The 115,343-nt window shown below is 29.0% G+C and carries 116 protein-coding genes and 1 riboswitch (1 of these 117 running past the window's edge); of the genes, 43 read left to right on the forward strand and 73 right to left on the reverse strand.

Going from position 1 to position 115,343, the window contains the following annotated elements; translation table 11 throughout:
* The 18 genes from ACY2RX_RS11210 to trxA form a co-directional block, all read right to left on the reverse strand.
* On the reverse strand, positions 1-207 hold a 207-nt coding region (locus tag ACY2RX_RS11210; protein ID WP_490104076.1), incomplete at its 3' end, for a hypothetical protein.
* A 161-nt stretch (positions 208-368) separates the two neighbouring features.
* Complete coding sequence (locus ACY2RX_RS11215; RefSeq protein WP_490104077.1) at positions 369-590, reverse strand: hypothetical protein; 222 nt, start codon at positions 588-590, stop codon at positions 369-371.
* Between the two features lie 376 nt (positions 591-966).
* A complete protein-coding gene (locus ACY2RX_RS11220) occupies positions 967-1,428 on the reverse strand; it encodes a hypothetical protein (protein ID WP_490104078.1) in 462 nt (153 codons plus the stop codon).
* Between the two features lie 182 nt (positions 1,429-1,610).
* The gene (gene atpG / locus ACY2RX_RS11225) at positions 1,611-2,477 is read right to left on the reverse strand and encodes an ATP synthase F1 subunit gamma (RefSeq protein WP_490104079.1); all 867 of its coding nucleotides are present in this window, start codon (positions 2,475-2,477) and stop codon (positions 1,611-1,613) included.
* A gap of 68 nt (positions 2,478-2,545) precedes the next feature.
* The gene (gene atpA, locus ACY2RX_RS11230) at positions 2,546-4,123 is read right to left on the reverse strand and encodes a F0F1 ATP synthase subunit alpha (RefSeq protein ID WP_490104080.1); all 1,578 of its coding nucleotides are present in this window, start codon (positions 4,121-4,123) and stop codon (positions 2,546-2,548) included.
* A 72-nt stretch (positions 4,124-4,195) separates the two neighbouring features.
* Positions 4,196-4,753 carry an ATP synthase F1 subunit delta gene (gene atpH / locus ACY2RX_RS11235; protein WP_490104081.1) on the reverse strand — a complete coding sequence of 186 codons (558 nt, stop codon included), beginning with the start codon at positions 4,751-4,753 and terminating at the stop codon, positions 4,196-4,198.
* A 7-nt stretch (positions 4,754-4,760) separates the two neighbouring features.
* Entirely contained in the window at positions 4,761-5,261 is a 501-nt protein-coding gene (locus tag ACY2RX_RS11240; protein ID WP_490104082.1) for a F0F1 ATP synthase subunit B, read from the reverse strand.
* Positions 5,262-5,359: 98 nt separating this feature from the next.
* A complete protein-coding gene (gene atpE, locus ACY2RX_RS11245; protein ID WP_013993139.1) occupies positions 5,360-5,548 on the reverse strand; it encodes an ATP synthase F0 subunit C in 189 nt (62 codons plus the stop codon).
* A gap of 36 nt (positions 5,549-5,584) precedes the next feature.
* Positions 5,585-6,718, reverse strand: a complete 1,134-nt coding sequence (atpB, locus tag ACY2RX_RS11250) for a F0F1 ATP synthase subunit A (RefSeq protein WP_490104083.1) — start codon at positions 6,716-6,718, stop codon at positions 5,585-5,587.
* A gap of 83 nt (positions 6,719-6,801) precedes the next feature.
* Positions 6,802-7,188: a DUF6168 family protein gene (locus ACY2RX_RS11255; protein WP_490104084.1), complete on the reverse strand. Its 387-nt coding sequence runs from the start codon at positions 7,186-7,188 to the stop codon at positions 6,802-6,804.
* Positions 7,181-7,399 carry an AtpZ/AtpI family protein gene (locus tag ACY2RX_RS11260; RefSeq protein WP_490104085.1) on the reverse strand — a complete coding sequence of 73 codons (219 nt, stop codon included), beginning with the start codon at positions 7,397-7,399 and terminating at the stop codon, positions 7,181-7,183. The genes ACY2RX_RS11255 and ACY2RX_RS11260 overlap by 8 nt, the downstream gene beginning before the upstream one ends.
* Complete coding sequence (locus ACY2RX_RS11265) at positions 7,365-7,778, reverse strand: bactofilin family protein (protein ID WP_490104086.1); 414 nt, start codon at positions 7,776-7,778, stop codon at positions 7,365-7,367. The genes ACY2RX_RS11260 and ACY2RX_RS11265 overlap by 35 nt, the downstream gene beginning before the upstream one ends.
* A 1-nt stretch (position 7,779) precedes the next feature.
* Entirely contained in the window at positions 7,780-9,993 is a 2,214-nt protein-coding gene (gene porW, locus ACY2RX_RS11270) for a type IX secretion system periplasmic lipoprotein PorW/SprE (RefSeq protein ID WP_490104087.1), read from the reverse strand.
* Between the two features lie 129 nt (positions 9,994-10,122).
* The gene (locus ACY2RX_RS11275; RefSeq protein ID WP_490104088.1) at positions 10,123-10,818 is read right to left on the reverse strand and encodes an ABC transporter ATP-binding protein; all 696 of its coding nucleotides are present in this window, start codon (positions 10,816-10,818) and stop codon (positions 10,123-10,125) included.
* A 28-nt stretch (positions 10,819-10,846) separates the two neighbouring features.
* Positions 10,847-12,313, reverse strand: coding sequence for a DUF5687 family protein (locus ACY2RX_RS11280; RefSeq protein WP_490104089.1), 1,467 nt, complete (start codon positions 12,311-12,313; stop codon positions 10,847-10,849).
* Positions 12,314-12,372: 59 nt separating this feature from the next.
* Entirely contained in the window at positions 12,373-13,050 is a 678-nt protein-coding gene (locus tag ACY2RX_RS11285) for a hypothetical protein (protein ID WP_490104090.1), read from the reverse strand.
* Between the two features lies 1 nt (position 13,051).
* Positions 13,052-13,390: a PadR family transcriptional regulator gene (locus tag ACY2RX_RS11290; RefSeq protein ID WP_490104091.1), complete on the reverse strand. Its 339-nt coding sequence runs from the start codon at positions 13,388-13,390 to the stop codon at positions 13,052-13,054.
* A 137-nt stretch (positions 13,391-13,527) separates the two neighbouring features.
* Complete coding sequence (gene trxA, locus ACY2RX_RS11295; protein WP_490104092.1) at positions 13,528-13,887, reverse strand: thioredoxin; 360 nt, start codon at positions 13,885-13,887, stop codon at positions 13,528-13,530.
* Positions 13,888-14,099: 212 nt separating this feature from the next.
* Between trxA and ACY2RX_RS11300 the strand changes: the two genes are divergently transcribed.
* Positions 14,100-16,256, forward strand: coding sequence for a prolyl oligopeptidase family serine peptidase (locus ACY2RX_RS11300; RefSeq protein ID WP_490104093.1), 2,157 nt, complete (start codon positions 14,100-14,102; stop codon positions 16,254-16,256).
* 193 nt (positions 16,257-16,449) lie between these two features.
* On the opposite strand, the gene ACY2RX_RS11305 is transcribed toward ACY2RX_RS11300, so the two are convergent.
* The 3 genes from ACY2RX_RS11305 to dinB form a co-directional block, all read right to left on the reverse strand.
* Positions 16,450-16,899, reverse strand: coding sequence for a 3-oxoacyl-ACP synthase (locus tag ACY2RX_RS11305; protein ID WP_490104094.1), 450 nt, complete (start codon positions 16,897-16,899; stop codon positions 16,450-16,452).
* An 82-nt stretch (positions 16,900-16,981) separates the two neighbouring features.
* On the reverse strand, positions 16,982-18,088 hold the full coding sequence (locus ACY2RX_RS11310; protein ID WP_490104095.1) for an NAD(P)/FAD-dependent oxidoreductase: 1,107 nt from the start codon (positions 18,086-18,088) through the stop codon (positions 16,982-16,984).
* Positions 18,088-19,170, reverse strand: a complete 1,083-nt coding sequence (dinB, locus tag ACY2RX_RS11315) for a DNA polymerase IV (RefSeq protein WP_490104096.1) — start codon at positions 19,168-19,170, stop codon at positions 18,088-18,090. Before dinB ends, ACY2RX_RS11310 begins: the two co-directional genes overlap by 1 nt.
* A 180-nt stretch (positions 19,171-19,350) precedes the next feature.
* A riboswitch (cobalamin riboswitch) is annotated at positions 19,351-19,566 on the forward strand.
* A gap of 117 nt (positions 19,567-19,683) precedes the next feature.
* Here dinB and ACY2RX_RS11320 point away from each other — a divergent pair.
* On the forward strand, positions 19,684-20,754 hold the full coding sequence (locus ACY2RX_RS11320) for a hypothetical protein (RefSeq protein WP_490104097.1): 1,071 nt from the start codon (positions 19,684-19,686) through the stop codon (positions 20,752-20,754).
* A gap of 47 nt (positions 20,755-20,801) precedes the next feature.
* Here the strand turns inward: ACY2RX_RS11320 and ACY2RX_RS11325 are convergent, their stop codons facing one another.
* The 3 genes from ACY2RX_RS11325 to gdhA all read right to left on the reverse strand — a co-directional run bounded on the left by ACY2RX_RS11325 (position 20,802) and on the right by gdhA (position 23,740).
* Positions 20,802-21,647 carry an alpha/beta hydrolase family protein gene (locus ACY2RX_RS11325; RefSeq protein ID WP_490104098.1) on the reverse strand — a complete coding sequence of 282 codons (846 nt, stop codon included), beginning with the start codon at positions 21,645-21,647 and terminating at the stop codon, positions 20,802-20,804.
* A gap of 9 nt (positions 21,648-21,656) precedes the next feature.
* On the reverse strand, positions 21,657-22,268 hold the full coding sequence (locus ACY2RX_RS11330) for a LysE family transporter (protein WP_490104099.1): 612 nt from the start codon (positions 22,266-22,268) through the stop codon (positions 21,657-21,659).
* Between the two features lie 116 nt (positions 22,269-22,384).
* The gene (gene gdhA / locus ACY2RX_RS11335) at positions 22,385-23,740 is read right to left on the reverse strand and encodes an NADP-specific glutamate dehydrogenase (protein ID WP_490104100.1); all 1,356 of its coding nucleotides are present in this window, start codon (positions 23,738-23,740) and stop codon (positions 22,385-22,387) included.
* A 197-nt stretch (positions 23,741-23,937) separates the two neighbouring features.
* Here gdhA and pheS point away from each other — a divergent pair, with 197 nt between their 5' ends.
* Together pheS and ACY2RX_RS11345 are read left to right on the forward strand one after the other, a co-directional pair.
* Positions 23,938-24,957 carry a phenylalanine--tRNA ligase subunit alpha gene (gene pheS, locus ACY2RX_RS11340; protein ID WP_490104101.1) on the forward strand — a complete coding sequence of 340 codons (1,020 nt, stop codon included), beginning with the start codon at positions 23,938-23,940 and terminating at the stop codon, positions 24,955-24,957.
* Positions 24,958-25,063: 106 nt separating this feature from the next.
* The gene (locus ACY2RX_RS11345) at positions 25,064-25,459 is read left to right on the forward strand and encodes a hypothetical protein (RefSeq protein WP_490104102.1); all 396 of its coding nucleotides are present in this window, start codon (positions 25,064-25,066) and stop codon (positions 25,457-25,459) included.
* Between the two features lie 100 nt (positions 25,460-25,559).
* Here the strand turns inward: ACY2RX_RS11345 and ACY2RX_RS11350 are convergent, their stop codons facing one another.
* Complete coding sequence (locus ACY2RX_RS11350) at positions 25,560-27,035, reverse strand: Na+/H+ antiporter NhaC family protein (RefSeq protein WP_490104103.1); 1,476 nt, start codon at positions 27,033-27,035, stop codon at positions 25,560-25,562.
* A gap of 144 nt (positions 27,036-27,179) precedes the next feature.
* Here ACY2RX_RS11350 and ACY2RX_RS11355 point away from each other — a divergent pair, with 144 nt between their 5' ends.
* The 4 genes from ACY2RX_RS11355 to ACY2RX_RS11370 are packed head-to-tail and all read left to right on the forward strand — an operon-like array spanning position 27,180 to position 31,241.
* Positions 27,180-27,836, forward strand: a complete 657-nt coding sequence (locus ACY2RX_RS11355; RefSeq protein ID WP_490104104.1) for a hypothetical protein — start codon at positions 27,180-27,182, stop codon at positions 27,834-27,836.
* A complete protein-coding gene (locus tag ACY2RX_RS11360; RefSeq protein ID WP_490104105.1) occupies positions 27,823-28,878 on the forward strand; it encodes a sensor histidine kinase in 1,056 nt (351 codons plus the stop codon). The genes ACY2RX_RS11355 and ACY2RX_RS11360 overlap by 14 nt, the downstream gene beginning before the upstream one ends.
* Positions 28,875-29,546 carry a LytR/AlgR family response regulator transcription factor gene (locus ACY2RX_RS11365; protein ID WP_490104106.1) on the forward strand — a complete coding sequence of 224 codons (672 nt, stop codon included), beginning with the start codon at positions 28,875-28,877 and terminating at the stop codon, positions 29,544-29,546. Before ACY2RX_RS11360 ends, ACY2RX_RS11365 begins: the two co-directional genes overlap by 4 nt.
* Before the next feature lie 48 nt (positions 29,547-29,594).
* Positions 29,595-31,241 (forward strand): glycerol-3-phosphate dehydrogenase/oxidase, encoded by a 1,647-nt coding sequence (locus ACY2RX_RS11370; protein WP_490104107.1) that lies wholly within the window; start codon positions 29,595-29,597, stop codon positions 31,239-31,241.
* A 7-nt stretch (positions 31,242-31,248) separates the two neighbouring features.
* Here the strand turns inward: ACY2RX_RS11370 and ACY2RX_RS11375 are convergent, their stop codons facing one another.
* From ACY2RX_RS11375 to ACY2RX_RS11390, 4 genes are all read right to left on the reverse strand, one after another.
* Positions 31,249-31,770 (reverse strand): CPBP family intramembrane glutamic endopeptidase, encoded by a 522-nt coding sequence (locus tag ACY2RX_RS11375; RefSeq protein ID WP_490104108.1) that lies wholly within the window; start codon positions 31,768-31,770, stop codon positions 31,249-31,251.
* Between the two features lie 235 nt (positions 31,771-32,005).
* Complete coding sequence (locus tag ACY2RX_RS11380; protein WP_490104109.1) at positions 32,006-33,274, reverse strand: MFS transporter; 1,269 nt, start codon at positions 33,272-33,274, stop codon at positions 32,006-32,008.
* Between the two features lie 3 nt (positions 33,275-33,277).
* On the reverse strand, positions 33,278-33,937 hold the full coding sequence (locus tag ACY2RX_RS11385; protein ID WP_490104110.1) for a hypothetical protein: 660 nt from the start codon (positions 33,935-33,937) through the stop codon (positions 33,278-33,280).
* A gap of 43 nt (positions 33,938-33,980) precedes the next feature.
* Entirely contained in the window at positions 33,981-34,976 is a 996-nt protein-coding gene (locus ACY2RX_RS11390; RefSeq protein WP_490104111.1) for an NAD(P)H-dependent glycerol-3-phosphate dehydrogenase, read from the reverse strand.
* Between the two features lie 103 nt (positions 34,977-35,079).
* Here ACY2RX_RS11390 and dut point away from each other — a divergent pair, with 103 nt between their 5' ends.
* Together dut and ACY2RX_RS11400 are read left to right on the forward strand one after the other, a co-directional pair.
* Positions 35,080-35,511 (forward strand): dUTP diphosphatase, encoded by a 432-nt coding sequence (gene dut, locus ACY2RX_RS11395; protein ID WP_490104112.1) that lies wholly within the window; start codon positions 35,080-35,082, stop codon positions 35,509-35,511.
* 41 nt (positions 35,512-35,552) lie between these two features.
* Entirely contained in the window at positions 35,553-35,702 is a 150-nt protein-coding gene (locus ACY2RX_RS11400) for a PspC domain-containing protein (RefSeq protein ID WP_490104113.1), read from the forward strand.
* 67 nt (positions 35,703-35,769) lie between these two features.
* Here the strand turns inward: ACY2RX_RS11400 and recA are convergent, their stop codons facing one another.
* The gene (gene recA / locus ACY2RX_RS11405) at positions 35,770-36,777 is read right to left on the reverse strand and encodes a recombinase RecA (RefSeq protein WP_490104114.1); all 1,008 of its coding nucleotides are present in this window, start codon (positions 36,775-36,777) and stop codon (positions 35,770-35,772) included.
* A 112-nt stretch (positions 36,778-36,889) separates the two neighbouring features.
* On the opposite strand from recA, the gene ACY2RX_RS11410 reads away from it, so the two are divergent.
* Positions 36,890-37,456 carry a pseudouridine synthase gene (locus ACY2RX_RS11410; protein WP_490104115.1) on the forward strand — a complete coding sequence of 189 codons (567 nt, stop codon included), beginning with the start codon at positions 36,890-36,892 and terminating at the stop codon, positions 37,454-37,456.
* A 154-nt stretch (positions 37,457-37,610) separates the two neighbouring features.
* Here the strand turns inward: ACY2RX_RS11410 and ACY2RX_RS11415 are convergent, their stop codons facing one another.
* The 4 genes from ACY2RX_RS11415 to ACY2RX_RS11430 form a co-directional block, all read right to left on the reverse strand.
* A complete protein-coding gene (locus tag ACY2RX_RS11415) occupies positions 37,611-38,051 on the reverse strand; it encodes a GNAT family N-acetyltransferase (RefSeq protein ID WP_490104116.1) in 441 nt (146 codons plus the stop codon).
* A gap of 98 nt (positions 38,052-38,149) precedes the next feature.
* Positions 38,150-38,584 carry a ribose 5-phosphate isomerase B gene (gene rpiB / locus ACY2RX_RS11420; protein WP_490104192.1) on the reverse strand — a complete coding sequence of 145 codons (435 nt, stop codon included), beginning with the start codon at positions 38,582-38,584 and terminating at the stop codon, positions 38,150-38,152.
* A 655-nt stretch (positions 38,585-39,239) separates the two neighbouring features.
* A complete protein-coding gene (locus tag ACY2RX_RS11425; RefSeq protein ID WP_490104117.1) occupies positions 39,240-39,419 on the reverse strand; it encodes a hypothetical protein in 180 nt (59 codons plus the stop codon).
* A 71-nt stretch (positions 39,420-39,490) separates the two neighbouring features.
* Positions 39,491-40,399: a diacylglycerol/lipid kinase family protein gene (locus tag ACY2RX_RS11430; protein WP_490104118.1), complete on the reverse strand. Its 909-nt coding sequence runs from the start codon at positions 40,397-40,399 to the stop codon at positions 39,491-39,493.
* A 113-nt stretch (positions 40,400-40,512) separates the two neighbouring features.
* On the opposite strand from ACY2RX_RS11430, the gene ACY2RX_RS11435 reads away from it, so the two are divergent.
* The 5 genes from ACY2RX_RS11435 (at position 40,513) to tatA (ending at position 45,900) form a co-directional block, all read left to right on the forward strand.
* Positions 40,513-42,822, forward strand: coding sequence for a ribonuclease R family protein (locus ACY2RX_RS11435; RefSeq protein WP_490104119.1), 2,310 nt, complete (start codon positions 40,513-40,515; stop codon positions 42,820-42,822).
* A 274-nt stretch (positions 42,823-43,096) separates the two neighbouring features.
* Positions 43,097-43,420 (forward strand): YbjQ family protein, encoded by a 324-nt coding sequence (locus ACY2RX_RS11440; protein WP_490104120.1) that lies wholly within the window; start codon positions 43,097-43,099, stop codon positions 43,418-43,420.
* An 89-nt stretch (positions 43,421-43,509) separates the two neighbouring features.
* Positions 43,510-44,850 carry a T9SS type A sorting domain-containing protein gene (locus ACY2RX_RS11445; protein WP_490104121.1) on the forward strand — a complete coding sequence of 447 codons (1,341 nt, stop codon included), beginning with the start codon at positions 43,510-43,512 and terminating at the stop codon, positions 44,848-44,850.
* Between the two features lie 106 nt (positions 44,851-44,956).
* The gene (locus ACY2RX_RS11450) at positions 44,957-45,646 is read left to right on the forward strand and encodes a head GIN domain-containing protein (RefSeq protein ID WP_490104122.1); all 690 of its coding nucleotides are present in this window, start codon (positions 44,957-44,959) and stop codon (positions 45,644-45,646) included.
* Positions 45,647-45,711: 65 nt separating this feature from the next.
* Positions 45,712-45,900, forward strand: coding sequence for a twin-arginine translocase TatA/TatE family subunit (tatA, locus tag ACY2RX_RS11455; RefSeq protein WP_490104123.1), 189 nt, complete (start codon positions 45,712-45,714; stop codon positions 45,898-45,900).
* Between the two features lie 64 nt (positions 45,901-45,964).
* Here the strand turns inward: tatA and ACY2RX_RS11460 are convergent, their stop codons facing one another.
* The 5 genes from ACY2RX_RS11460 to ACY2RX_RS11480 all read right to left on the reverse strand — a co-directional run bounded on the left by ACY2RX_RS11460 (position 45,965) and on the right by ACY2RX_RS11480 (position 51,265).
* Positions 45,965-46,282, reverse strand: coding sequence for a heavy metal-binding domain-containing protein (locus ACY2RX_RS11460; RefSeq protein WP_490104124.1), 318 nt, complete (start codon positions 46,280-46,282; stop codon positions 45,965-45,967).
* A complete protein-coding gene (locus ACY2RX_RS11465) occupies positions 46,282-47,208 on the reverse strand; it encodes an SPFH domain-containing protein (protein ID WP_490104125.1) in 927 nt (308 codons plus the stop codon). The genes ACY2RX_RS11460 and ACY2RX_RS11465 overlap by 1 nt, the downstream gene beginning before the upstream one ends.
* A 127-nt stretch (positions 47,209-47,335) precedes the next feature.
* Positions 47,336-48,763, reverse strand: a complete 1,428-nt coding sequence (locus ACY2RX_RS11470; RefSeq protein WP_490104126.1) for a pyridoxal phosphate-dependent decarboxylase family protein — start codon at positions 48,761-48,763, stop codon at positions 47,336-47,338.
* Positions 48,764-48,781: 18 nt separating this feature from the next.
* Positions 48,782-50,302, reverse strand: a complete 1,521-nt coding sequence (gltX, locus tag ACY2RX_RS11475; RefSeq protein ID WP_490104127.1) for a glutamate--tRNA ligase — start codon at positions 50,300-50,302, stop codon at positions 48,782-48,784.
* Positions 50,303-50,425: 123 nt separating this feature from the next.
* Positions 50,426-51,265, reverse strand: coding sequence for a hypothetical protein (locus tag ACY2RX_RS11480; RefSeq protein WP_490104128.1), 840 nt, complete (start codon positions 51,263-51,265; stop codon positions 50,426-50,428).
* Between the two features lie 115 nt (positions 51,266-51,380).
* Between ACY2RX_RS11480 and ACY2RX_RS11485 the strand changes: the two genes are divergently transcribed.
* Genes ACY2RX_RS11485 through ACY2RX_RS11500 form a run of 4 tightly spaced genes read left to right on the forward strand, consistent with a single transcriptional unit; the run spans position 51,381 to position 57,994 of the window.
* Entirely contained in the window at positions 51,381-54,740 is a 3,360-nt protein-coding gene (locus ACY2RX_RS11485; protein ID WP_490104129.1) for a DUF4175 family protein, read from the forward strand.
* Between the two features lie 2 nt (positions 54,741-54,742).
* The gene (gene ybeY / locus ACY2RX_RS11490) at positions 54,743-55,156 is read left to right on the forward strand and encodes an rRNA maturation RNase YbeY (protein ID WP_490104130.1); all 414 of its coding nucleotides are present in this window, start codon (positions 54,743-54,745) and stop codon (positions 55,154-55,156) included.
* Positions 55,157-55,201: 45 nt separating this feature from the next.
* Complete coding sequence (gene mnmG / locus ACY2RX_RS11495) at positions 55,202-57,079, forward strand: tRNA uridine-5-carboxymethylaminomethyl(34) synthesis enzyme MnmG (RefSeq protein WP_490104131.1); 1,878 nt, start codon at positions 55,202-55,204, stop codon at positions 57,077-57,079.
* A 57-nt stretch (positions 57,080-57,136) separates the two neighbouring features.
* Positions 57,137-57,994: a class I SAM-dependent methyltransferase gene (locus ACY2RX_RS11500; protein WP_490104132.1), complete on the forward strand. Its 858-nt coding sequence runs from the start codon at positions 57,137-57,139 to the stop codon at positions 57,992-57,994.
* Between the two features lie 143 nt (positions 57,995-58,137).
* Here the strand turns inward: ACY2RX_RS11500 and ACY2RX_RS11505 are convergent, their stop codons facing one another.
* The 3 genes from ACY2RX_RS11505 to ACY2RX_RS11515 form a co-directional block, all read right to left on the reverse strand.
* Positions 58,138-58,536 (reverse strand): DoxX family membrane protein, encoded by a 399-nt coding sequence (locus tag ACY2RX_RS11505; protein WP_490104133.1) that lies wholly within the window; start codon positions 58,534-58,536, stop codon positions 58,138-58,140.
* A 90-nt stretch (positions 58,537-58,626) separates the two neighbouring features.
* A complete protein-coding gene (locus tag ACY2RX_RS11510) occupies positions 58,627-59,022 on the reverse strand; it encodes a DUF6438 domain-containing protein (protein WP_490104134.1) in 396 nt (131 codons plus the stop codon).
* A gap of 17 nt (positions 59,023-59,039) precedes the next feature.
* A complete protein-coding gene (locus ACY2RX_RS11515) occupies positions 59,040-59,996 on the reverse strand; it encodes a zinc metalloprotease (RefSeq protein ID WP_490104135.1) in 957 nt (318 codons plus the stop codon).
* A 105-nt stretch (positions 59,997-60,101) separates the two neighbouring features.
* Between ACY2RX_RS11515 and ACY2RX_RS11520 the strand changes: the two genes are divergently transcribed.
* Genes ACY2RX_RS11520 through ACY2RX_RS11530 form a run of 3 tightly spaced genes read left to right on the forward strand, consistent with a single transcriptional unit; the run spans position 60,102 to position 64,142 of the window.
* Complete coding sequence (locus ACY2RX_RS11520; protein WP_490104136.1) at positions 60,102-60,611, forward strand: RNA polymerase sigma factor; 510 nt, start codon at positions 60,102-60,104, stop codon at positions 60,609-60,611.
* Between the two features lie 48 nt (positions 60,612-60,659).
* Complete coding sequence (locus tag ACY2RX_RS11525; protein WP_490104137.1) at positions 60,660-61,571, forward strand: FecR family protein; 912 nt, start codon at positions 60,660-60,662, stop codon at positions 61,569-61,571.
* Positions 61,572-64,142 carry a TonB-dependent receptor gene (locus ACY2RX_RS11530; RefSeq protein ID WP_490104138.1) on the forward strand — a complete coding sequence of 857 codons (2,571 nt, stop codon included), beginning with the start codon at positions 61,572-61,574 and terminating at the stop codon, positions 64,140-64,142.
* Between the two features lie 19 nt (positions 64,143-64,161).
* Here ACY2RX_RS11530 and ACY2RX_RS11535 read toward each other — a convergent pair whose 3' ends face one another.
* From ACY2RX_RS11535 to panB, 6 genes are all read right to left on the reverse strand, one after another.
* On the reverse strand, positions 64,162-64,506 hold the full coding sequence (locus ACY2RX_RS11535) for a YtxH domain-containing protein (RefSeq protein WP_490104139.1): 345 nt from the start codon (positions 64,504-64,506) through the stop codon (positions 64,162-64,164).
* A gap of 26 nt (positions 64,507-64,532) precedes the next feature.
* Positions 64,533-64,919, reverse strand: a complete 387-nt coding sequence (locus ACY2RX_RS11540) for a VOC family protein (protein WP_490104140.1) — start codon at positions 64,917-64,919, stop codon at positions 64,533-64,535.
* Positions 64,920-64,922: 3 nt separating this feature from the next.
* On the reverse strand, positions 64,923-65,381 hold the full coding sequence (locus ACY2RX_RS11545) for a DUF1801 domain-containing protein (RefSeq protein ID WP_490104141.1): 459 nt from the start codon (positions 65,379-65,381) through the stop codon (positions 64,923-64,925).
* A gap of 25 nt (positions 65,382-65,406) precedes the next feature.
* Positions 65,407-66,345, reverse strand: coding sequence for a 2-hydroxyacid dehydrogenase (locus tag ACY2RX_RS11550; RefSeq protein ID WP_490104142.1), 939 nt, complete (start codon positions 66,343-66,345; stop codon positions 65,407-65,409).
* Between the two features lie 25 nt (positions 66,346-66,370).
* A complete protein-coding gene (locus ACY2RX_RS11555) occupies positions 66,371-66,724 on the reverse strand; it encodes a four helix bundle protein (protein WP_490104143.1) in 354 nt (117 codons plus the stop codon).
* A gap of 112 nt (positions 66,725-66,836) precedes the next feature.
* Positions 66,837-67,655: a 3-methyl-2-oxobutanoate hydroxymethyltransferase gene (gene panB, locus ACY2RX_RS11560; RefSeq protein ID WP_490104144.1), complete on the reverse strand. Its 819-nt coding sequence runs from the start codon at positions 67,653-67,655 to the stop codon at positions 66,837-66,839.
* Between the two features lie 139 nt (positions 67,656-67,794).
* On the opposite strand from panB, the gene ACY2RX_RS11565 reads away from it, so the two are divergent.
* From ACY2RX_RS11565 to ACY2RX_RS11580, 4 genes are all read left to right on the forward strand, one after another.
* Positions 67,795-68,274, forward strand: a complete 480-nt coding sequence (locus ACY2RX_RS11565) for a nuclear transport factor 2 family protein (protein ID WP_490104145.1) — start codon at positions 67,795-67,797, stop codon at positions 68,272-68,274.
* 27 nt (positions 68,275-68,301) lie between these two features.
* On the forward strand, positions 68,302-68,868 hold the full coding sequence (locus ACY2RX_RS11570; RefSeq protein ID WP_490104146.1) for a sigma-70 family RNA polymerase sigma factor: 567 nt from the start codon (positions 68,302-68,304) through the stop codon (positions 68,866-68,868).
* A gap of 1 nt (position 68,869) precedes the next feature.
* A complete protein-coding gene (locus ACY2RX_RS11575; RefSeq protein WP_490104147.1) occupies positions 68,870-69,136 on the forward strand; it encodes a hypothetical protein in 267 nt (88 codons plus the stop codon).
* Between the two features lie 231 nt (positions 69,137-69,367).
* The gene (locus ACY2RX_RS11580) at positions 69,368-70,018 is read left to right on the forward strand and encodes an O-methyltransferase (protein WP_490104148.1); all 651 of its coding nucleotides are present in this window, start codon (positions 69,368-69,370) and stop codon (positions 70,016-70,018) included.
* Here the strand turns inward: ACY2RX_RS11580 and ACY2RX_RS11585 are convergent.
* A complete protein-coding gene (locus tag ACY2RX_RS11585) occupies positions 70,008-71,102 on the reverse strand; it encodes a glycoside hydrolase family 53 protein (protein ID WP_490104149.1) in 1,095 nt (364 codons plus the stop codon). The two genes, ACY2RX_RS11580 and ACY2RX_RS11585, sit on opposite strands and share 11 nt — an antisense overlap.
* A gap of 2 nt (positions 71,103-71,104) precedes the next feature.
* Positions 71,105-71,410, reverse strand: coding sequence for a Sec-independent protein translocase subunit TatA/TatB (locus tag ACY2RX_RS11590; RefSeq protein ID WP_490104150.1), 306 nt, complete (start codon positions 71,408-71,410; stop codon positions 71,105-71,107).
* A gap of 302 nt (positions 71,411-71,712) precedes the next feature.
* Here ACY2RX_RS11590 and ACY2RX_RS11595 point away from each other — a divergent pair, with 302 nt between their 5' ends.
* Positions 71,713-73,422 (forward strand): hypothetical protein, encoded by a 1,710-nt coding sequence (locus tag ACY2RX_RS11595; RefSeq protein WP_490104151.1) that lies wholly within the window; start codon positions 71,713-71,715, stop codon positions 73,420-73,422.
* Positions 73,376-73,828, forward strand: a complete 453-nt coding sequence (locus ACY2RX_RS11600) for a hypothetical protein (RefSeq protein WP_490104152.1) — start codon at positions 73,376-73,378, stop codon at positions 73,826-73,828. Before ACY2RX_RS11595 ends, ACY2RX_RS11600 begins: the two co-directional genes overlap by 47 nt.
* 11 nt (positions 73,829-73,839) lie before the next feature.
* Here the strand turns inward: ACY2RX_RS11600 and mutS are convergent, their stop codons facing one another.
* Positions 73,840-76,413, reverse strand: coding sequence for a DNA mismatch repair protein MutS (gene mutS / locus ACY2RX_RS11605; RefSeq protein ID WP_490104193.1), 2,574 nt, complete (start codon positions 76,411-76,413; stop codon positions 73,840-73,842).
* A 157-nt stretch (positions 76,414-76,570) separates the two neighbouring features.
* Between mutS and ACY2RX_RS11610 the strand changes: the two genes are divergently transcribed.
* The 3 genes from ACY2RX_RS11610 to ACY2RX_RS11620 all read left to right on the forward strand — a co-directional run bounded on the left by ACY2RX_RS11610 (position 76,571) and on the right by ACY2RX_RS11620 (position 79,980).
* The gene (locus tag ACY2RX_RS11610) at positions 76,571-77,098 is read left to right on the forward strand and encodes an RNA methyltransferase (RefSeq protein ID WP_490104153.1); all 528 of its coding nucleotides are present in this window, start codon (positions 76,571-76,573) and stop codon (positions 77,096-77,098) included.
* Positions 77,099-77,342: 244 nt separating this feature from the next.
* On the forward strand, positions 77,343-79,313 hold the full coding sequence (locus tag ACY2RX_RS11615; RefSeq protein WP_490104154.1) for an ATP-binding protein: 1,971 nt from the start codon (positions 77,343-77,345) through the stop codon (positions 79,311-79,313).
* A complete protein-coding gene (locus tag ACY2RX_RS11620) occupies positions 79,303-79,980 on the forward strand; it encodes a response regulator transcription factor (protein ID WP_490104155.1) in 678 nt (225 codons plus the stop codon). The genes ACY2RX_RS11615 and ACY2RX_RS11620 overlap by 11 nt, the downstream gene beginning before the upstream one ends.
* A gap of 187 nt (positions 79,981-80,167) precedes the next feature.
* Here the strand turns inward: ACY2RX_RS11620 and mgtE are convergent, their stop codons facing one another.
* The 5 genes from mgtE to ACY2RX_RS11645 all read right to left on the reverse strand — a co-directional run bounded on the left by mgtE (position 80,168) and on the right by ACY2RX_RS11645 (position 85,769).
* Positions 80,168-81,517 (reverse strand): magnesium transporter, encoded by a 1,350-nt coding sequence (gene mgtE / locus ACY2RX_RS11625; protein ID WP_490104156.1) that lies wholly within the window; start codon positions 81,515-81,517, stop codon positions 80,168-80,170.
* Positions 81,507-82,310 carry a 16S rRNA (adenine(1518)-N(6)/adenine(1519)-N(6))-dimethyltransferase RsmA gene (rsmA, locus tag ACY2RX_RS11630; protein WP_490104157.1) on the reverse strand — a complete coding sequence of 268 codons (804 nt, stop codon included), beginning with the start codon at positions 82,308-82,310 and terminating at the stop codon, positions 81,507-81,509. The genes mgtE and rsmA overlap by 11 nt, the downstream gene beginning before the upstream one ends.
* Positions 82,311-82,314: 4 nt before the next feature.
* Positions 82,315-83,559 (reverse strand): DNA cytosine methyltransferase, encoded by a 1,245-nt coding sequence (locus ACY2RX_RS11635; RefSeq protein WP_490104158.1) that lies wholly within the window; start codon positions 83,557-83,559, stop codon positions 82,315-82,317.
* Between the two features lie 102 nt (positions 83,560-83,661).
* A complete protein-coding gene (locus ACY2RX_RS11640; RefSeq protein WP_490104159.1) occupies positions 83,662-83,991 on the reverse strand; it encodes a DUF4286 family protein in 330 nt (109 codons plus the stop codon).
* Positions 83,992-84,068: 77 nt separating this feature from the next.
* Positions 84,069-85,769 (reverse strand): tetratricopeptide repeat protein, encoded by a 1,701-nt coding sequence (locus ACY2RX_RS11645; protein WP_490104160.1) that lies wholly within the window; start codon positions 85,767-85,769, stop codon positions 84,069-84,071.
* A 268-nt stretch (positions 85,770-86,037) separates the two neighbouring features.
* Between ACY2RX_RS11645 and ACY2RX_RS11650 the strand changes: the two genes are divergently transcribed.
* Positions 86,038-86,181: a hypothetical protein gene (locus tag ACY2RX_RS11650; protein WP_181858184.1), complete on the forward strand. Its 144-nt coding sequence runs from the start codon at positions 86,038-86,040 to the stop codon at positions 86,179-86,181.
* 139 nt (positions 86,182-86,320) lie between these two features.
* Here the strand turns inward: ACY2RX_RS11650 and serS are convergent, their stop codons facing one another.
* Both serS and ACY2RX_RS11660 read right to left on the reverse strand, forming a co-directional pair.
* A complete protein-coding gene (gene serS, locus ACY2RX_RS11655; protein ID WP_490104161.1) occupies positions 86,321-87,595 on the reverse strand; it encodes a serine--tRNA ligase in 1,275 nt (424 codons plus the stop codon).
* 58 nt (positions 87,596-87,653) lie between these two features.
* Positions 87,654-88,586 carry a bifunctional riboflavin kinase/FAD synthetase gene (locus ACY2RX_RS11660; RefSeq protein ID WP_490104162.1) on the reverse strand — a complete coding sequence of 311 codons (933 nt, stop codon included), beginning with the start codon at positions 88,584-88,586 and terminating at the stop codon, positions 87,654-87,656.
* Between the two features lie 193 nt (positions 88,587-88,779).
* Here ACY2RX_RS11660 and ACY2RX_RS11665 point away from each other — a divergent pair, with 193 nt between their 5' ends.
* On the forward strand, positions 88,780-91,494 hold the full coding sequence (locus tag ACY2RX_RS11665) for a TonB-dependent receptor (RefSeq protein WP_490104163.1): 2,715 nt from the start codon (positions 88,780-88,782) through the stop codon (positions 91,492-91,494).
* 17 nt (positions 91,495-91,511) lie between these two features.
* Positions 91,512-93,116 (forward strand): SGNH/GDSL hydrolase family protein, encoded by a 1,605-nt coding sequence (locus tag ACY2RX_RS11670; RefSeq protein ID WP_490104164.1) that lies wholly within the window; start codon positions 91,512-91,514, stop codon positions 93,114-93,116.
* Positions 93,117-93,195: 79 nt separating this feature from the next.
* On the opposite strand, the gene ACY2RX_RS11675 is transcribed toward ACY2RX_RS11670, so the two are convergent.
* Positions 93,196-94,410 carry an aminotransferase class V-fold PLP-dependent enzyme gene (locus ACY2RX_RS11675; RefSeq protein ID WP_490104165.1) on the reverse strand — a complete coding sequence of 405 codons (1,215 nt, stop codon included), beginning with the start codon at positions 94,408-94,410 and terminating at the stop codon, positions 93,196-93,198.
* Positions 94,411-94,509: 99 nt separating this feature from the next.
* On the opposite strand from ACY2RX_RS11675, the gene ACY2RX_RS11680 reads away from it, so the two are divergent.
* Both ACY2RX_RS11680 and ACY2RX_RS11685 read left to right on the forward strand, forming a co-directional pair.
* Positions 94,510-95,829, forward strand: a complete 1,320-nt coding sequence (locus tag ACY2RX_RS11680; protein WP_490104166.1) for a serine hydrolase domain-containing protein — start codon at positions 94,510-94,512, stop codon at positions 95,827-95,829.
* A gap of 106 nt (positions 95,830-95,935) precedes the next feature.
* Positions 95,936-96,244: a hypothetical protein gene (locus tag ACY2RX_RS11685; protein WP_490104167.1), complete on the forward strand. Its 309-nt coding sequence runs from the start codon at positions 95,936-95,938 to the stop codon at positions 96,242-96,244.
* A 92-nt stretch (positions 96,245-96,336) separates the two neighbouring features.
* On the opposite strand, the gene ACY2RX_RS11690 is transcribed toward ACY2RX_RS11685, so the two are convergent.
* A complete protein-coding gene (locus ACY2RX_RS11690) occupies positions 96,337-96,579 on the reverse strand; it encodes a hypothetical protein (protein ID WP_490104168.1) in 243 nt (80 codons plus the stop codon).
* 265 nt (positions 96,580-96,844) lie between these two features.
* Between ACY2RX_RS11690 and ACY2RX_RS11695 the strand changes: the two genes are divergently transcribed.
* Positions 96,845-96,985 (forward strand): hypothetical protein, encoded by a 141-nt coding sequence (locus ACY2RX_RS11695; protein ID WP_490104169.1) that lies wholly within the window; start codon positions 96,845-96,847, stop codon positions 96,983-96,985.
* Between the two features lie 77 nt (positions 96,986-97,062).
* Here the strand turns inward: ACY2RX_RS11695 and sufD are convergent, their stop codons facing one another.
* The 7 genes from sufD to ACY2RX_RS11730 form a co-directional block, all read right to left on the reverse strand.
* Positions 97,063-98,376: a Fe-S cluster assembly protein SufD gene (gene sufD / locus ACY2RX_RS11700; protein ID WP_490104170.1), complete on the reverse strand. Its 1,314-nt coding sequence runs from the start codon at positions 98,374-98,376 to the stop codon at positions 97,063-97,065.
* A gap of 98 nt (positions 98,377-98,474) precedes the next feature.
* A complete protein-coding gene (gene sufC / locus ACY2RX_RS11705; RefSeq protein WP_490104171.1) occupies positions 98,475-99,224 on the reverse strand; it encodes a Fe-S cluster assembly ATPase SufC in 750 nt (249 codons plus the stop codon).
* A 158-nt stretch (positions 99,225-99,382) separates the two neighbouring features.
* Positions 99,383-100,828: a Fe-S cluster assembly protein SufB gene (gene sufB / locus ACY2RX_RS11710; RefSeq protein ID WP_490104172.1), complete on the reverse strand. Its 1,446-nt coding sequence runs from the start codon at positions 100,826-100,828 to the stop codon at positions 99,383-99,385.
* Between the two features lie 30 nt (positions 100,829-100,858).
* The gene (locus ACY2RX_RS11715) at positions 100,859-101,218 is read right to left on the reverse strand and encodes a four helix bundle protein (protein ID WP_490104173.1); all 360 of its coding nucleotides are present in this window, start codon (positions 101,216-101,218) and stop codon (positions 100,859-100,861) included.
* 34 nt (positions 101,219-101,252) lie between these two features.
* Complete coding sequence (locus ACY2RX_RS11720) at positions 101,253-101,582, reverse strand: HesB/IscA family protein (protein WP_490104174.1); 330 nt, start codon at positions 101,580-101,582, stop codon at positions 101,253-101,255.
* A gap of 126 nt (positions 101,583-101,708) precedes the next feature.
* Positions 101,709-103,619, reverse strand: coding sequence for a M1 family metallopeptidase (locus ACY2RX_RS11725; protein ID WP_490104175.1), 1,911 nt, complete (start codon positions 103,617-103,619; stop codon positions 101,709-101,711).
* Between the two features lie 70 nt (positions 103,620-103,689).
* Positions 103,690-104,922 carry a choice-of-anchor B family protein gene (locus ACY2RX_RS11730; protein ID WP_490104176.1) on the reverse strand — a complete coding sequence of 411 codons (1,233 nt, stop codon included), beginning with the start codon at positions 104,920-104,922 and terminating at the stop codon, positions 103,690-103,692.
* 168 nt (positions 104,923-105,090) lie between these two features.
* Between ACY2RX_RS11730 and thiL the strand changes: the two genes are divergently transcribed.
* The gene (gene thiL / locus ACY2RX_RS11735; protein WP_490104177.1) at positions 105,091-106,137 is read left to right on the forward strand and encodes a thiamine-phosphate kinase; all 1,047 of its coding nucleotides are present in this window, start codon (positions 105,091-105,093) and stop codon (positions 106,135-106,137) included.
* A 194-nt stretch (positions 106,138-106,331) separates the two neighbouring features.
* On the opposite strand, the gene ACY2RX_RS11740 is transcribed toward thiL, so the two are convergent.
* The 3 genes from ACY2RX_RS11740 to ACY2RX_RS11750 form a co-directional block, all read right to left on the reverse strand.
* On the reverse strand, positions 106,332-106,907 hold the full coding sequence (locus ACY2RX_RS11740; RefSeq protein ID WP_490104178.1) for an outer membrane beta-barrel protein: 576 nt from the start codon (positions 106,905-106,907) through the stop codon (positions 106,332-106,334).
* A 161-nt stretch (positions 106,908-107,068) separates the two neighbouring features.
* Positions 107,069-107,494 carry a lipocalin-like domain-containing protein gene (locus ACY2RX_RS11745; protein WP_490104179.1) on the reverse strand — a complete coding sequence of 142 codons (426 nt, stop codon included), beginning with the start codon at positions 107,492-107,494 and terminating at the stop codon, positions 107,069-107,071.
* Positions 107,495-107,633: 139 nt separating this feature from the next.
* Entirely contained in the window at positions 107,634-108,419 is a 786-nt protein-coding gene (locus tag ACY2RX_RS11750; RefSeq protein ID WP_490104180.1) for an alpha/beta fold hydrolase, read from the reverse strand.
* 44 nt (positions 108,420-108,463) lie between these two features.
* Here ACY2RX_RS11750 and brnQ point away from each other — a divergent pair, with 44 nt between their 5' ends.
* The 3 genes from brnQ to ACY2RX_RS11765 all read left to right on the forward strand — a co-directional run bounded on the left by brnQ (position 108,464) and on the right by ACY2RX_RS11765 (position 111,486).
* Complete coding sequence (gene brnQ / locus ACY2RX_RS11755) at positions 108,464-109,729, forward strand: branched-chain amino acid transport system II carrier protein (RefSeq protein ID WP_490104181.1); 1,266 nt, start codon at positions 108,464-108,466, stop codon at positions 109,727-109,729.
* A 132-nt stretch (positions 109,730-109,861) separates the two neighbouring features.
* Positions 109,862-110,701, forward strand: coding sequence for a helix-turn-helix domain-containing protein (locus ACY2RX_RS11760; RefSeq protein WP_490104182.1), 840 nt, complete (start codon positions 109,862-109,864; stop codon positions 110,699-110,701).
* Between the two features lie 395 nt (positions 110,702-111,096).
* Positions 111,097-111,486 carry a cupredoxin domain-containing protein gene (locus ACY2RX_RS11765; RefSeq protein ID WP_490104183.1) on the forward strand — a complete coding sequence of 130 codons (390 nt, stop codon included), beginning with the start codon at positions 111,097-111,099 and terminating at the stop codon, positions 111,484-111,486.
* A gap of 163 nt (positions 111,487-111,649) precedes the next feature.
* Here the strand turns inward: ACY2RX_RS11765 and ppk2 are convergent, their stop codons facing one another.
* The gene (gene ppk2, locus ACY2RX_RS11770) at positions 111,650-112,450 is read right to left on the reverse strand and encodes a polyphosphate kinase 2 (RefSeq protein ID WP_490104184.1); all 801 of its coding nucleotides are present in this window, start codon (positions 112,448-112,450) and stop codon (positions 111,650-111,652) included.
* A 157-nt stretch (positions 112,451-112,607) separates the two neighbouring features.
* On the opposite strand from ppk2, the gene ACY2RX_RS11775 reads away from it, so the two are divergent.
* The gene (locus ACY2RX_RS11775; RefSeq protein WP_490104185.1) at positions 112,608-113,390 is read left to right on the forward strand and encodes an alpha/beta fold hydrolase; all 783 of its coding nucleotides are present in this window, start codon (positions 112,608-112,610) and stop codon (positions 113,388-113,390) included.
* Positions 113,391-113,545: 155 nt separating this feature from the next.
* On the opposite strand, the gene ACY2RX_RS11780 is transcribed toward ACY2RX_RS11775, so the two are convergent.
* Together ACY2RX_RS11780 and ACY2RX_RS11785 are read right to left on the reverse strand one after the other, a co-directional pair.
* Complete coding sequence (locus ACY2RX_RS11780) at positions 113,546-114,838, reverse strand: aminopeptidase P family protein (RefSeq protein ID WP_490104186.1); 1,293 nt, start codon at positions 114,836-114,838, stop codon at positions 113,546-113,548.
* A 156-nt stretch (positions 114,839-114,994) separates the two neighbouring features.
* A protein-coding gene (locus tag ACY2RX_RS11785; RefSeq protein WP_490104187.1) for a DEAD/DEAH box helicase crosses the window boundary here: on the reverse strand, positions 114,995-115,343 show its end. Its footprint extends 968 nt past the window's final position; the window shows 349 of its 1,317 coding nt (coding positions 969-1,317); its start codon lies beyond the right edge, outside the window; it ends in the stop codon at positions 114,995-114,997.

Genomic DNA, 115,343 nt, shown 5'->3' on the forward strand with positions numbered 1-115,343 from the left:
ATCCACCGTTTTGGTAGTAAGTATCCAATCTATTGGGCTTTCAATATTATGACCAATTTCTTTAGCTTCAATAGCATAAAAAGTGACGCTTTTAGGAAGATTTTTAGAAGTGTATTGATTAGCCTTTATGGTTACTTTAGCAAAGCGAACTGCTACTGTGACAATTCTTTTTTTAATATTTCTTCTTTTATCCCCTTCAAGTTCCACTTGATAACTACCTTGTTGTGCTTGGCTTGAGAGATAGTCAAAAAGCTTAGTCTTTCCGTAAAGAATTCTATTTGACTTTGCTCTTATTAAAAGATGCGTCTTAGAATCGGGAACAACACAAAATTGCTCATAAATATCTCCTTCTCTATCTTAAACAATGATTATTTCTTGTGCACAGCAAAGAACTTGTTTACTCTTGAGTGATCTTCTATCCATTTGTAGGATTCTCTTTGCTCAATAGAAAGTAGTTTCTTTTTATGACTCTTATCTTTTGTAGGCTTTTCGTGTAATCTATTCCATTCTTTAACATCAGAAAATCCATAAGGCATTAATGTTTGTGAATCAACCACAAAACTCGGAATTAGTTGTACCAATACGACCATCTTTCGGTATCCTGTTGTTGTGATTATATAGATTAATTTCACTAGTGTCCTAAATACAAAGAACCGATTTACTCCCAACAGTATTGATACAACTTGATGACATATTCAAGATAATATCATTCTCACTAACATTGTCGTTCTGTAAAAAACAATACATAGCTTTTTTGCTTCTGAATCATTTTGTGCTAATTGTCGAATTGAATGTACACTAGAAGAAAATAAGCGATTCAAAATAGAATTTCCCCTATTCAACAATCGCTTATCTTTTAATTATTTAAAATGTCTGGTCTGCATTTTTTATCCCAAAAGATAAAAAATATATTTGTGTCCAGAAGGTAGCGATTTGTGAGTGGTTTTCATTTTGATTATCAGCAGTTTAATACTTTGTAATCTTTTGTTTTACTTCCTTTAAGGATTTTAATTTAAAATAATGTGCCTTGTTTTTTATATGATAACTAATAACAGCTTCGTCATTTTTTAATTCGAAAGGAAATGTTGTTTCTTTTGGTGGTTTATTTTTTAACTCTTTTGTAGCATCGGCATCTAGTATTATATCTTGCTTGGTAGATGTATTAAAATGTCCTAATAATATGGTTTTGCCATTCGTTTCTACTTTTTCTAACTTGGTTTCCATATTACCATAAAACAAAGAACTGAATAAGATATTCGATTTTTGTGATAAAACAATCTCAACTTTTACACCTCTAACACCTGGTTGACCTCCAACCCAATTTGTATACGTTGCAGCTTCTATAGCAAAAGGCGGGTTTTTGTCAAACTTTACGCTTCCACATTGTGAAAAACTAAAAATCATTGCGAGTATAGATAAAAATTTCATTGTCTTCATTTTTAAAAATTTTGCTTAATAGACTTCAAAGTATATGCCAAGATATAAAAAAAGAGCTTATCAAATTTTGATAAGCTCTATCTTTTATTAGTTTATGTAAAAAGAAGAAATGTGAAACGTAATTGTTCAAAGCTTCTACTCTTTTGTGTAATTTGACTTCGCTTATGCTTCGTCTAATTGTTCAAAGCTTCTGCTCCACCAACAATTTCTAAGATTTCGTTAGTAATTGCTGCTTGACGTGCTTTGTTGTACGTTAATAATAACTCGTCTCTTAGCTCAGTTGCATTGTCTGTTGCTTTGTGCATTGCTGTCATACGTGCACCATGTTCAGAAGCAAAACTATCTCTTATACCTTTGTATAATTGTGTTTTTAATGACTTAGGTATTAAAGCTTCTACAATTTCTATTTTAGATGGCTCAAAAATATAATCAGAATTTACTGCAGTTGTTTCTGAACCTTCAATAGGTTTAATTGGTAAAAATTGCTCTACTTGCGGTATTTGAGTTGCCGCATTTTTAAACTGATTGTATACCAATTCAATTTTATCATAAGTTCCTTCTGAATATAAATTCATTAACTTTTCTGCAATAGCAGCTACATTATCAAAAGTTAAATCATCATAAATATCATTTCTAGTAGCTACAACATTGTAATCTTTAGCTAAAACATCTGCTCCTTTTTTACCAATAGCAAATAAATCTACCTCAACATTACTATATTTTTCTTTTATTGTTTTAATAACTTCTTTACAGATTGATGAGTTAAAACCACCACACAAACCTCTGTTAGAGGTTACTACTACTAATAAAACTTTAGAAACCTCTCTTTGCGTTGAATACGCTCCTCCTGTATCACTATCTAAAGTTGCACTTAGATTTTGTAGCAATTCTGTAAGTTTAGATGAATAAGGTCTCATTGCCGTAATTGCATCTTGCGCTTTTTTCAACTTTGCTGCAGATACCATTTTCATAGCAGAGGTAATCTGCATAGTCGATTTAATAGAGGTAATTCTATTACGAATTTCTTTTAAGTTTGCCATTTCTTAGTTTTTAGTTATTAGTTTTTAGCTGTTAGTTTAACTGTTAACCTCTAAAAACTAAAGTCTAATTAAGCAAAATGCTTAGTTATCTCTGCTGCTGCTGCTTCTAAAACTGCAATTGCCTCATCTGTTAATTTACCTGATTTTAAAACATCTAATGTATCTCTATGTTTTGCGTTTAAGTAATCGATATAATCTTTCTCGAATTTCTTAACTTGGTTAACAGGAACATCTTTTAATAAGTTTTTAGAACCAGCATAGATAATTGCTACTTGATCTTCTACTGCAAAAGGATCGTTTTGTGCTTGCTTTAAAATTTCAACATTACGTTGTCCTTTAGAAATTACACTCATAGTAGCAGCATCTAAATCAGAACCAAATTTAGCAAATGCTTCTAATTCACGAAACTGAGCTTGATCTAATTTTAAAGTACCTGCTACTTTTTTCATTGATTTAATCTGAGCATTACCACCAACACGAGATACAGAAATACCTACGTTAATTGCTGGACGTACACCAGAGTTGAATAAATCTCCATCTAAGAAAATTTGACCATCTGTAATCGAAATTACGTTTGTTGGAATATATGCTGATACGTCTCCTGCTTGTGTTTCAATAATTGGTAATGCAGTTAAAGAACCTCCACCTTTTACAATTCCTTTTAAAGAATCTGGTAAATCGTTCATTTCACTTGCAATTTTATCATCATTAATCACTTTTGCAGCACGTTCTAATAATCTAGAGTGTAAGTAAAATACATCACCAGGATATGCCTCACGTCCTGGAGGTCTTCTTAATAATAAAGAAATCTCACGGTAGGCAACAGCTTGTTTAGATAAATCATCATAAATAATTAAAGCTGGTCTACCTGAATCTCTAAAATACTCTCCAATGGCAGCTCCAGCAAACGGTGCATATACTTGCATTGCTGCAGGATCTGATGCATTTGCAGCAACAATAGTTGTGTATGCTAAAGCCCCTCTTTCTTCTAACATATTAGCAATAGCTGCAACTGTAGAAGCTTTTTGACCAATAGCTACATATATACAATATACTGGCTCACCAGCATCGTAAAATTCTTTTTGATTTAAGATAGTATCAATGGCAACAGTAGATTTACCAGTTTGACGGTCTCCAATGATTAACTCACGTTGACCTCTACCTACAGGAATCATTGCATCAATAGATTTAATACCAGTTTGTAATGGTTCTGTTACTGGCTCTCTATAAATAACCCCAGGAGCTCTACGCTCTAAAGGCATTTCATAAGTTTTACCTGTAATTGGCCCTTTACCATCAATTGGGTTTCCTAATGTATCTACAACTCTACCTACAATTCCTTCACCTGCTCTTAAAGAAGCAATACGTTCTGTACGTTTTACTGTAGAACCTTCTTTAATAGAGGTAGAAGCTCCTAATAATACAACACCTGCATTATCTTCTTCTAAGTTTAATACGATACCTTCTAATCCGTTTTCGAATTCTACTAATTCACCATATTGAACGTTAGAAAGACCGTAAACACGAGCAATTCCGTCTCCTACTTGTAACACAGTTCCTACTTCATTTAAAGTAGCTTTTGCTTCAAAATTTGTTAACTGTTGTTTTAAAATTGCTGATACTTCAGCTGGTTTAATACTTGCCATTTTATAATTGCTATTGGCTTTTGGCTTTTGGCTATTAGCTAAAGGCTAAAGGCTAAAGGCTAAAAGCTATTATTATATTTTTGGAATGTAATGACTATTGTCAAATTCCTTTTTCAATTCGTTTAAATAATTAGAGATACTTGCATCATATTGCACGTCTCCTACACGTAAAACAAATCCTCCTAAAATATTTGGATTTACCTCGTTTACTAAATTTGCTTTTTCTCCTGTTAAGGCTACAATTTTAGCTAAAACTTCTTTTTCTACTTTTTCGGTTAAAGGAACAGCCGTAGTTACTTTTGCTTCTTGGGTATGCTTATCAAAATCATAAATGATTGCATATTGTTTAGCAATAGAAGACAGCATTGCTATTCTTTTATTATCTTGTAATAAATGAAATAAGCCAAGAGTTATATTGTTTACTTTACCGTCAAATAAAGCGTTTAAGACTTTTATTTTATCTTCGGCTTTTACAATAGGGCTTCTTAACATTACTTCAAATTCGTTATTATTAGAAATTGTATCATCAATAAATAACATATCGTCATTTACTTTTGTTTCTAATTTAGAATCTTTAGCAAGATTTAAAATTGCTTTTGCATAACGTAATGCAGCTCTTGCGTCTTTCATACTTTGCTTAGTTTAAAGTAACGTCTTTTAAGATTCCTTCAACTAATTCTAGTTGTTCTTTCTTAGAAGATAATTCTTTTTTAATTACTGATTCTGCGATATCAATAGATAATTCTGCAACGTTCTTTTTTAATTCTGCCAAAGCTGCTTGTTTTTCTTGAACAATAGCGGCTTGTGCTTTTTCTATTAAACCTGCTGTAACTTCTTTAGCATGTTCTTTAGCGTCGGCTATCATTTTATCTTTAATGTCTCTTGCTTCTTTCATCATTGCATCACGCTCTGCTCTTGCTTCTTTTACAAGTCTTTCATTATCTGCTTGCAAGTTTTGCATTTCTTTACGAGCGTTTTCTGCTGCTGCTAAAGCGTCTTCTATACCAGACTCTCTTTCTTCTAAAGAATTTAAAATTGGTTTCCATGCAAATTTTACCATTAAAGCTATTAACGCTAATAATAAAATTAACGAAACTACAAATAACCCTGGTGAAAAATCGTTTAATAAAGTTTCCATTCTATTAACTAATTATTTTTTTGTTTTTTGATTGTTTAATTTAAAAATAGCTTCTGTAACCAACCGTTACAGAAAGCTATTTTTTGTTTTTGATTGGATTATTTTCCTAAGAATAATGCACCAAATGCTAAACCTTCTAATAATGCAGCGATAATAATCATTGCTGTTTGAATTTTTCCTGTCGCTTCTGGTTGACGAGCAATTCCTTCCATTGCTTTTCCACCAATTTGACCTAATCCAATTCCTGCTCCGATTACGATTAATCCTGCTCCAATTAAATTGTACATAATAAATGTATTTATATTAAATTAAACAAATTTGTATTAATGATGCTCAGGCTCTGCTACTGCCATACCAATAAATAATGCTGAAAGCATTGTAAAGATATACGCTTGTAAAAAAGCTACTAAAACCTCAATTAATGTTATAAAAAATGATAATACCAAAGACAACCCTGTTGCACCTACAACCCCTAAAGATTCTTTTAATGTGAACATAATTGCAATTAAGCTCATTACCACAATATGACCTGCTGATATGTTTGCGAACAAACGTACTAATAATGAAAATGGTTTAATTAACAATGCTCCAGCCAATTCTATAATTGCTAAAACTGGTCTAATTAAAACAGGAACTCCTGGCATCCAAATCATATGCATCCAGTAATCCTTATTGCCACTTACTGTGTAAATTACTAATGTAAAAATTGCTAAACATCCTGTAACTGCTAACTGACCTGTAACATTAAATCCAAGTGGAGTTAAACCTGCTAAATTTAATACCCAGATAAAGAAAAATACAGTTAATAAATATCCTGTAAATCTTCTATAATGTTTTTCACCAATATTTGGTTTTGCAATTTCGTCTCTAACATAGATTACTAAAGGCTCTAAAACTCTTGCAAAACCTGTAGGAACTTGTTTTGTTTTATATTGTTTTGCCAATCTAGAAAACCAAAATAATAATAACAAGCCAATTAAAAGAATACCAACAACACTTTTTGTTATAGAAAAATCTAAAACTTTGTGTGCATTTGTTGCGTGATGAGTTTCATCAAAAGAAACTGATGCAGCTCCTTTGTCTAATTCGTATATTTTAGAGTGAATTTTAGCAAATTTTAATCCTTTCTTTTCTACAATTACGTGACCATCGTCATTGTGATGAAATTCTGAAGACATAAAAGTTACTAAACCTTTGCTTGTCCAAATAATTATTGGTAACGGAAAACCAATGTGTTTTCTTTCTCCAGCATCATTTGTATATGAAAATAAAGAAAAATCGTGAGAATCTTTTATGTGATGTAGAATATATGCTTCTACTTCTTCTTTCGTATTTACGCGACCGCCATCATTTTGATTGTCGTGTTTTTTATCAGATTCTGATGCAAAACCGACTGAAGTAAAGAGGGTTATTGCTGCTATTAAAAGAAACTTGATTGTTTTTTGTGCAATCTTCATTGTTAAAATACGCTTTCTAAATTCCGCGCAAAGATAGGCAATAAATCAAAACCACAAACCTTTTTTAAAGCTATTTTTTATTATTACTTTTTCTTTAAAATTTTAGCGACAAAAACAGCTTCTGTTAATAAAAATATAAACATTGGAATAAACAAAGATGTTCTTGCTACATAAGATAAGTTTTCTTCTGTAAAGATTGATTTATAAAAGATTAAGCAGAAAAGTACCAACTTAAAAACGATGGTACCTAAATAGATAAAACCTAGCTGTTCAAAAATTTTATCAACACTAGAAAATAGCGAAAAATTAATACATATTAATAGCGAAAAACAAAGGTGAAAAAGGTATACTTTTTTTAAAGAAAAAGGAACTGTTAATTGTTGATTTTCTAAATAAAATTGATGAAGAGAAAAGCTTAAAATAAATAAAAAAAAGAAAACGACTGAAAAAACAAGAATATTTTTAATCATTAATTCTATTGGCTTGTTTTATTAATGAATACATTGCTAAAAATATAGCAAACAACGTTACGGTTTCTGTTAAAAAAGTAGTTTCAAACTTCTTATCTAACCATTCTCCTAACAAAAAACCTAAATAAATTGTTAACCCCATTTGCAAACCTGCTCCTGAGAGTTGTAATGCTTTATTAAGCGGTTTTTTCTGGGATTCTTTTTTGCTCATTGCTAGAATTCAATTCTTTTATTGCGCCTTTCATAGCACACGTTGCGTTGAATGATGCTCCTGGTTCTATAGATAGTTTACCAATTACAACATCACCAGAAATATCTGCAGTTGTTTTTATGGTGAGTATGTTAGACACAAATAATTCTCCCGAAAACTTACCCTCTATGTCTGCATTTGTAGCTTCTACTTTTCCTTTTATAAAACCATCTACGCCAATAATTACTCTACCGTTTGTAATTAATGTTCCGTCTAAAGTGCCATCAATTCTAAAATCTCCATCAGATTTAATATCGCCAACAATGGTTGTGTTTTTAGCTACAACATTTCTTTCCATAGTTTTAGGTTTTTGAGAATTTTTATCTTTATTACTAAACATTTTACTTACTTAATTGTTTTATTATTGCTTTTGCTTTCTTTCCTTCTTCTGTGTTTCCATAGTTTACAATAACAAATTCTAAGGCAGCTTTATAACTGTCTTTATCTTTGTATTTACCTATTGCATAAGCTTTTAAGAGTTCAAATTTAGCAATTATTTTTGAATTCTGAATTTTAGGTAAAATTTCATCAATCTTTTTTACGGTTTCTTCAAACTTATTTTCTTTGTATAAATAATACGTTTCTTTATATGTTTTTTCAATTTCGCTAACAGCTACATCTTCTTCTATAACTGCGTTTGGATTTTTTATGATTTGAGCAAACTTAGTTTTTGGATACCTATTTAAAATGATATTCTTATGAATTTCTGCCTTAGAAGTATTCTTTTGGTTTTTATAAATTTGATATAAATGCCAATTTATGGGTAAAATTAATTCTTTCTTCGGATGTAAATTTTTTACTCTTTCTAACCTTTCTATGGCTAATTTTGTGTCTTTAAACTGTTCTTTGTAAATCAATCCTAATTCGTATAAAGCCTGATTTCTGTCTAACTTTAAAGTATCAATCACTTTTTTATTTGTAGGAATTGTTTTTATATAGCTCGCCAAATCGTAACGCGAACTTTTTTTGTTGATTTGCGCAGCATCTTTTGCATTCCCTATTTTTATTTTTGATGACCATCTCCAATCATCAGCCAATTTTCTGTTTCCCCAAATTTTTGCGAATTCTGTTTTACCAAAATTCAAAGATTGCGAATTATAGAAATACCATTTTCCTTTATTCCTAGATTGTAAAGAACTACCACCAAAAGAACCACCAAATGCTTGCTGATTTAATCGTAATTGTGCAGCTTCTTCATCTTTCTTTTTTAAATTATCTATATATTTTTGAAAATAGTTTTCTTGGGCTTCTTTAGACATTGAAGCAATTTTAAGAATGCTATCGTTCTTAGAAATTAAATTTTCGTAGGTAATTAATGATGCTAAGTTTTTATGCTTTCTTTTAATTCTTCTAAACCTTAAATTTAAAGTGTCTGTAGAAACTTTTAAAACACTATCATAATAAGAATTTGCCACCAAATATTTTGAATTCTTAAAATGCAGGTTTCCTAATTTCTCGTAAGTAAATGTTTTTTGTTTGTTGCTACCAGCAGATTTTAACGATTTATTGTAAGCCTTAATTGCTAATTGAATACTGTCATTATCTTCGTGTAAAACGCCTGTTTGATAATACAATTCGTCTAAATATTTTTTATTATCTCTGTTTTCTATCAACTCATACATTCTGTCTAACAAGGCAACTTTAGATGAATCTTTGGTGGTGTTTTTTGCAACTTCTATATTCGCATGAATTTTGTATTTATAAGGCGATTTTTTAAAGTTGATGATTTTATCAAACACCAAAACAGCAGAATCTTTTTTGTTTTCTGCGCTGTAAATTTGTCCTAAAATAAATAAGTTTCTTGCTCCTTGTTCTTTGTTATTTAGGGTTCTTGTGGCTTTTAATAAATGTTCTTTTACTTTTTGTAGGCTGTCTGTTTTTACATACGCCATTGCCAAAGCTGTGTGCGCTTGTTCTTTAATTTTATCAGGCAAATTTTCTTCTTGTCCTTTTCTTATTTCTAACAATAATTTTAAAGATTCTATTGCCAATTCTTCATTATCTATTCTGATGTTGGCTTTGGCTCTCCAAATTTTAGTTTCGCTAATTAAACTTGCATACGGATAACTTGCAATTATATAGTTAAAGGCTTCTATTGCCGGAATAAAACGTTGTTCGTAATAACGAGCTTTACCTAGTAATAAATACGCATCATCAATTTGATTATTGCGCTCTATACCATTAATATTCATTCCGTGTTTTTGAATGGCTTTTACCGCTTTTTCTTCGGCTTTGCCAAAAGGAGTAGATGCTTTTTGCACTTCATTTCCATCATCAAACCCAGAACCAATACCAGAATTATATTGCGGAATAGTAACTTTATCTTCTTCAAACTTTATGGGTTCTATTGGTAATTGAGCAAACCAATCGTCTTTATATCTATCATTAATTCCTTTTACACCTTTTTTAAAGGCTTCTTTACCATTAAAAAGCACATTGTATTTTGTGTTTAATGAATGCCAATTTCTACTGATAACAGTGTCTTTTTTTGTGCTACAAGAATAAAGTATTGCAAATACTGAAAGAATGAATGCTATTTTTTTAGTGTATTTCACACAAATAAATATTGATTAAACTATTTTTAACTAAGCTAAGAAACTAAAAAACTCTTATTTACAACTACTTTATTAAAAAAATAGTATAAATAAGAGCGTAAAAATAGTAATAAATTAAGAATAGTAGAGCTATACAGAAAAATAGCTTTCTAATTCTTTTAAAGTTTCTGCAGATGTTGCTATATCTTTTACTACATTTCCTTTGTCTAAAACAACAATACGTTCGCAAACTTCTGTTACGTGTGTTAAATCATGGCTAGAAATTAAAACGGTAATTTCTCTATTTTCTGTTAACGTTTTTATAATAGATTTTAATCTGATTTGTGTTGTTGGATCTAAATTTGCAAAAGGTTCGTCTAAAATTATTACTTGTGGATTGCCCATTAATGCAGCAATAATTCCTGCTTTTTTCTGATTTCCTTTGCTTAAATCTCTTAAGTATTTTTTCTTTCCTAGAATTTCTCCATTAAAAAATTCATCAAATTGCGATAAAAACGATGTTACATCAGCCTTATTCATTCCGCGTAAATCGCCTATAAAATCGAAATATTCTTCGGGTGTTAAATAGCCTATTAAAAAAGATTCATCAATAAAAGACCCTGTAAAATTTTTCCAATCTTCGCTTGTATTTACAACAATATCATTATTGGTAATTGCACCTGTAGTTGGTCCAATTAAATCTAATAAAATATTGAACAATGTTGTTTTTCCTGCACCGTTATTACCTACCAAACCAAAACTTTGTCCTGTAGGAATCTTGATATTTTCAACATTTAAAACTTCTGCTTTTCCGTATTTTTTTGAAATATTATTGATTGTAATCATTGTTTTTTTCTTTAAAGTTTGTGTTGTTTTATGCTTCTTTACCAAAAGCGTTTATCATAACATATTTGTCTTTTATGTATTTTTTTTCGATGAATTTCATAAAATAATTTTTAAAAACCAATCCTAAAATACCCACTAAAGTAACTGCTATAAATCCTGAATTATATCCTACAAATTTGTCGAAAACCCAAAATAATAACATTGGAAACAACATTAATGGAATAATAATTAAAAACTGTGTTGCGCTTGTACCTTGTGTGTTACCAAAACCTCCTTTTGTTAAATCGATTCGTTTTCTGTTAAACGAGCCTGCATACAATAAAAAAAGTGAATTAAAGCCAATATTAAAAATGGCGCCAGCCGTAATCATTAAGAAAATTTTGGTTCCAAAATATAAATATGGAAAACTTAAGAAGTACAAAATTGTTGTCATTGCAACCATTAAAAACCATTTAGATTCTAAAAATTTACGATATCTAAAACTTTGGCTCATTAACATTTTGTAATGTGCACTATCCCAAGCTGGGATAAACTGTCCGTAGTTTAATGCAAAACCCCCTGTTACAAATAACGATGCAAACATTAACCAAGGTAATTTGTCTTTATAGGCATCCATTGTAAAGAAAATCAATCCATAAAAAAGAAATAAGAAAGACATTAAAAAAACGGTTTTGGTTCTTTTGTTTCTCCAAATTAAACGGATGTCGTTCTTTATAAACGGAGCCACATCTCCTAACTTATCTGCCCAAGATAAATCTGCCGAATTTGCTTCTTTTATTTTGGTGGCAACTGCTTCATCTAAATACACTAAGTTGCGTAATTGTTTATAGTTTAACCCATATAAAACCGCTAAAACAACAATGCCTAGTAAAGAATAAACGGGATTTGCGTAAATGGCATCAAAAAAAGCTCCTCCAAAGCCAACAACATCTAGAGTAGTATACTTTTGCAACCCAATTAAACCCAATAAAAGAGTGGCTAAAAAAATGAGTGCTTTGTTATTTTTATTGATTAAAAAATTAAGAAAATTGGCAGATTGAATGATTAAAATCATTGCAAATAACCAACCTAGAACTCCTGTTGTATTGTAGCCTTCTGTAATTAAAACAATTGCAAACGGAATGTAAAAAAACAAGCTTAAAAAATTAAAGATAGAAAAAGCCGATTTTCCTAAAACATAATGTACCAATTTGTTTTTTGGTATGGGTAAAATCAGTAATGGTTTTATGTTCATTACGGGTAATTTTTGCATTAAATACCTAAAAATTAAATCGCCAAAAATAGCAAACAACAAATAAGAGTTTACCAATTGCAATGGGTCTGATTCTGGAAATTCTTTCTTTAAAATGTAATAGCCACCTACACCAATGGCTAAAAAAGAAACAATAAAATACAAGACAAAAAAGCCCATAATTATTTTTAAAGCAATTCCTTTTTGCCAATGAGAAGAACGGAAATATTGTTTCCATTCTAGTTTTAAAAAGTGTGAAATCATATTTGGTTAATTAGTTTGATTGGTAATAAGTAGTTTATAAATAGAAATTGTTACAATTTTTAAGAGATTTTATATTCTGGGTAAGTTTCTTGTAATAATTCTTCTGCTTTTTTTGGGATAACTTCTAAAGAAACATATAACAAAATACAAATCGCCATTAAAAAAAGACTCATTAAAATTGTTTTATAATCTCCTGTAAAATTAAAGTTGAATGAATGAAAAGGATAGGTAGCAATAATTGCAGAATTTGCTCCTCCTTGATTAAATAAAAGATCTTCTAACATCCATTTTTTTTCTTTTCTTTTTATCTTTTTTTGAAGTTGTACTAATTTAAAAAAAGCAAAAATAGCGGTTATAAAAAATAGCGTAAATATTAGATAGTTACCAAAAGGATATTGTATAAGATAATAGAATAAATAAAAGATTCCAATTGTTAAAATAATTTTTGGGAGCTCAAACCATTCTTTGGCAAATCTCCATAATATGTTAACATACTTTTTACTCATCTGTTTTTGCTTAGCTTCTACAACATTCATAAAACCAAAAACACCAAATTTTTTAAAAGATTTATTACGAGCTTCAATAAATGATAAATCAGGCTGTGCCTGCCAAATTTGTTCTATATCGTTGGCTAAATGATCTACCAATTCTGTTTGTACATCATAATGTTCTACATAATGTTTTCTGGTAAACTTGTAGAGTTCTTGTATTTGATTTTGGGTTAGTGTGTTTTCCATCTTACTCCAAACTAAATTTAGGGTCTACCAAATGCTGCATCGTTTTTAAAAATTCTTGCATTTCTTCTAATTTATTAGCGGTTTCTTTAGTGCCACTTTCGGTAAGTTTGTAATATTTTCTAAGACGATTTCCAACTTTTGCAACTTCTACATCTAACAAACCATCTGCTTCTAATTTATGCAATGCAGGATACAAGGCACCTTCAGTAATTTTTAATTCTCCTTTGGTGAGTTCTTTTACTTTTTGAGTAATTTCATAGCCATACATTTTAGTATTAGTTTCTAATAATTTTAAAATAATGGTTTGCAAAGAACCTTTGTATAATTTCTGATTTCCCATAAAACAAATATATGCATAATTTTTTTATGCATAAAATTCTTATGTATTAATTCTTAAAAAATCCTGAGATTATTCTTCTCAGGATTTTTTAACTCAATATAATAAGGATTCCCTTTTTCAAGGGAATGACAAAATAATTATTTTGTCACCTTTAAAACATCCGCAATAATACGTTCTAGTTCTGCTTTAGGTAAAGCTCCATTTGCCATTTGCGGATCTCCTTCTGCAGGACAAAACAACATAGATGGTATACTTCTAATACCAAATGCAGCAGACAATTCTTGTTCTGCTTCTGTATCTATTTTATAAATGTCAATTTTGTCTCCATATTCTTCTGAAAGCTGTTCTAAAATTGGCGCTAGCATTTTACAAGGGCCACACCAATCTGCATAAAAATCTATTAATGCAGGTCTTTTTCCTTCAAACTTCCACTCTTTATTTTTTTCGTAATTAAAAACCTTTTCTAAAAAGGTTGCTTTTGTTAAGTTTTCTGTCATAATAATCTATTTTTCTCAACCTTGTTGAGATTTCATTAATTTGTCTTTCCTAGAAATCGGGAATCTAATTTTTATTGTTTTTTTAATACTAAAAAAGTTGCACAAAAATAGTCGTTTTTATTCCTATAAATTACAAACTGTTAAAATCGTCTTAAAATGAAGATTTTTTATCCATTTTCTGCTAACTTTGAGCAATCACTAATACAATCAAAATGAAGAAATTAATCATTCCTATCTTATGCGCAAGTGCAATTTTTGTGTCTTGTAAAGAAGAAATTAAACAAAGAAATATTGACGTGAAATACCCTGAAACTGCTAAAATAGCTGTTGTAGATACATTATTTGGAACAGCTGTTACCGATAATTATCGTTGGTTAGAAGACGATAGAAGCAAAGAAACCGAAGCTTGGGTAAAAGCAGAAAACGAAGTTACATTCGATTATTTAAGTAAGATTCCGTACAGAGAACAACTAAAAAATAGGTTGTCTGAACTTTGGAATTACGAAAAAGTAGGTACTCCTTTTAAAGAAGGAGATTACACGTATTTTTATAAAAACAACGGATTGCAAAATCAATACGTTGTTTACAGACAAAAAGAGGGTGGTGAACCAGAAATATTTTTAGACCCAAATACGTTTTCTGAAGACGGAACAACTTCTTTAGGTTCTTTAAGTTTTTCTAAAGATGGAAAAACTGCAGCCTATGCAATCTCTGAAGGTGGTTCTGATTGGAGAAAAATTATTATAATGGATGCTGAGTCTAGAACGATTAAAGAAGATACTTTGATAGATGTTAAATTCTCAGGAATCTCTTGGTACAAAAACGAAGGTTTTTACTATTCTAGTTACGATAAACCCAAAGGAAGTGAATTGTCTGCCAAAACAGATCAACACAAATTGTATTATCATAAATTAGGAACTTCACAAAAAGAAGATCCTGTTATTTTTGGCGGAATTCCATCAGAAAAACATAGATATGTTAGTGGTTATTTAACAGAAGATAATAGATATTTACTTGTTTCGGCATCTGTTTCTACATCTGGAAATAAATTATTTATCAAAGATTTAAGCAAACCAAATAGCAAATTGGTAACCGTTTTAGATAATGTTAAAAGCGATACTTATGTAATAGATAATAGAGGAAGCAAACTTTATTTAGTTACCAATTTAAATGCTCCAAATAAAAAAATTGTAACGGTAGATGCTACGAATCCAACTCCAGAAAACTGGAAAGACTTTATACCAGAAACAGAAAATGTGTTATCGCCATCTACAGGTGCTGGTTATTTCTTTACTGAATATATGGTAGATGCTGTTTCTAAAGTGTTACAATACGACTTTGATGGAAAACTAATTAGAGAAATAAAACTACCAGGTGTTGGTTCTTCTGGAGGTTTTGGTGGAAAAACAGCTGCAAAAGAGTTGTATTTTTCATTTACAAACTACAACACTCCAAATTCTTATTATAAATTCGATCCAAAAACTGGAACTTACGAATCTTACTGGAAACCTTCAATTGCTTTTAATTCTGATGATTATGAAAGTAAACAAGTTTTTTACAATTCTAAAGATGGTACCAAAGTTCCGATGATTATTACTCATAAAAAAGGAATTGAATTAAACGGAAAAAACCCAACTATTTTATATGGTTATGGCGGATTCAATATTAGTTTAACACCAAGTTTTAGTATTGCCAACGCAGTTTGGATGGAACAAGGTGGAATTTACGCAGTACCAAATTTGCGTGGTGGTGGAGAATATGGTAAAAAATGGCACGATGCTGGAACGCAGATGAAAAAGCAAAATGTATTTGACGATTTTATTGCAGCTGCGGAATATTTAATTGCTAAAAACTATACATCTTCAGATTATTTAGCAATTCGTGGAGGTTCTAACGGAGGTTTGTTAGTTGGAGCAACAATGACGCAAAGACCCGATTTAATGAAAGTTGCTTTACCAGCAGTTGGTGTTTTAGATATGTTGCGTTATCATACATTTACTGCAGGTGCAGGTTGGGCTTATGATTATGGAACCGCAAACGACAGCAAAGAAATGTTCGAATATTTAAAAGGATATTCGCCAGTACACAATGTAAAAGAAGGTGTTTCTTATCCTGCAACAATGGTAACTACAGGTGATCATGATGACAGAGTTGTACCAGCACATAGTTTTAAATTTGCCGCAGAACTGCAAGACAAACAAGCAGGAAATAATCCAACTTTAATTAGAATAGAAACCAATGCAGGCCATGGAGCAGGAACTCCTGTTGCTAAAACCATTGAGCAATATGCAGATATTTTTGGGTTTACTCTTTTTAATATGGGATTTGACCAATTACCAAATCCGCCAAAAGCGAAAATTAAGAGTTAACTCTTAAAAAACAATTATAAAAACCGATGCAAAAGTGTCGGTTTTTTATTGGGCGTTACCTTGCAAAAAAAATTATCAACTAAAAACAAACAGAAACCTTACTTTTGTTAAGTGCTAGAAGAAAAATATATCGTTTCAATACACAAAAAACAATCTTTACTAACGACGAATATAAAACATTAGTGAAACCTATTTAAACAACTTGTTTTATTTTAATTGGACTTCCATTAAAAGTAATTACATCATTTTCTTGTTTTCCTAACAATAATTTTCCAATAGGTGAAGAAACAGAAATTGCAAAATAAGTATTGTTTTTAACTGTAATTTGTCCTGCAGAAATTGATAAAAAATAATTAGCTTTATCTGTATAAATAAGACTTCCTAAATGTGCGTTTTTTGCTGTTTTAAAACCATTTATTTTAGCCAATGTTTCTTTCATTTGTGCAATTCCTAACAGTTGTTGTCCTGCTTTTTCCATTTCTAATTGCAACATTGCTCTACCTGTTTCGTGTTTATCGCCAGCAGAACTTTTGGTTTCAGATTGTAGTGCTTTTTGGTTCGAATTAATAATTTCTTCGACTGTTTGCAAACGTTTGTTAACATAAGCAAGACATTGCTTGTAAAGTTCTTCTTTTGTATTCATTTTTTAAATTCTTGACACTGCTAATTTAATAAGCAATCTATTTAAAAAATGATGAGATTGCTTCGTTCCTCGCAATGACGCTCTATACCAAATCTACCAATTCTTTACCAACCAAACTACCAATGGCAACACCCATTCCGCCTAAACGAACTCCACAAAAAACATTGTTAGAGAGTTGTTTTACAATTGCTTTTTTCTGATTTCCTACACCCATAATTCCACTCCATCTATAATCAATTTTAAAATTGATGTTGGGTAAAATTGTGGTTTTTAAAAGCTCTTCTAATTTGTTTTGAATAATTTTGGTTTGTCCAAATTCTGAGGTTTCTTCACCTTTAAAATCGAGATTTCTACCACCGCCAAACAAAATTCTATTATCAATATTTCTAAAATAATAAAAGCCTTTATCTAAATGAAAAGTTCCTTTTACGTGCAAATTTTTTATGGGTTTTGTAATTAAAACTTGTGCTCTTGCTGGTTGTACATTTTCTTCTAAAAGCTGATTTGTAAATCCGTTTGTAGCAATCAATAATTTATTGGTTGTAAAATTAAGTTGATTGGTTTTAATTTCAACTTTATTTTGGGTTTCTTCAAAACTTTTTACAATAATATTATTTAGAATTTTAATTCCTTTTTGTTGCGCTTTTTTTAATAATTGGAAAGCCATTTTTCCTGTATCAATTTGTCCTTCAAAATTATTAGTAATGTAGTTTTTATACACATTTTTAAATCCAAAAAAATTATCATCAACCGTAAATACATCCGACTTAAAAAGAGGTTTTAATAATTTATTTATATTGTCTTTTTTTACTAAACATTGGTTAAAAAAGGATTTATCTTTAAACAATTCAAAACCATTGTTTTGTTGAAAATCAATAGTTGCATCGCCTAAATTTTTACGAAGTAATTGTAATCCTTCCCAACGTTTTTTTACTAATTGATAAACTTCTTCTTCTGTATGCGTTTCTAAATCATTAATCAATTCAGATAAACTGCCAAAGCAAGCAAAACCTGCGTTTTTTGTACTGGCTCCTTGTGGTAACATTCCTTTTTCTACAACTAAAATTTTTGCTTTTGAATGCTTTTTTTTGAGTTCTAAAGCACAATTTAAACCCACAATTCCGCTACCAACAATTGTAAAATCGATGTTTGTAAACCATTCTTTAAGTTCCCAATAACTATAATTCATTAAAAATCAAACTTTAATTGCACCCAAACAGGTTCTTTTTTTTCTGTGTTTAAATTTGAGAAAGATAATCCTAATAATCGCACAGAGTTTTTTAATTTTTCTTGGTACAACAATTCTTTTACAACTGGAAAAAAGGTAGTTTTTTTTTGCATAAAATATCCAACTGTTCTGCTTCGGGTTTGTTGTGTAAAATCGGAATATTTAATTTTTAAGGTAATTGTTTTTCCTTTTGTGTTCGATTTTAACAGTCGTTTTTCAAGTTCGTCAGCAATTTTGTCTAACTTTTCTATCATAAAAATTTCTGAAGAAATGTTTTCGAAAAAAGTACGTTCTGCTGCAATCGATTTTCGAATTCTATTCGGTTTTACTTTGCTATTATGAATTCCGCGAACAATATTGTAATAATGTTTACCCGATTTTCCAAAAAGATTTGTTAATTCTTCTAATGATTTTTTCTTTAAATCGTTTCCAACAAATATGCCTAAATTATACATTTTAGCTGCTGTTACTTTACCAACGCCATAAAATTTATTTACGGGTAATTCTTCTAAAAACGGTATCACCTCTTCTGGATTTACCGTTTTTTGGCCATTTGGTTTGTTTATATCAGAAGCAACTTTTGCAATAAATTTGTTAATCGAAATTCCTGCGGAAGCTCGCAAACCTGTTGTATCAAAAATTTTTTGACGAATTTCTTGGGCAATTAAACTTGCAGACGGATTTCCTTTTTTGTTTTCGGTAACATCTAAATACGCTTCGTCTAAAGAAAGTGGTTCTACTAAATCTGTGTATTCGTAAAAAATTTCTCTAATTTTAGTTGTAATTTCTTTATAACGAGAAAAATCTGTTTTTACAAAAATTAAATGCGGGCATTTCTGTTTTGCTAACATTCCGCTCATAGCAGATTTTACACCAAATTTTCTAGCTTCATAACTGGCTGCCGAAATTACACCACGTTTTCCACCACCTCCAACAGCAATTGCTTTTCCTTTTAACTCAGGATTGTCCAATTGCGCCACAGAAGCATAATATGCATCCATATCTATGTGAATAATTTTTCTATACTGTTTATAAAATTCCACTTTAGTGTAAATCTAAAAAGTTTCTTATATCAACTCAATTGTAATAATTGTATCTATTTTAAACTTTTGAGGTTCTTTAACCTTTAATAAAAAGGCAGTTAAAGGTATGCATTTTTCTTAAAGTAATCTTATCAATAAAAAGTAAAATTCATCTTTTATTATACTAAAAAAGAATTTACTTTTGCACGGTAAAGTTTTGGTTTTTTAGAATGTTTTATTCAAAAAAATTAAAAGGGAATCAGGTAGTTTTTAAGAATAAAAAGCCTGAGCTGTACCCGCAACTGTAAGCTAAGTCTGTAAAGATGTTTGTTAAATCTTACACCACTGTCTGTTTTTTAGATGGGAAGGTTTTAACAAAACGCAAGCCAGGAGACCTGCCAATACTTATATGCGTTTTTTTAGCTTTCGGGATAAAAGTTAATAAAGGATTTTTTCATACTTCAACCTGTTTTTAAATCAATTAAATAGTTGTTGTGTGTTATATATTTTGAAACAATTTTAATAAACTATATAATGAAAAATTATGTGTCTAAGCTAGTTTTAGTTAGCTTACTAATGGTGCTATCTTGCTCCAAAAAAACAGAAGAAACTCCTGTATATGATAATGCTTTTGTATTGTCTTTAAAAAGTGATGGAACTTCTATTAGTTATCTTAATGACAAAAAAGAAATTACTTTAAACGTTTTTAAATCTCTAGACAAAAGAAGTACTTCTTTTTCTAGTTTTAAAGATAAGTTATTTGTGATAAGTCAAAAAGGTCCAAATTTCGTTTCTCAATTAAACCTAGAAACTTTAGAAGTAGAAAATGTTGTTACAAAATCTAAAGTTAGCTCACCCTCTTATTTAAAAATGTATTCTAATACAGATGGATTAATAATTAGTACTGGTGGTAGAGGAAGAAGAAAAACTTACAATCTTTCAAAAATTAACATTACTAATGGCGTAGAAGAAAAGCTAGAAGGTTTTTCTGATAAAATACTCTATAATAATTCGGCTTTATTATTAGATAACAATAATGTTTTAGTGGCAGATGCTAAGGAACTAAAAGCTTTTAACATAGTAACCAAAAAAGTAAAAAAATTACTAACGTTTACTGAAAATATTTCTGGTGTTGTAAAAGATGAAGCTGGTGCTATTTGGGTGGCAACAGAAAAAAGAACAGAGAAAGCTGCTTTTACAAAATTAAATGCAAATTATACTATAAACAAAGTAGTAGAGATTAAAGACCCTAAAATAAACCTTTATAAAAACAGTATTTTAACATTAAATTCTTCAAGTAATAATGCTTTTTGGGCAGAATCTTCTTCTGGTAAAGTTTATACTTTTAATACCCAAACTGAAACCATCCAAGAATTTGCAACACCAAATACAAATGGTATTGCTATTACAACAATTGTTAAAGAAAACCCAATAACAAAACAAGTTTATGTTATTGGATTAAAAGATTTTTTAAGTGCAGAGAATAGTATTTTAACCGTCTACAAAAAAGATAAAACTTTAGAAAAAACAGTTGAAAAAGTAGGAGAATCGCCTATAGATATTTATTTTTCTAGCAAATGGTTTGCTACCAAAAAAATAAAGTAAAAACAATGATATAATCCCAATAATTTGTTTTATTGGGATTATTTTTTCTATTTATTTTTTAAAAATTTAGTACAAATTTGAGTTACTTTTTCTAACTCTTTAGAAAGTAATTTTTCTTTCCAAGGATGAGAAGTATTAAAAACGTGATTGGCATTTTTAATAATTTTAAATTCACTTTTTGGGTTCCATTTTTTGAGACTTTCTGCTTCTTTAATAAATACAGAAGTGTCCTTATCTCCGTGAATTATAAGTTGTGGAATTTCTAAATTTTCTGTAGCTTTTTTAATATTTAATCGATTTTCATTTTTAATAAAATCTAAATAAAACTGATAATAATGAGGCATTTCTTGATGAGTTCTGCCGTTTTTTACATAATAAACACCTTTTTCTTTCCAAGATTCAAATCTTTCATTTTTTGGAAATCTACTTTTATAATCCGAAACTCCAGCCAATGTAATAACCTTTTTAATACGAGAATCTTCATTCGATTTTAGCAACACAATTCCTCCTCCTCTACTATGACCCATTAGCGAAATTGCGTCTAAATTAACTTCTTTTTTAAAATTAGGATTTGTAGAAATCCAATCTATTACAGATTCTAAATCATCCAATTCTTTGGTATAATTATTATTTCCAAAAGCCTCTAAATCAGGAAAATCTATAGGTTGTTTAACTGTTCCGCCATTATGTGAAAAATTAAATTTGATAAAGAAAAAACCTGCTTCTGCAAAACTTTTTGCCATTAAGTTCCAAGCTCCCCAATCTTTAAAACCTTTGTATCCGTGGCAAAAAACAACCATTGGTTTTTGTTGATGCGCTTCTTTGTAAAAAACATCAACCAAAATTGGTTTTTGATGTTTTCCATCAACAATACTATTTTTAAGTATTTTCATTAATAATCATTATACTACAAATTTAATAAAAGTAAATAAAGCAAAGCTAGCTGTTATAAAACTTAAAACTAAATTGATGTTGTTGGTTAGATTTCCTGTTTTTTGTTGAATTTTATGCGCATATTTTCCATACAAAAACAAAATGTAAAAAGTGCCAATTACGGAGCCACAGATAAATAAAAGCATTGAGTTTGTGTTAAAATCCATTAAATTATAATTAGTAAGAAAAGCTATGATTCCGCAAAAGAAAGGAATAGCAAACATATTTAGTGAGGATAAAACAACGCCAGTAAAAAAAGAATTTTTCTTTTTATTATTAAGTTTAATCTGTTTTTTTTCTTTCTTATTTTGATGATAAAAAAACACAGATAAAAAGAATAAAACCACAATTCCTGCTTTTTCTAAAAAGGTTATTAACATTGGGTTATTTGCAATGTATTTTGTTAAATAAACAGAAATATAAGCTTGAAAAAGAACAATTAATAGAGCGCCAAATATAAAGTAATTGAACTCTTTTTTCTCTCCTTTAAGTCTTATTTTTAAAGCGGTCATATTTAACACACTTGGAGGTGTGTAACCTAAAAAAGAAAACAGCAATCCTAAGAAAAAAATTGAAATCATTTGCCTAGTTTTCTATTTAGGTCGAAATCAATTCTTTAAAATTACTATTTATTTATAAATAAAAAAACGCATCAATAATGATGCGTTTTAAGAATATAACTTTTAAAAATATAAGTCTAAATAACTCCTTGAGCTAACATTGCGTCTGCAACTTTTACAAAACCTGCAATATTTGCTCCTCTAACATAATCTATAGAACCATCATCATTTTTACCATATTCTACACATGAACTATGAATATCTTCCATAATTACTTTTAGTTTAGCATCTACCTCTTTACGAGTCCAACTTAAACGTAAAGAATTCTGACTCATTTCTAAACCAGAAGTTGCTACACCACCTGCATTAGACGCTTTTCCTGGTGCAAATAAAATACCTGCTTCTTGAAAAGTGTGCATTGCCTCTGGTGTAGAAGGCATATTTGCTCCTTCAGAAACACAAATACAACCATTATCTATTAATGTTTTTGCTTCATCTCCATTTAACTCATTTTGAGTTGCACAAGGTAAAGCAATATCACATTTTACAGACCAAGGTCTTTCTCCTTTTACAAATTTTGCTGATGGATATTTTTCTACATATTCGCTAATTCTACCTCTTCTGTTATTTTTTAAATCCATAACAAAAGCTAACTTTTCTGTATCTATACCATCTTCATCATAAATATATCCTCCAGAATCAGAAAGCGTTACTACTTTAGCACCTAATTCTATAGATTTTTCTGCAGCATATTGCGCAACGTTTCCAGATCCAGAAATTACAATAGTTTTTCCGCTAAAAGAATCTCCTTTAGTTTGCAGCATATTTTGTGCAAAATACACAGTACCATAACCTGTAGCTTCTGGTCTAATTAAAGAACCACCCCAAGAAGAACCTTTACCTGTTAGAACTCCTGTAAATGTGTTGTTTAATTTTTTGTACATACCAAACATAAAACCAATTTCTCTTGCTCCAACTCCAATATCTCCAGCTGGAACATCAGTATTATGACCAATATGTCTGAATAACTCTGTCATAAAAGCGTGACAAAAACGCATAATTTCGTTGTCTGATTTTCCTTTTGGGTCAAAATCAGAACCACCTTTTCCTCCACCCATAGGTAAAGTTGTTAGCGAGTTTTTAAATACTTGTTCAAAAGCTAAGAATTTTAAAATACTTGCATTTACTGTTGGATGAAAACGTAAACCACCTTTATAAGGACCAATTGCAGAATTCATTTGAATTCTATAACCTCTGTTTACTTGAATTTCTCCTTTATCATCAACCCAAGAAACTCTAAAAGAAATTAATCTTTCTGGCTCTACCATTCTTAACAAGATATTTTTACCGTTATAAATATCGTGTTGAATAATGTATGGAATTACAGTTTCTGCTACTTCTTGTACAGCCTGTAAAAATTCTGGTTCATGATTATTTCGTTGTTTTACCAACTCCATGAATCCATCAATTTTAGATTTGATATTTTTCTCCATCTTTTTTTATGAGATTAATAAAAATTTAACGGCGCAAAGATAGTTAATTTTCAATATGATAATATAAAAACTTTTCTATATTTTTTTCAAAAAAGCCTTATTTCAATCGATTTCGATAGCCATATATGTTTTCTTTAAAATTGCAAACTAAAAATGCTTAAAAAAGATTAAATTTGCAGCCTAATTTATCCTTGAAAATGTTAGATAAAGTAAAAGAATTGATTGGTGAAGTAAAAGCTTTTAATGCAACTTCTAAAGAAGAAGTAGAAGCTTTTAGAATTAAATATTTAGGTAGCAAAGGTTTATTAAAAGGCTTATTTGCAGAATTTAAAAATGTTGATGCAGCAATGCGTAAAGATTTTGGACAAGCCTTAAATAATTTAAAAAAATCTGCTGAAGGCAAAGTTGCAGAATTAAACGATACTTTAGAAAATGCTGTTGAAGAAAAAGGTGTTTATGGAGATTTAACTAGACCTGCAGAACCTATTAATTTAGGTTCACGTCATCCAATATCATTGGTAAAAAACCAAATTATTGACGTTTTTAATAGAATTGGTTTTACGGTTTCTGAAGGTCCTGAAATTGAAGATGATTGGCATAATTTTACGGCATTAAACTTGCCTGAATATCATCCTGCAAGAGATATGCAAGACACGTTTTTTATTGAGCAAGACCCAGATATTTTATTGCGTACTCATACATCTTCTGTACAGGTACGTTATATGGAAGAAAACAAACCACCCATTAGAACTATTTCTCCTGGTAGAGTTTTTAGAAATGAAGATATTTCTGCACGCGCACACTGTATTTTTCATCAAGTAGAAGGTTTGTATATAGATACTGATGTTTCTTTTGCCGATTTAAAACAGACTCTTTTATACTTTACAAAAGAAATGTTTGGGAAATCTAAAATACGTTTACGTCCTTCTTATTTTCCGTTTACAGAGCCAAGTGCAGAAGTTGATATTTATTGGGGATTAGAAACAGAAACCGATTACAGAATTACCAAAGGTACAGGTTGGTTAGAAATTATGGGTTGTGGAATGGTAGATCCAAACGTTCTTAAAAATGCCAATATTGATCCAACTAAATATTCTGGTTATGCTTTTGGAATGGGAATTGAACGTATTGCAATGTTGCTATATCAAATACCAGATATTAGAATGTTTTATGAGAATGATAAACGTTTCTTGGAGCAGTTTAAATCTGTGATTTAAAAATAAGTTACAAAGCCACAGAGTTACAAAGTTAGTAGCTTACCCAAATTTTAATACTTTGCAACTCTGAAACTTTGTTTCTTTGCCACTTTTTCACAATACACTAATGAAAAAAGACATCCAAATACCAGAAGTAACTGATGTAGAAATAGCTGTTGTTTATGAATATAATGATATTTATAAAACTGATGATTGGAATGTGTATATCATCAACAATAAAAACATTGATTTAGAAATGATTGTAATTGTTTCTCAAGGTTTTTCTAAAACAAAAACCACTTCTTTATTGCGTAAAAAATTAGATAAATTACCTGCTAATTCATTTGCTAAAGTTGAGTTAATTCAACCTGAATTATTTAAACTCAATAATCGTTTTCAAGTAACTTTTTTTGAAGGAAATACTTTGTACGAAAAAACATTTATTTTTAAAGAAAACTCTATAAAAGAAGGTGCTTTAAGAATGATTGATGAAATTAAAAAACGTGGAGTTTTAGCCAAATAAAAGCTATTTTTTATTTCGACGAAAGGAAAAAACATCACTTATAAAAAAGATTTCTCAATCGCTTAAAAAAGCTCATTTCGAAAAGACATTCTTACTGAACTTATCCAAAGTATCCAAAAACCAAATACAATAATGTTGTAATTATACCACCAACTAAAGCATAAGGTAATTGTGTTTTTACGTGGTCTATATGATCGCTTGCTGATGCCATAGAAGAAATAATTGATGTGTCTGAAATTGGCGAACAATGATCTCCAAAAATACCTCCTCCTAAAGTGGCAGCCACAACAATTGTTACATCTGCATTGTGAATATTTGCCATCGGAATTGCTATAGCCAACATTATTGCAAATGTTCCCCAAGAAGTTCCTGTAGAGAATGCAATAAATGAACTGATTATAAAAACAACTGCTGGCAACAATTCTGGCGATAACCAATCTTTTGTAGCATTGGCAACATAAACTCCTGTTTCTAATTCTTTACAAGCATTACCAATTGCAAACGCCAATAACATTAATAAAGCTAATGGCATTAACTCACTAATTCCTTTTAAGGTTAAGTTTACGGCTTCTTTTGGCTTCATAATTCCTTGAACAAAATATAAAAGCATTGCTACTAAAATTGCAGTAATTACTGCATATAAAACGGATGAAGACCCAGAACCTTCGCCAATTGCTTGTTGTAGATGATCTAATGTAGATGTGTATTCTTTTACATTATTCCATCCTGTGTAAATTAGGTTTATGGGCATCATACACACCATTACTAAAAGCGGCACAATCATATTATATGCTTTCGCTTTAACACCTTCTTTTGGCGGATAAGAAGTAATCTCGTCAGAAACCATTGGTTTTGCATTAGGGTTCATTAAAGCACCTGTTTCTTTGGTTCTTTTTTCTGCTTTTTTCATTGGTCCGAAATCTTTCTTAGATAAAATCACAACAAAAACCAACAAGATTGCTAATAATGGATAAAAATTGTAAAAAATAGATTTTAACAAAAGCGGTAGGGGTTTTTCAATTCCTTGAGTTAACAATAACCCCATAATAAAAGCACCCCAAGCGTTAAAAGGTATTAATATAGATGATGGCGCTGAACTTGAATCTGCAATATAAGCGAGTTTTTCGCGCGGAATTCCTAATTTATCAAAAATGGGTCTGTATAAAGTTCCTACTGTTAAAGAACTAATACTTGTTTCTACAAACAACAACAACCCAGTAAAAGTTGCTAAAACCTGTACCATTATTCTACTGTAGCCAGATTTTTTATTTTCAAACTTTTCTAACCTTTTATTTAAAATATTGATAAAACCCTCTACACCTCTAGAATATTGAATAAAAATTAACAAGGCGCCAACCAAAGCACTAAACATAATAGTTCTTGTACTTCCTTTGTCTTGAAAAACGTCTACCATTCCTTCAATCATTGCTAAAGTACCTTCTAACGGATTCCAATTGTTAATAATCAACCAAGAAAACCAAATTCCGAATAACAATGCAATATAAACTTGCTTGGTTCTTAATGCTAAAATGATGGCAATTATTGGTGGTAAAATTGATAGAAACCCATATTCCATAAAACTATATTTTATTTTGTCTAAAGGTAAGAATTAAAAGAAAAAATATTTGTTTGACGAGAAAAAATATAGGTTTATCTAAAAAAGTTTTCTTTCTTCTATATCTGTTCTTTTTTTGTTGTAATAATATTAAATTTGATAATTATGAAAATTAGAAATGTAGTTTTAAGTATTAGCATCCTTTTTTTAAGTTCTTGTGTTGTTAAGTCTTTACATCCTTTTTATACAAAAAAGACAATCAGTTTTGATAAAAATTTTCTTGGAGAATGGAAAGATTCTAAAAATGGAAAATGGAAAGTAATTTCATTTAAAAAAGAAATCACAAAAGAAAATCCTGTTAATGAGATGAAAAAAGAAGATTTATTATTATATAATGAATATAAAAATAGCTATTATATACAAAGAGAATATAAAAACAAAACTGTTCTTTTTATTGCTACTCCATTTATTATAAACAATGAACGTTTCTTAGATTTTTTTCCATTAGATTACCAAGATGATATAGACAATTTGCTTGAAAGTCATTCTGTTTATACTCATAGTTTAGTAAAATATGATGTTAAAAAAAATGGTGATATAGAAATAAAATGGCTAGATGAAGATAAAGTTGAAGCACTTTTTAAAGAAAAAAAGATAAAAATTAAATATGAAAAATTTGGAGTTTTAAATGATAAATATTTATTAACTGCTAAATCAGAAGAACTTCAAAAGTTTATAAAAAAGTATATTGCTTCTAATGATTCTGAAAAGTGGAAAACTTCAACAAAATTTATTTTAAGTAAAATAAATGATAAAAATTAAATCATTTTTTAAAAAAGCAAACTCTCATAATATTGTTCTATTTAATACAATATTATGGAGTTGTTCTTTTTTTATTCTCTTGTTTCTGTTTTCTGGTAGATCAATTCCTTTAAAAATTGATTATATCTATACAATCTGCTTTGTAGTTACTTTAATTATCCCTGTTTCTTTAAATCTTTATTGGCTGATACCAAAATATCTTAAAAAAGAAAAGTATCTTATATTTAGTCTTATATTTATAGCTAATCTTGTCTTATTTTCAGAGCTAAATCCTTGGTTTTTTAGTTTTATTGTTAATACTTTTTTTAATGATTATTTCTTTATCTCATATCATAATAAACTAGAAATATACTTTATATTCTTTCTCTTTTTTATTTTAACAACTCTAATAAAACTAGCTGAAGATTGGGTTTATTTAAATAAATTAGAAAACAAAGTTTTAAAACAACAAAAACAACAAATTGAAAATCAATTATACTATTTAAAAGGTCAGATAAATCCACATTTTTTATTTAATTCATTAAACGTTTTATATTCTCTTGCCATAGAAAAAAAAGAAGATATAACTAATGCAATTTTACAATTATCAAACATTTTAAGATATGTTATTTATGATGTTGAGCTTGATAAAATACCCATTAAAAAAGAAGTGGATTTAATACAAAATTATATTGCTTTTGAAAAAAACAGACATATTAAAAATTCAGAAATTTCATTTAATTTTATGATTGATGAAACCTTGAAAATATATCCAATGTTATTGTTACCTCTTATCGAAAATAGTTTTAAACACGGTTTAAAATCTGGAGTTGTAAACCCATATATTAATATTATTTTAAAGGAAGAAAAAAAGAAATTAAGTTTTAATATTTCAAATAATTATAAGATTATTAAAAACGAGAATAATTTAAATTCTATAGGAATTGGTTTAAAAAATATAAAAGAAAACTTAGCTTTAGTTTACCCAGATAAACATTTTTTATCTATTGAAAACAAAAATAATATTTTTACTATTAATTTAATAATAGATTTAAAAGAATGAAAATACGCTGTATTATAATTGATGATGAACCTTCTTCGCAAAATGTCTTAAAATCTTTTATTAAGAAAGTCGATTTTTTAGAGCTTTTAAGTATTTGCAACAATGCTTTAGAAGCATTAGAATATTTAAAAAACAATCGTGTAGATTTACTTTTTTTAGATATAAAGATGCCTCATATTTCAGGTATTCATTTTTATAAATCTTTACAAGATTCTCCAAATGTAATTTTTACCACAGCTTACTCAGAATACGCTATAGAAGGGTTTAATCTTAATGCCATAGATTATCTTTTAAAACCTTTTTCTTTTGAACGCTTTTTAAAAGCTGTTACAAAAGTTAAAAATTTAACTAACTATAAAAATGACACTTTAGTTATTAAATCTAATAAAAGACTTCATCAAATAAAAATTAAAGATATATTTTATATAGAAGCTTTAGGAGATTATATTAAGGTTTATTTAATAGATTTAACATTAGTAACCTATAAAACATTAATTAAATTTTACAATCAACTTCCAAAATCAAGTTTTATACAAATACATAAATCTTATATTATTAACAAAAATAAAATTGAATATGTTGAAGGAAATTTAGTGATAATTAACTCTAAACAAATACCTTTAGGTCAAAAATATAAAAAAGAGTTTTTAGAGTTTTTTAAAACATAAATATAGCAAAGTTTTTGACTAAAATTGCCTTAAAAATTAAAAAAATAAATGAACAACTTTTCATATTTCAATAGAAAAAATATTACCACAGATTTACATTCAACAGAGTTTGATGTATTAATTATTGGTGGCGGAATTACAGGTGCAGGAATCGCTTTAGATGCAGCTTCTCGCGGAATGAAAGTTGCCTTAATAGAAAAAAACGATTTTGCCTCTGGTACAAGTAGTAAATCTACAAAACTAATTCATGGAGGTTTACGATATTTAAAACAATTCGATTTTTGGCTGGTAAAAGAAGTAGGTACAGAGCGTGCCATTGTGCATAAATTAGCACCGCATTTGGTGATTCCTGAAAAAATGATTTTACCCTTAATTGAAGGCGGAACTTATGGTTCTTGGTTAACATCAATTGGTTTAAAAATATATGATATTTTGGCTTCTGTAGAAGGTGATGACAAACGTAAAATGTTATCTAAAAAAAAGGCTTTAAAAAAAGAACCTTTGTTGCCTAAAAACATTTTAAATGGCGCTGGTTACTATGCAGAATATAGAACTGATGATGCCAGATTAACTTTAGAAGTTTTAAAAACGGCTTTAAATTACGATGCAAAAATCATTAATTATACAAAAGCAACCACATTTATTTATGAAGAAAATAGCGTTGTTGGTGCTACTGTAAAAGATAGTTTTACTAAGCAAACTTTTAATATAAAAGCCAAATATGTTGTAAACGCTACTGGGCCTTGGGTAGATAATTTGCGCCAGAAAAATCACTCTAAAACAGGCAAACGTTTACATTTAACAAAAGGAGTTCATTTGGTGGTTGCTCACAAAAAACTACCTGTAAAACAATCTGTGTATTTTGATATTCCTGATGGTAGAATGATGTTTGCAATTCCTCGTGGAAAAGTAACTTATTTTGGTACTACAGATACTAATTATCAAGAAAATAAAGATCAAATAGAAACAAACTTAGTAGATGCTATGTATTTAATTTCTGCTGTAAATAATATGTTTCCAGAAATAAATTTAACTTTAGATGATATTGAATCTTCTTGGGCTGGTTTGCGTCCGTTAATTCACGAAGAAGGAAAATCTGCTTCAGAATTGTCTAGAAAAGATGAAATCTTTGTTTCTGATACAGAATTGATTTCTATTGCTGGCGGAAAACTAACAGGCTACAGAAAAATGGCAGAACGTATTGTAGATTTGGTTGCAAAAAAATACAAACGAAAATTTAATAAAGAATTTGACGACATAAAAACCAAACACATTGTACTTTCTGGCGGAACTTTTAAAAATTTTGAGGAAGTAAAAAGTTATACTGATGCTATTTATAATCGTATAAATGAAGTTGGGTTTTCACAAAAAGATGCAGAATATTTAGTTTATAATTATGGTAAACAAACAGCTATTATCTTAAAAAAGTTTGATGAACTGACAGATGAAAATCAACAAGAAAAAATGATAAAAGCTGAAGTTTGGTTTACCATAAATTACGAAATGGCTTGCACACTAACAGATTTTTTTATGCGTAGAACAGGCAGATTATTCTTTGACTCGCAAAGTGTGTATTTGTATAAAAATTTAGTTTTTAATGAATTTAAAAAAGCTTTTTCTTGGGATAAAAATACTGCAGAAAAACAGCAACAAGAATTGGAAGAAAAAATAAAATATGCAACAACTTTTAAATAATAAACGTTTAAACTGGGAACATAAATAGTTCTCCAAAACCAACTGTATATAGCCAAACTCCGTATAAAGAATGCTCTAAAATTACCAACCTAAAAGATTTTGTTTTTAAATACGTTTTCATAAAAAGTACGCTACCAATAAAAGTAAACGCTAAAACAACCCAACTTTTAAACCAAATATGAGCAAATGAAAAAAGCACAGCATTTATGAATAGAAACCAAAGTTCGTTTTTAAATAATTTCTGATAACGTTTTACAAAAAATGTACGATATAATAATTCTTGTGGTATAACAGAAAAAACAATATAAATTCCGCTAAACTTTAACCATAAAAAAGGTTTGTTCATCATCACATTAAACAAAGATTCTTTATCAGTAAAAAACAAAAAAAGTGCTGAACCCAAAGCAATTAAAATAAACCTTAAAACAATATTTTGCAATGCTTTTTTGTTGTTTGATAAATTATGATTTCTATCAAAATTTTCTTTTTTTATAGAAACCCATAAAATATAACCAATTCCTACAAGCAAATAAACTAACTTTATTATTATAGTTATTGGTAAAGCTAAAACAATTGGAGTGAGTATAAACAGAAAAAAAATCTCTATAATTTTTTTATTTAATCTTTTAAAAACAAATTGATTCAAGTTTTTTATTTTTTTACAAATGTAATTCTTTATTTAGATTCCCGTTTTCACGGGAATGACAATTTTAACAGAAACTCAGAGGCTGAGTCTTAAGAAATTCTTTTCGATTAAAATTATTTTATTCTGGTTTTTCATTCTCTGGAATATCTTTGGTTAAGTCTAAATTTCTTAATGTTGGGTTTATAGCTCCTATGGTAACTACAGTAATTAAAGTCATAGATCCGCCAAAAACAACAGCAGCAACAGGGCCTATTAATTTGGCTGCTAAACCACTTTCAAAAGCACCCAATTCATTAGAAGAACCTACAAACATAGAGTTTACAGATGATACTCTACCTCTCATTTCATCTGGTGTTTTTAATTGCAAAATAGTTTGTCTTATAACCATAGAAATTCCGTCTGCAGCACCACTTATAAACAAAGCTAAAACACTTACCCAAAATAAAGACGATAAACCAAAAGCAATAATACTTAACCCAAAAATAAAGACAGAAACCAACATTTTTTTACCTGTATTTTTGTTGATGGGAATGTAAGTTGTTAAAAACATTGTTACAATACTTCCTACAGAAATAGATGCGTTTAAAATACCAAAACCTTCTGGACCCACTTTTAAAATATCTTGTGCAAAAACAGATAAAATGGCCACTGTTCCTCCAAATAAAACAGCAATCATATCTAAGGTTAAAACGCCTAATATTTCTTTGGTTTTAAACACAAATCTTACACCCGCTTTTAAACTTTCTTTAATAGGTTCTCCTATTTTTGTGTTTAAAACGGGTTTCTTTTTTATCTGAAAAGTAAATATTAAAGACAATATTACCAAGATAAAAACTAAAAGTAATGTGTTATCTACCTGAATCCAACTAATAAAAAACCCACCAAATAAAGCTCCAGAAACAGAGGCTGTTTTCCAGGTACTTGTACTCCAAGTTGCAGCATTATGATATATTTTTTTAGGAACCAATAAAGCTACTAAAGAGAAAATTGTAGGTCCAAAAAATGAGCGTAAAAATCCGCCAAAGAAAACCAAACCATAAATTCCGTAAAGAATAGAATTGGTAGACCAACTTTCTACAATACTATCAGTTGTTAAAAAATACAAACCTAAACTGATTAAAGAAAAAGCAGCAATACAAATTGCAAATAGATTTCTTTTTTCTTTTTGATCTACAATATGGCCTGCAAATAATGCCATTGTAAAAGCAGGAATAATTTCCATCAACCCAATAATACCTAGAGAAAGTGGATCTTTTGTAATAGAATATACTTGCCACTCAATAACAATAAATTGCATAGACCAACCAAAAACTAAGAGAAATCTTACGAATAAAAAAATATTGAATTCTTTGATTCTTAAGGCTGCATAAGGATCGTTTTTAGCCATTATTTAGCTTAATTTCATATCCATTAAAATGGCAAAAGTTTGGTTGATGTCTTCCTCTTTAACAACAATTGTCATTTCGTTAGTAGTAGAAATAATTTCTTGCAATGGAATATCTGCCCAAGCTAATTGTTTTAAAATAAAATAATAAATACCTGATTGTTCTAAATTCTCTTGCGGTAATTTTATAGTGATAGAAGCCAAATCTAACATACTGTGTGTTAGTATTTCTTTGTCAAATATTTTTTGAACATAAGGTTGTAAATTTTTACTGGTAACAATATTGGTTTCAAAAATACCTTGAGAAACTGTTAAGAAATAATCAGAATTCTCTGAGGATTTTGTTAAAATCTTAGCTATTTCTTTTAATAAAGAAGGCGTGTTTTTAAAAGTAAAATCGCACAAATCTGAACGTACAATTACATCGCCTAAATCTAGCGCAAGTTTTTTTATGTTTTTTCTGATGCGTAATTCGCTTGCAGGAGAAAGTCTATTAATTGCCATCATAACCGCACCAACTTTAACTTCTTTCTTTAAAATAGTAGAAACTTCTGGTAAAATAATTCTTGCTAAAGAAGAAACATTTATCAATTTTTCATGAAGAGCTTCTTCTATAAATGGTGTTTTTCTAATAGTGCTTTCTACAACTTCTTGTATTGTTTTCATAATAATTGTTTAATACATTACAATAATGTTCAAAATTAAACAATTAATCTAACTTATCCGTCAACTTTTTAAATTCTTTTTTAGGACTTTTATTGTTGTATAAAATATTGTAAACAGTATCTATAATTGGTGTATTAGCACCATTTTTTTCTTTCATTTTAAAAGCACTTTTGGTAGCATAATAACCTTCTGCAATCATACTCATTTCTATTTGAGCAGATTTAACAGTATATCCTTTACCTACCATATTTCCAAATTGACGATTTCTACTAAAAAGCGAATATCCTGTAACTAACAAATCTCCTAAATAAGCAGAGTTATTAATGTTACGTTTCATTTTATGAACCTTTTTAATAAAACGTTTCATTTCGCGAATTGCATTGCTCATTAATACTGCCTGAAAATTATCACCATAACCCAAACCGTGGGCAATACCTGCCGCTACAGCATAAATATTTTTTAACATTGCTGCGTATTCTGTGCCAATAATATCATCAGAAATTTTAGTTTTTATATACCAACTCTGTAAAGCTTTACCTATAAATTCAGCTTTTTTTTCATCTTGACAAGCAATTGTTAAATACGATAAACGCTCCATAGCAACTTCTTCTGCATGACATGGACCCGTGATTACACCAATATTTTCAATCGGAATATGATACGTTTTATTAAAATGTTCGCCAATAATTAAACCTGTTTCTGGTACAATTCCTTTTATGGCTGAAAAAATAATTTTATCTTCTAAAGAAGTTGATAGTTTTTTTAGTTCGCTCGTTAAAAATGCTGAAGGAATTGCAAAGATAAGAATGTCATAGTTTTCAATAGTGTAATTAATATCGCTAGACAAATCTAATTGAGCTGCATTTAATTCTGCAGAATGTAAATAATTAGGATTGTGTTCGTTTTCTTTAATATGCTCTATAGCAAATTTATTTCGCATATACCAGCCAACAGCATCTAAATTCTCACACAACATTTTTATAATGGCTGTTGCCCAACTTCCTCCACCAAAAACCGCTATTTTTTTCTGATCACTCATCATTCATTCATTTTTATAATTCAAAAATAAGAAAACTATTATCTATTGATGAATGCATTTGCGAATTATTATATTTGTGATGACAAGAATTGAAAATAAAACTATGAACGTACAAATAATTAACAAGTCTAAACACGCAACTCCATCTTATGAAACAAATGGTGCTGCTGGTATGGATTTACGTGCAAATATTGATGAATCCATCACTTTAAAACCTTTAGAAAGAGCCATTGTAAAAACAGGTTTATTTATAGCTTTACCTGTTGGTTTTGAAGCACAAGTTAGACCAAGAAGTGGTTTGGCTGCTAAAAAAGGAATTACTGTTTTAAATGCTCCAGGAACTGTAGATGCAGATTATCGTGGAGAAATTGGTGTTATTTTAGTAAACTTATCAAACGAAGATTTTGTGATTAATGATGGTGAACGAATTGCACAATTAGTAATTGCAAAACACGAACGTGCTACTTGGTTTGAAGTTGATGTTTTATCTGAGACCAAACGTGGTGCAGGAGGTTTTGGTAGTACAGGAATTTAATTTTAGTTACTTTTGTATTTTATAACAAAAAATTAAAAATTATGATTTTAGGAGTTTCAGATTGGTTAAGCAGTAAAATAAATGTCGAAGCAAAATACATTAGAATTGGTTTTGTAATTGCTGTTTTATTTGCAGGTTTTGGTATTGGTTTATACCTAATTCTTTGGATTGTAAAATTACTTTCTAAGTAATAAAAAAACTGCTATAGATTGATTATTTCTATAGCAGTTAATAATAAATAGTTAGAACTTTTAAAACTTATTCTTGGTTTTCAATAGCATCTTTTATTTTAACTTCTAACTCTTCCATTAACTCAGGGTTATCTTTTATCAAACCTTTTACAGCATCTCTACCCTGACCTAATTTCGTTTCTCCGTAACTAAACCAAGAACCACTTTTCTTTACAATTCCTAACTCTACACCAATATCTAAAATCTCACCAACTTTAGAAATTCCTTGACCATACATAATATCAAACTCTGCAATCTGAAATGGTGGAGCTACTTTATTTTTTACAACTTTTACTTTGGTACTGTTACCAATAACTCTATCTCCGTCTTTAATTTGTGTTCTCCTTCTAATATCTAAACGTACAGAAGCATAGAATTTTAATGCATTACCACCAGTTGTAGTTTCTGGATTACCAAACATTACACCAATTTTTTCTCTTAACTGATTGATAAAAATAACGGTACAATTTGTTTTTGATATGGTACCTGTTAATTTACGCAAGGCTTGAGACATTAAACGCGCATGCAAACCCATTTTAGAATCTCCCATTTCGCCTTCAATTTCCGATTTTGGAGTTAATGCAGCCACAGAATCTATAACCACAATATCTATTGCGCCTGAACGAATTAAATTATCAGCAATTTCTAATGCTTGCTCTCCATGATCTGGTTGAGAAATAATTAGATTGTCTACATCTATTCCTAAGTTTTCTGCGTAAAATTTATCAAAAGCATGTTCTGCATCTATAAATGCTGCAATTCCGCCAGCTTTTTGAGCTTCTGCAATTGCATGTAAAGTTAAAGTTGTTTTACCAGAAGATTCTGGTCCATAAATTTCTATAACTCTACCTCTTGGATAACCACCAACTCCTAAAGCTAAATCTAACCCTAAAGAACCAGATGAAATTGCATCTACATCTTCTGTAACTACATCACCTAATTTCATTACAGAACCTTTACCGTAAGTTTTATCTAATTTATCTAGAGTAAGTTGCAATGCTTTTAGCTTTGCTTGTTTTTCTTTGTCTGTCGCCATAAATATTGTTGAAATTTCAATTTTTAAAAGTGAGACAAGTTACAAAAAACTACGTTTAATTTCCTAATAATTTCATTTCATTTTTGTAGTATTGTTAACATTAAAAGAAACAATGAAAAAACAGTATCATTTTATTATTCATAAACCTTGGGGAATGATTTCTCAGTTTGTAAATCCTAATAAAAGAAAGAAAAAATTATTAGGTGAATTGTATGATTTTCCTAAAGGAACTATGGCAATTGGTAGATTAGATGTTGCTTCTGAAGGTTTACTTTTATTAACAACGGAAGGTAAAGTTTCCGCAGAAATTAGGAGTAATAAATACGAAAAAGAATATTATGTTCAGGTTGATGGAGAAATTACTCAAAAAGCTATAGAAAATTTAAAAAATAGTGTAGAAATTGGTTTTAATGGTAAAAAATATACAACAAAACCTTGTAAATCTTTTTTAATTGATGATCCAAATTTTCCATTAAGAAGTCAGAAAATTAGAGATGAACGTCATGGACCAACTAGTTGGATTTCAATAATTATTAGAGAAGGAAAATTTAGGCAAGTTAGAAAAATGACTGCTGCTCTAGGTTATCCTACTTTACGCTTGATTCGTGTTAGAATTGGAGAAATTAAATTAGGTGAATTAGAAGTTGGTGGCGTTGTTAAAGTTGAAAATTTTATGTAACATTTATCACTTTTAAACAGATAAATTATTTATAGTTTTGTAATATGAATACCAATTCTAATACTTTAATTTATATTGTTGCCGCAGTAATAATTTTACACTTTGTAGCTGGTTTTGCTTATTTAATTTACAAGTTAAATAAAAAGGATAAAGATTAGCTTTTATCCATTCTTATATGTGGAATTCCATCTTCTAAATACTCTTCTCCTACTTGAAAAAAATTATGAGATTCATAGAATTTTTTTAAATATTTTTGAGCAGAAATGGTAATTTTATCAACTTTAAAATGAGTTTTTACAGCTTTAATAGAAGCTTTTATTAAATCGTGTCCAAAACCATATTTACGTTCTGTAGCAGCAACTACCACTCTACCAATACTTGCGTTTTTAAAATAGTCTCCAGGTTTAAAAATACGTGTATATGCAACTATTTTATTGTTTTTTAAACCAAAAACGTGTAAAGATTTTTGATCTTTAAAATCTAAATCTTGATAGACACAATCTTGTTCTACCACAAAAACTTCAGAACGTAATTGAAGAATTGCGTATAATTCTGTTGTGTTTAATTCTGAAAAAGATTTTGTGATGAAATTCATTATTAATTAAAGGTTTCTCGATATAAATTTTCTCATTCTTCGAAAATTCACTCGATGATATTTTATGAGTTATATTGTGTTTTTATTCGTGGCAAAATTTATCCAGCACAAGAAATTTTATCAACTCTATTTGCGTGTCTTCCACCTTCAAATTCAGTATTTAAAAATACATCTACAAAACCTAAAGCTTGTTTTAAAGACACAAAACGTGCAGGAATTGTAAGAATATTTGCATTATTATGTTGTCTTGTTAAAGCAACCAATTCATTATTCCAACACAAAGCTGCTCTAATTCCTTGGTGTTTGTTGGCTGTCATTTGAGCGCCATTACCAGAACCACATAAAATAATTCCTAAAGCAGCTTTACCAGATTCTACTGCAGATGCTGTTGGATGAATGGCATCAGGATAATCCATAGAATCGTTTGTATCTGTTCCAAAATTAAGAACTTTATATCCTTTTTCTTCTAGATGTTTTATAATTTCGAACTTGTATTCGGTTCCTGCGTGATCATTACCAATGGCAATTGTCATAATAGATTGATTATTTAAATATGTCATTTCGACTTTATGGAAAAATCTAAGTTATAAAGTAATTTATAGATTCCTCTGTTTCGTTATCGCTTTAATCGGAATGACAGATAGTTAGGCTACAAAAATATAGAAATTAATGGTTATTAACAGTTATAAACATTGTAATTTTTATCTTTTTTAATAACAGTTTCTTTTTTAACTCTTTAACTATATTATCTAAATGTTAAGAAGTTGTAATGAAAAACTCGTAAGTTTTTTTGGTAGTTTTAAAATTTATTATAATACAAGTAGTAGTTTTATATACACAACTTTTTTTATTGATTTTTGATAAAAGTTTATCAACATAAAATTTACAATTTATTTACAGTATTAACATTGTTAACTATTAAGAATTTAAGGTTAATTACTGTTTATAAGTTTTGTTAATAAGTGTAATTTTAAATTGATTTTTAAGCTTTTAAATAAATGATAAGTTGTCAATGATTTTTAATAACTCATATAAAAAAATTAAAATTAAAATTTTTATTGTAGCTATTCACATACTATTATATACATCATCGTTTTTTAAAATTTTTAAAAGAAAAAATATATTATAATAAAGAATGTTGATAAGTGTAAAAATAAAAATATATATAAGTTAAAATGTAAATTTTATTTAAACCGTTTTTATTTTTTTCTCAGCTTTTAGAAGATAAGTGGTGTCTTTTTGAATTTCGGAAGCTTTAACAGGAGTTTCTGTTTTATTTAAAGAAGAATTTACAGTAATAACAGTTACTACCACACCTGTTATAAATATTACGGCAAATAAAACAAATATTTTATTTAAATTTTTCATCTTAAATATTAGGACTTCTTTTTATAAAGACGCCTTATTTAAGAAAACGTTACATTTTTTTTAAGAAAATTTTAAGAAACAACAAACTGTAATCCTTTTTCTATAATTTTAACAGTTACTTTTCCGTTTCCAATTAACTCACCATCTGCTTGAATAAAAGGTTTAGAATTTTGTGGAATTACTGTAATCTTACTGGTTTTATAAGTATCAATTTTTTTATGATCTACTATTTTTCCTGAATAGAGTTTTTTAAGATTAAAAACTAAATCAAATAAATTTAAGTTTTTAGCAATGGTAACATCTAACAACCCATCAGACGGATTTACCTTTTTTGTAAACTGCATTCCACCACCAGAAAATTTACAAATTCCGAAGATGGTCATCAAACAATTAGTTTCTATAATTTTATTATTAAAAATAATTTTAAAAACAGATTTTTTATAAAATAACAAACCTGCTAAACCACTTAATAAATAGGCAATAGCACCAAAACGTTTTAAAGATTTTAGTTTATTTACAATATATCCATCATAACCTAAACCCGCTACATTATTAAAAAAAGTAAGTTTTTTGTCATTGGTTTCTACCACTCCAATATCTTGTAAAATTATTTTTTTTTGATGAATAATTTCTACCGCTTTTTCTATAGAATTAGGTATGTTGTAGGTCTTTATCCAATCGTTTCCAGTTCCTAAAGGAATTACACCAATAGTTATATTAGAAGTTTTTACATATCTTTGCAGCATTATTCCGTTAACTACATTATGTAGTGTTCCATCTCCACCAATCGAAATAATATTTCTAAAACCTTGTTGAATTGCAGCTTGTACCAATTCAATTTCGTGTTTAGAAAACTGAGTAAAAGTAAAAGAGTAGTCTATATTCTTTAGTTTTAAGTTTTGTTGAATTTCTTTCCATAGTTTAGAAAAATTACCATTTCCGGCAATAGGATTTACAATTAAAAACCAAGAATTAGACATAAATAATAATTAATAAAAAGCCAAAATACAACAATCAATTGATAACTGTTTTTTAATGTTTAATCATTATAAATAATTGTACTTTGGTAACAAATAAATAGAAATAAGAATTAATGACAAGAAAGAAAAAAAAGATATTTAAAAAGAAAGGAAAAGTTATAAAAGATTTAACAAGAAATATCTTTAAAATATTAAATGAAGACAGCTCTAAGTTTTATAATTACAAACAAATTGCTGCAAAATTAGGTATTTCTGATACCGAAGGAAAAACACAAATTTTAAAAAAATTAGCAGAATTAACAGCTAATAAAAAAATAAAAGAAATAGATAGAGGTAAGTTTCAGATTAATACAGATAGAAAATATTCTGTAGGTACTATAGATACTACATCTAATGGTAATGGGTATTTTATTTCTGATGATTATGAGCATGATATTTTTGTACCTAATGTAAATTTAGGTAAAGCGCTACATAATGATACTGTAAAGGTTTATATCTATAAAAAAAGAAGATCTAATAAGTTAGAAGCAGACGTTGTAGAAGTTTTAGAACGTGCAAAAACTGAATTTGTAGGGGTGTTACAAAAAAGTAAAAACTTCGGATTTGTAATACCAGACAATAATAAAATGTATGCAGATATTTTTATTTCTCAAAATAAAATGAATGGTGCAGAAGATGGAGATAAAGTACAAGCTAAAATTACTGATTGGCCACAAAATTCTAAAAATCCGTTTGGTAAAATTACTGCAGTTTTAGGTAAACCAGGAGATCATAATACAGAAATGCATTCTATTTTATTAGAATACGATTTGCCTTATGAATTTCCTACTGAAGTAGAAAAAGAAGCAGAAAATCTTCCCATAGAAATTACCGAAAAAGAAATTGCCAAACGTAGAGATATGCGTAAAGATTTAACTTTTACAATAGATCCAAAAGATGCAAAAGATTTTGATGATGCATTATCATTTAAAAAATTAGAAAACGGTAATTACGAAATAGGAATTCATATTGCAGATGTATCACATTATTTACAACCAAAAACCATTTTAGATGATGAAGCTTACGAGCGTGCAACATCTGTATATTTAGTAGATAGAGTGGTGCCAATGTTACCAGAAATGTTAAGTAATGGCGTTTGTTCTCTAAGACCAAATGAAGAAAAATTAACCTTTTCTGCGGTTTTTGAAATCAACGAAAAAGCACAAATTATAAACCAATGGTTTGGTAGAACCGTAACGTATTCAGACCAACGTTTTGCTTATGAAGAAGCACAATATTTAATAGAAGCTAATAGAAAAGAGAAAAGAGAACAAAGAACAAAGAAAAAAGAAAATTCAAAGTCTGTCATTTCGAGTGAATTTTCGAAGAATAAGAAAATTAGTATCGAGAAATCTCAAGATTTAATTTGTACAATACCTAAAAATATTTCTATCACTGATAATCAATATGAAGTTATACCAGAAATTGTAGAAGCCACATTAAAATTAGATGAATTAGCTAAAATTCTTCGTAAAAAAAGGATGAAACAAGGCGCCATTTCTTTTGATAGAGTAGAAGTAAAATTCAATTTAGATGAAGATGCGAATCCTGTTGGAGTTTACTTTAAAGAAGCAAAAGATGCTAATAAATTAATTGAAGAATTTATGTTATTAGCCAACAGAAAAGTAGCAGAATTTATTGGAAGACATCAAGGAAAACCATCAAACAAAACATTTATTTATAGAGTACATAATGAACCTGATGTAGAAAAATTAGCATCACTACAAAATATCATTAGTAAATTTGGGTATAAAATTAATACAGAATCTAAAGCTACAACTTCAGAATCTTTAAACCAGCTTTTAAATGATGTACATGGAAAAGCAGAATCGAATATGATAGAAACTTTAGCAATTCGTTCTATGTCTAAAGCCGTTTACACCACTCAAAATATTGGTCACTATGGATTAGCTTTTGATTATTACAGCCATTTTACATCACCCATAAGACGTTATCCTGATGTAATGACCCATAGATTACTACAACATTATTTAGATGGCGGAAATACACCAAAAGCAGATTTGTACGAAGAAAAATGTAAACATTCATCAAAAAGAGAAGAATTAGCTTCTAAAGCAGAACGCGATTCTATAAAGTATATGCAAGTAAAATATATGCAAGATCATAAAGATGAAGTTTTTAAGGGCGTAATTACTGGTGTTACAGAATGGGGAATTTATGTAGAAATTACTAATAATAAATGCGAAGGAATTGTTAGAATTAGAGATATTAAAAGCGATTATTATATTTTTGATGAAAAACAATATGCAATTGTTGGTCAATCTACCAAACATTTATATCAATTAGGAGATAATGTAAAAGTACAAGTAAAGAAAACAGATTTAGAACGCAAACACTTAGATTTTAATTTAATTGAAGATTAAATTGTAAATTATTAGATAATGATACTTCAAAAATTAATTATTACTTTCTTTTTTTTATTATCAATACCAGTTTTGATATTTTTTAGAAAGAAAACTAGTCAGAATATGAGAAAAAGTATTAGTAATAAAAATGAAAAGCTTTTACATTTTTATGATAATTTTTATAAGATTAGTCATTTTTTTGTAAACAAGATTTTTCCAATAATGATTATAATTTTTCTAATACTTTTTTGGTTTGATATTATTAAAATTCCGTAAAAAAATAAAAAATAGTATGATTTTAACAACAACAAACAACATAGAAAATTTTAAAATAGTAGATTATTTAGGTATTGTTACTGGTTCTGCTTACGATTCTAGTTACTCTTCAAACGGAAAAAAAATGTCTTTTAAAGATATGTTTAGTATGTCTAAATATTACGAAAAATATACTTTAGGTTTAGAATCTATTAAAGAAAAAGCTTTTCAGAATTTAAAAGACAACGCAATAAAATTGGGTGCAAATGCAGTTGTAGGTATTCAAGTTGATATAGAACCGCTTGCAAATTCATCTACTTTATTAGTTTCTATTACAGGTACTGCAGTTAAAGCAGAATAAGTTTTAACTACTTAATAATTAGAAAAATACGTCATATGACGTATTTTTTTTGTTTTCTATTTGATTAAAATTTGTAAAAAACAATCATCATGAAAACAACATTACTTTTATTCTTTTTTTTACCAATTATTACTTTTGGTCAAACACAGTTAGGAAATCAAATAAATAACCCTGATGAGAACAATATTAAACCCAGTAAATTCGGAACAGGTGTTGCAATTTCAGATAATGGAAGTATTATAGCAATTGGTGCTCCAGGTAACAACGAAAATAGTTTTGTTAGGGTTTATAAATATCAGAATAAAGATTGGCAACAATTAGGATCAGATATTATAAATGAATCTGTTTTAGAAAAAGTAGGACATAGTGTTTCTTTATCTTCTGATGGAAAAATTCTTGCTATAGGTGCTCCTGAAGGTGGTAATTTAGACGAAGGTCATATCCGTATTTACCAATTTAGAGACAATAAATGGATAAAAAAGGGTGAAATTGTTGGAGATGGAATTCAATTTTATTTAGGTTATAAAGTTGTTTTAACTCCAGATGCAAAATTTTTAGCAGCAACTGCTTACAAAACAAACTCTTCTAAAAAAGGATTTGTTAAGGTTTATGAAAATGTTTCTGGTACTTGGACACAAAGAGGAACAACTTTAAAAGGTGAATATAGATATGATGCTTTTGGAATAACTTTAGATATATCTGACAATGGTAATGTATTAGCTGTTGGCAATAAAGGTAGAAAAACTGTAAAAGTATATAAATTTAAAAACAACGATTGGTCTCAAATAGGTAATGATTTTACAGGTTTAAGCACCACAACAAGAAATGGTATTAGTGTTTCTTTATCTTCTGATGGCAATAAAGTTGCTGTTGGATCTAATGAAGGTGTAAATATCTATAAAAACAATTCAGAATCTTGGCAAAAAGTAGGTAATACAATTAATTTTGGTAGCTATTCTTCTCTTTCTTCTGATGGTAATAAAATAGCTATTGGATATCCTTATGGTTATACCATTAAAAATTATTTTTTAAAGAATAATTCTTGGACACAAAGAGGTATAAATATTTCTACCTGGAGAAGTAGTAATTTTGGGCAAAGTATTGCATTATCTGCAGATGGAGATACTTTTATAGGAGCTTCACCTAAAGCTTTTCCAAGAGTGTATAGTTTTAATACTGCTTTATCAGTAGAAAAATCAATTTTAGAAAAAGAACTTTTTGTACATCCTAATCCAACTAAAAACGGAATAAATATTAATTTTTCTAATAATTTAGAATTAAAAGAAATAGTAGTATTTAATAGTTTAGGAAAAAAAATAATTAAATCAACTCAAAAAAAGATAGATTTAACAGACTTTTCTAACGGTATTTACTTTGTAAAAATCATTACCAATAAAGGTTTTATAAACAAAAAAATAATAAAAAATTAAAGTTTAGGTTTTATTAATTTTTTCATCTTTGTCACAATAAAAGACAAAAAATGTCTTTATAATGGTATGCTTATTGATTTAAGTATAACAATCAAACCTTTAAATGATGAAAAAAATAGTATTTATTTGTGTATTTGTGTTTAGTTTTTCATTGATTGCACAATCTAAAATTACTAAAAATTTAGGCGATTTTTCTACCCTAAAAGTATATAATGGTATAGAAGTAGAATTGATAAAATCTAATCGTCAGAAATTAGAAATTACTGGAGAAAAATCTGAAAGAGTTAAAATTAAAAATGTAAATAATACTTTAAAATTATCTTTACCTTTTTCTTTAAAACCAGAAAATAATACTGCAGATGGAGAGGTTATTATTAAATTATTCTACAATACTGATATCGCTATTATAGATGCTAATGAAGGTGCTACTATTACAGGTAAAGAAATCAATCAAGATAAATTAGAAGTAAATGCGCAAGAAAGAGCCTTTATTAATTTAACTACAAAAGTTAACTATTTAAAAGTTAGAACTTCTTCTGGCGGTATTATAAAACTTTCTGGTTCTGCTAATAATCAAGAAGTAGATTTAGATTTATACGGAACTTATCATGGTTTTAATTTAAAAGTTAAAAATAACTCTACAGTAAAAGCTGGTACAGGCGCAAAAGCAGAAGTTTTGGCTGGCAAAACTTTAAATGCAAAAGTTAGTTTTGGAGGTTCTATTTTTTATAAAGGAAATCCAAAAATTGTAAAAGATAAAAAAGTAATTGGTGGTATAATTCAGAAAAGAAATTAGTATAAATAAACTCTTATGCTGTTCTATCCTTTTTTGTATATTTGTCTTAATTAAAACAAAAAAAAATGACTAGTTTAAATATATATTTTGGGATGATTGGTGGCCCACAGATAATTATTATTGTTGTGGTAATTCTATTATTATTTGGTGGTAGAAAAATACCAGAATTAATGAGAGGTTTAGGAAGTGGTATTAAAGAATTTAAAAATGCTGCTAAAGAAGAACCTGAAGAAAAAATAGAAGAAAAGAAATAATATAATTTTATATAAAAAAAACCGAAGTTTAAGCTTCGGTTTTTTGCTTTATTATTTTAAATAACTACAACTTTACAGCAGTTCCAGAAGCGGTTACCATTAACATTCCACTATTTGGTCCAACAGTTTCGTAATCTAAATCTACAGCAACAATTGCGTCTGCACCTAAATTTTGTGCATTTTCTTGCATTTCTTTTAGTGCAGCATCTTTAGCTTGCCTCAAAACTTTTTCGTAAGAACCAGATCTACCACCCACAATATCTCTAATTCCTGCAAAGAAATCTTTAATAATGTTTGCACCAATAATGGTTTCGCCAGTTACAATTCCTAAATATTGAGTTATTGGTTTGTTTTCTAAAGAGGGTGTTGTTGTAACAATCATTATTCTTCTAATTTTTTATTTGATGCATTTTTCATTGCTTCACCAATTTGATTACTTGCTGTAAAACTTGCAACCATATCATTTAACATTTGGCTTCCTGCTTGTGGTGAGTTTGGTAATAAAATTAAGTTACTATTGGTTTCTTGCCCAATAGATTGTAATGTATCATAATGTTGCGTTACTACAATTAAAGCAGATGCTTCTTGAGAATTAATACCTACTTTGTTTAAAACTTCTACAGATTCTTCTAAACCACGTGCAATTTCTCTACGTTGATCTGCAATACCTTGTCCTTGCAAGCGTTTACTTTCTGCTTCTGCTTTAGCACGTTCTACAATTAAAATACGTTGTGCATCACCTTCATATTGAGCTGCTACTTTTTCTCTTTCTGAAGCATTAATTCTATTCATTGCTTCTTTTACTTGCGCATCAGGATCTATATCTGTTACTAAGGTTTTAATAATATCGTAACCATAAGTCATCATTGCATCGTTTAATTCAGATTTTACAGCAATAGCAATATCATCTTTTTTTACAAAAACATCATCTAATTTCATTTTTGGAACCTCTGCTCTTACAACATCAAAAACATAAGAAGTAATTTGATCATGAGGGTAATCTAACTTATAAAATGCATCATAAACTTTATCTCTAATTACTTTGTATTGTACAGAAACTTTTAATTTAACAAATACATCATCAAGCGTTTTTGTTTCAATAATAACATCTAATTGTTGAATTTTTAGGCTTAGTTTTCCGGCAATTCTATCTACAAAAGGAATTTTGATTCTTAATCCAGAATGACGAATAGATTCAAATCGTCCAAAACGTTCAATAATAGCAGCAGTTTGTTGTTTTACCATAAAAAAAGCGGCAAAAATAATAAGTAATCCTAAGACAATAATAATGGGTAAAAAAGGAGGCATAGTAAATTTTTTAAAAGGTTAATAATAGGTTTATGTAAAGATACTTAAAAGATTAAGTACTTATTAGTAGTATTTTAATAAAAAATGTTACAATTTGTATAAAAGAATTCCTCAAATAAAAACTTTTTTATTTTACAATAATTTCTTTAGCAAATTTATTACAGAGTTTTAAAGTTTGTTTTACGTCTTCTATAGATGTTTTTGCGTTTATTAAACACATTCTAAGCACAACTTGTCCGCTTAGAATTGTGGTTACCAACAAAGCTTCTTTAGAGGCTAAAATACGTTTAGAAATTTCTTGGTTTAAAGCATCTAGCTCTTTTTCAGATAAATTTAAATCTATAGGATTGTATCTAAAATTAATAACAGCTAAAGTAGCAGGAGAAATAATTTCCCATTTTTTACTTTTTCTGAGCATTTTTTCTACTCTTTCTGCCAATTCTATATTGTAAGTAACTGCTTTTCTAAATGTTTCTAATCCATAGGTTTTAATAGACATATAGAATTTTAAAGCTCTAAATCTTCTGGTTAATTGAATACCATAATCGTAGAAATTAATTTCAGATTCATTACCTTCAATATCTCTTAAATATTCTGGTTTTTCGCTAAAAGTATTACTTAACCAAGAGGCATCTTTTACTAATAAGCATCCAATTTCGTAAGGTTGATAAAACCATTTATGAGGATCTACAGTTAAAGAATCTGCTCTATCAATTCCATTTAAAACGCTTTTTCCTTTTTTTGATAAAATGGCTGCACCACCATAAGCTCCATCAATATGAAACCATAAATTTTCTTCTTCGCAAATATCAGCAATATCATTTAAAGGATCTACTGTACCTGTATTTGTGGTGCCTGCAGAAGCAATAAAACAAAAGGGTTGTAAGCCTAATAAACGGTCTTTTGCAATTTCGTTTTTAAGCTTATTAATACTTAATTTAAAATCGATATCTGTTGGTAAAATTCTAATTTGTTCTTTTTTAAAACCAAGAACTCTTATAGCTTTTATGTTAGAAGAATGCGCTTGGTCTGAAAGATAAATAACAGCTTTGCTAAAATCATCGCCACATTTTATGCGCCTTGCTGTAACTATGGCTGTTAAGTTTGCAGTAGAACCTCCGCTTGTAAAAATTCCGCCTCCTTTTTTTATAGGAAAATCGAATATTTTTAACAACCAGTTCATTGTTACAATTTCTAATTCTGCAGCAGCAGGAGACACCATCCATCCGCCAGAAAAAATATTAAAACCAGTGGCAATAGAATCTGACATTGCACTAATAAAATTACTAGGTCCTGGAACAAAAGAATATGATTTTGGATGCGCAGTAATGTTTGAGTAAGGAATTACATTGTCTAAAACAAAGTCTAAAACTTCTGCTGCGTCTGATGAATTTTCTGGAGCTTCCCTTAAAAAAGCAGCATCCATTTCTTCTCTAGTTGCAGAGGTTATCGGTTTTTTATCTTCTATTGTTATATAATGATTTACAATTGCATCAACAATTTTATAACCATAAGATTTCATTTCTTTTTCTGATAAATCGAATACTGAGTTCATTTAAATCTTTTGTAAAAATTATAATGTTTCTATTGCGTTTTCAAGTCTTTTTATGGTTTCTTTTTTACCAATCATAGCAATGATATCAAACAAATGTGGACCTGCTAATTTACCCACCAAACTTAAACGTAAAGGCTGCATTACTTTACCAAAACCAATTTCTTTATTTGTAATCCATTCTTTGATTTCTTTTTCTGTATTTTCTGATGAAAAGTCTTGAATACCTTCTATAACAGCTACCAACTCTTTCATTAACAAGCCAGTTTCTGGTTTCCAGTTTTTCTTACTTGCTTTTGCATCATACGTTGTTGGAGCTTCAAAAAAGAACGATGATAAATCCCAAAAATCATTTATAAAAACAGCTCTTTCTTTAATTAATGCAACTACTTTTTCAACAAAGTCTTTTTTTGATGAAACTCCTTTATCTTTTAAAATAAGGGTGAATAAATCTGTTAATTCTGCATCAGATTTTTGTTGCATATATTGTTGATTAAACCACTTTGTTTTATCTGGATTAAATTTTGCACCAGATTTACTAACACGTTTTAAATCAAACTCTTGTATTAATTCTTCTAAAGAAAAAATTTCTTGTTCTGTTCCAGGATTCCATCCTAAGAAAGCCAACATATTTATAAAGGCATCTGCAAAATAGCCGTCTTCTTTATATCCGCGAGAAACATCACCTGTAACTTCGTTTGTGTATGCTAAAGGAAATACTGGGAAACCTAATTTATCTCCATCGCGTTTGCTTAATTTTCCTTTTCCAACAGGTTTTAAAATTAATGGTAAATGTGCAAATTTTGGAGCATCCCAACTAAAAGCGCTATATAAAAGAGAATGAAGTGGGAGAGAAGGCAACCATTCTTCGCCACGAATTACGTGGCTAATTTTCATTAAATGATCGTCTACAATATTTGCCAAATGATAGGTTGGCATACCATCAGATTTAAATAAAATTTTATCGTCTAAAGTGTTGGTATCAATTTTTATGGTTCCACGAATTTCATCTTCTAAAATCAAGGTTTCGTCTTGTGGAGTTTTAAAACGAATCACAAATTTATCGCCATTATTAATGCGTTTTTGTACTTCATCATCAGACAAAACCAAAGAATTTACCAAACGTCCTTTTTCTCTATTGTGCCAATTGTAAATAAACGTTTTTCCTTTTGTTTCGTGATCTTTTCTATGAAAATCTAATTGCTCAGAAGTATCAAAAGCGTAATATGCCCAACCCGTATTAATTAGAATATGAGCATATTTTTTGTACAATTCTTTACGTTCAGATTGTCTGTAAGGACCAAATTTTTCGTTTTTTTCTGGTCCTTCATCAAAAGGAATATTACACCATTGTAAAGCATCAATAATATATTTTTCTGCATTTGCCACATAACGTGTTTGGTCTGTGTCTTCTATTCTTAACACAAAAGTTCCGTTATATTTTTTTGCAAATAAGTAATTATACAAAGCGGTTCTTACTCCGCCAATATGTAAAGGCCCTGTTGGACTTGGTGCAAAACGAACACGTACATTAGACTCCATTTTTTCTAATTTTTATGATGTTGCAAAGATAGGTTTTATTGGAGAGTAGAGAAATTAGAGGAAAGAAAAAAGACTTCAAAAAATATGAAGTCCTTACTATTTTTATTTTATGTTTTAAAAAACCTAAAACTTTTTGTAAATTCCAAAACTAAAAGCTATTTTTTTTGCAACATTGTTTCCAAAAAAAGCAGTTGGTAAGCTTGCTGTTATTCCAAAATTATTAGACAATTCTCCTATTGCTTTTACACCCAAAACACCATATTCTTGATCGTTAACATACAAACCTGTAGCTAAATTGCTGTTAGGCAAAACAACATTTCCGTTTTTAAAAGATTTAGCAATATCTAAAAACCCAACCAACCAAATATTTTTAGAAACTTTTCTTCCATACTCTCCACCAACTTTAAAATTAGAACTATAATTATTAGTTCTAATATTTGCGCCAATAAAAGTCTGCAAATAAGATTTACTAAAACCTTTTCCTGCTAAGAATAATGGTGTCAATGACCAAGCATTATATCCTGTTCTAATTCCGGTAGTATTATCAAAACTTCCGGTATTTGCCTCTACAGAAAGTTGCCCCGAAAGCAACCAATCTTTTTTGTAAAAATTATGTTTTAATCCGATTTCTAAATTTCCTATTTTGTTTGTTTTTCCTTCCTTTGTCTTTTCTGGAAGATTTGCTATTGGGTTTATTATTTCCCCAGTTTTTATCAATTTTAAAGGAAGATTTACAATTAATGTTGTGTTGTCTGAAAACCCATATTCTCCGTAAAATTGTAAAGTATTATCGGTTGTTTTTCTTTCTGTATTGTAATCTGGATTTCCAAAAAGCATATCGTAATTTGATATTGTAGAAAAAGAAAGTTGTGTATAAATTTTACCTTTTTTTTGGGTCCAAGGTCCTTGAGAAAATGCAGAAATACTAATGAATAAGAATAAAAGTTTTGTTAAATGTTTCATTGTCATAAATTTTATAAAGCCTTAGTTGTAATAATTTTTAATTACTTACAAAAATCGTTTTAACAATTAATTTGATGGTATATAATTGTAAAAATAGTACTTTTATTAGTTAATAATGGGCGAATTTAAAGACATAGAAAAAAAATTACATCAATTTACTAGAAAATATTATACTAGCGAGTTGATAAAAGGAAGTATTTTGTTTCTTTCTTTGGGGTTTTTGTACTTTTTTTTCACGCTGTTTTTAGAATACTTTTTATGGTTAAAACCCACCGCAAGAACCCTATTATTTTGGTTGTTTGTTGTAGTTGAGGTTTTTTTGTTGATACGTTTTATTGCCATTCCAATTTTTAAATTGATAGGTTTACAAAAAGGAATTACTTACGAGCAATCTTCAAAAATTATAGGCAATCATTTTCCTGAAGTACAAGACAAATTACTCAATGTTTTACAGTTGAAAAAAAACTCAAATCAATCTGATTTATTGTTGGCAAGTATCAAACAAAAATCTAGTGAATTGCAAACCATTCCGTTTGTAAAAGCGGTTGATTTTTCTAATAACAGAAAGTATTTAAAATATGCAATTGTACCTGTATTAATTTGGTTAATTACTTTATTATCAGGTAATAAAGGGGTTTTTACTGAAAGTTTTAAACGCGTTGTAAATCATCAAAAAGCATTTGTTCCGCCAGCTCCTTTTTCCTTTTTTCTAGTGAATAAAAACCTAAATGTTATTCAAGGAAAACCCATTACAATTCTAGTAAAAACTGTTGGAAAAGTATTGCCAAACGAAGCAAAAATTTTGTTTGATAACCAACAATATTATCTTCAAAATAACAATAATGGAGTATTTTCTTACACGTTTTCTGAGGTTCAAAAAACCATTAATTTTTATATAGAAGCTAACGGAATTCAGTCTCAAGAGTATCAAATTAAGGTAATTCAGACACCAACTATCAACAATATTTCTTTGAATTTACAATATCCAAAATATTTAGGAAAGAGAAATGAAACCATTCAGAATTCGGCTATTATTACGGTTCCTGAAGGCACAAATATTACTTGGAATGTAAAAACAAATCAGACAAATGCTGTGGTTTTTATCAACAATAATTCTAGAACTAATTTTGATGTAAAAGCAGATAATGAGTTTGTTTTTTCTAAAAGAATCAGAAAAGCGATAAATTATAAAATTGCATCATCCAACAAAAAATTAACAGATTATGAGAATTTACAGTTTTCTGTGGATGTTGTAAAAGACGAAGTTCCACAAATTTCTGTGACTTCAAACATCGATAGTATTTTACGCGGAACAGCACAATTTGCAGGTCAGATTTCGGATGATTATGGTCTTAGAAAATTACAAATTGTTTATTATAATGATGCAAATCCTCAAAAACAAAAAATAGTTGATTTGCCAATTACCAAAGAAAATATTCAAACTTTTTTTTATCAATTTCCTGACGGATTAGACTTACAAAAAGGCGCTAATTACGAGTTGTTTTTTCAAGTTTTTGACAATGATGCCGTAAACGGAAGTAAAAAAGCAAAAAGTAAAGTGTTTCATTATCGCCAAAAAACAGATGAAGAAGTTGAGCAAGAATTGCTAGAAGAGCAAAAAAACACCATAAATAATATTGAGAATTCTATTAGCAAACAACAAAAGCAACAGAAAGAATTAGAGAAAGTTCAGAAAGATTTGCAGAGTAAAAAACAGCTTCTTTGGAATGACAAAAAGAAGATTCAAAAGTTTGTAGAACGCCAGAATCTTTACAATAAAATGATGCAACGTCAAACCGATAAATTGCAAGAAAATTTAGAGGAGAAAAACGAGCAAAATGAGAATCTTCAGAATAAAAAAGAGGAATTAAAAAAACGGATTCAAGAACTTAAGAAACTACAAAGACAGCAAAAATTACTGGATGAAATCCAAAAAATGGCAGAGAAACTAAACAAAGAAGATTTGCTAAAAAAAGCCAAAGAATTAGCGCAACAAAACAAACAACAAGAACGTAGTTTAGAGCGTATTTTAGAACTCACAAAACGTTTTTATGTAGAGCAAAAAACAATGCAAATTGCTAATAAAATAGACCAACTTTCTAAAAAGCAAGAAGAATTAGCCAACAAAAAAGAAAACACTTTAGAGGAACAAAAAGAAATTAAAAAAGAATTTAATAATATTAAAGAAGAACTAAATGAACTTAAAAAAGATAATGAGAAGTTAAAAGAACCAATGAATCTACCTGATGTTGATGATGAAAAAGAAGATATAGATTCTGAGTTGAATAAATCTGAAGAAAATCTTTTTAAACAGAAATCATCTAACGCAAAACAGCATCAAAAAAAATCATCTAAAAAGATGAAAGAAATGAGTGCAAAAATGCAACAATCTATGTTAGAAATGGAAGGTGAATCTATGGAAGAAAATATGGATGATTTGCGTAAAATTTTAGAAAACTTGGTCATTTTTTCTTTTCAACAAGAAAATTTAATGAATAAGTTTGGCAAAATTTCCACCTCACATCCAGACTTTGGTAAAGATTTAAAAAAGCAAAATCAATTAAAAACGTATTTCGAACATATAGATGATAGTTTGTATGTTTTGTCTATGCGTTTGCCAAAAATATCTGCAAAAATAAAAGAAGATTTATCTACAACACATTATAATTTAGATCAATCTTTAGAAAATTTTTCCGAAAATCGTTTTCCAAACGGAGTTTCAAATCAGCGTTATGTAATGACTTCTGTAAACAATTTAGCAGACTATTTAAGTACTATTTTAAATAGTATGAAAAATGCGATGTCTATGAAAATGGGTAAAGGAAAAAAAGGAAAAGGAGGTGGTTTTAGCTTGCCAGATTTAATTAAAAAGCAAGAAGGTTTATCAAAAAAAATGCAGAAGGGAATGCAAAAAGGCAAAGGAAAAGAAGGAAAAAAACCAGATAAGAATGGAGAAAAAGGTAAAGGTAAAAAAGGTGAAAAAGGAAAGAAATCAGGACAAGAAGGAAATAAAAACGGAAATGGAGAAGGTAATTCTAAGGATGATTTAGATGGCGAAATTTATCAGATTTACAAACAGCAAAGTTTGTTAAGACAAGAATTACAAGAACAAATTAGAAAGTCTGAAAGGGGTAATAGTGGTGTAAATTCTGAAGCCAGAAAAGCACTAAAAAAAATGGAAGACTTAGAAAACGAAATTTTAGAAAAAGGTTTTAATGCAGGCACACTTCAAAAAATGCAAAATTTAAACTACGAATTGTTAAAGTTAGATAGTGCAAAATTAGAACAAGGCAAGGATAAAAAACGCAAATCAAATGCAAATCTAAAAGAATTTGAGAAAAGAAATATAAAAGCAATTCTGTTTAAAAAACAGTTTTATAATCAAACAGAAATATTAAACAGACAATCCTTACCTTTGCAACAAAATTATAAAAAGAAAGTTAGAGCATATTTTTCTAACAAAAAGAAAGAGTAACTATGATTACTTTCAATTACGAAACTTTATTTAAGATTAAAAATGAGGGTTTTTTACAAAAAAGAATCACACAATTTATTCAATGGAAGTTATTTAGTGTTGGAGAAATCAATTATATTTTTTGTAATGATACTTATCTCCATAAATTAAATGTAGCGTTTTTACAACATGATACATTAACAGATATTATTAGTTTTGATAATTCTTTAGGAAAATTAATTAGCGGAGATATCTTTATTTCTGTTGAAAGAGTAGCAGAAAACGCCAAAGATTATAAAGTTTCTTTTGATGAAGAGTTACAAAGAGTTATGTTACATGGAATACTACATTATATGGGATATAAAGATAAAACAGCAGAAGAAAAAAAGCTGATGAGGAGAGCAGAAAATGAAGCTTTAATTTTTATAAGTAATTAATAATCAGTATTTTAAATACTAAGTTTCACGTGGAACGATATTGTAATGAGTTTATTTTCAACAACATATGATGTAATTGTAGTGGGTGGTGGTCATGCTGGTAGTGAAGCAGCAGCAGCAGCAGCAAATATGGGTGCGCACACTTTGTTAATTACAATGAATTTGCAAAATATTGCACAAATGAGTTGTAACCCAGCAATGGGAGGAATTGCAAAAGGACAAATTGTAAGAGAGATTGATGCTTTAGGAGGATACAGCGCAATTGTAACAGATAAAACTGCGATTCAGTTTAAAATGTTGAATAAGTCTAAAGGACCTGCAATGTGGAGTCCAAGAGCTCAGTCTGATAGAATGCAGTTTGCAGAATGTTGGCGAACGATGTTAGAGCAAACAGAAAATTTAGATTTTTATCAAGATTCTGTAAATGGTTTGTTGTTTAATGATGATAAAATTATCGGTGTAAAAACCGCTTTAGGTTTAGAAATAAAAGCCAAGACAGTAATTATAACTGCAGGTACTTTTTTAAACGGATTAATTCATATTGGCGAAAAAACTTTTGGAGGCGGTAGAGCAGGCGAAGGAGCTTCTACAGGAATTACAGAAGATTTAGTTGCTAAAGGTTTTGAGTCTGGTAGAATGAAAACAGGAACTCCACCAAGAGTTGATGGCAGATCTTTAGATTATTCTAAAATGATTGAGCAACCAGGAGATGAAAACACTGAAAAGTTTTCTTATTTACCACTTACAAAAAATCTAACCAAACAGCGTTCCTGTTATTTAACGTATACAAATCCTGAGGTACATAATTTATTGAGAGAAGGTTTTGATAGATCACCAATGTTTAATGGTCGAATTAAATCTACAGGACCCAGATATTGCCCGTCTGTTGAAGATAAAATTAATCGTTTTGCAACAAAAGATAGACATCAAATTTTTGTAGAACCAGAAGGTTGGACAACTGTTGAAATGTATGTAAATGGATTTTCGACATCACTACCCGAAGATATTCAAGATAAAGCAATAAGAGCTATTAATGGTTTTGAAAACGTAAAGTTTTTAAGATATGGTTATGCAATTGAGTATGATTATTTTCCACCAACTCAACTAACACATTCTTTAGAAACAAAGCTGATTAAAAACTTATTTTTTGCGGGTCAAATTAATGGTACTACAGGTTATGAAGAGGCTGCCGCTCAAGGATTAATGGCGGGTGTAAATGCTGCTTTAAAAGTGCAAGAAAAAGAGCCTTTTATTTTAAAAAGAAACGAAGCTTATATTGGTGTTTTAGTTGATGATTTAATTACAAAAGGTACTGAAGAACCTTATAGAATGTTTACATCAAGAGCAGAATATAGAACACTTTTAAGACAAGATAATGCCGATTTAAGATTAACACCAAAGTCTTTTAAATTGGGTTTAGCATCAAAAGAAAGAATGGATCGTGTTTTAGAAAAACAATCTAAAACTAATTTATTAATCAAATTTTTAAAAGAAACAAGTGTTAAAGAAGCTGAAATAAATCCGATTTTAGAAGCAAAAAATTTGGCTTTGGTCAATCAATCAATGAAACTTTTTAAAATAGCGGCAAGACCACAGTTAGATTTTTCCGATTTTAAGAATGTAAAAAAACTAAGTTCTTTTTTAGAAGAAAATTCTATGGATGCAGAAATCATAGAACAAGCAGAAATCCATTTAAAGTATTCTGGCTATATTGAAAAAGAAAAAAACAATGCAGATAAATTAAATAGATTAGAAAATGTTATGATTCCTTCTAAATTTGATTATCAAAAAGTAAAATCTCTTTCTTTTGAAGCTAGAGAAAAATTAAGTAAAATACAACCAACATCTATATCTCAAGCCAGTAGAATTAGTGGTGTTTCCCCCAGTGATATTTCTGTGTTGTTAGTGTATATGGGTAGATAAAATATCATAAAAATTGCCAATGTTTCTCGTGGAACATTTTATAAAAAAAGAAAATTTATGGGAAAAGAAAAAGAACTTTACAAAAGATTAAAACCTTTTTTAGATTGCAAAGATTACACGGTTTCAGGAGAAACTTACGAAGTAATGTTTAACAAAGAATATGATATGTTGGTTACATCACCTGTGCCAGTAGATTTAGAAAATTACTATCAAAGTGAAGATTATATATCGCACACAGATAGTAAAAAAACATTGTTTGAAAAACTATATCAATTTGTTAAGAATTATGCTTTAAAAAGAAAATTATCTTTAATTAACTCTTTTAAAACTGAAAATAAAAACATTTTAGATGTTGGTGCAGGTACAGGCGATTTTTTAAATGTTTGTAAAAAAAATGGATGGAATGTTTTTGGAGTAGAACCCAACACAAACGCAATTAATAAAGCTGCAGAAAAAGGAGTTTTTTTAAAAGAAGAATTAAATAATATTGTAAACAAAAAATTTGATGTAATTACACTTTGGCACGTTTTAGAGCATATAGAAAACTTGTTTGATTATATTACTAAATTAAAAGAATTACTTTCTGATAAAGGTAGAATTGTAATTGCAGTTCCTAATTATAAAAGTTACGATGCAAAATATTACAAAGAATTTTGGGCGGCTTTTGATGTTCCAAGACATCTTTGGCATTTTTCTCAATGTTCAATTCATAAAATATTTTCTAAAGAAAATATGATTGTAGAAAAAACAATACCAATGATTTTTGATGCGTATTATGTTGCTCTTTTAAGTGAAAAATATAAAACAGGAAAAATGAATTCTATTAAAGGTTTTTATAGAGGATTTCTCTCAAATTTAAAAGCAAGAACCACTTCAGAGTATTCTTCTTTAATATATGTCCTTAAAAAGTATTAAAAACCGCTTTAAATTTATTTTAACTATACTTTATGCTGTTTGCAATAATAATTGTTGTCTAAAAATATAAAAGCTCTTAAAGTTGATGTTTTAAGAGCTTTTTTTATAAATTAAACTTATAGATAAATTATTTGTTATAATTTTTAACTATTTAATAAATAAACTCCCCAAAGAGTTATGATAAAATAGACAGCTAAAGACATAGCTCCTGCATAATCTTTTGCCAAACGTTGACCAATAAGTAAAAAAATTAAAGTGATAGCAGAAAGCTCAACACCTAATAAAGCAATTTCTTTTACTCCAGACGAATAAATTTGATAAACCCCAATAATCATAAAAATACCAGCAATAATTTCTATAGCTAAAATAATTGCTAACAATAAGGGTACGCTATTTTTTAAAGGAGAATTTTTAAAATGCTCTTTAATAAAATCAACATTTCCTTTCCAGTCTAAAATTTTATCAATTCCAGATTGTAAAAAAGTGACAATTAAAAAAAGTAAGATTAAAATCTCTGTTGGATAATTTGATAGTAGTTTCATTTTTTCTGATATTTTTTCAAATTTACAATTAAAATAGAAAGCTCTTATAATTAATTATAAGAGCTTTCAAAATCAACCAACCATAAAAACCTAATAAATAGGCATTATTTTTTTAAATAACTTATCAAGTTTTTTAATTTTATTTAAATCTTGTAAAACTATTTTTTTACCTGAAATTTTAATAATTGTATTAGGAAAATCTCTTATTAACTTTGCATCACTTTTTAGGTTTAATTTAGAAATTTCATTACTAATTTCTTTGAGTGTTTTTTTAGAAATACTAAAAGTGAGTTTCCCCTTTTTTGTAACATTTTTTATGCCTTCATAAATTACTTTTCCGTTATTAAAAATATAAAGATCAAAAACTGGGCACTTGCCTAAACATGGTGTTTTACCGTAGTAAATTAATTCTTTTTGCTCAACTTTTTTTTGTGAAGAACAGCTAATCATCAATAAAAAAACAAAAGATAAAACGGAATATTTCATAGAATTTATTTCTAAAACTAATGTCTACATTTTGTTTTGTAAGGGTTACCAAATGTGTTTGCTTGTTTCCAATAACCAGGCTTAGGTAATACAAAAGCAATATTATTTCCTTTTCCTTTTAACTGTAGGTTTTGTCTAATATGATTTCTAAAATCAACCAACTCACTTCTATGATACATTAACAGAATTTTCTTTTCTGCAATAGTTGTTCCTTTAGGCTTGTCTTTTTTGGTTACAAAAGTTGCAAAAACTTCTGCCATATCTTCTCCTGTGTTTGTAGAAGCATAACTTGTTACAAATCTATTGCTATATTTTTTGTAAAACCTTTCTTGAGAACTTTGATCTTTTCCTGCTTTCTGGTGTTCTTCTTCAATATCTTTCCAGTATTTTTGAAACAATTCATTTATATAAGAATTCTGTTTTGCACAACCTTCGCCAGTAAAAAAATTCTTGCAATTATCTTCTGTAATAGAAGAATTAACTTGCAGGTTGTTTAAGGTTAGTATATGCCCAAATTCATGAATAATAGTATAGGCAAGTTCGCCATCTTTATTAAACCCTCCTTCAAAAGCAAAATCGATTGCAATTCCCATTCTCCATTTACTTAATTCTTCGTTTCTTTCAAAAACAAAGCCAGCACTTCCATCAGTTTCTCCACTATAAATCATAAATTCCGACATTTTTTCAAGCTGATTTAAGGGAACAATTTTTCTTACTAAAGCCCAAATTTGTTGATGCTTTTTTGTGTCTTTTTGAAAACTTAAATCAACTCCAGTTACCTTATAATCAGTTACTTTTGTTAGGTTTCCATTGTTTACATTATAGAGGGTTATCTCACCTTTATTTTCTTTTTTCGAGTTCTCATTTTTTTCAATATTATTAGCTTCTAAACCTTCTTCTTTATTACAAGAGCTTAAAAATATTATAGACGCAGAAAATAATACTATCCAAATTATATTTTTTAAAATTTTCATAATTGCTGTTTTATTTTTTAAAAAATTAGCACTTCTTAATAGTTAAACAATTAAGAAAAAGTTTACCCTATTTATTTTCAATTTATTTTGCTATGTTTGTCTTAAATGGAAGAAAAAAAATCTGTCTGCGAACCAAAGGTTTTTGAAGAAGTCTATAACACGCAGTCTAAAACTTTAAGAAACTTTATTTATTACAAATGTGGTGATGCTGCAGCTGCAGATGATTTTGTGCAAGAAGCGTTTATTAAGCTTTGGAAAAACTGCGCAAAAGTTTTTGTTGATAAAGCAAAATCATTCTTATTTACGGTTGCAAATAATCTTTTTTTAAATGAGTATGCGCATAAAAAAGTTGTACTAAAACATCAACAACAAAAAACTTCACATCAAACAAATGAAAGCCCTGAATTTTTATTAGAAGAAAAAGAGTTTATGACAAAGTTGCAAACAGCAATTGCAGATTTACCAGAAAAGCAAAGAGAGGTTTTTCTATTAAACAGAATAGACAAAAAAAGATACAGAGAAATAGCAGAATTATTAGATGTATCTATAAAAACTGTAGAAAAAAGAATGAGTTTAGCGTTAAAAACTTTAAGACAAAAGATAGGTAATATATAAATGTAGGGTAAAACTTTAATAAACTGTTATATTTTAAAAGAAACAATTATGAATAAAAATTACTCAGATACTTTTCTTGCACGTTGGCTTAATAACGAGCTTACAGCAGATGAGAAAAAAGATTTTGAAGCTTCAGAGGATTTTTTAATCTACAAAAAAATTACAGAAAAAGCTTCAGAATTACAGGTTCCTGAATTTAATAAAGACAAAGTTTTTAATAATATTCAATATAAAATTAAACAACAAAAAGAGAGTAAAGTTATTTCTCTTTTTAAACCTTGGATGTATGCTATTGCAGCATCTATTGTAATCATATTTGGTGTTTTTCAATTTTTAAATCTACCAGAAAAACATATTTCTGGAGTAGGAGAACAATTAGCAATTGTTTTACCAGATAATTCTAAAGTTGTTATAAATGCAAATACTACCATTAGTTATAATAAGAACAAATGGAATGAAAACAGAACCGTAAAACTAGATGGTGAAGCTTATTTTAGAGTTGAAAAAGGTAGCTCTTTTACTGTAGAAACTAAAGAAGGAAAAGTTACTGTTTTAGGAACACAATTTAATGTTAAAACAGACAAAAATCTTTTTGAAGTTACTTGTTTTGAGGGAAAAGTAAAAGCAGCAACTAAAGAGCATCAAAACATTTTAACTAAAGGAAATGCTTTTAGAAAAATTAAAGATTCTTTACCAGAAAAATGGAATGTTACAGAGCTAGAACCTTCTTGGAAAAAAGGAGAGAGCACGTTTAAAAGTATTCCTTTAAAATATGTGATAAAAGCGTTAAAAGATCAATATAAAATTACCATAGATGCTTCAAAAATTGATGTAAATAAAAAGTTTACAGGAAGCTTTACTCATAAAAATTTACAAATTGCTTTGCAAACAGTTTTTGTTCCTATGAAAATAGGTGTTACCTTTAAGGACGAAAAAACAGTTGTGTTACAAAAGCAATAAATGAAAAAACACTTTTTACTAATTTTATGTACTCTTTTTATTGAAGTGTTTTCTATAAAAGCACAAGAAAAAGAATTCAAAAGCACACCTCTAAATCAGGTGTTTTTTGAATTAGAAAAAAAGCATAGTGTTAAATTTTCATTTTCTGATAAATTAATAGCAAATCAATTTATAGTTATTAACTTAAAAAATAAAACGCTTTATGAAATATTGCAAGAAATTCAATCAAAAACCCAATTAGTATTTCAAAAAGCCACTAAAAGATATATTATTGTTTCTGATAAAAACGAGCATGCAAAAAATATAGTTTGTGGTTTTCTTTTTGACACATTCTCTAACACACCAATTGAAGGAGCAACAATAACTACCAGTTCTAAAGCAATAGGAACAACGTCAGACAACAAAGGTTATTTTCAGTTATCCTCAATAAAAGAAAATGACACTATAAACATTCGTTTTGTGGGTTTTAAACCAGTAAAAATTCTTGCAAAAGAATTCTTAAAATCTCCCTGTAAAAAGTTTAATTTAACAGAAATAACTGCTGTTTTAGACGAAATTTTAATCACTAACTATTTAACAGGAGGGATATCTAAAAAGAAAGATGGTTCTATTGTTATTTCGTCAAAAAAACTAGGAATTTTACCAGGTTTAACAGAGCCAGATGTTTTACAAAGTATTCAGTTATTACCAGGAATAAATAGTCCAAAAGAAACAGCTTCAGGTATACATATTAGAGGCGGTACACCAGATCAAAACTTAATACTTTTTGATGGAATTAAAATGTATAATTCCGCTCATTTTTTTGGAATGATATCTGCTTTTAACCCTTATATAACAGAAAAAATTAAAGTTTATAGAAGTGGTGCAGGCGCAAAATATGGCAATCATATTTCGGGTGTTATAGATATTAAAACAAATGAAGAATTAGCTCGTAAAACCACTGGGGGTTTTGGTTTTAATTTAACACATACAGACGCATTTTTAAAGCTAAAATTAAAAAATAATTTAAGTTTTTCTTTTTCGGCAAGAAGATCTTTTAGAGATTTTTTTAATACAAATACTTTTAAAAAACTATCGGATAAAGTGTTTCAAAATACAGTTATTTCTTTAAAAAATATTTTAGAAGAGTTAGAAATTTATTCTTCAACAGATTTTCATTTCCTAGATTTTAACAGTAAAATAGTTTATGAGCCTTCAAAAAAAGATAAGCTGGTTTTTAATCAATTGTTTACAAGAAATAAATTAGAGTTTTTGTCTAAACGAGTAGATAATTCTTTTAAAATAACAGATGCATTAGACGTTCAAAATAAAGGGTTTAGTAGTAAATGGGTAAGAAATTGGAATGATAAATTAGTTCAAAACACCAGCTTTTATTTATCTGATTTTGATTTTGATTATAAGCGTAATACAATTTTATTGCCTAAAAATGAAAATCAAAATAGTGTTAAATTAAATAAAAATACGGAAGCAAATTTCCAAACTTCTATTAAGGTAAAGAAAAATTTAAAGACGACTTATAATTTTGGATATCAGTTTTCTAACAATAAGGTTTTTTATAAACTCAATAGAACAAATGAAATTAATTCTAATTTTAATACTTTTTTAGAAGAATCAAATATAAATAATTCGCATGCAATTTTTGGTGAATATGTTTATAACAAATCTAAAAAATTAACCTTACAAATTGGAGCAAGAGCTAATTATTTTTCTTTAACAAATAAAGTTTTTTTTGCCCCAAGAGTTTATGCACAGGTACTTCTTTCTTCAAATTTTTGGGCTAAGGGTTCTATAGAGGCCAAACAACAAAACATTAGTCAATTATTAGAATTTACAACGTTAGATTTTGGATTAGAAAATCAAATCTGGGCATTGTCTACAAATGAAAATATACCTATTTTAAAAAGTAGGCAATTTACTCTTGGGTTTATTTTTAAAAAAGATAATTGGACCTTAGATATTGATTTTTACAATAAAAACACAACAGGGTTAACCTCTTTAAGCAAAGGTTTTCAAACGGTTAGTGACGATTATTCTGAAGGAAAAAGTGAGGCAAAAGGAATTGATATACTGCTTCAAAAAAAATGGAACAATTATAGTTCTTGGTTAAGTTATAGTTTTAGTGATTCTAAACTTACTTTTTCTGATATAAATAAAGGAAAACCATTTGCAATAAATTCTGATATAAGACATAATTTATTATGGTCTCATAACTTAAAAGTAGGAAATTATAGTTTTTCTTTAGGGTGGAATTTTAGAACAGGGATTCCTTATACAAATGCTCTAGGAATTGATTCTAAAAACCAAATTATTTATCAAAAAGAATTAAATGGAAGTAGATTGCCTTATTATCATAAATTAGATTTTTCTAGTACCTATTCTTTTAATTTTAGTACTAATAAAAAATGGAAAGGTAAAATAGGTGTTTCTTTTTTAAATATTTATAATAGAAAAAATATTTTACAAAGAGATTTTGTAATTGATTCTGATGAAGACAATAAACTTAGTCTTTCTAAAAAAGACGTAGTTTCATTAGTATTTACACCAAATATAGTTTTTAGAGTGCAATTTTAATTAAAATATTTAGTAAGGTTTATTTTCCAAATAATCTTTGAAAAAAGTTTTTAGATTTTTCTTTAACTTCCTCTATTTCTTCTTTTGCATCTTCTGCAAAATCAGCTAAATGTTCTGCGGCTTCACTTGCTAATTCAGCTCCTTTTTCTTTAATTATATCTAAAGCCTCTTTAGTATCATTGCTAAATTCTACGGCTTTTTCCTTAATATCTTCCTTTATTTCTTCTGTTTTTTGTTTTACTTTTTCAATGTTTTCATCAGAAAAAGTTTCATCTAGTTTCTCTTTTACGTTATCTAATATTTCTTTAGCATCATTTGTAAAAGAGTTTACATCTTTTTTATTTTCTAAGTTATTGTCTTCCATAATTGATTAATAATTAGGTTTTTATTTTATTTAAAAGCTTTGTCAATAGGTTCCCAAAGCTCAATTTTATTTCCTTCATTGTCTAAAATCCAGCCAAATTTTCCATACTCAAATTCTTGCATTTTACCTACAATTGTAACTCCTTCTTTTTTTAATGCTTCTAATAATTCTTCTAGATTTTCAACTCTATAATTAAACATAAAGTCTTTTTTTGATGGCTCAAAATAAGAAGTATCTTTTGCAAACGGACTCCATTGTGTAGTGCATTCTTTTCCGTCTTTATCTTTCCACCAAAAAGTACAACCCCAATCATCTGTATTAAAACCTAAGTGTTTTTTGTACCATTCTTTAGAGGCTTTAGCATCATCAGATTTAAAAAATAAACCGCCAATTCCTGTAACTCTTTTTTTCATAAACTACTTATTTTTAGTGTTGGTTTCGTAAATAGCAATCCATTGTTTAACCGTAATTTTTTTACATAATTCTGCAATTAAATTAAAAGGAATGTCATCCATTTTTTTAAGCCGGATGCAACTTTTACCCATATCTAATTTGCGTTTGCAATGTTTTGGATATTCATTTACAAACCAATCGTTAATTTCTGGAACTGCATAAATGCCACTATGATATAGATTTACGGAGTTTTTTTGTGATGCAAAACTCATAAAAGGCAAAGGTTCTTTAGGGTTGCAATGATAGCCATTAGGATATTTAGAATGTGGCACATAATACCCAATCATTCCATATTGCATACCTTCTTCAAAGCCTTTTGGCAAATTTTTGTTGATGATTTTTCGTAATTTTTTTAGTGTTTCTTGCCGTTCTTCAGGAACTTGATTGATATAATCTTCTGGTGAATTTGCTTTGTATTGCATAACATCATATTTTGATGTTGACAAGTTAATAAAATTTTGCTTTAATTTTATTTACAATAGTTTGGGCTAGTTTTTCTTTGCTTTCAAATGTCCAACCAGCAACGTGAGGTGATAAAAGAACATTTTCTGAATTGATTAAATATTGGAAAGCCTCAGGCATTTTATCATCAGAAAACAGGTTTTCGAACGATGATTTTTCGTATTCTAAAACATCTAAACCTGCTCCTAAAATTTTACCCAATTTTAATGCAGCAACTAAATCTTTTGTTACTACAGAAGATCCGCGCGCAGTATTTATCAGCCAAAAATTCTTTTTAAAACTGTTGATAAAATCAGTATTTACCATCTTTTTTGTGAGCTCAGTTTGTGGTGTATGTAAGCTTAAAACGTCTGCTTTTTCTTGTAAATCTTTTAAAGAAACTTGTTTACAATTTTCATCTCCAACATTTTGTTTTATATCGTAACAAAGCACTTCAACATCAAAACCGCGTAGTTTTTTAGCAAAAGATTTCCCCATATTTCCATAGCCAATTAAACCAATTGTTTTTCCATCGAGTTCAATTCCTCTGTTTTCTTCGCGCAACCATTTTCCGTTTCTAACTTCTTTATCGGCTTTATTTAATTTATTAAAAAGTGATAAAAGCATTGCTAAAGAATGTTCGCCAACTGCATTTCTGTTTCCTTCAGGAGCCGCAATTAATTCTATTTTTTTTGACGTAGCATAATCACAATCTATATTTTCTAAACCTGATCCAACTCTACCAATAAATTTTAGGTTGGTGGCTTTGTCTAAAAATTTTTTATCAATAGAAAAACGACTTCTAATAATAAAACCATCATACAAATGAATTTTGGCTTCAATTTCTTGTTTTGATGAGGTGTAATCTTCATCGTTTTGATATCCTAAATCATTAAGTTGATTTAGTAAAAGAGGATGATTTGTGTCTAGATGTAAGATTTTCAAAATAGATTATTGGATATTTGGATTGTTAGACTTTTAGAGTAGAAATAAATCTAGACATCATTTTTATAATTTGATGTAATTTATTGTTTAATTCTTCTAAATCTGATTTATTGATATAACCTAAATCAAAAGAAATTAGCAATTGAGTTTCTATTTCATAACAAGAACCTAATGATATTGTCAAAAACCGAACAAAATCTTTATTAGAATTTCTTGAAGCTCCTTCAGCAATATTTGAAGGAATTGAAACAGAAGCTCTTCTTAATTGTGAAATTAAACCAAACTTTTCATCATCAGGAAAAGATTTTGTTGTTAAATAAATTTCTTTACAAAAGGTTCTGCTTAATTGCCAAAATTTTAAATCTTTATATCTATGCATATTTTGATTTTTGGATTTCTAGATTGTTAGAAAGAACATTTTTTATAAATTAAAATTTAGAGATACTTTAATATCCAATTATCTAATAATCTGGCTATCTAAAAACCTATATTTAATATTGCTCTTTCTCACTAGGAAAATCACCACTTTTTACATCACTTATATAAGATTTAAAAGCCCCAGTCATATCTTTATACAAATCTAAATATCTGCGTAAAAAACGCGGATGGAATTCGTGTGTCATTCCAATCATATCATGCGTAACTAAAACCTGACCATCTACACCATTTCCTGCGCCAATTCCAATGACAGGAATAGAAATTGAGTCTGCAACTTTTTTTGCCAATTTAGCAGGAACTTTTTCTAAAACCAAAGCAAAACAGCCTAGTTTTTCTAAGAGTAAAGCATCTTTCATTAATTTTTCTGCTTCTTGTTCTTCTTTTGCTCTTACTGTATAAGTACCAAATTTATAAATAGATTGTGGCGTTAAACCTAAATGCCCCATAACAGGAATTCCTGCATTTAAAATACGTTTAATAGATTCTTTAATTTCTTTTCCGCCTTCTAATTTTATAGAGTGTCCACCACTTTCTTTCATAATTCTAATGGCAGAGCGCAATGCTTCTTTAGGGTCAGATTGATAACTACCAAAAGGCAAATCTACTACAACTAAACACCTGTCTATTGCTCTTACAACAGAGCTTGCGTGGTAAATCATTTGATCTAAAGTAATTGGCAAAGTAGTTTCATGACCTGCCATTACATTAGATGCAGAATCTCCTACTAAAAGTACATCAATGCCAGCGCCATCTAAAATTTTAGCCATTGTAAAATCGTATGCAGTTAACATAGAAATTTTTTCTCCATTCTTCTTCATATCCACAAGAGATTTTACGGTAACCTTTTTATATTCCTTCTTTGCTGTAGACATATTTTTTATTTTTTATGATGATGTAAATGTAAGAAATATCAACAGAAATAAAACAAGTTAATATTTAGTTAATCTTAAATGATTAGAAATTTTCAATTACTATTTTAATTAATTTTAGGGTTTTAAAAATCAAACTTTTATGCCAAGAATTATTACGTTATTAATTGCTATTGTGTTTTCTGTAACAATTTCTGCACAAAAAAATGATGCTGAAAAAAAGGTAAAACAAGTTATTATAACTTTTTTTGATGGTTTACAAAAAGGTGATAGCACTCTTTTAAAAAGCACGTTACATGAGCAAATTAAAATTCAAACTACTTATACCAATAGAAAAGGAGAAAAAAAGCTTAGAACACAAGGTAAATCTAAATTATTAAAAGGCGTTGCCAACAAAAAACCAGAAGATGTTTATTTAGAAAAACTACTTTCTTATACCATTAAAATTGATGGAAATTTAGCTTCAGTTTGGGCTCCTTATGAGTTTTATTTAAACGGAAAATTTAGTCATTGTGGGGCAAATTCTTTTCAGTTATTTAACAATAACGGAAACTGGGAAATTATTTATTTAGTAGATATGAGAAGAAAGGAAAATTGTAGCATGTTAAATAATAAAAATTAACATTATATTTGATTTTTATTTTAAATGATGGCGCAAGAACAAGTTGTATTAAATACAGACAAATGGATAGATAATTATGCAGATTATATGTATAATTACGCTGTTGTACGTGTTAATAATAGCGATTTAGCCAAAGATCTTGTGCAAGACACTTTTTTTGCAGGATTAAAATCTGCTAAAAACTTTCAAGGAAAATCTACAGAAAGAACTTGGTTGGTTTCTATTTTAAAAAGAAAAATCATAGATCATTACAGAAAAATAAACTCTAAAAAGGGTCAGGCAGAAGTTAGAATGAATTTTTATAATGATGGAGAAAATGAAGGAAATTGGTTAGAAGAAAGAGTGCCACAAAGTTGGGACAATCAATCTGAAAAATCTATAGAAAACGAAGAATTAAAAAATCAGTTAGAAAACTGTATTGATGCTTTGCCAGAAAAATATGGGATGGTTTTTAGAATGAAAACCATACAAGAATTTGAAACAGAAGAAATCTGTAAGGAGTTAGACATTACAGCGTCAAACTTATGGGTTATTATTCATAGAGCAAGAACACAGCTCAGAAAATGTATGGAAGATAACTGGTTTAATAATTAAGATGATGTTTAAAACCTTTAAAATTACTTGTAATGAAGCCACAACTATCTGTGATAAAAATCAGTATGGAGAGGCTACCCTGTTAGAAAAAATAAAATTAAATATTCATTTTATAAGATGTAAAATTTGTTTTAAGTATACAAAACAAAATTTAACATTAACAAAAATTTACAAAGGATATGCTAGTAGTTGTAAAGACTTAAAACATTGTATGCCAAAAGAAGACAAAGAAGCTCTTAAAAAAGAATTAGAAAAAATTAAAGAATAAAAATATTTTTCGTGATTTTTAAAAAATCACATTTTTTGATTTTTTGTTAGATTGAAACGGGATTTATAGCAATATAGATTCCGTTTTTTTGTACTTTTGATAACGAAAATGCCCACTCGAACATTCATAAAATCAAAATATATTTTGATTAAAATTATAAACGCAGTTTTCGAGAGGTTTCTATTTTAACGATTTATTTAGTTTTTGACTGCGCCCAAACAAACAATAAGTATGCTTTTTTTACCCAAAAAGATAGACCATTACGTTGTAGAAAATTCTCAACAAGAGCCACAAATTCTTAAAGAACTTAGTAGAGAAACTTGGCAGAAAGTGTTGAATCCGAGAATGTTGAGTGGTGCTTTTCAGGGTAGAGTTTTGTCTATGATTTCTAAGTTAATGCAACCTAAAAACGTTTTAGAAATAGGAACTTACACAGGATATTCTGCCTTGTGTTTAGCAGAAGGATTGCATCCTAAAGGAAAAATCATCACGATTGATAAAAATGAAGAATTAGAAACTTTGCAAAACAAATATTTTGAGAAATCTGGATATAGAAATCAGATAGAACAATTGGTTGGAAATGCTTTAGAAATCATTCCTCAACTTGATAAAAAATTTGATTTGGTTTTTATTGATGCAGACAAATCTAACTACATCAATTATTTTCATTTAATTATTGATAAAATGAATTCTGGCGGCATTATTTTATCCGACAATGTATTGTGGAGCGGTAAAGTTGTGGAAAAGTTAGACCCAAAAGATAAAGACACAAAAGTACTTTTAGAATACAATAAACTCTTAAATTCTGATGCTAGAATAGAAACTGTTTTGTTGCCAATTAGAGATGGTTTAACAGTAAGTAGAGTAAAAACTAATCTTTAAAAATTTCTAAAGCTGGTGTGGCTTTTAAGTTAAAATCAAACAAAGCTTGGTTTTCCCAAGAAGATCCATTTGTAGAACTTGTACCATTAAAAGCAACCCATTCTGCTCCCCAATAGCCAAAACCAATGCCTTTTTTTAAAGATTTTACAATTGTCTTAATTTCTTGCAAATAGTTTTTTTGACCCTCTAAAGTTGCAGGAAACTGAGGATAAATAATCTGAGAATTATTACCAATAACATTGTTTGTATTGTCGTTCCAATTTAATGTAAAAGGATAAGAAGTTTCTGCTAAAACAATATCTTGCGTATAATTCTTGTCTAAGAATTTAAGTTGATTTTCAAAAACGGTTAAATCTTTTCCATGCCATTTAGGATAATAAGAAACGCCAATTAAATCGTAATTTAAAGGTTTTACAAGATTAAAAAACCAAGAAGCATTTTTAGAATCTGCTTTATGAATCATAATTTTAGTGTTAGAATTGTTATTTCTAACAGCAGCAATTCCTTTTTCTAAAAGACCTAAAAATTGTTGTTTTTTAGAACCAATATCACCAATAGGAAGCAATATACCTGCATCTATTTCATTTCCAATTTGAATAATATCTGGATTAATTTTTTTAATAATTTTAGCAGTATAATTGTAAACACTGTCTTTTAAAACAGTAAAAGAAGTATTTTGCCAAGCTTTCGGAATTTTCTGATGACCAGGATCTGCCCAAGTATCTGAATAATGTACAGTTAACCAAACTTTAAACTTTAGTTTTTTTAATTCTTTAGAAAAAGCTTCAACCTCTTTAAAACTTGCGTGTGCGTTTTTAGGAGAATGCCATAAACGCAAACGAATTGTATTTACGCCATTATTTTTTAAAATTTGTAAAAAATCTTCTTTTAATCCTTTTCTGTTGTAAAAGGAAATTCCTTTTTCTTTAATGGTTGGGTAGTAAGAAATATCTACGGCAGCATAAAAAGTATTCGCAATTGGTTTTGTGTTTTCTTCTTCAGAAATAAGGTTGTTGTGGTTTTTACAGGAAGAAATAACAACAAAAAAGAATAGAAAAACAGGATATTTTATAATGTTTTTCAAAACTATAAATTACGCTTTATGGGCCCAGTAATATCGTCTATATCTTTTTTAACTCTTTGAAATTCTTCACTAATACCTTTGGTAGTTTCTTTTGCTGTATCAGATACTGCATCAGTAGCAACTTTTTGCTTGTCAGAACTTTCTTTTATCTCTTGTTTAATGTCGTTTGTAGCATCTTTTATTTGACGCATTCCTTTGCCCAAACCTCTGGCAATTTCAGGTATTTTATCTGCACCAAAAACCATTACTACAATTAACATAATAACCATAATTTCTGGTCCGCTTATAAATAACAAAATAGAACTCATTGTGCAAAGATAATTACTTTTTAGTCAAGATACGTTTCATAGAGACTAAAATAAGGGTTTGTTTAATGGACATTTTTTAGGTAACGGAAAACAGTGAATAGTCTAACGGTTTTCCGTGAGAAGAAAAAACCCCATTTTCAGGGATTGACAGGCTTTTATTTGTTTTCTATTTTTATTAAGCAGAAAATGCATAAAAATAATAGTTAAAAACTAGAAGTTTTTTTACTATACTTAAAAAAACAGGTGATTGAATAACTTTTTATTTATAAAAAAATGATTAGCAAAAATGTAAAACAAAAATTATGAAAAAAAGCAAATTACGATTTTTAACTCTAGCCTTGATTGGGCTATTAGTTTATTCCTGTCAAAATGAAGATGATTTTGTAGAACCTAATAGTTCAATTGAAAATCTTAAAATTGAAAATGATTTAGCTTTTGGAGAAAAAATTATTTTAGGAAAACAATTAGAAAACCCATATTCTGTTGAAAATATGAAAAAGGCATTGCAAAGTCTTAAATTTTCTTCTAAATTTTCAGCAAAATCAACTAATAATATTAATATATCAACAAGTCATTACTATGTAAAGTTTATTCCGAAAAATAGTGATGAACTTGGAATAATTGAAAAAGATACATCTTTAATTGCTTATGATTTTCCTTTAGACTATGAAATTCTTCAAATAGGAGATTACTATCATGACCCTAAAGTTCCTATTAATCAACCAACTTTTCATTATGCCTCTATTCCAATTGGAAAGAAAATACCCGAAGGAATTGAGTATGTTATTTTATCAAACTTATTTATTCCTGACAATGAAAATGTTCCCAATAGTTATGAAAAACTACTTGTTGCTGAATCTTTAAAATTAACAGGCAATCTAGAAGATAAAGGTACATTATTAAAAGAAGAAACAAGTACTTTAGCAAGAGCTAGTAAATGGCGCCCAGCAGGAACAATTAAAGTTTGGGATGATAATATTGGTCAAACTACGTCTACAACTAGAGTCTTTAGTCATTGGGAATATTATGACTGTGGTGATAATGGAGATCGTATTTTACTAATAGCACAAAAGACTGAACAATTAGAAAAATTAATAAGGCCAATAGATAACCAATGCAGAAGAGCTGTTTATAAATATATAACCACGACTACAAATGGGAGTTATGTTCCAATAGAAGGCGTAAGAGTTAGAGCTAGAAGATGGTTTACAACTCATACAGGAATTACTAATTCTCTAGGGCGTTATTCTTGTAATGGAAGATTTAGAAGACCCGCAAATTATAAGATAAAATGGAAACGTGATAATTTTTCTATAAGATGGTCATGGTTGTCAAGTGCAAAATATAATGGCCCCAAAAAACGAGGTGATTGGAATTTAAATATAAAAGGTGGTACACAGGAATATTATGCTACTATTTTTAGAGCTGCTCATCATTATTACTATAAAGATATTAAAGGGTTGAGGAGACCACCTCAAAATAGTTTTTGGAGAACGCAAATGAAAATTAGAGCTTTTAAAGAAAATGTTTCTGAAGAAGGAAGTCTTGGTTCACATACAGCTGGTTGGAGGGCCTTTGGTTTATATAGTCCAATTAAAATATACACATACCAAAGACCCACTATGGATACTTATGCTACTGTTATACATGAATTGGCTCACGGATCTCACTGGAATATGGATAGAAGTGATTTTAATGATTCTGAAACTAAAGTTAAAGAATCTTGGGCTAGGGGTGTGCAATGGGAATTAACAAGAATGGTATACCCTACTTACAGAGCCCCTGAAATAAGACCAAATTACACATTGGCTGTAATGGATATGATAGATAATGACAACAGATTTGGCAACACTTTTACCTTTGGAGAATCAGTTAATGGCTATACAATAAGACAAATAGAAGATGCGTTAATTCATCAAGAAACTTGGAATAGCTGGAGAGATAATATTAAAAATAAATATAACAATGGAACAGAAAACAATTTGGATGCGTTATTTAATTATTGGAATTAACATTTTACTAATTTCATTTTTCATTTTTTCATGTGGAAATAAAGATGATGAAGGTAGTTTAACTACTCGTTTTGTGTACAAAAACTTAACATCTGAAAATGTTGAATTAAATTTATATAATAAACAAAATGTGAACCACAAAAATTATTCTATTTTACCTAATGGAGAGATTTCTATTTCTTCAGTTTTATATGGTACAAAAAAAGGAATAGGAGAACCTTTTGAAGGTGTAAAAAAAATTATACTGCGATTTACTGTCAGTGATAAATGTATTGAGAATTATTTTAAGCTAAAAGATGTAAAACTTTATGACAACTTTACGAAGAGTATGTACAATTCTTCAAATAATACTTTAATTTATAATATTGATGGGGAAGAATATGAACAAGCTGTTAAGTGCAACTAAACACTTAACAGCTACTTTTTAATCAACATACGTTTAATTTCATTCAATTTCATTAATGCTTCAATTGGTGTTAAAGTATCAATATTTGTAGCTAATATTTCTTCTCTAATATTTTCTAACAAAGGATCGTCTAATTGAAAGAAACTGAGTTGCATTTCTTCGTGTTGAGCCTGTTTTAAAACATCTTTTACTTCAGCATTTTTGTTGTTTTTTTCTAGCTGAGCTAGAATTTTATTAGCTCTATGAATTACCATATTTGGCATTCCTGCTAGTTTTGCTACGTGAATTCCAAAACTATGATTAGAGCCGCCAGAAACCAATTTACGCAAGAAAATAATAGTGTCTTCTAACTCTTTTACAGACACATTAAAGTTTTTAATGCGCTCAAAAGTGGTGGTCATTTCATTCAGTTCGTGATAATGAGTGGCAAATAAAGTTTTTGCTTTAGATGGATGTTCGTGCAGAAATTCTGAAATTGCCCAAGCAATTGAAATTCCATCATAGGTAGAGGTTCCACGACCAATTTCATCTAATAAAACCAAACTACGTTCAGAAATATTATTTAAAATGGATGCTGTTTCATTCATTTCTACCATAAAAGTAGATTCTCCCATAGAAATATTATCACTGGCACCAACTCTGGTAAAAATCTTGTCTACAATGCCAATTTTTGCATTTTGAGCAGGTACATAACTTCCCATTTGAGCCAATAAAACAATCAAAGCAGTCTGTCTTAAAATGGCAGATTTACCAGACATATTGGGTCCAGTAATCATAATAATTTGTTGCTGATTTCTGTTTAGCACAATATCATTGGCAATATAATCTTCACCAATTGGTAGTTGTTTTTCTATAACAGGATGACGTCCGTTTTTAATATCTAAATCTGTACTTTTATCTATAATTGGACGCACATAATTGTTGTCAATCGCTAAAACCGAAAAAGACAATAAACAGTCAATTTTTGCAATAATTTGCGCATTTTCTTGCACTTTATGAACAAAACCAATAACATATTGCAATAATTTAGAAAAAATTTCTTGCTCTAATTGGGCAATTTTTTCTTCAGCTCCTAAAATTTTAGTTTCGTATTCTTTTAATTCTTCAGTAATATAACGTTCTGCAGAAACTAAGGTTTGTTTACGAATCCATTCTTCAGGAACTTTGTCTTTATGTGTATTTCTAACTTCAATATAATAGCCAAAAACATTGTTAAACGCAATCTTTAAACTCGTAATTCCTGTGCGTTCTGTTTCACGTTTTAGCATATCATCTAAAAACTGTTTTCCAGATGAAGAAATCGCTCTTAAATCGTCTAATTCTTGATGCACATTATTGGCAATTGCATTTCCTTTATTGATGTTAACTGGCGCATCATCGAACAACGTTTTTGTAATTTTATCAATTAAAACATCACAAGAATGTAGTTGATTTCCTAAATTTTGAACCGCTTTATTTTTACTTTTTTCAGCTTCATTTTTAATAGGTAAAATTGCTTTTAAAGAATCTTTTAATAAAACAATTTCTCTGGGTGAAGCTTTGCCTGTGGCAACTTTAGATATCAATCTTTCGATATCAGAAATTTGTTTTAGTTGATAGGTTACTGTTTGCGAAAAACTATCAGCATCTATAAAAAACTTTACCAATTCGTGACGATTTTTAATATCTTCAATATTTTTTAAAGGAAGCGCTAACCAGCGTTTTAACAACCTTCCTCCCATTGGCGAAATGGTTTTGTCAATTACATCTAAAAGTGTAACAGCGTTTACAGAATTCGGATTGTACAACTCTAAATTTCTGACTGTAAATCTATCCATCCAAACATAATTATTTGCTGCAATTCTACTAATAGATTGTATGTGTTTTAGTTGATTGTGTTGTGTTTCAGAAAGATAATATAAGACTGCCCCAGCAGCAATAATTCCATTTTTAACATCCTGAATTCCAAAACCTTTTAAGTTTTTTACTTCAAAATGATTTTGTAAAGTTTCATTTGCATATTCTTTTTGAAAAACCCAATCATCTAAATAAAAAGTATAAAATCGATTTTCAAATAACTCTAAAAATTGTTGTTTGTGTTGTTTTTGAACTAATACTTCACTCGGATTAAAGTTTTGCAATAATTTATCGATGTATTCTGCATTTCCTTGCGCCACTAAATATTCTCCAGTAGAAACATCTAAAAAGGAAATTCCGAGTTGTTTTTTATCAAAATGAACTGCTGCTAAAAAGTTGTTTTTTTTAGTTTGTAAAACTTCATCATTTAAAGAAACTCCAGGGGTAACTAATTCTGTAACACCTCGTTTTACAATGGTTTTAGTCATTTTTGGGTCTTCTAATTGATCGCAAATGGCAACACGCATTCCTGCTTTTACCAATTTTGGTAAATAGGTATTTAAAGAATGATGCGGAAAACCAGCTAAGGCAGTTTCAGAATCACTGCCTGCACCTCGTTTTGTTAAGGTAATTCCTAAAACTTTAGCAGCTTTTTTAGCATCATCACCAAAAGTTTCGTAAAAATCTCCCACTCTAAAAAGCAACATTGCATCAGGGTATTTTGCCTTGATTGCATTGTATTGTTTCATTAAAGGAGTTACCTTTTTAGCTTTTGATTTTGCCAATTTTTGAAAAATTTCAATTAGTTTTGCGAAGATAGAAAAAAGTTGTTAGTCGTTAGTTTTTAGTTGTTAGTTTTCAACTAGTTTTTTTAAAGGCTAAAGACCAAAAGCTAAAGACTAAAAAATGAGAAAATTAAAGAATAACGAATTAGGCAGAATTACAGTAGATGAGTTTAAATCAACAAAAAAAACACCATTAATTGTCGTTTTAGACAATATTAGAAGCTTGAATAATATTGGTTCAGTTTTCAGAACTTCTGATGCTTTTTTAATTGAAAAAATTTATCTCTGTGGCATTTGTGCAACTCCGCCAAACAAAGACATTCATAAAACTGCTTTGGGTGCAACTGAATCTGTAGATTGGGAGTATGCAGAAAGCACGCTTTCGTTGATTCAAAAATTCAAAGATTTAAAAATTAAAGTTTTATCCATAGAACAAGCTGAAAATAGCACAAAACTGAACGATTTTTTTCCTGAGAAAAATCAGAAATATGCAATTGTTATGGGAAATGAAGTAAAAGGTGTGCAACAAGAAGTTGTAAACGCTTCTGATTTGTGTATCGAAATTCCGCAATTAGGCACCAAACATTCTTTAAATATTTCTGTAACCACAGGTGTTGTACTTTGGGATTTATTTCAAAAAATGCAATAAAACGTTTGTTTTTTAAATCTAAAACTTTATTTTTAAAGAGTTAAACAAAAAATCAAAAAAATGAATTTTCAAGAAAACAATTTAGAAGAATTTGCAATGAGTTTAAATCCAGAAGGAGATGATCTTAAAACAGGAGGAGAAGAAGGAGAAGAAGGAGAAGATCCAGATTAAAAAATAAGATTAATTTATTACTCATAAAAAAAGCCTTAGTCAATTTAAGGTTTTTTAATTTTAAAATAACCTTTTGAAAAAATCTTTTTTTCTTTTCTTTTTCTCTTTTTCAATTTCTTTTTTTTCTCAAAATACAATTCAAGAAAAGAAAGACACACTTCTTAAATATCTTAAAAAGATAAATAATAAAAAGTTACCACAAGAAGTAAAAGAATCTTATGCATTAAAAGCAGCTCTTTTATCAAAACCTTTAAATGATAGTTTAAAATTTGATGCAAATATTCAAATAGCCTTAATGTATTTTAGAAAAAAAAAATACGATTCTTTAAAAAAATATAGTTTTTTGGCGAAACAAAATGCAGAAACAATTAAAGATTTACATAAAATACAAAAAGTACATTTCTACATAGCAACCTATTATAAATATAAAGAAATACACGATAGTGCTTATTATCATTACAATAAATCTAAAAACCTTTTATTAATCCTTGGAGACACTGTTACTGCTGGAAGTAGGATGACGAATATTGTAGCTGTTCAATTGAAGGAGAATGATTTGTTAGGTTCAGAAATAACTATAATTAGGGCTATAAAATATTTAGAAAAGTCAAATTTGAACAGAATCAAAGCAAATTTATATAATTATTTAGGACTTGTATCTAAACGAAGAAATGAATTTAAAGAAGCGTTAAAATACTTTGATTTAAGTTTAAATTATTTAAGTAAGTGCAAGATTACTGATCTTGTAATTAAATCTGCATTAAATTATTATATTAATGTGAATTTAATACATCAACTTAAAAGAGAATATAAAAAAGCAAATGACATTGTAAAAAAAGGATTAAATAAATTTGATAGCATAGAAGAAAAGTTCCCCTTAAAATATGCTTTGCTTTTACAGAATAGAACTTTTAACAATTATCACTTAAACAATGAAAAAAACTTATTAAGCAACTATAATAAAGTTTTAGAGATAAGTAAAAAAGAAAAACATATAGGACTTTCTGTTAGTACAAATAATTTATTAGCTTACTATTTTAAAGACAAAGGGAACAAAGAAAAAGCGTTGTTTTATGCCAAAGAAGGTTTAAAGATATCTAAAGAAGCAAAAATAAACAATCGAACTTTAGATTTATTAAAGTTACTTTCTGATTTAACAAAAGGTAAAACTTCAAAAAAATATTTAAAAGAATATATTCAATTAAACGATAGTTTAAATGTTAAAGAAAGGTTGATGAAAAATCAATTTGCAAAAATTAGATATGAAACAGAAAAAAAAGAACTAGAAAATGCGAATTTAAAAACTGAAAATCAAAAAAAACAACTAGAATTAGAAAGCGAAGAACAACAAAAAACAATAGGTTGGCTAGTTGCTGGTGCTAGTATTTTATTTATTGGTTTTGGTGTAACTTTTGTTTCTAATAGAAGAAAAAAATTGTTGTATGAATCTAAATTACAACAGGTAGAAGCAAGAGAAAAAGAAAGGCAACAAATAGCAAAATCTTTGCACGATGAAGTTGCCGGAGATATAAGAATGCTGCACAAAAAATTAGCTCAAAATAAATTATTAGAAGAAGCAAAAGAGCTAGAAAGAGTTAAAGAGAATGTTAGAACATTGTCGCATAAATTAAGTAGTGTTTCTTTTAATGAGGTTTCTTTTAATAATCAAATAATAAATTTAGTTTCAGATTATTTTAATGCAGCGTTTTTAATTAAAATAAAAGAAATGAATACTGTTAAATGGAAAGAAATTAACAATTCTATAAAAAGAACTTTATTTTTATCTATTAGAGAAAGTATTCAAAATATAGATAAATATGCCAATGCAAAAAATGTGATTTTAAGTTTTAATGAAAACAAGAAGTCAATTATTTTAACGATTAAAGATGATGGAATAGGTTTTGATACTAAAGCTAATAAAACAGGAATTGGCTTAAAAAATATGAAAGAAAGAATTGAAGAAATTAATGGTGTTTTTTTAATAAAAAGTAACCCAGAAAACGGAACCAACATACATATAGAAATCCCTAAAAATGGAAACTAAAACAAGAATTTTAATAGTAGATGATCATCAATTAGTACTACAAGGCATACTTTGTTCTTTAAAAGAAGTTGGCGATTTTGATGTGGTAACCACAAATACTTGCGATGCAGCTTTTCAGCTGATAAAAAACCATCAAAAAACAAACCCTTTTCATCTATTATTTACCGATTTAAGTTTTGACAATACAACAGAAGACACTAATTTAGATGGTGGTGAAGAGTTGATTAAAGCGATTAAAAATAATGAAATTGACATAAAAATTGCTGTAATTACAGGCCATACAGAAACCAATAGAGTCTACAATGTTATTAGCAATTTAAACCCCAATGCATATTTATTAAAAAGCAAATGCGATGCTACAGAAATAGGTTTTGCTGTACAGAAGATGTTAGCTAACGACTATTATTATACACACGAAATTCATCAAAAAATAATGCGTAGAAATATTATTCAAATTCAAATGGATGATGTGGCTATTCAGATATTAAAAGAATTGCCAAATCAACCTAAAATAGCGAATCTAGAAGGAATTATAAAAAAAGGAGATGGTGTGCCTTTAAAGTTACGTTCTATAGAAACAAAATTAGGAAATTTACGCGCAGATTTAAATGCAAATAACAACACAGATTTGGTTCTAAAAGCAAAAGAATTAGGTATTATTGATTAATAATTTTCTTTTTGCGGAAACCCACATTTTAACTTTCGGTTTTTTACATACTTAACTAAAAGTACCATTGTATTTTTGACCTATAATTATTTAACCACAAAATTTAGGGAAGTAATTGCAGGTATAGTTAGGGGGATACCAAAATTAGAAAAAGAGAAAAACCTTTCTGAAAAATCAGAGAGGTTTTTTATATGCCTAAAATAAACTTAGCTATTAAGAAATAGAGTAAAATACCAAAAATATCATTAGAAGTTGTAATAAAAGGTCCTGTTGCAATTGCAGGGTCTATACCTCTTTTATTTAAAAATAAAGGTACAAATGTGCCAATTAAACCTGCCACTACAATTACTGCCACTAACGAAACAGAAACTGCTAAAGCTAAATCTATTTTACCTTTAATAATCCACACAAAAAGAAATAAAAAAACAGCTAGAATTACTCCGTTTAAAAGTGCTAAAAACATTTCTTTTAAAAGCCTTCTATTAATACTTCCTTTTACATCATCATTGGCTAAACCTTGCACAATAATTGCAGACGATTGTACACCAACATTACCTGCCATTGCCGCTATTAATGGCGTAAAAAAGAATAAAGCTGCATATTTAGCAAATACTCCGTGAAAACCTTCCATAATTAAAAAAGCTCCAATACCACCAACCAAGCCTAAAAACAACCAAGGTAATCTTGCACGGGTTAATTGTAAAATGCTATCATCAGAATCTACATCTTTGGTTAAACCTGCCGCCATTTGATAATCTTTGTCTGCTTCTTCTTTTAAAACATCTACAATGTCATCAATCGTAATTCTACCTAAAAGAACGTTGTTATCATCTACAACTGGTATAGCTTCTAAATCGTATTTTGCCATTATTTTTGCAACTTCTTCATCATCTTCATTTACATTTACAGCATCTACTTTAGATTTTGCTATGTCTGCTATTTTTTGGTCTGATTTTGCAATAATTAAATCTTTTAAAGACAATCTTCCCACCAATTTATCTTCTTTATTTACAACATAAATAGAATGCACTCTAGTTACATCTTTTGCTTGTCCTCTAATTCTACGCATACAACCAGCAACTGTCCAAGTTTCGTAAACTTTTACCAATTCTTTTGCCATTAAAGCACCAGCAGTATCTTCTTGGTAAGATAAAAGTTCTTTAATATCTGCTACAAGTTCATCATCTTCTAAAGCATTTATTACACGCTCTTGTCGTTCTTCAGAAAGTTCTCCAATAATGTCTGCAGCATCATCAGAATCCATTTCTTCTACTTCTTCTGCAATTTCTTTTGCCGATAAATTTTCTAAGATTTTTTCACGAGTATCATCATCTAATTCTGTTAAAATTTCTGATGTTTTTTCGCTATCTAAAAGTTTAATGATATAAACGGCTTCATCAAAATTAACTTCGTCTAAAACTTCGGCAACATCTGCATAATGTGTTTCTTTAAAAAGATTTGTTATTGCAGCATTATTGCTAGTATTAATAAGCTCTGTTAGGTTTTCTAGAAATTCTGAAGTGATTTTAAATGCCATTATCAGCCAGTTTTTGAGTGAGTTCTATAAAGGCAGCAACAGATAATTGTTCCGGTCTTTTAGCAAAGATAGGGTCTTCTTTTAAAGAATCCGAAAGATTGAATGATTTTAAACTGCTTCTTAACATTTTTCTTCGTTGATTAAAGGCGGTTTTTACCACTCTAAAAAATAGTTTTTCATCTACTGCAAGAGTATAGTTTTCTTTTCTGATGCATCTAATTACGCCAGAATCTACTTTTGGTGGCGGATTAAAAACTGTTGGCGGAACTGTAAATAAATACTCAACATTGTAAAAAGCTTGAGTTAAAACTGATAGAATTCCGTAAACTTTAGAGCCTTCTTTTTCTGCAATTCTTAAAGCAACTTCTTTTTGAAACATTCCAGAAAACTCTGGAACAAACGCTCTATTTTCTATGGCTTTAAAAACTATTTGACTAGAAATATTGTAAGGAAAATTGCCAATAATGGCTACTTGTTTTTCTTTAAAAAAATCTTGAATGTTTTTCTTTAAAAAATCGCCTTCTATAATCTGAAACTTTTCTTTTGATGTATTTAGATTGATGTACTCTTTTTTAAAACTATCATTTAAATACATCACAGATTCTGAGTCTAATTCTAAAACGGTTACTTTTGACTTTTTTTGTAATAAATATTTTGTGAGAACTCCCATTCCTGGGCCAATTTCTAAAACATCATTATAACCGTTTTCGGTTAAAGAATCTGCAATTTTTCTTGCAATATTTTTATCCTTTAAAAAATGCTGACCTAAATGTTTTTTTGCTTTTACAGACACAATATTATTTTTTAGTTATTGTTTGTTTTATTGCCAAACCAATAGCTTTTGCAAGTAATGGCGGAACAGCATTTCCTATTTGAACCATTTGCTTTCCTTTGGCTCCTTTAAAAATAAAACTGTCAGGAAAAGATTGCAATCTGGCCATTTCTCTAACCGTAATTACTCTAGGTTCTATGGGATGAATATTTACGCCTCCATGATTTTCTTTAATGGTACAACTGGCTTCGTTCCAAGGGCATTTTTTCCAAGAGTCTGAATAATTATCGTACAAACTTTTACCTTCTGGCACTTGTGATAATCGTTTTTTCATAGCATCACTATGTTTGGTTCTAACGTGGTTAAACTCTTTGTTGTCTTCTAATTTTATAAGATCTTCTATGGCTTCTTTGGTGGTTATATAAGAACCTGGTTCTAATAAAGGTGATGGATGATAATTTTTTTTATCAATTCTATTGGCAATAAAAATAATTCTTTCTCTTTTTTGAGGCACAAAATAATCAGCAGAATTTAATACAGTAGCATTTACTTTGTAACCTAATTTTTTAATGTCCTTTTTTATTTTATCTTCTACTTTACCTTGTAACATAGAACGTAGACCTTTTACATTTTCTGCCACAATAAATTTAGGTTGTAATTCTTTGATGATTTCTAACATATCTTTGTAAAGAGAATTTCTTTCGTCTTCTACAATTCTGTTGCCAGACATACTAAAACCTTGGCAAGGAAATCCGCCAGATAAAACCGTTAAAGGTTTGCCTTTTAAAGCTTTTTTTACGGTTGATATAAAAGATTTTTTTACTTCTTTATCTTTTATATCTCCATTAATAAAAGGGTGTTTAAAGTTATGATTATAAGTTAACCCCGCTTCTTTAAACCAATCTAAACCACAAATTTGATGAAAGCCAGCCATTTCAAAACCTTTAGCCATACCACCAGCGCCACAAAATAAATCTGCAGAAGTAAACGCTGTTTTTTTAGGATTGTCCCATTCTTCAGAAATGTCTATCCAATTAACAAGGTCTGTTTTAGATGATTTTCGCAGGTTGTTTTTTACAACTTCTTCTTTTTTCTTATAAGAAGATTGATTTAAAAAATGTTGTAAATCACTTTTTTCAATTCTGTAAACGCCACCAATTTTATTAGACTTTAATTTCCCTGAATGAATATATCTACGAACTGATTTTTGTGAAATGTTTAGTTTGTTTGCAACATCTTCAATTCTTAACATTTGAATGTTGTTGTCCATATTTGTCTAGATTTGTCTAAAGATAATGAAGTTCTTGTTTTAGAGTTATAGAAATCAGAGATTAAATTTAGTATCTTGTTTTTATAAATTAATTCTTAATGATTAATTCCCAACACTAGTAGGATAAAACTCTTTTATCACCTTTAATTCTGTTCTAAAAGCTAACATTTTATCGCCGAATTTTTTTAATCCTTCAACTCTTAAATTTTCTGCATCTTCTTTGTAATAATCTTCTAAATCTTCTCTGGTGTTTGCAGTGTATTGTACAGAATAAGTTTTGCCTCCCATTTCTTCATCAACCAAAACTTCGGTAAATTTTGCAGAAAGAAATTTACCTGTATTTAATACCTTTAGAATGTGAGTTTCCATCCAAGTGAGCCATTCATTATGAACAGCATCATCTATATTTATTGTTACGTTGTATATGTACATTTTGCTAGTATTTAGGTTTTAGTGGTTGGTAAATAGTTAGCGTTTTAAATTAAAACCTAACAACTATTTATTAATTCCTATAAGTTATCTCCTCTAATTTTTCGATATTTTTTTCTAGCATCTACCAAGTAAATACTAGAAGAATAATCAAAAATAATCTTTTGATAGTATTCTGATGCTTTTTCTGGGTTGTTTATTTGATGATAGTACAATTCTGCCAATTCATAATACGCATCATCAATTAAAATTCCTTCAGGATTTAATGCAATCACTTTTTCGAAATTTGAAATTGCTTTTTCAAATTCTTTTTGTTTGATGTACAATTTTGCTTGTTTAAACAACGCTTCGTCTTCAATAGGTTGTCCTTTAAAGTTTTTATTGATGATACTCAGCGTGTCAATAGCTGGTTGTGTTTTGTTTTGAAAAGCCAACAATTCTGCGTTGGCAAATTCTTTTAATCCAGACGGAATAGAATCTACAGGTTCATTATCTACAATTTTTAAATAGAGTTCAAGTGCATCATTGGCAATAAGTTGTGTTGTAGAACCTTTTAAGACTTTTAGTTGTGCTTTAGCCCAAGTAAAATCGCCTTTAAAATAGCTAGTTTGTGCCACTTTAAAACGTGCTTGTTGCGCTAATTCATCACCTTTTAATTGTGTTTGAATTTGAGAAAAATAGATTAAACCCTTATTATATTTTCCTGTAAAAACTAAAATATCTCCCAATTGTAATTTAATTCTTGCTTTGTCGTATTTTGAGCGAGAAAAGGTCAATGCTTTTTCTAAAACTTGTTTTGCTTGTTTGGGTTTATTTTGCTTAAAAGTTAAAAAATTGGCATATTCTACTTGTAGTTTTAAGGTTAAAGTGTTTTTGCCAAATTCTTTAAATAAAGACTGAAAGAGTTGCTCAGTTTCTAGATTATTAGTTGCAATTGCAATTTTTGTGATGTATAAAAAAGCATCAATTTTTTCTTCGTTTAAAGTTGAGTTTTGTGTGATAAACTCAAAAGATTCTTTTGCGGCATCAAAACTTTTATTTTCAAAAGCAATTTTTCCTAAACTAAAAATAGCCGCTAAATCTTCTAGTTTTCGTTTGTACAATGCTTTTTCTTGAATCAATGCTTTTCTATAATCTTTTTGTTGTGTAAACAACCAGCTTAATAAAACATTCCAAACATCTTTAGGGTTACTAGCAGACTTTTTTAGCAAGCTTTTTCTGAATAAAATATTGGCTTCATTTTGGGCATCATCTGTAATATATCTGCTGGCATATCTTTGTACTAAACTGAAATAGTTACTGTTTTTATCAACCAAATCAATGTAAGATTCAAACATTTTTTTAAAGTCGCCTTTTTCTCCATAAATCTGTGCAATTTGAAAGCTGTAATTGGCATTTTCGTTTTTAGCCATTGTTTTTTTAAAGGCTAAAATTGCGTTGTCTAAAAGGTTGTAATCTTTAAAAGTACGAGCAATAATTCCGCCATAAGAAGCATTTTTATCAATAGAATTTAAAGCCAAGGTATAATTCTTTTTGGCGAACTCAATCTTTTGCTGACGTTGGTAATTATAGCCTAAATACACATAAAAAAAACCTTGTTGTGGGTTCTTTTTTATTTTTGATTTTAATAATTTTTCTGCTTCTAAAAATTTTTCTGTTTCTTGATAACAAGAAATCAATCGCCTTAAATAAGAGGTGTTAAAAGGGCTTTTGGCGTACAATTTTTTAAAAACCTGAGTTGCTTTTTCATATTCACCTTCTCTGTAATAACTTTCGCCCAAAAAATAATCGTTTTGAGCAAAGCTAATACTACTAATAGTAAGGAAAAAAAAGAGGAAAAAATTTTTCAAGAAAAAAATTACTGTTAATATATCTTTTAGTTTAATAAAATAATCACACAAAAATACTTCTGTGAGGGTTTTATACGTTTTCAAAGATAATCAACAAAAATGTTAAATTTTTATTAAACCCATCTATTTTTAAATCTTGTTTTGTAACATTTTGGCATAGAAATTGTATATACTATAAATGAACTAACAATTTAAGATGATGAAAGACCTAACTAAACAATACGAAATTGCAAAACAAAACTCAATCGAGTTTATGAAAAACGGACAAATTAGTGCTTACTTTAATGCGCTTTTAGAGATGAACAGATATAAAAGATTAATGGTTGCTGTGGTTGCAAACTAATAGCCCTTTTGTCTTTTAGACATTTCCCAAAAGAAGAAAGTTTCTAATTTTTCTCTTAAAATTTGTGTTTTAAAGTTTGATTAAAACTAGAAATTTAAGTACTGTAAACTGTGACTTCACACTTCATTCTTCTGTCTTCCTACTTAATCATATCAAACCCGCAATAAGGTACCAAAACATCTGGTATTTTTATTCCGTTTTCTGTTTGATAATTCTCTAAAATTCCGGCTAAAACACGAGGTAAAGCTAAAGAGCTTCCGTTTAATGTGTGCGCTAATTCGCTTTTTCCTTCTTTATTTTTAAAACGTAATTTTAATCTATTTGCCTGAAAAGTTTCAAAGTTTGATGCAGAACTTATTTCTAACCATCTGTCTTGTGCTGTAGAAAACACTTCAAAATCGAAGGTTAAAGCTGCTGTAAAACCAGTATCGCCACCACACAAACGTAAAATTCTATAAGGTAATTTTAATTCTCTTAAAATATTTTTAATATGCTCTACCATATCATTTAAAGCATTGTAAGAATTCTCTGGATGTTCAATTCGTACAATTTCTACTTTATCAAATTGATGTAATCTGTTTAAACCACGAACGTGCGCACCATAACTACCTGCTTCTCTTCTAAAACAAGGTGTGTAACCAGTTGCAGTTATTGGAAAATCTGACTCTTGCATTAAATTACCACGAAACATATTGGTAATTGGCACCTCAGCAGTCGGAATCAAATACAAATCGTCTTCAGTTGCGTGATACATTTGTCCGTCTTTATCTGGCAATTGCCCAGTTGCAGTCGCAGAAGCTTCATTAACTAAATGAGGAACTTGATATTCTTTATAACCAGCCTCAACATTTTTATCAATAAAATAATTGATTAATGCACGCTGTAATCTGGCACCTTTTCCTTTATACACAGGAAAACCAGCACCCGTAATTTTGTTTCCTAATTCAAAATCGATGATGTCGTATTTTTTTGCTAATTCCCAATGAGATAATGCATTTTTGCCTAAATTAGGAATAATACCTTCGCTAAAAATTTTCTCATTATCTTCTTCAGAATTCCCAGCTTTTACAGAAGTGTGAGGAATATTAGGAATTTGATATAAAAGGTTCTGTAACTCATTGGCAAAACCAGTTAAATTCTCTGCAAGTTCTTTTGATTTTGTTTTTAACTGACCCGTTTTTTCTTTTAAAATGTTTGCTTTTTGGACTTCTCCTGATTTAAAAAAACTTCCTATTTCTTTCGATAATTTATTAGATTCTGCCAAAGTATTATCTAACTCAACTTGCGTTTTTCTTCTATTTTCATCGGCAGTTAAAACTTGCTCAAGAATAGTTTCTGCGTTCGCAAAATTACGTTTTGCCAATCCTGCTAAAACAGTTTCCTTATTTTCTCTAATAAATTGTACTTGTAACATTTTCTATGCTTTTAAAGCAGCAAAGATACAGTAAGCTTAAGACTTAAACAATGTAGATTTATAGATTGTTTTTTATATAATCTCTTGCCGTTTTTTCGTCTTTTTTTATTTGATGAATTAAGGCATCAATTGAGTCAAATTTTTGTTCATCACGTAAAAAATAAAGCAATTCAATGGTTAAGTTTTTACCATATAAATTTTGATTAAAATCAAAAAAATGTACTTCAATGGTTTGATGATTTCCGTCTACAGTTGGTCTACTTCCAATATTCATCATTCCAAAAATAGTTTTTTTATCAATGGTAGATTTTATTACATAAACCCCTGTTTTCGGAATTAATTTATAGCTTTCTTTAACATCAATATTTGCAGTAGGAAACCCAATTTTACCACCTAATTGTTTTCCGTTTATAACAGTTCCTGTTAGCATAAAATTATACCCTAAATAATTGTTGGCAGTTTTTAAATTTCCGGTTGCTAAAGCGCGTCTAATTTTTGTAGAACTTACTGAAACGTCATCTATATCTTGCGCAGGAATTTCTTCAACCGTAAAATCAAATAAATGGCTGTATTCTGTTAATTGAACAATATTACCTTCTCTATTTTTGCCAAAATGATGATCGTAACCAATAATTAATTTAGAAATATTGAGTTGATTTACCAATACATTTCTAACAAACTCTAAGGCTGTCATTCTAGAAAATTCTTTACTAAAAGGATGAATAATTAAGTAGTCTAAACCTGTTTTTTTTAGCAGCGCTGTTTTTTCTTTAATAGTGTTGATTAACTCAATAGCACTGTCTTTTTGTAACACCATTCTTGGATGAGGGAAAAAAGTAAGTAATACCGATTTTTTATGCGCTTTTTTAGCTTCTAAAACCAATTTTTCAATAATTTTTTGATGTCCAAAATGAACACCATCAAAAGTACCAATGGTAACAAAAGTTTTTTCTTTGGATGAAAAGGTAGAAATATTTTGAAGTGTAATCAACAAAAAAGAATTTAAAAACACAAATGTACAATATCTAATCATTAAAAATAAACATCAAATTATGAGTTTAAAACTTTTTTATAATGATACAAAAAGGATCAAACTTTTTAGAAAAACATAAATTTATGGTGATAACAATAGGAAATTCAAAAAAAATTGTATTTTGCAAATTAGTTAACAAATAATTCAAATTATGATAAAAAAGATTTTACTTCTAGCGTTTATAGCTTTTGGTAGCTTATCAATGGTTGGGCAAACCACTGTTACTGGTACAGTTAAAGACGCAAAAACAGGAGAAACAATTCCTGGAGCAAACGTTAAAGTTGCAAGAAAAGCTCTTGGAACAAACACAGATTTTGATGGGAATTTTGTGTTAAAAGTTGCAGATAACCCTCCTTTCACTTTAGAAATTTCATTAATTGGGTACAAACCTGAAAAAGTTGAGATTACAAAAAACAATCAAAAAATTGAGGTTAATCTTACAGAAAATGAAACTTCTTTAGATGAAATAGTTGTTTCTGCATCTAGAACTCCAGAGCGTGTTATGGAATCTCCTGTAACTATAGAAAGGTTAGATGCTAGAGCTATAAAAAACACTTCCTCTCCTTCATTTTATGATGGTTTAGAAAATTTAAAAGGGGTAGATATTAATGCAGGTGGGTTTACATTTAAAACTGTAAATACTCGTGGATTTGCCACTTTTGGTAATGAGCGTTTTATACAATTAGTAGATGGTATGGATAATGCATCTCCTGCATTAAACTTTGCTATTGGTAATTTATTAGGAATGTCTGATTTAGATGTTAAAAGTGTTGAAATTTTACCTGGTGCTGCTTCTGCTTTATATGGAGCAAATGCTTTTAATGGTATTATGTTAATGGAAAGTAAAAGTCCTTTTGATGACCAAGGAATTAGCGTTATGTTTAAGTCTGGTATGACCAAACAACAAGCCGCTGGCAACAATCCTTTTTACGACACAAGTATTCGTATGGCATATGCTTTTTCCGATTATTTTGCAGCCAAAGCAACGCTTTCTTATTTAAAAGGAGAAGAATGGCACGCTACAGATTATAGAAATTCATCTGCTATTGGAGGAACATATTTACCTGGAGATAGAAATACGAGAAATGATTATAACGGAGTAAACATATATGGAGATGAAGTTGTTGTTGATCTAGGTGGTGCAATTGGTAGAGTAAGTAGAGATGGTTATAGAGATATAGATTTAATGACTAACGAAGCTAAAAGTGTAAAATTCGGAGGGTCATTAAATTATAGACCTTTGGGTAATGATCGTTTAGAAATTATTTGGAATACAAAATACGGTGTTGGTAATACAATATACCAAGGTCAAAACAGATATAATATTCAAAACTTCTTTATGGAGCAACATAAATTAGAATTTAAAGGGAAAAACTTTTATGTAAGAGGTTATTATACAGGCGAAGACGCAGGAGATTCTTACGATACCCGTTTTGCGGCAATTAATATTAATAGCAAATGGAAATCTAACCAAAAGTGGTTTGGAGAATATGCTGCTGGATATCTTATGAGTGGATCTCATCAGTTTGCAAGAAACTTTGTTAATAAAGATTTAGCAAATGGAGGTAAAAACCCTAGACCAGAAGTAGGTACAGCTAGATTTAATGAACTTTTTAACGAAGTAGTTTCAGATCCAGATGTAACAAAAGGAGCTAAATTTAAAGACAACACCAGTTATTATCATGCAGATGGTAATTTAAATTTAAGAGATTATATAGATTGGGCAGAAGTTCAAGTAGGAGGTTCTTACAGACAATATAATTTAAATTCTTTTGGTACAATTTATACCGATGGAAATTCTCCAATAACTTTTGATGAGTTTGGTGTTTACTCTCAAGTTCAAAAGAAATTTTTAGACGATAGGTTAAAATTTACAGGATCTGTACGTTATGATAAATCACAAAACTTTGATGGTAACTTCTCTCCAAGAGTTTCTTTAGCCTATGCAGCTGGTGAAGATAAAAATCAAAACTTTAGAGCCTCTTTTCAAACAGGTTTTAGAAACCCTACAACACAAGATCAATATATAGGTTTAGGAACAGGTGCTGGTTTTATTCTAGGAACAGCACCCGATAATTTAGATAGGTTTTCTACCGTTGTTACAAACTCTGCCAATAAAAGTTTTACCATAACAGGAAACGATGCTTTTACTAGAGGGTATTCTGCTAGCTCTATTACAGAAGGAAAGCCTACATTAGTTAAAACCGCTTTTGTAAAACCAGAAAAAGTTACAGCTTTTGAAGTAGGATATCGTGGAATTATACCAGTTGGCGATAATAGATTATCTATAGATTTAAGTTCTTACTATAACAATTACGAAAACTTTATTGCCAATAAAGATGTGGTTGTTTTGCTAGATAAAACTACAAGTCCAACAGTTAGCAATTTAATGAATAGAGATTTAATAACAACATTTAGTGTTAAAACCAACTCTGCAGTAGATGTAAAATCTTATGGTGTTGGTTTAGGAGTAAATACAAAAATCTTAGATGGTTTTAACTTAGGAGTAAATTACACATGGTCTAAATTTGATTTTGATGAATCTCAAGATAAAGATTTTGAGGCTGGTTTTAATACGCCAGAACACAAAGTAAAATTACAATTTGGTAAAACAGATTTGTTTGAAAATTTTGGATTTAATGTAAACGTGCGTTGGCAAAATGATTTCTACTGGCAATCAAGCTTCTTAGAAGGTACTGTAGATGCAAGAACAGTTTTAGATGCACAAATAAACTATGCGATCCCTTCTATAAAATCGGTATTTAAACTAGGAGGAGCTAACCTTACAGGTAAAGAATACTTAAGCGCACCTGGTGTTGGTGCTATTGGCTCTCAGTACTATTTATCTTGGACAATTAATAATTAAAAAAACGATATTATCTTATGAAAAATTATAAATATATAGGATTACTTCTTTTATCTATTGGTTTTATGTCATGTGATGTAAATAATGATTTAGCTCCAATAGAAGAAGCGGTTTTACCAGAAGTAAAATTAAATGTAGGTGATAAATTAGATTTCTCTAAATATGTAGCAGTAGGAGCTTCTTTTACTGCAGGTTTTACAGACAATGCTTTGTTTAAAGCATCACAAGAAAATTCTTTTCCAAATATTTTAGCAGGTAAGTTTAAAATGGCAAATGGAGGTGATTTTAACCAGCCTTTAATGAATGATAATATTGGAGGTTTACTATTTGCTGGCAATGTGATACAAGGACCTAGATTATATTTTAACGGTAAAGGACCTGTTCCTTTAAGTGCAACTCCAACAACTGAAGTTACTAAAAAAGTTTCTGGCAGTTTAAATAATTTTGGAGTTCCTGGTGCAAAAAGCTTTCACTTTTTGGCGGAAGGTTATGGTAACCCAGCAGGAGTTCCAGTTAAGAAAGCAAATCCGTATTATGCAAGAATGGCTTCAAGTGGTACAGCTACAGTTTTAGGTGATGCTATGGCACAAAGTCCAACATTTTTTACTTTAAGCGAAATAGGAGGAAATGATGTTTTAGGTTTTGCAACAAATGGAGGATATAATCCAGAGCAAAAAGCTACTCCTTTTTCACCAGCTGTTCCAGCTTCTAATGCTATTTATCAATCAGATAATATGGTTAGTCCAGCAGATTATGGAGCAAATGATATTACAAATGCAGATGTGTTTAAAAAAGCATTTACAACTATGGTGGCAACTCTTACTTCTAAAGGAGCAAAAGGAGTTGTTGCAAACGTTCCTTATATTACTTCTTTAGCACACTTTACTACAGTACCTTACAATCCAGTTCCTATGGATGATGCAACTGCAGGATTAGTTAATGGGGCTTATGCAAAGTATAATGGAGGAATTAAACAGGCTTTTGCAGGTTTAGTACAATTAAAATTAATGACACAAGCTCAGGCAGATGCAGAAATTGCAAAAAGAACTATAAAGTTTGCTGCCGGACAAAATGCTGTTGTAATTATTGATGAAAATTTAACTGATTTAGAAAAATTAAATCCAGCTTTTAAAGGATTAAAACAATTTAGACAAGCAACTAAAGATGATTTATTAGTACTAACAAGTTCTTCTTTTATAGGTACTCTAGCAGACCCTAAAAACCCTTTAAGTATTAATGGTGTTGCTGTTGCATTAGCAGATAAATGGGTGTTAACACCAGAAGAGCAAGCTAATATTAAAAAAGCAACAGATGCTTATAATACTGTTATTGATGAAGTTGTTGCTGCGAATCCTAATATTGCTTTGGTAGATTTTAAAGGGATTTTAACAGAAGCTTCTTCTGGAATTATGTTTGATGAGTATAATATGAATACTAAATTGGTAACTGGTGGTTTAATAAGTTTAGACGGTGTTCACTTAACTGCAAGAGGTTATGCTCTTTTAGCGAATAAAATTTTAGAAGCTATTGATACAAAATTTAAGTCTAATTTTACTAAAGCTACAAAAGGTTTAGCAAAAGCAAAAGACTACCCAACAAACTATTCTCCTCTATTAAAATAAGAGAATATCTTTTAGTTTATTATAAAAAAAGGTTGAGTTTTATACTCAACCTTTTTTGTTTTAAATTTGTTAAAAAGGATTATGAAAGCATCATAGTTGCTCTTTTCACACCAGCTACAAAAACATCAATTTCTTCTTTGGTATTATAAAAAGAAAAAGAAGCCCTAATTGTTCCTGGTATTTTGTAAAAATCCATAATAGGTTGTGCGCAATGGTGCCCTGTTCTTACAGCAATTCCTAATTTATCTAAAATTGAACCAATATCATAAGGATGAATTCCATCAATATTAAAAGAAATAACTGCTGTTTTATTAGATGTTGTTCCGTAGATTTTTAAATTTTCTATCTTTAATAATTCTTGAGTTGCATATTCTAAAAGGTCGTTTTCATAAGAAGCAATGTTATTAAAACCAATAGAATTCATATAGTCTATTGCTTTACCAAATGCAATTCCTCCACAAATATTTGGAGTTCCTGCTTCAAATTTATGAGGTAAACCTGCATAAGTGGTTTTATTAAAAGTTACGGTTTCTATCATTTCTCCTCCTCCTTGATATGGAGGTAATTTTTGCAACCATTCTTGCTTTCCGTACAACAGTCCAACTCCTGTTGGCCCACATAACTTATGAGCAGAAGCTACATAAAAATCAACATTTAAAGCTTGTACATCTGGTTTTATATGTGGCGTTGCTTGCGCTCCATCAATTAAAACAGCGGCGTTTACTTTATGTGCAGCTTCAATAATTTTTTCAATCGGATTTATAGTTCCAAGAGCATTAGAAACGTGATTACAAAACACCAATTTTGTGTTCTTATTTAGCAAATTATGATAAACTTCCATATCTAAAGAACCATCTAATTTCATTGGAATTACTTTTAAAATAGCCCCAGTTTTTTCGCATAACATTTGCCAAGGCACAATATTAGAATGATGTTCTAAAGCAGAAACAATAATTTCATCACCTTTATTTAAAAGTGATGCAAAACCAGATGCAACCATATTTATACTATGTGTTGTGCCAGAAGTTAAAATGATTTCATAAGTATGTTTTGCATTAAAATGTTGTTGAATTTTAATTCTTGCTTCTTCGTATTTATCTGTTGCTTCTTGACTTAAAGTATGTACACCTCTGTGAATATTTGCGTTGTAATGGGTGTAATAATCTACAATAGCATCTATAACTATTTGAGGGGTTTGCGAAGTTGCAGCATTATCAAAATATACTAAAGGTTTTCCGTGAACTGTTCTTTTAAGAATAGGGAAATCTTCTCGAATTTTATCAACATTTATCATTCAAATTAATTTAAAACACAAATATAAACCTTGATTTTTTAAACTTGTAAAAAAGGCAATATGTTTTTCTTATTTTTACATTACTAAATCTTCTTTTAAATGAAATTTTTTAAACGAATTTTGTTGTTGCTACTAGTTTTAATCGCAATAACAGTAATTTATAATTATCCGAAATTGAATATTTTATCTGGTTATTCTGCCAAAAATACAGCATCTTCAGTTTTTGTAGCCAATAGAACCTTAGCGTTTACAGATGCAACTGATAATAATTTTTCTCCTGTTAGTTTAGCCTCAGATAAAGTTGATTTAAAGAAGAAAATTGCAACTTCATCCGCTTTTGGTTTATTAACCAGAAAAGCAATAATTAGAGAAGGTTTAGGTAGTGTTTTAACGTTAACAGAAGCAGATGAAACAGCTAGTTATTTATCGCCAAAAAGATTAAAACCAGATAATGTAACGCCATTTCCTTACGGAAATGGAGAACAAAAAGATGCTGTTTTTAGTAATATAGATTATGAGAATTTAAATATTGCTATTGATACTTTATTCCAAGAAAAGAATTTAACAAGAGCTGTTTTAGTAATTTATAAAGACCAAATTATTGCCGAAAAATATGCAAATGGTTTTACAAAAAACTCTAAATTTTTGGGCTGGTCTATGACTAAAAGCATATTAAGTACCGTTTTTGGAATTTTGCAACATCAAGGAAAATTGAATGTAAATGATAAAGCACCAATTGAGTCGTGGCAAGATGATGAACGTAAAAATATTACCATCAATAATTTATTACAAATGAATTCTGGTTTAGAATGGGATGAAAATTATGATGAAATCTCAGATGCTACAAAAATGCTTTTTTTAGAGAGAGATATGACCAAGATGCAAGAAAATAAACCTTTGGTTGGTAAACCCAATGAAACCTTTAATTACTCTTCTGGAACTACCAATTTATTGTCAGGAATTTTAAGAAAGCAATTTAATACACATCAAAAATATTTAGATTTTTGGTATACCCATTTTATAGACAAAATAGGAATGAACTCTATGGTCTTAGAAGCAGATTTAAGCGGAAATTATGTAGGTTCTTCTTATTCTTGGGCAACTGTTAGAGATTGGGCAAAATTTGGTTTATTATATCTTTATAATGGAAATTGGAATGGAGAGGAATTATTCACTAAAGATTGGGTAGATTATGTAACCACTCCAACACCAACTTCTAACGGAACTTATGGAGCTCAATTTTGGCTGAATGCAGAAAAGCAATTTAAAGATGTATCTACAACTATGTTTTATGCTGATGGTTATCAAGGACAAAGAGTCTATATTTTTCCTGATAAAGAAATGGTAATTGTACGTTTTGGTTTAAAAAACTTTGATGAAAATAAGTTTTTAAAAAGGGTGCATTCTTCAATTAAATAAATTTTTTTTAAAAGTGTAGGGTTTTTTTAATGATACAGGTTTTATTATAGAATAAGGTTTATCTTGCATTAAAGAAAATAACCCAAGAGTGAAAAAAAAATCAAAAATGAAAATACTTAAAATAATATTAATTGGGTTGTTGCTTGTAAGTTGTTCTTCAGCAAAAAATTGGAAAAAAACAACAGGAATAATAGTTGAAAGTGGAAAATCACCTGATGGAAGTTTTGCTTATACCATTTCTTATGAAATTATTCCTTTTGTAAATAAAGATGGTAAATTAAATAAAGGGCCATTAATTCAACATATATTTGGTCTTAATAAGAAGGCTATAAAAGGGCAAAAAATAAAATTGCGTTATTTAAAAGAAGAACCACTTTTTTATGAATTGTTAGAAAATATTAAGTATACTAAATAACTAGTACATAAAGATTTTAAAAATATAAGACTGTACTATTGATAGAAATTAACAAAGTTTAAAATACAATTTAGCAAATAATAACACAACTATTATTTTAGTTTAATCACTATTTCTTGTAATGATGAAAAACAAGCAACACTTAAAGAAAACAAAAAAACAAGATTAAAAAAAGCCACACGTTTAGCAACAAAAAACACTTCTAGTACTCCAAGTACAACAGATGATGATTCTGATGATTCTTTTATCAATTCTGATGATTTTTCTTGTTTTAAAGTAGGATTTCCTATTACAGTTGTTTCTGCAACAAAAGGAGATATCACTATAAATAACAATGATGATTTAGATCATTATTTTGCAGGTTTAAAAGCAACTGAAAACCCTAATTTTAAATTCCCTATTAACATTGTTTACGAAGACGGAACAAAATTAGCCATCCTTAATTTAAATGAATTAGAAAAAGCTTTTGACGACTGTTTTTATTCAGACAATAACGAAGATGTTAATATCTGTTTTGATATTAAATATCCAATTAATGTAACAAAAGAAAGTGATGCAAGTACAGATACAAAAGAAGTTACTATAGAAAGCGATGAAGCTTTGTTTACTTTTGTAGATAAACTAACAGAAGAAGAATTTTTTAATTTCAAATACCCATTAACTGTAATTTTAGACGATAAATCTGAAAAAGAAATAACAAGTGATGATGATTTTATACAACTTGTAGAATCATGTAATTAAATAAAGCCTTTTCTTAAAAGTAAAAACCACGCACAAATTGCGTGGTTTTTGCTATACATAAAGAATGCCAGAATTGCTTACAAATCAAAACCAATTTTAACCCCTAATTTAGATGCAATTAGTTTTGTAATTCTTTGTTTTACTTCGGGTATTTTAACACTTTCTAAAACGGTATTTGCAAAAGCAAACATTAGCAAAGCTTTTCCTTCTTTTTTCGGAATTCCACGTTGTTGCATATAAAATAACGCATCACTATCTAACTGACCAATGGTACAACCATGAGAACACTTTACATCATCAGCAAAAATTTCTAGTTGAGGTTTTGCATTAATAGTAGCTTTGTTGCTCATTAAAACATTGTTATTTTGTTGATATGCATTTGTTTTCTGCGCTTGTTTTTCAACAATAACTTTACCATTAAAAACAGCTGTAGAACGATCATTATAAATACCTTTATAATCTTGATGGCTTTCGCAATTGGGTTCTATATGATGCACTAAAGTATGATGATCTATATGTTGTTTTCCTTCAATAATTGTAATTCCTTTTAAGATAGAATCTATGTGCTCTCCTTTTTGATAAAAGTTTAAATTATTTCTGGTGATATTGCCTCCAAAAGAAAAAGTATGCACAGAAACCACACTGTTAGCTTGTTGTTCTATGTAAGAATTATCTACTAAAGATGCAGTAGTTTTATCATTCTGAATTTTATAATAATCTACATTTGCAGCCTTATCTGCAAAAATTTCTGTAACAGCATTTGTTAAAACAGCATTGCTTGTTAAACTTTGATGACGCTCTATAATTTGAACATGAGAATTCTCGCCAACAATAATTAAATTTCTTGGTTGCAACATTGTTGCAGCTTCAGAACCAGTTGTAAAGTTTATAATCTGAATTGGTTTTAAAACCTCAGTATTTTTAGGAATATTAATGTAAGCTCCTTCTGTTGCAAAGGCAGTATTTAACGAAGTTAAATTGTCTTGTTTAGCAACTTTATTAAAATACTTATCTATTACAGATTTATATTTTGGCTTATTTAATGCCGCAGACATTAAACAAATATCGTAGTTTTCATGTGTAGTTTGCGACAAAAACGAACTGTACTTACCATCTATAAAAACAACTTTATAAGTATCTATTTCATGAATAAAATACTTTTTTACATCAGCCAATTCAATAGCCACAACTTTATTAGGAAACAAGCTATAATCTTGCTTTAAAACCGAATTTAAAGAAGTGTATTTCCAAGCTTCTAATTTTTTTGTAGGGAAACCTAAATCTTCAAAATTTTGAAGTGCTTTTGAGCGAATTTCATGTACATCTGTATTAATATTTACACGATTTTCAAAAGCCACATACGATGATAATAATTTATCTTTTAATTCCATTTTTTTAGTTTTAAAGTTGAAAGTTTTTAAAGTTTCTAAAGTTTTATTCTACTTTATCACCTCTCAAACTTTTAAACTTTTTACTTTTAAACTTTTTACTAAACCAATTCTTGCTTAATCCAATCATAACCTTTTGCTTCTAGTTCTAAAGCTAAAGAAGCATCTCCAGATTTTACAATTTTACCATCGTGTAAAACATGTACAAAATCTGGCACAATGTATTCTAACAAACGTTGATAATGTGTAATTACAATTACTGCATTGTCTTTAGATTTTAGTTTGTTTACACCATTTGCAACAATACGCAAAGCATCAATATCTAAACCAGAATCAGTTTCATCTAAAATTGCCAATTTTGGTTCTAACATTGCCATTTGAAAGATTTCATTACGTTTCTTTTCTCCTCCAGAAAAACCTTCGTTTAAAGAACGCCCTAAAAATTTTCTGTCGATTTCTAATAATTCTGATTTCTCACGAATCTTTTTTAACATATCTTTAGCAGGCATATCTTCTAAACCTTTTGCTTTACGGGTTTCATTAATAGCCGTTTTAATGAAATTTGTAACAGAAACTCCAGGTATTTCTACAGGATATTGAAAAGACAAAAACACACCATTATGAGCTCTTTCTTCAGGAGCTAATTCGCTAATGTCTTCATCATTTAATTTAATTGATCCGCTGGTAACTTCGTAATCTTCTTTACCGGCAATAATATTTGCCAAGGTACTTTTACCAGCACCATTTGGTCCCATAATTGCGTGAACTTCACCAGCTTTTACTTCTAAATTCAATCCTTTTAAAATTGATTTATCATCAATGCTTGCTTGTAAATTTTCTATTTTTAACATTACTATTAGTTTTAAAGTCGAAAGTTTCTAAAGTTAAAAAGTTCAACTCTTATGTTTTTGAATTTATAATTGTTAGTTGTATTATTTTATTTTCAAAACTTCTTAAAAGTAGAAAGCACAACATTAAAAACTTTCAACTTTTTAACTTTAGAAACCTGTTAACCCACAGAACCTTCTAAAGATATTTCCAATAATTTTTGTGCTTCTACAGCAAATTCCATTGGTAGTTTGTTTAACACTTCTTTACTAAATCCGTTTACAATTAATGCAATTGCTTTTTCTGTATCTATACCACGTTGATTACAGTAAAATAATTGGTCTTCACCAATTTTACTGGTAGTTGCTTCGTGTTCTATTTGTGCCGATTTATTTTTTGTTTCTATGTACGGAAAAGTGTGAGCACCACATTCATTTCCCATTAATAAAGAATCACATTGAGAGAAATTACGCGCATTTTCTGCTCTCGAACTTACTTGCACTAATCCTCTGTAAGAGTTTTGAGATTTACCTGCAGAAATACCTTTAGAAATAATGGTTGACTTAGTATTGTTTCCTAAGTGAATCATTTTAGTTCCTGTATCTGCTTGTTGGTAATTGTTTGTTACTGCAATCGAGTAAAACTCACCCACAGAATTGTTTCCTTTTAAAACACAAGATGGGTATTTCCAAGTTACAGCAGAACCCGTTTCTACTTGTGTCCAAGAAATTTTTGCATTGGTTTCGCACAAACCTCTTTTGGTAACAAAATTGTAAACGCCACCTTTTCCTTCTGCATTTCCTGGGTACCAGTTTTGTACGGTAGAGTATTTTATTTCTGCATCGTCCATAGCAATTAATTCTACTACAGCTGCATGTAGTTGATTTTCATCTCTTTGCGGAGCTGTACAGCCTTCTAAATAAGAAACATAGCTTCCTTTATCAGCAACAACTAAGGTTCTTTCAAATTGTCCTGTACCACCTTCGTTAATTCTAAAATAGGTTGATAATTCCATTGGACATCTAACGCCTTTTGGAATGTAACAGAAAGATCCGTCTGAAAAAACGGCCGAATTTAATGCCGCATAAAAGTTATCGGTAGTGGGCACCACAGAACCAATATATTTTTTTACCAATTCTGGATGTTCTTGAATGGCTTCAGAAATTGGCATAAAAATAATACCTTTTTCCGCTAATGTTTTCTTAAAAGTAGTTGCCACAGAAACAGAATCCATAACAATATCTACAGCAACATTGGCTAGTTTTTTTTGTTCGTCTATAGAGATTCCTAATTTTTTAAAAGTCTCTAATAAATCAGGATCTACTTCATCTAAAGAATTTAATTTTGGTTTTTCTTTTGGTGCAGAATAGTAAGCAATGTCTTGAAATTTTGGCTTTTCATAATGCACATTTGCCCATTCTGGTTCTTCCATTTGTTGCCAAACTCTAAATGCTTCTAAACGCCAATTGGTCATCCATTGGGGTTCATTTTTCTTTTTAGAAATTGCACGTACAACATCTTCGTTTAACCCTTTAGCAAAGGTTTCGCTTTCTATATCTGTATAAAAACCATATTCATATTCTTTGGTTTTTAATTCTTCTCTTAAGTCGTCTTCTGTATACTTCATAATTATTAAAAGATTGAAAAATTAAAAAATTTAATAAATCTCACTCTTTTTTAAATAGTTAATGAACTTGGATAATTGTTTAGAGATATTTTCACTCTCAATTATTAATTCTTGTATATTTTTACTTTCTATATATTCTAATCTTTCACAAATCTTCAATAAGCTTCTTACTTCTCCACAAGACCCCTTACTTATATATAAGAATTTTACAAATTGCTTATTTGATTGTAATTCAAATCCTTTTGCAATATTTAAAGGGATTGATAAGACTGCTCTTTGGATTTGGTTTTTAATATTATAATCAAATGTTTTAGATTTTGTTATTTTATATATTTTGATTGAAAATTCAAATGCTTTTTGATACACCTCTAAATCCTCAAATTGTTTCATTTCAATTTTTTAATCCTTCAATCTTTTAATAGTTTTATAAACTAAAAGACTCTCCACACCCACAAGTTCTGTTTGCATTTGGGTTGTTAAATACAAATCCTTTTCCGTTTAAACCACCTGAGTATTCTAAAGTAGTACCTACTAAGTATAAAAAGCTTTTTTTATCAACAATAATTCTTATGTTATTTTCTTCAAAAACCTTATCGTTTTCTTCTTTTTTGTTATCAAAAGTTAAATTATAAGATAAACCCGAACAACCACCACTTTTTACACCTACTCTAACATAATCTGTTGTTGCATCAAAGCCATCATCGGTCATTAATTCTATGACTTTTTTCTTTGCTGTGTCTGAAACTTTTATCATAATTTTAAATAGATTAAATCTAAATTGTTTGCAAATATACGATATAAGTCGAATAAATAAAGGAAACTTTCATTGCGAAAGGTAATGTAACAATTGGTTTTGTTGATTGTTTTAAAAAAAGGATTGTTATTTTTTGACGATTGTTTTGTAGAGATATCCTTTGTTGGTAATTACCTTAATAAAGTACACACCTTTAGTAAGCGTTGTTAAATTAATTTTTTTATGAGTAGAATTAAATACTTCTTTACCAATAGTATTATAAACAATAGTATTTTTAATAATTATATGATTAGAAGTTTTTATATTTAAAATAGAAGAAGTTGGGTTCGGATAAAAAGAAATTTTATCTGTACTTAAAGAATGATTCTCAAGATTTAAAACAGTATTTTTTTTTGATATTAAATGATAATCAGGATCAATTTCAATCGATTTTACTACAAAAGAAACGTTTTCTACAAAGGTTTGTGAGTTTGTAGTATTGTCTAAAATAATGTCTAAAATTTCATTATTGGTACCTGTTAATCTGATTGGAACCTTGGCTTCAAAAAAAGAAACAGAAGCATTACTTTGCGTTTGATTTAACTCTAAATGAAGTGTTTTTGTAGCGGTTTGATGCCAATTTAAAGTATAACTTGGATACCCTTGATAGTACACCCAATCATTAAAAAATTCATCTAAACTTAAACCACTAGAAGCTTCTAAGTGCGCAATTAAATCTGGAGTTTTTGCATAATTATAAGCTAATTTAGAATCTGTTATATAATTTTTTATTCCTTTAAAAAAAAGAGTTTCTCCTAGTTTTTTACGCAGCATGTGCAAAACCATTGCGCCTTTTTTATAACTTAATCTGCTATTAAAAATTCTACTAACACTTGTAGTGTCTGAGTCTTTTAAATAAACGCTTCCGTCTGTACTAGAAGTTATTGCGCTAACATTAGAATTTCTCCAGTTTTTAAAAGCGGTTTCTCCATCTAAATTTTCTACAGTTAATCCTGTAAGGTAAGTTGCAAAACCTTCATTTAACCAAATATCTTTCCAGCTTCCGCAGGTAATTTTATTACCAAACCATTGATGCGCTAATTCGTGTGCAATAAGATTTCTATCAAAATTTCCCATAAAAGAAACTGTGGTGTGCTCCATTCCTCCACCCCAACCAAATTGAGCGTGCCCATATTTTTCATTTTCAAAAGGATAATTACCAAACAAACTGATAAAATGATTCATAATATCAACAGTTATTGCTGTGTTGTTTTGCGCATAAGATAAACTTTCTGGATACACATAATTAACTATCGGAAAAGGGTTTCCATTATTAGAAACAGTATGAGAATATGTTTGATAATTAGTAACAGCAATTGCTATTAAATATGCAGGAATAGGATATTGATGTTTAAAATGTGTGGTTTTATTAGATGAATTTGTGGTCTGGCTTATTTCTAAACCATTAGAAACTGCAGAATATTGAGATGGGGCAGTAATATAAACATCAATTTCATCAATTTTATCGTTTAAATCTTGTTTGCAAGGCCACCAACCTAATGCTCCATAAGGTTCTGAGAGTGTCCAAAGAACGGGCGTTTTATTATGTTTACTTATTTCAAAAGAGCCAAAACCATTGCTTGTTGGGTTGCCACTGTAGGTTATGACAACCGAAGTAGAATTTCCTTTATTTAAAGTGTTTTGTAGCGTGATAATTAATTCATCATTAGAGTTTTGAGAAAATGATACGTTATTTGTATTCTGAGTAACTTTTGAAACCGTAAGATTATCATCTAAATCGAAAGTAACCGTATTTAAATTCTCTTTTGCTGTAAAAGTTGTAGTTACTTTTCCTGCAATACTTGCCACAGCAGGATCTACCGTAAATTCTAATTTATGATAAGTAATATCGTAATTAGCAGTGTTAGGGTTTGCTTTAAAGTGAATTTTTTTAGCAGCAGATTTTGCTTCAGTCTCAGCAATACTATTAATTTGTTGCGCATTTGTTGACGAAAAAAAACCAATAAAAAGAAATATTACTATAATAAAACGTTTCATAAACAGTGGTTTAGACTGTCAAAAATAGTTTTTTTAGATTAAAAAAAAGTTAACGGTTTTTGGTGTTGGATTATGATTTACTTTTTCTGATTAAAAAAAAGCCATTGTTAACATCATTTAAAATAATATTTCCACTTGGTAGAAAAGGATAAACACTCCAAACACCTTTGGTTTCTGTATTATTATTTTCTGGATGAGTATCAAAAAAACCAACTTCAGTAAATATTTTATTTTCAATATTAGAAATATCAATAATTCTAATACCATTTGTATAATTTGCTTGATAATAAAGATTTCCTTTCACATAACCATTATGATCAATGGCTGCTGTATTTCCTTGGTATTCAAAATGAAGCATAGGTTTGTCTAAATCTGTAAAATCGAAAATGATTGTTCTCGTATTTACACCGTTATTTTTTTCGTCTAATTCATCACCTAAAATAAAAAATTTAAAATCTTCTGTAAACCATCCTTGATGTGTGTAACCAATATTTGGATACGTTATTTTGGTTATTTTTTTAGGCTTTTCTTTATCAGTAACATCTACAATTACTACTTCGTTTTTATTACTACCAATTAAAATTTCTTTGCCAGTATAATCTGCATCTGGCCCTTTATAAGTTACCACTTGGGTATTATGTGAGTAAGAATTATCAGCAAAACCTCCTGCAGCTTTGGGTTGTATAGGTTTATTAATATTTACAAAATGAGGTCCGCCATTAAAACTACTTTCACCTCCTATTTTTTTAGTGTCAGTAGCATAGGCAAAACCACTTTCTTTATTTATTACAATAGCCTGTGCACTACCAAAACCTGTATATATTTTATCCGCAGTAAATTCTACAGGAGCATTTTTTACATTTCTTAATCTTTGTAAGCTAAAAACCTGCATTCCATGATCTTTAGCTTTACTCACTATATAAGCTATTGAATTGAATACTTTTATGCTTCTCCAAGAACTATTTACAGTGTTTGTTTTTAAAGTTCCTAAAACAATAGCTTCTTTTGGATTACTAATATCTATAAAAGTGACTCCCTGATTTGTGCCTATTAAAGCATATTCTTTTTTGGTTGATGGATCTACCCAACCCCAACAATCATTACCTGTAGTATCTGCATCACCTAATTCTTTTGTATCAATATGAGTTAACAAATCGTAATCATTACAAGGGTATTCTCCTGCAAAACCGTTTTCGCATTTTGCAATTGGGTTGATAATAATTTGATTTACACCATTAAAAACATCATTTTTAGAGCAACTCATTACTGCAAAAAAAACAAGTAAGAAACTTTTTTTAATCATTTTTACATTTATTTTTAAAAGAAAGCTTATTCAAATATAACGTACTAATACAGTATTAGTATAAGTTGTAGGCTATTCTTTCAAAAATACTACATAAAATTTAAAAAACACCAACATCTATTTTAAAGAACTGATGCCCTTTTTTTAGAATGTAACTATCTTTGCAAGATGTTAGAAGATAAGAATCCACAAAAAACATCATTAGCCGAACTTGGTGAGTTTGGTTTAATTAATCATATTACAAAGTATTTTAAAGTAGAAAATTCATCAACCATAAAAGCTGTTGGAGATGATGCCGCAGTTTTATCATCCTCAGAAAAACAAACTTTAATTACTACAGATTTGTTGATAGAAGGCGTACATTTTGATTTAAGTTATATGCCGCTTAAACATTTAGGTTACAAAGCTGTTATGGTAAATTTATCTGATGTGTATGCTATGAACGGAACTGCAGAACAAATTACAGTTTCTATGGCAGTTTCTAACAGATTTCCTCTAGAAGCAATTGAAGAATTGTATGCCGGAATTCAGTTAGCGTGCCAAACGTATAAGGTTGATTTAATTGGCGGAGATACCACTTCTTCTACCAAAGGAATTTTAATTTCTGTAACTGCAATTGGTAAAGCAAATAAAGAAGATGTTGTTTACAGGAACACTGCTAAAGAAACCGATTTAATTGTGGTTTCTGGAGATGTTGGTGCTGCATATTTAGGCTTACAAGTGTTAGAAAGAGAGAAACAAGTTTTTAAAGTAGATCCAAATAATCAGCCAGATTTAGACAATTACACCTATTTAATTGAACGCCAACTTAAGCCAGAAGCTCGTAAAGATGTATCTGGTTTATTAAAAGAATTGGATGTAAAACCTACTTCTATGATTGATATTTCTGACGGACTTTCTTCCGAACTTTTTCATATTTGTACACAAAGTAAAGTAGGATGTAAAATTTATGAAGACAAGTTGCCTTTAGATCCACAAGTAATTTCTACTTGCGAAGAATTTGAGTTAGACTCTACAATGGTTGCTTTAAGTGGTGGCGAAGATTATGAGCTATTATTTACAGTACCAATTTCTGATTTTGATAAAATAAAAGGAAACCCAAATTTTTCTATTATAGGTCATATTACTGCAGAAAACCAAGGTTTAAATTTAGTAACAAGAGCCAACCAAGAAATTGAGTTAAAAGCCCAAGGGTGGAATGGGTTGAAAAGGTAAATAAAGTTTTGTTTAATGTGTTTGTGTAAGGAAAGTTGCGAGGATTTTCGTAAGTAGACCAAAACTAGCAATTTTTTTTACACGGTGTTGGTAGTAGGTTTTGTATTATTATTTCTAATTCCTTTATTTATCTCAACTTTTTTATTTTTAAGCATTTCCTTCTAAATATTTTTCATTCAACTAATTTATGAATTCTATTTTAATAAGTCAGAAATATTAAAGAATAAGCTCAAATTACCACCTAATGTTTTAGTTTCAAAAGTTGGAGATTGAGTAATATCCGTAAAACCATAATCTCCAGTAAATTCAATTTCTAAAAAAGAAGATATGTCAAAACCAAACCCAAAAACTAAACCGAAATGGGTCTTTTTATAGATATCATCAACATTATTGTTATTATTAACTGCAGAAATTACATATGAAATTCTTGGCCCAGCTAATAGGTAAAACCCTTTATCATATTCAGAATTTAAGTCATATTTTAAAAATGATAATAAATCTAAATTAGACCTATACACATTAGGACTATTATTATCTATATATGCATCTTTAATTTTTGAAACCCCTAAAATAGATTTTATTCCAAAACTTTGATTTAATTGATAATCATAATAAATTCCTATTCTGTATCCAGGACTGCCACCTGCACTAATTTCATCAGATAAATCACTATCAGCTATTAGTAAATGTGTTGAGATACCATAATTTTTTTCTTGTGATAAAATGTAAACAGTAAATAACAGTAAAAATGGTAGAATTATTTTTTTCATAGTAGTTAAGTTTTTTAAATAGTGATTTTTTTGGCATAACATTTTTTGTAATATTAGTTGCGTATTTCAAGCAATAAAGTTGTCAAATAAAACAGAAATAGTAAGTCCGCAAGTAGTTTTTTAAACTATCTAAAATCAGTCAATTAATTAATGATAATCTTTTAATTCAGCCTTTTCATTTTTGTAGTTCTTTTATTTCCTAAATTATTAAAAAAAGAATATGTAAGAAAATCCCCTTCCAATTCATAATTCAATTCGTTGGTAAAATTCTTAGTATTGTAATTTATAGTTAATTTTGAATCGTTTATTTCATATGAGAAATCATTTTCTATAAGTATGCAGTCATTGATATTTGTGTCAAAAGCATATTCATCCGATTCTCCAGTCTTATCCGCTTTAAAAATTATTTTTGTTTCAAGCTGGCAATTTTCTAAAGTATAATTTGGGTTTTCAGAAACAGTAGTTTCAACGAGTTGCCAAGTTCCAACTATTGAAAGTGTTTCATTTTCTATATTTTCTTTATTTGAGGAACAAGAACTAACTATTAATATTGTTATTAAAGTGATAATTAAATTAATCTTTTTCATTTGTAATTTTGGTTTTAATTGCTTGTAACTTACTGCCAATGTGATCCTAAATATGCGTTGTTTTTGAATGACTTTTATTCAACACTAAACAAAGTTAGCTTATTTTTATAAGAATTTAGCTTTTTTTTAAAAGTCAACCTTAGTAAGTTTTTACAAATTGTTTTAAAACAGCTATTAACTCGTCTTTATTTTCAATATGACTCATATGTCCATTATTAAAAACAACAATTTCTGAAGTTGTTTTTTGGGCTTCTTTTACAGAAATTTTATACTCTAAAACAGGGTCTTTTTTGCCGATAATTATGAGTTTTTTAAAACTATTTTCAGCTAAAATATGATTTCTATTTGGGCGAATTTTCATTCCTTCCTGTGCAGCAATATAGCCTTGAATTGGTGTTTGTAAAGCTTCATTTAGCGCTAATTTCATTTCATCTTTAAAAACCACTCTACTTTGTTCGCTAAACAAATTGGTAAAAGAAATTCTTACCATATTTTTAAAATTATTTTGAATCATTTTATTAGCGCGTGTTCTTAACGCTTTACGCTCTTTATCATCTTTATTAGAAGTAGAATTTAGTAAGCACAATCCTTTAATTTTCTGCGGATGTTTCTCTGCAAAAGCCAACGCAATATAGCCACCTAAAGAATGTCCTACTAAAACACATTTTCTAATGCGTAAATGTTTTAACACAGCCTCAATAGTTTCTGCAAACAACTCCATAGAATGTACATAACCCAAACAGTCAGATTTTCCATGACCAAGCAAATCAATTGTAATGATTCGATTTCTTTTAGATAATTCTAGAATTATGTTTTTCCACATAGTAGAATTCTCTAAAAATCCGTGAATTAAAACAACAGCACTTCCTTTTCCTGAATCAGAAAAAGAAATGTTTGCATTTTTAAAAGTGATAGATTTTTGCATCACACAAAAATATGTATATTTCAAGAATAAAAATCAATCAATAGATGAACAAAACAAAAGAAATTTGGATTGCTGGTTTTGCACTTTTTTCTCTCTTTTTTGGAGCAGGAAATTTAATTTTACCTCCAACTTTAGGAGCAAAAGCAGGTTTAGATTGGTGGATTGTAGTTTTAGGTTTTGCACTAACGGCAGTAACCATACCCATTTTAGCCATTTTTGCACACGCAAAATTACAAGGAACTTTGTACGATTTTGGCAAAAAAGTTTCTCCTGTTTTTAGTACAACTTATTGTTTGTTAATTTATGTGATTTCTATTGCAATTCCATCACCAAGAACAGCTTCTGTAACTCACGAAATGGCAATTCAACCTTTTTTTGGTTCAAGTTCTTTATTAACAAGTAGCATTTATTTTTTACTGGTTTTTATATTTGCTGTAAATCGCTCTAAAATTATCAGCTTAATTGGTAAATTTTTAACACCAATTATTGTTTTAATTTTATTGATTATCATTTTAATTGCAGTTTTTACTTCATCAGAAACTGTAAATCCCTCAGCTTTTACAACTCCTTTTGTTGATGGTATTTTAGAAGGATATCAAACCTTTGATGCCATTGGTGGCGTTGTTGTTGGAGCAGTAATTATTATTTCGCTGAATTTAAGAGGACACACAACTTTTGATGCTAAAAAAGAATTGATTACCAAGGCAGGAATTATTGCGGGTGCTGGTTTATTATTAATTTATGGAGGTTTAATTTTAAGTGGATCTTTATTCTCTGCATCGTTTACAGAAAAAGCCACAAGAATTGAAATTTTATCGGGTTTAAGCACACAAACATTAGGGAGTTTAGGAACTACTTTTTTAAGTGTTTTGGTAGCTTTAGCGTGTTTTACAACTGCCGTTGGAATTGTAACAGGAACCGCAGATTACATTAAAGGAATTTGTTACAACTCAAAAACAGCATACATTGCTACAGCTGCAATTGCCTCTGTTATTGGTATTATTGTTGGGAGTTATCAAGTAGATTTTATCATTACATTGGCAGTACCCGCATTAATGTTTTTATATCCAATAACTATTGTGTTAATTTTACTAAATATTGTGCCAGATAAATATGCTTCTAAATTAGTTTTTAGAGCAGTTGTTTTAATAACTTTTATCTTTAGTATTCCTGATTTTTTAGGCTTTATCATACCAAGAGAAAATTTAGCGAGTATTAAAAATATAATTCCGTTGGCAAATGCTAGTTTGGGTTGGGTACTTCCTGCTATTTTGGTTTTTGTTGTGATGAATTTGAGGAAGAAAATTTAATTAGATGCTACTAAATATTATTATAATCTAATTCACGTATTAACATTTGTACTTAGAGATAATTAAAAGAGACAAAATAGAGATATAAGTTTCTAACCTTTTTTACGACCAACAAAGAAAACAAACCTTAATTTGGCAGTTCAAGACATTATAAAATATTCTTTTCAAAACATATTTTCTTTAAGTACAGTAGCTTTTGAAAAAGCGTGTACCATAGATCATAATGAACAAAAAAACGCCTATGTTATTTATTGGATTCAAGAAGGAAGTGGAACCTATAATATCGATTTTGAAAGTTATACTTTTAATGACAATGTGCTCTTTTTTTTATCTCCAGGACAAGTATTTACAGTAGATTCTGAGCAAATAAAAACGGCTTATAAACTTACTTTTGTAAGAGATTTCTACTGCATACAAACGCACGATAAAGAAGTGGCCTGTAACGGAATTTTATTCAACAATATTTACGAAACTCCGTTTGTAAAACCTTGCGAAAAAGAAACTAAAAAATTACAGTTTATTTTAGAAAGTTTAATTGAAGAATTTCAACAAAACGAAACTGCACAATATGATATGTTGCAATCTTATTTAAAACAATTTATCATTAATGCAGTTCGTGTTAAAAAGGAAAACCACGTACTTAAAGAAGACACAGAAACACGTCTTTTTAAAGACTTTAGTTTATTGGTAGAACAGAATTTTAAAACCATACATTCTGTTACAGAATATGCAAATAGATTAGGAATTTCGCCAAAATCGATAACCAAACATTTTCAAAAAATAGGTACAAAAACGCCATCAGATTTTATTAAAAACCGCATTTTGTTAGAGGCAAAACGTCTTCTGATTTATACAGATAAAACTGTAAAAGAAATCGCATTTGAGTTGGGTTTTAATGATCCTGCATATTTTACTCGTTTTTTTACCAAAGCAATTTTAAAATCTCCACTTCAGTTTAAAAAAGAGTACTAAATTCTTTTATTTTCTTTGGGCGTGCCCTTTCAGGTCAGGCTCTCGCAACTCGCTTTTTTAAGTTTTCTCAAACTTAAAAAGAGCTCAAACAACTTGCTCCATCCTTCACGCTAAGTGAAAATCTATTCATTTTTTTTCCTTGTCCAAACAGTAGGAACTTTTGTCCATTTTTAGAGGTCTATTTGGGTTGCATCTTTGTATTATAATTAAACAACAGCTTTTTACATCAATTTTAAAAAGCCTTAAAAACAAGAATTATGAAAACAATAGAACAAACACAATGTCCAAACTGTTGGGGTTACCAAACCTATGATGAACAACATCCAGAACAAGAACTTTGCACTTGCAAATCAGAAAAATAAACACATTTAAACAATAAATAAATAATAGAAAAAATGAAAAAAGTAATCGCAATTTTAGTTTTAATTTTAGGTTTTGCATTTAATACAAATGCACAAGATAAAAAGATGAAAAAAGAAGCCGTAAAAACAGTTTCTTTAGAACAAACCAAAGGTGAGTTTACACAAAAAGCTATAACGCTTTCTGAAGGAACCTACGTTTTTGAAGTAACAAATAATAATGCTGCACCAGAAGTTGGTTTGGTTTTAATAAAAGAAGGTAAAGACGGTTCTAAACCAGAAAACCATATAAAAAATGCTTACGTGTCTCAAATGGTAAAACACGGTAAAAAAGAATCATCAAAAAAAGTAACATTAAAAAAAGGAACCTATAAATATTTTTGCCCTTTTAATAAAACCCCACAATATACTTTAATAGTAAAATAGTTTTTAAATTCAAGGTGGTATATAAAAGCGGCTGTCTGAAAAGTCAATAAATTTCAATGCTGTCACATTGAGCGTAGTCCAAAATGTAGTGTAAATCAAATATGTAGATTTCTCGACTACAATCGATTGTAGAAGTTACTTTTTAGACAACCACTTTTATATTCTAAAATTTTTCTGGTACAAAAGTTTGATAATCTAAAGGAGGTCTTACATACCCTTTGTGTTCTGGTAAAGGAGGTAATTCTACTGGTTGTAAATCTGCTTTTTGGTAAGGAATTTTGCTTAAAATATGGCTGATACAATTTAAACGCGCTTTCTTTTTATTATCTGCATTTACAACAAACCAAGGCACTTGCTTTGTGTCTGTATGCGCAAACATATTGTCTTTGGCTTTAGAATATTCTAACCAACGAGAACGAGATTCTAAATCCATTGGGCTGAATTTCCATCTTTTTAAAGGGTTAGAAATTCTGTTTTTAAAACGTCTTTCTTGTTCTTCATCACTTACAGAAAACCAGTATTTTAAAACAATGGTACCAGATCTTACTAACATACGTTCAAATTCTGGGCAAGAGCGTAAAAACTCATCATATTCTTTTTCTGTACAAAAGCCCATAACTTTTTCTACGCCTGCTCTGTTATACCAACTTCTGTCAAACAAAACAATTTCTCCTGCAGCAGGTAAATAAGGCACATAACGCTGAAAATACCATTGAGACTTTTCTCTTTCTGTTGGCACACCCAATGCTACAACTTTACAAACTCTAGGGTTTAGTGGCTCTGTAAAACGTTTTATTGTTCCTCCTTTTCCAGAGGCATCTCTACCTTCAAAAATAATGACAACTTTAAGCCCTTGGTTTTTTACCCATTCTTGTAAATCAACCAATTCTGTATGCAGATTTGCCAATTCTTGATCGTAATTAAATTTCTTTTTTTTATCTTTTTCTGAAGTTGATTTTTCCATACTTGCAAGGTACAAAAAATTGAAAAAAAGAAAGTAATAAATAATTTTTTGATGTACATTTTAAATTGATTATAAATAAAAAGATATCTAAAACAGCATCAAATTAAAAAAAGTTATTTTAGCCATTCGTTTATAAATTAAAAGCTAAAATTAATTTTTGTTAAACTACTATTCATATCCACATATAACTTCTAAAGAATGGGTAACTTTTGTTCATGGAGCAGGAGGCAGTAGTTCTATTTGGTATAAACAAGTTCGTGAATTTAAAAAGCATTTTAATGTGTTAATTTTAGATTTACGTGGCCATGGAGATAGTAAACCAACTTTAAAAGATACGTTTAATCCTAAATACACTTTTGATTCTATTACTCATGATATTGTTGAGGTTATTGAACATTTGAACATTAAAAAATCGCACTTTATCGGAATTTCTTTAGGAACAATTTTAATAAGAAATTTAGCAGAAAAAAGATCAGGATTAGTACAAAGTATGATTATGGGAGGAGCTATTATTAAGCTAAATTTCCGTTCACAAATCTTAATGAAAATAGGTGTTATTTTTAAATCTGTTGTACCTTATATGATGCTTTATAAGCTCTTTGCATTTATTATTATGCCAAAGAAAAATCACAAAAAATCTAGATTACTTTTTGTAAACGAAGCAAAAAAACTGTATCAAAAAGAGTTTTTGCGCTGGTTTAAATTAACATCAGAAATAAACCTTTTATTGCGATTTTTTAGAACTAAAGATATTAAAATTCCGACGTTATATATTATGGGTTCTGAAGATCATTTGTTTTTACCCTCTATAAAAAATATTGTTTCTAAGCATATAACATCTTCTTTATATGTGGTTGATAAATGCGGTCATGTTGTAAATGTAGAACAGCCAGAAACTTTTAATCATAAAACAATTGGTTTTATTCATTCTTTGGCATAAAAAAGAGGCTGTCTGAAAAGTGTCATTCTGAATGAAAATGAAGAATCTAAACAATATTAAATTTATGATTTACAGATAATTGAGATTTTTCGACTTCGCTCAAAATGACAATAAAACTACTTTTTAGACAGCTACTTTAATATTTATTTCAAGGTTTAACCTTGCATCAAATCTTCAATTTCGTCAGCTTCAATTGGTATGTTGCCCATTAAATTAAAAGGGTCTCCTTTTTCTTGAACAACTACATCATCTTCTAAACGAATTCCAAAACCTTCATCAGGAATGTAAATTCCAGGTTCTACAGTAAATACCATATTTGCTTTTATTGGCTCGTGTAAAAGTCCATAATCATGGGTGTCTAACCCAATATGATGAGAAGTTCCATGCATAAAATATTTTTTATAAGCAGGCCATTTTGGGTCTTCTTTTTGCACATCAGCTTTGTCTAGTAAACCTAATTTCAGCAATTCAGAAGTCATAATTTTACCAACTTCTAAGTGATATTCTTTCCATAAAGCACCCGGAACCAATAATTTTGTGGCTTCTTTTTTAACATAATTTACAGCATTGTAAACCGCTTTTTGTCTGTCAGAAAAACGACCAGAAACAGGTACAGTTCTAGATAAATCACTTTTATAATTTGCGTATTCAGCTGCAATATCAAACAAAATTAAATCACCTTTTTTACATTGTTTATTGTTCTCTATATAATGCAAAACATTAGCGTTATTTCCGGATGCAATAATTGGGGTGTAAGCAAATCCTTTAGAGCGGTTTTTTATAAATTCGTGCAATAATTCTGCTTCAATTTCATATTCCCAAACACCCGGTTTTATAAAGTTTAAAATTCTTCTAAAACCTTTTTCGGTAATATTACAAGCGTGTTGCATTAAGTCTAATTCTATTTTACTTTTTACAGAACGTAATTGCTGTAAAATAGGATTACTTTTAGCCACAGAATGCGCAGGGTATTTTGCCAACAACCATTTTGTAAAACGATTTTCACGAGTTTCAGTTTCTACATTTGCTCTGTAATGTTCGTTTGTGTTGATGTAAAAAGTGTCTGCATAAGTAGACATTTCGAATAAGATTTTTTCTAAATCTTGTAGCCAAAAAACATTTTTAATTCCACTTGTTTTAAAAGCAGCTTCTTTGGTCAATTTTTCTCCTTCCCAAATGGCAATATGATCATTGGTTTCTCTAACAAATAAAACTTCTTTATAATCTGGATTAGGACAATCTGGAAATAACATTAACACACTTTCTTCTTGATCTACTCCAGATAAATAAAAGATATCTCTGTGTTGTTCAAAAGGCATTGTGCTGTCTGCACTTATAGGATAAATATCGTTAGAATTAAATACAGCAATACTTTTGGGTTGCATTGCAGCTGTAAAATTCTTGCGGTTTTGTATAAAAAGATCTGAATTTATAGGATGATATTTCATATTAAAATGTGTTTATAAACACAAATGTAGCAATAAAATTATCAATAAAATATGATTATATTTTGTCTTTCAGAACGAAACGTAGTGTAGTGAAGAATCTCTAATTCTAGAATATGAAATTTTTTTAATCATACTTCTATCTAAATACAAATAAATCTAATAACGTTTCTTTTTAGGAGCACCTGTTCTGCCTCTTCCAGATGTATTCGAAGGTTTTTTTCCTCTAAAATGAGGTTTTCTTTTTGATGTATTTCTTTCTGAAGAATTAGAATTAGAAGGTTTTTTCTTTTTACCAAAAGAACCTTTACTTTGTGTTGCGGCTCTTTTTGGAGGTGCAATATCAGTAGGCTCAAAACCTGCTACAATAGTAGATTTTAATTTTTCGTTTAGTAATTTTTCTATTTCTTTTTGATATTCCGTTTCTTCGCTACAAACTAAAGAAATGGCTTCTCCTGCAGCTCCTGCTCTACCAGTTCTACCAATTCTGTGTACATAATCTTCGGGT

Source organism: Polaribacter sp. 2405UD43-2 (assembly GCF_058147125.1).

Bases quoted from the DNA above. Each gene is read 5' to 3' on its own strand.
- ACY2RX_RS11215 (WP_490104077.1), bottom strand. From the start codon at position 590: ATGGTCGTATTGGTACAACTAATTCCGAGTTTTGTGGTTGATTCACAA.
- ACY2RX_RS11220 (WP_490104078.1), bottom strand. From the start codon at position 1,428: ATGAAATTTTTATCTATACTCGCAATGATTTTTAGTTTTTCACAATGT.
- atpG (WP_490104079.1), bottom strand. From the start codon at position 2,477: ATGGCAAACTTAAAAGAAATTCGTAATAGAATTACCTCTATTAAATCG.
- atpA (WP_490104080.1), bottom strand. From the start codon at position 4,123: ATGGCAAGTATTAAACCAGCTGAAGTATCAGCAATTTTAAAACAACAG.
- atpH (WP_490104081.1), bottom strand. From the start codon at position 4,753: ATGAAAGACGCAAGAGCTGCATTACGTTATGCAAAAGCAATTTTAAAT.
- ACY2RX_RS11240 (WP_490104082.1), bottom strand. From the start codon at position 5,261: ATGGAAACTTTATTAAACGATTTTTCACCAGGGTTATTTGTAGTTTCG.
- atpE (WP_013993139.1), bottom strand. From the start codon at position 5,548: ATGTACAATTTAATTGGAGCAGGATTAATCGTAATCGGAGCAGGAATT.
- atpB (WP_490104083.1), bottom strand. From the start codon at position 6,718: ATGAAGATTGCACAAAAAACAATCAAGTTTCTTTTAATAGCAGCAATA.
- ACY2RX_RS11255 (WP_490104084.1), bottom strand. From the start codon at position 7,188: ATGATTAAAAATATTCTTGTTTTTTCAGTCGTTTTCTTTTTTTTATTT.
- ACY2RX_RS11260 (WP_490104085.1), bottom strand. From the start codon at position 7,399: ATGAGCAAAAAAGAATCCCAGAAAAAACCGCTTAATAAAGCATTACAA.
- ACY2RX_RS11265 (WP_490104086.1), bottom strand. From the start codon at position 7,778: ATGTTTAGTAATAAAGATAAAAATTCTCAAAAACCTAAAACTATGGAA.
- ACY2RX_RS11275 (WP_490104088.1), bottom strand. From the start codon at position 10,818: ATGATTACAATCAATAATATTTCAAAAAAATACGGAAAAGCAGAAGTT.
- ACY2RX_RS11280 (WP_490104089.1), bottom strand. From the start codon at position 12,313: ATGATTTCACACTTTTTAAAACTAGAATGGAAACAATATTTCCGTTCT.
- ACY2RX_RS11285 (WP_490104090.1), bottom strand. From the start codon at position 13,050: ATGGAAAACACACTAACCCAAAATCAAATACAAGAACTCTACAAGTTT.
- ACY2RX_RS11290 (WP_490104091.1), bottom strand. From the start codon at position 13,390: ATGGGAAATCAGAAATTATACAAAGGTTCTTTGCAAACCATTATTTTA.
- trxA (WP_490104092.1), bottom strand. From the start codon at position 13,887: ATGACAGAAAACTTAACAAAAGCAACCTTTTTAGAAAAGGTTTTTAAT.
- ACY2RX_RS11300 (WP_490104093.1), top strand. From the start codon at position 14,100: ATGAAGAAATTAATCATTCCTATCTTATGCGCAAGTGCAATTTTTGTG.
- ACY2RX_RS11305 (WP_490104094.1), bottom strand. From the start codon at position 16,899: ATGAATACAAAAGAAGAACTTTACAAGCAATGTCTTGCTTATGTTAAC.
- ACY2RX_RS11310 (WP_490104095.1), bottom strand. From the start codon at position 18,088: ATGAATTATAGTTATTGGGAACTTAAAGAATGGTTTACAAACATCGAT.
- ACY2RX_RS11320 (WP_490104097.1), top strand. From the start codon at position 19,684: ATGAAAAATTATGTGTCTAAGCTAGTTTTAGTTAGCTTACTAATGGTG.
- ACY2RX_RS11325 (WP_490104098.1), bottom strand. From the start codon at position 21,647: ATGAAAATACTTAAAAATAGTATTGTTGATGGAAAACATCAAAAACCA.
- ACY2RX_RS11330 (WP_490104099.1), bottom strand. From the start codon at position 22,268: ATGATTTCAATTTTTTTCTTAGGATTGCTGTTTTCTTTTTTAGGTTAC.
- gdhA (WP_490104100.1), bottom strand. From the start codon at position 23,740: ATGGAGAAAAATATCAAATCTAAAATTGATGGATTCATGGAGTTGGTA.
- pheS (WP_490104101.1), top strand. From the start codon at position 23,938: ATGTTAGATAAAGTAAAAGAATTGATTGGTGAAGTAAAAGCTTTTAAT.
- ACY2RX_RS11345 (WP_490104102.1), top strand. From the start codon at position 25,064: ATGAAAAAAGACATCCAAATACCAGAAGTAACTGATGTAGAAATAGCT.
- ACY2RX_RS11350 (WP_490104103.1), bottom strand. From the start codon at position 27,035: ATGGAATATGGGTTTCTATCAATTTTACCACCAATAATTGCCATCATT.
- ACY2RX_RS11355 (WP_490104104.1), top strand. From the start codon at position 27,180: ATGAAAATTAGAAATGTAGTTTTAAGTATTAGCATCCTTTTTTTAAGT.
- ACY2RX_RS11360 (WP_490104105.1), top strand. From the start codon at position 27,823: ATGATAAAAATTAAATCATTTTTTAAAAAAGCAAACTCTCATAATATT.
- ACY2RX_RS11365 (WP_490104106.1), top strand. From the start codon at position 28,875: ATGAAAATACGCTGTATTATAATTGATGATGAACCTTCTTCGCAAAAT.
- ACY2RX_RS11370 (WP_490104107.1), top strand. From the start codon at position 29,595: ATGAACAACTTTTCATATTTCAATAGAAAAAATATTACCACAGATTTA.
- ACY2RX_RS11380 (WP_490104109.1), bottom strand. From the start codon at position 33,274: ATGGCTAAAAACGATCCTTATGCAGCCTTAAGAATCAAAGAATTCAAT.
- ACY2RX_RS11385 (WP_490104110.1), bottom strand. From the start codon at position 33,937: ATGAAAACAATACAAGAAGTTGTAGAAAGCACTATTAGAAAAACACCA.
- ACY2RX_RS11390 (WP_490104111.1), bottom strand. From the start codon at position 34,976: ATGAGTGATCAGAAAAAAATAGCGGTTTTTGGTGGAGGAAGTTGGGCA.
- dut (WP_490104112.1), top strand. From the start codon at position 35,080: ATGAACGTACAAATAATTAACAAGTCTAAACACGCAACTCCATCTTAT.
- ACY2RX_RS11400 (WP_490104113.1), top strand. From the start codon at position 35,553: ATGATTTTAGGAGTTTCAGATTGGTTAAGCAGTAAAATAAATGTCGAA.
- recA (WP_490104114.1), bottom strand. From the start codon at position 36,777: ATGGCGACAGACAAAGAAAAACAAGCAAAGCTAAAAGCATTGCAACTT.
- ACY2RX_RS11410 (WP_490104115.1), top strand. From the start codon at position 36,890: ATGAAAAAACAGTATCATTTTATTATTCATAAACCTTGGGGAATGATT.
- ACY2RX_RS11415 (WP_490104116.1), bottom strand. From the start codon at position 38,051: ATGAATTTCATCACAAAATCTTTTTCAGAATTAAACACAACAGAATTA.
- rpiB (WP_490104192.1), bottom strand. From the start codon at position 38,584: ATGACAATTGCCATTGGTAATGATCACGCAGGAACCGAATACAAGTTC.
- ACY2RX_RS11425 (WP_490104117.1), bottom strand. From the start codon at position 39,419: ATGAAAAATTTAAATAAAATATTTGTTTTATTTGCCGTAATATTTATA.
- ACY2RX_RS11430 (WP_490104118.1), bottom strand. From the start codon at position 40,399: ATGTCTAATTCTTGGTTTTTAATTGTAAATCCTATTGCCGGAAATGGT.
- ACY2RX_RS11435 (WP_490104119.1), top strand. From the start codon at position 40,513: ATGACAAGAAAGAAAAAAAAGATATTTAAAAAGAAAGGAAAAGTTATA.
- ACY2RX_RS11440 (WP_490104120.1), top strand. From the start codon at position 43,097: ATGATTTTAACAACAACAAACAACATAGAAAATTTTAAAATAGTAGAT.
- ACY2RX_RS11445 (WP_490104121.1), top strand. From the start codon at position 43,510: ATGAAAACAACATTACTTTTATTCTTTTTTTTACCAATTATTACTTTT.
- ACY2RX_RS11450 (WP_490104122.1), top strand. From the start codon at position 44,957: ATGAAAAAAATAGTATTTATTTGTGTATTTGTGTTTAGTTTTTCATTG.
- tatA (WP_490104123.1), top strand. From the start codon at position 45,712: ATGACTAGTTTAAATATATATTTTGGGATGATTGGTGGCCCACAGATA.
- ACY2RX_RS11460 (WP_490104124.1), bottom strand. From the start codon at position 46,282: ATGATTGTTACAACAACACCCTCTTTAGAAAACAAACCAATAACTCAA.
- ACY2RX_RS11465 (WP_490104125.1), bottom strand. From the start codon at position 47,208: ATGCCTCCTTTTTTACCCATTATTATTGTCTTAGGATTACTTATTATT.
- ACY2RX_RS11470 (WP_490104126.1), bottom strand. From the start codon at position 48,763: ATGAACTCAGTATTCGATTTATCAGAAAAAGAAATGAAATCTTATGGT.
- gltX (WP_490104127.1), bottom strand. From the start codon at position 50,302: ATGGAGTCTAATGTACGTGTTCGTTTTGCACCAAGTCCAACAGGGCCT.
- ACY2RX_RS11480 (WP_490104128.1), bottom strand. From the start codon at position 51,265: ATGAAACATTTAACAAAACTTTTATTCTTATTCATTAGTATTTCTGCA.
- ACY2RX_RS11485 (WP_490104129.1), top strand. From the start codon at position 51,381: ATGGGCGAATTTAAAGACATAGAAAAAAAATTACATCAATTTACTAGA.
- ybeY (WP_490104130.1), top strand. From the start codon at position 54,743: ATGATTACTTTCAATTACGAAACTTTATTTAAGATTAAAAATGAGGGT.
- mnmG (WP_490104131.1), top strand. From the start codon at position 55,202: ATGAGTTTATTTTCAACAACATATGATGTAATTGTAGTGGGTGGTGGT.
- ACY2RX_RS11500 (WP_490104132.1), top strand. From the start codon at position 57,137: ATGGGAAAAGAAAAAGAACTTTACAAAAGATTAAAACCTTTTTTAGAT.
- ACY2RX_RS11505 (WP_490104133.1), bottom strand. From the start codon at position 58,536: ATGAAACTACTATCAAATTATCCAACAGAGATTTTAATCTTACTTTTT.
- ACY2RX_RS11510 (WP_490104134.1), bottom strand. From the start codon at position 59,022: ATGAAATATTCCGTTTTATCTTTTGTTTTTTTATTGATGATTAGCTGT.
- ACY2RX_RS11515 (WP_490104135.1), bottom strand. From the start codon at position 59,996: ATGAAAATTTTAAAAAATATAATTTGGATAGTATTATTTTCTGCGTCT.
- ACY2RX_RS11520 (WP_490104136.1), top strand. From the start codon at position 60,102: ATGGAAGAAAAAAAATCTGTCTGCGAACCAAAGGTTTTTGAAGAAGTC.
- ACY2RX_RS11525 (WP_490104137.1), top strand. From the start codon at position 60,660: ATGAATAAAAATTACTCAGATACTTTTCTTGCACGTTGGCTTAATAAC.
- ACY2RX_RS11530 (WP_490104138.1), top strand. From the start codon at position 61,572: ATGAAAAAACACTTTTTACTAATTTTATGTACTCTTTTTATTGAAGTG.
- ACY2RX_RS11535 (WP_490104139.1), bottom strand. From the start codon at position 64,506: ATGGAAGACAATAACTTAGAAAATAAAAAAGATGTAAACTCTTTTACA.
- ACY2RX_RS11540 (WP_490104140.1), bottom strand. From the start codon at position 64,919: ATGAAAAAAAGAGTTACAGGAATTGGCGGTTTATTTTTTAAATCTGAT.
- ACY2RX_RS11545 (WP_490104141.1), bottom strand. From the start codon at position 65,381: ATGCAATACAAAGCAAATTCACCAGAAGATTATATCAATCAAGTTCCT.
- ACY2RX_RS11555 (WP_490104143.1), bottom strand. From the start codon at position 66,724: ATGCATAGATATAAAGATTTAAAATTTTGGCAATTAAGCAGAACCTTT.
- panB (WP_490104144.1), bottom strand. From the start codon at position 67,655: ATGTCTACAGCAAAGAAGGAATATAAAAAGGTTACCGTAAAATCTCTT.
- ACY2RX_RS11565 (WP_490104145.1), top strand. From the start codon at position 67,795: ATGCCAAGAATTATTACGTTATTAATTGCTATTGTGTTTTCTGTAACA.
- ACY2RX_RS11570 (WP_490104146.1), top strand. From the start codon at position 68,302: ATGGCGCAAGAACAAGTTGTATTAAATACAGACAAATGGATAGATAAT.
- ACY2RX_RS11575 (WP_490104147.1), top strand. From the start codon at position 68,870: ATGATGTTTAAAACCTTTAAAATTACTTGTAATGAAGCCACAACTATC.
- ACY2RX_RS11580 (WP_490104148.1), top strand. From the start codon at position 69,368: ATGCTTTTTTTACCCAAAAAGATAGACCATTACGTTGTAGAAAATTCT.
- ACY2RX_RS11590 (WP_490104150.1), bottom strand. From the start codon at position 71,410: ATGAGTTCTATTTTGTTATTTATAAGCGGACCAGAAATTATGGTTATT.
- ACY2RX_RS11595 (WP_490104151.1), top strand. From the start codon at position 71,713: ATGAAAAAAAGCAAATTACGATTTTTAACTCTAGCCTTGATTGGGCTA.
- ACY2RX_RS11600 (WP_490104152.1), top strand. From the start codon at position 73,376: ATGGAACAGAAAACAATTTGGATGCGTTATTTAATTATTGGAATTAAC.
- mutS (WP_490104193.1), bottom strand. From the start codon at position 76,413: ATGAAACAATACAATGCAATCAAGGCAAAATACCCTGATGCAATGTTG.
- ACY2RX_RS11610 (WP_490104153.1), top strand. From the start codon at position 76,571: ATGAGAAAATTAAAGAATAACGAATTAGGCAGAATTACAGTAGATGAG.
- ACY2RX_RS11620 (WP_490104155.1), top strand. From the start codon at position 79,303: ATGGAAACTAAAACAAGAATTTTAATAGTAGATGATCATCAATTAGTA.
- mgtE (WP_490104156.1), bottom strand. From the start codon at position 81,517: ATGGCATTTAAAATCACTTCAGAATTTCTAGAAAACCTAACAGAGCTT.
- ACY2RX_RS11635 (WP_490104158.1), bottom strand. From the start codon at position 83,559: ATGGACAACAACATTCAAATGTTAAGAATTGAAGATGTTGCAAACAAA.
- ACY2RX_RS11640 (WP_490104159.1), bottom strand. From the start codon at position 83,991: ATGTACATATACAACGTAACAATAAATATAGATGATGCTGTTCATAAT.
- ACY2RX_RS11650 (WP_181858184.1), top strand. From the start codon at position 86,038: ATGAAAGACCTAACTAAACAATACGAAATTGCAAAACAAAACTCAATC.
- serS (WP_490104161.1), bottom strand. From the start codon at position 87,595: ATGTTACAAGTACAATTTATTAGAGAAAATAAGGAAACTGTTTTAGCA.
- ACY2RX_RS11665 (WP_490104163.1), top strand. From the start codon at position 88,780: ATGATAAAAAAGATTTTACTTCTAGCGTTTATAGCTTTTGGTAGCTTA.
- ACY2RX_RS11670 (WP_490104164.1), top strand. From the start codon at position 91,512: ATGAAAAATTATAAATATATAGGATTACTTCTTTTATCTATTGGTTTT.
- ACY2RX_RS11675 (WP_490104165.1), bottom strand. From the start codon at position 94,410: ATGATAAATGTTGATAAAATTCGAGAAGATTTCCCTATTCTTAAAAGA.
- ACY2RX_RS11680 (WP_490104166.1), top strand. From the start codon at position 94,510: ATGAAATTTTTTAAACGAATTTTGTTGTTGCTACTAGTTTTAATCGCA.
- ACY2RX_RS11685 (WP_490104167.1), top strand. From the start codon at position 95,936: ATGAAAATACTTAAAATAATATTAATTGGGTTGTTGCTTGTAAGTTGT.
- sufD (WP_490104170.1), bottom strand. From the start codon at position 98,376: ATGGAATTAAAAGATAAATTATTATCATCGTATGTGGCTTTTGAAAAT.
- sufC (WP_490104171.1), bottom strand. From the start codon at position 99,224: ATGTTAAAAATAGAAAATTTACAAGCAAGCATTGATGATAAATCAATT.
- sufB (WP_490104172.1), bottom strand. From the start codon at position 100,828: ATGAAGTATACAGAAGACGACTTAAGAGAAGAATTAAAAACCAAAGAA.
- ACY2RX_RS11715 (WP_490104173.1), bottom strand. From the start codon at position 101,218: ATGAAACAATTTGAGGATTTAGAGGTGTATCAAAAAGCATTTGAATTT.
- ACY2RX_RS11720 (WP_490104174.1), bottom strand. From the start codon at position 101,582: ATGATAAAAGTTTCAGACACAGCAAAGAAAAAAGTCATAGAATTAATG.
- ACY2RX_RS11725 (WP_490104175.1), bottom strand. From the start codon at position 103,619: ATGAAACGTTTTATTATAGTAATATTTCTTTTTATTGGTTTTTTTTCG.
- ACY2RX_RS11730 (WP_490104176.1), bottom strand. From the start codon at position 104,922: ATGATTAAAAAAAGTTTCTTACTTGTTTTTTTTGCAGTAATGAGTTGC.
- thiL (WP_490104177.1), top strand. From the start codon at position 105,091: ATGTTAGAAGATAAGAATCCACAAAAAACATCATTAGCCGAACTTGGT.
- ACY2RX_RS11740 (WP_490104178.1), bottom strand. From the start codon at position 106,907: ATGAAAAAAATAATTCTACCATTTTTACTGTTATTTACTGTTTACATT.
- ACY2RX_RS11745 (WP_490104179.1), bottom strand. From the start codon at position 107,494: ATGAAAAAGATTAATTTAATTATCACTTTAATAACAATATTAATAGTT.
- ACY2RX_RS11750 (WP_490104180.1), bottom strand. From the start codon at position 108,419: ATGCAAAAATCTATCACTTTTAAAAATGCAAACATTTCTTTTTCTGAT.
- brnQ (WP_490104181.1), top strand. From the start codon at position 108,464: ATGAACAAAACAAAAGAAATTTGGATTGCTGGTTTTGCACTTTTTTCT.
- ACY2RX_RS11765 (WP_490104183.1), top strand. From the start codon at position 111,097: ATGAAAAAAGTAATCGCAATTTTAGTTTTAATTTTAGGTTTTGCATTT.
- ppk2 (WP_490104184.1), bottom strand. From the start codon at position 112,450: ATGGAAAAATCAACTTCAGAAAAAGATAAAAAAAAGAAATTTAATTAC.
- ACY2RX_RS11780 (WP_490104186.1), bottom strand. From the start codon at position 114,838: ATGAAATATCATCCTATAAATTCAGATCTTTTTATACAAAACCGCAAG.